General features: G+C 71.9%; 93 protein-coding genes, 1 pseudogene and 2 CRISPR repeat arrays (1 of these 96 running past the window's edge). Of the genes and pseudogenes, 33 read left to right on the plus strand and 61 right to left on the minus strand.

The annotated features are described in order from the left end of the window. The 15 genes from EV372_RS09450 to EV372_RS09520 all read right to left on the minus strand — a co-directional run. Positions 1-1,583 carry the beginning of a type IV secretory system conjugative DNA transfer family protein gene (locus EV372_RS09450; RefSeq protein ID WP_130395701.1) on the minus strand. Its footprint begins 2,419 nt before the window's first position, so the window shows 1,583 of its 4,002 coding nt (coding positions 1-1,583); the start codon lies at positions 1,581-1,583; the stop codon falls past the left edge of the window. A 165-nt stretch (positions 1,584-1,748) separates the two neighbouring features. Further along, the gene (locus EV372_RS09455; RefSeq protein ID WP_130395702.1) at positions 1,749-4,031 is read right to left on the minus strand and encodes a hypothetical protein; all 2,283 of its coding nucleotides are present in this window, start codon (positions 4,029-4,031) and stop codon (positions 1,749-1,751) included. Between the two features lie 104 nt (positions 4,032-4,135). Further along, positions 4,136-5,920 carry an AAA family ATPase gene (locus EV372_RS09460; protein ID WP_130395703.1) on the minus strand — a complete coding sequence of 595 codons (1,785 nt, stop codon included), beginning with the start codon at positions 5,918-5,920 and terminating at the stop codon, positions 4,136-4,138. Positions 5,921-6,158: 238 nt separating this feature from the next. Continuing rightward, positions 6,159-7,199 (minus strand): AAA family ATPase, encoded by a 1,041-nt coding sequence (locus EV372_RS09465; protein ID WP_130395704.1) that lies wholly within the window; start codon positions 7,197-7,199, stop codon positions 6,159-6,161. Between the two features lie 40 nt (positions 7,200-7,239). Then, positions 7,240-7,728 carry a hypothetical protein gene (locus tag EV372_RS09470; protein WP_130395705.1) on the minus strand — a complete coding sequence of 163 codons (489 nt, stop codon included), beginning with the start codon at positions 7,726-7,728 and terminating at the stop codon, positions 7,240-7,242. 41 nt (positions 7,729-7,769) lie between these two features. After that, positions 7,770-8,411, minus strand: coding sequence for a hypothetical protein (locus EV372_RS09475; protein WP_130395706.1), 642 nt, complete (start codon positions 8,409-8,411; stop codon positions 7,770-7,772). Then, positions 8,411-9,385, minus strand: a complete 975-nt coding sequence (locus tag EV372_RS09480) for a hypothetical protein (protein WP_130395707.1) — start codon at positions 9,383-9,385, stop codon at positions 8,411-8,413. Before EV372_RS09480 ends, EV372_RS09475 begins: the two co-directional genes overlap by 1 nt. Positions 9,386-9,522: 137 nt before the next feature. Continuing rightward, positions 9,523-10,173 (minus strand): hypothetical protein, encoded by a 651-nt coding sequence (locus tag EV372_RS09485; protein ID WP_130395708.1) that lies wholly within the window; start codon positions 10,171-10,173, stop codon positions 9,523-9,525. Continuing rightward, entirely contained in the window at positions 10,173-11,156 is a 984-nt protein-coding gene (locus EV372_RS09490) for a hypothetical protein (RefSeq protein WP_130395709.1), read from the minus strand. Before EV372_RS09490 ends, EV372_RS09485 begins: the two co-directional genes overlap by 1 nt. A 98-nt stretch (positions 11,157-11,254) precedes the next feature. Beyond that, positions 11,255-12,805 carry a phage tail tip lysozyme gene (locus EV372_RS09495; RefSeq protein WP_130395710.1) on the minus strand — a complete coding sequence of 517 codons (1,551 nt, stop codon included), beginning with the start codon at positions 12,803-12,805 and terminating at the stop codon, positions 11,255-11,257. A 348-nt stretch (positions 12,806-13,153) separates the two neighbouring features. Further along, positions 13,154-14,449, minus strand: a complete 1,296-nt coding sequence (locus tag EV372_RS09500; RefSeq protein ID WP_130395711.1) for a hypothetical protein — start codon at positions 14,447-14,449, stop codon at positions 13,154-13,156. A 165-nt stretch (positions 14,450-14,614) separates the two neighbouring features. Then, positions 14,615-14,938, minus strand: coding sequence for a hypothetical protein (locus EV372_RS09505; protein WP_130395712.1), 324 nt, complete (start codon positions 14,936-14,938; stop codon positions 14,615-14,617). A 309-nt stretch (positions 14,939-15,247) separates the two neighbouring features. Continuing rightward, positions 15,248-18,403, minus strand: coding sequence for a hypothetical protein (locus EV372_RS09510; RefSeq protein WP_130395713.1), 3,156 nt, complete (start codon positions 18,401-18,403; stop codon positions 15,248-15,250). Between the two features lie 26 nt (positions 18,404-18,429). Further along, positions 18,430-20,784: a hypothetical protein gene (locus EV372_RS09515; protein ID WP_130395714.1), complete on the minus strand. Its 2,355-nt coding sequence runs from the start codon at positions 20,782-20,784 to the stop codon at positions 18,430-18,432. 108 nt (positions 20,785-20,892) lie between these two features. Further along, positions 20,893-21,759: a hypothetical protein gene (locus tag EV372_RS09520; RefSeq protein ID WP_130395715.1), complete on the minus strand. Its 867-nt coding sequence runs from the start codon at positions 21,757-21,759 to the stop codon at positions 20,893-20,895. A 703-nt stretch (positions 21,760-22,462) separates the two neighbouring features. Here EV372_RS09520 and EV372_RS09525 point away from each other — a divergent pair. The 3 genes from EV372_RS09525 to EV372_RS29225 all read left to right on the plus strand — a co-directional run bounded on the left by EV372_RS09525 (position 22,463) and on the right by EV372_RS29225 (position 26,837). After that, positions 22,463-23,041 carry a hypothetical protein gene (locus EV372_RS09525; protein WP_130395716.1) on the plus strand — a complete coding sequence of 193 codons (579 nt, stop codon included), beginning with the start codon at positions 22,463-22,465 and terminating at the stop codon, positions 23,039-23,041. Positions 23,042-23,309: 268 nt separating this feature from the next. After that, entirely contained in the window at positions 23,310-23,879 is a 570-nt protein-coding gene (locus tag EV372_RS09530) for a hypothetical protein (protein ID WP_130395717.1), read from the plus strand. 1,443 nt (positions 23,880-25,322) lie between these two features. Further along, positions 25,323-26,837 carry a hypothetical protein gene (locus tag EV372_RS29225; protein WP_197044391.1) on the plus strand — a complete coding sequence of 505 codons (1,515 nt, stop codon included), beginning with the start codon at positions 25,323-25,325 and terminating at the stop codon, positions 26,835-26,837. A gap of 109 nt (positions 26,838-26,946) precedes the next feature. On the opposite strand, the gene EV372_RS09545 is transcribed toward EV372_RS29225, so the two are convergent. After that, positions 26,947-27,564, minus strand: coding sequence for a hypothetical protein (locus EV372_RS09545; RefSeq protein WP_130395718.1), 618 nt, complete (start codon positions 27,562-27,564; stop codon positions 26,947-26,949). Between the two features lie 314 nt (positions 27,565-27,878). Here EV372_RS09545 and EV372_RS09550 point away from each other — a divergent pair, with 314 nt between their 5' ends. Further along, positions 27,879-28,973: a DUF418 domain-containing protein gene (locus EV372_RS09550; protein WP_486484120.1), complete on the plus strand. Its 1,095-nt coding sequence runs from the start codon at positions 27,879-27,881 to the stop codon at positions 28,971-28,973. Positions 28,974-29,059: 86 nt separating this feature from the next. Here EV372_RS09550 and EV372_RS09555 read toward each other — a convergent pair whose 3' ends face one another. Beyond that, on the minus strand, positions 29,060-29,836 hold the full coding sequence (locus tag EV372_RS09555; RefSeq protein WP_165435975.1) for a type II CAAX endopeptidase family protein: 777 nt from the start codon (positions 29,834-29,836) through the stop codon (positions 29,060-29,062). 314 nt (positions 29,837-30,150) lie between these two features. On the opposite strand from EV372_RS09555, the gene EV372_RS09560 reads away from it, so the two are divergent. Beyond that, a complete protein-coding gene (locus tag EV372_RS09560; RefSeq protein ID WP_130395721.1) occupies positions 30,151-30,855 on the plus strand; it encodes a hypothetical protein in 705 nt (234 codons plus the stop codon). Between the two features lie 90 nt (positions 30,856-30,945). Here EV372_RS09560 and EV372_RS09565 read toward each other — a convergent pair whose 3' ends face one another. Further along, complete coding sequence (locus EV372_RS09565) at positions 30,946-31,647, minus strand: GntR family transcriptional regulator (protein ID WP_130398844.1); 702 nt, start codon at positions 31,645-31,647, stop codon at positions 30,946-30,948. A gap of 115 nt (positions 31,648-31,762) precedes the next feature. Here EV372_RS09565 and EV372_RS09570 point away from each other — a divergent pair, with 115 nt between their 5' ends. Both EV372_RS09570 and EV372_RS09575 read left to right on the plus strand, forming a co-directional pair. Continuing rightward, positions 31,763-32,929, plus strand: a complete 1,167-nt coding sequence (locus EV372_RS09570; protein ID WP_130395722.1) for an enolase C-terminal domain-like protein — start codon at positions 31,763-31,765, stop codon at positions 32,927-32,929. A gap of 274 nt (positions 32,930-33,203) precedes the next feature. Next, the gene (locus tag EV372_RS09575; protein ID WP_130395723.1) at positions 33,204-34,883 is read left to right on the plus strand and encodes an SLC13 family permease; all 1,680 of its coding nucleotides are present in this window, start codon (positions 33,204-33,206) and stop codon (positions 34,881-34,883) included. Between the two features lie 66 nt (positions 34,884-34,949). Here the strand turns inward: EV372_RS09575 and EV372_RS09580 are convergent, their stop codons facing one another. The 5 genes from EV372_RS09580 to EV372_RS09600 form a co-directional block, all read right to left on the minus strand. Then, the gene (locus tag EV372_RS09580) at positions 34,950-36,014 is read right to left on the minus strand and encodes a HEAT repeat domain-containing protein (protein ID WP_130395724.1); all 1,065 of its coding nucleotides are present in this window, start codon (positions 36,012-36,014) and stop codon (positions 34,950-34,952) included. Continuing rightward, the gene (locus EV372_RS09585; RefSeq protein ID WP_130395725.1) at positions 36,008-36,790 is read right to left on the minus strand and encodes a HEAT repeat domain-containing protein; all 783 of its coding nucleotides are present in this window, start codon (positions 36,788-36,790) and stop codon (positions 36,008-36,010) included. The genes EV372_RS09580 and EV372_RS09585 overlap by 7 nt, the downstream gene beginning before the upstream one ends. Positions 36,791-36,999: 209 nt before the next feature. Continuing rightward, entirely contained in the window at positions 37,000-37,659 is a 660-nt protein-coding gene (locus EV372_RS09590) for a response regulator (protein ID WP_130395726.1), read from the minus strand. Beyond that, the gene (locus EV372_RS09595; protein ID WP_130395727.1) at positions 37,656-38,819 is read right to left on the minus strand and encodes a sensor histidine kinase; all 1,164 of its coding nucleotides are present in this window, start codon (positions 38,817-38,819) and stop codon (positions 37,656-37,658) included. The genes EV372_RS09590 and EV372_RS09595 overlap by 4 nt, the downstream gene beginning before the upstream one ends. Then, positions 38,816-39,652 (minus strand): CPBP family intramembrane glutamic endopeptidase, encoded by an 837-nt coding sequence (locus tag EV372_RS09600; protein WP_130395728.1) that lies wholly within the window; start codon positions 39,650-39,652, stop codon positions 38,816-38,818. The genes EV372_RS09595 and EV372_RS09600 overlap by 4 nt, the downstream gene beginning before the upstream one ends. Before the next feature lie 515 nt (positions 39,653-40,167). Between EV372_RS09600 and EV372_RS09605 the strand changes: the two genes are divergently transcribed. Then, complete coding sequence (locus tag EV372_RS09605; RefSeq protein ID WP_130395729.1) at positions 40,168-41,085, plus strand: alpha/beta fold hydrolase; 918 nt, start codon at positions 40,168-40,170, stop codon at positions 41,083-41,085. 240 nt (positions 41,086-41,325) lie between these two features. Here the strand turns inward: EV372_RS09605 and EV372_RS09610 are convergent, their stop codons facing one another. The 5 genes from EV372_RS09610 to EV372_RS09630 form a co-directional block, all read right to left on the minus strand. After that, the gene (locus tag EV372_RS09610; RefSeq protein ID WP_130395730.1) at positions 41,326-42,150 is read right to left on the minus strand and encodes an SDR family NAD(P)-dependent oxidoreductase; all 825 of its coding nucleotides are present in this window, start codon (positions 42,148-42,150) and stop codon (positions 41,326-41,328) included. A gap of 13 nt (positions 42,151-42,163) precedes the next feature. After that, positions 42,164-43,486, minus strand: a complete 1,323-nt coding sequence (locus EV372_RS09615; RefSeq protein WP_130395731.1) for an MFS transporter — start codon at positions 43,484-43,486, stop codon at positions 42,164-42,166. A gap of 221 nt (positions 43,487-43,707) precedes the next feature. Then, positions 43,708-45,186 (minus strand): FAD-dependent oxidoreductase, encoded by a 1,479-nt coding sequence (locus EV372_RS09620; protein ID WP_130395732.1) that lies wholly within the window; start codon positions 45,184-45,186, stop codon positions 43,708-43,710. Further along, positions 45,179-46,012, minus strand: coding sequence for an SDR family NAD(P)-dependent oxidoreductase (locus EV372_RS09625; RefSeq protein ID WP_130395733.1), 834 nt, complete (start codon positions 46,010-46,012; stop codon positions 45,179-45,181). The genes EV372_RS09620 and EV372_RS09625 overlap by 8 nt, the downstream gene beginning before the upstream one ends. 132 nt (positions 46,013-46,144) lie before the next feature. Next, positions 46,145-46,558 carry a nuclear transport factor 2 family protein gene (locus tag EV372_RS09630; protein WP_013155653.1) on the minus strand — a complete coding sequence of 138 codons (414 nt, stop codon included), beginning with the start codon at positions 46,556-46,558 and terminating at the stop codon, positions 46,145-46,147. A gap of 120 nt (positions 46,559-46,678) precedes the next feature. Here EV372_RS09630 and EV372_RS09635 point away from each other — a divergent pair, with 120 nt between their 5' ends. From EV372_RS09635 to EV372_RS09645, 3 genes are all read left to right on the plus strand, one after another. Beyond that, positions 46,679-47,383 carry an IclR family transcriptional regulator gene (locus EV372_RS09635; RefSeq protein WP_130395734.1) on the plus strand — a complete coding sequence of 235 codons (705 nt, stop codon included), beginning with the start codon at positions 46,679-46,681 and terminating at the stop codon, positions 47,381-47,383. 201 nt (positions 47,384-47,584) lie between these two features. Then, the gene (locus tag EV372_RS09640; protein ID WP_197044498.1) at positions 47,585-49,963 is read left to right on the plus strand and encodes a nitrate reductase; all 2,379 of its coding nucleotides are present in this window, start codon (positions 47,585-47,587) and stop codon (positions 49,961-49,963) included. Further along, positions 49,960-50,433, plus strand: coding sequence for a hypothetical protein (locus tag EV372_RS09645; protein WP_130395736.1), 474 nt, complete (start codon positions 49,960-49,962; stop codon positions 50,431-50,433). The genes EV372_RS09640 and EV372_RS09645 overlap by 4 nt, the downstream gene beginning before the upstream one ends. A 77-nt stretch (positions 50,434-50,510) precedes the next feature. On the opposite strand, the gene EV372_RS09650 is transcribed toward EV372_RS09645, so the two are convergent. Next, positions 50,511-51,767, minus strand: a complete 1,257-nt coding sequence (locus EV372_RS09650; RefSeq protein WP_130395737.1) for an FAD-dependent oxidoreductase — start codon at positions 51,765-51,767, stop codon at positions 50,511-50,513. A 462-nt stretch (positions 51,768-52,229) separates the two neighbouring features. Between EV372_RS09650 and EV372_RS09655 the strand changes: the two genes are divergently transcribed. Continuing rightward, positions 52,230-53,819 (plus strand): FAD-binding oxidoreductase, encoded by a 1,590-nt coding sequence (locus EV372_RS09655; RefSeq protein ID WP_130395738.1) that lies wholly within the window; start codon positions 52,230-52,232, stop codon positions 53,817-53,819. Between the two features lie 216 nt (positions 53,820-54,035). On the opposite strand, the gene EV372_RS09660 is transcribed toward EV372_RS09655, so the two are convergent. The 4 genes from EV372_RS09660 to EV372_RS09675 form a co-directional block, all read right to left on the minus strand. Beyond that, positions 54,036-54,653, minus strand: coding sequence for an adhesin family cell surface protein (locus tag EV372_RS09660; protein WP_130395739.1), 618 nt, complete (start codon positions 54,651-54,653; stop codon positions 54,036-54,038). After that, a complete protein-coding gene (locus EV372_RS09665; protein WP_486484121.1) occupies positions 54,644-55,234 on the minus strand; it encodes a L,D-transpeptidase family protein in 591 nt (196 codons plus the stop codon). The genes EV372_RS09660 and EV372_RS09665 overlap by 10 nt, the downstream gene beginning before the upstream one ends. Positions 55,235-55,465: 231 nt before the next feature. Then, positions 55,466-55,858 carry a hypothetical protein gene (locus tag EV372_RS09670; RefSeq protein ID WP_130395740.1) on the minus strand — a complete coding sequence of 131 codons (393 nt, stop codon included), beginning with the start codon at positions 55,856-55,858 and terminating at the stop codon, positions 55,466-55,468. 68 nt (positions 55,859-55,926) lie between these two features. Next, complete coding sequence (locus EV372_RS09675) at positions 55,927-56,664, minus strand: L,D-transpeptidase (protein WP_130395741.1); 738 nt, start codon at positions 56,662-56,664, stop codon at positions 55,927-55,929. A 234-nt stretch (positions 56,665-56,898) separates the two neighbouring features. Between EV372_RS09675 and EV372_RS09680 the strand changes: the two genes are divergently transcribed. The 4 genes from EV372_RS09680 to EV372_RS09695 all read left to right on the plus strand — a co-directional run bounded on the left by EV372_RS09680 (position 56,899) and on the right by EV372_RS09695 (position 61,264). Next, positions 56,899-57,603, plus strand: a complete 705-nt coding sequence (locus tag EV372_RS09680; protein ID WP_130395742.1) for a response regulator transcription factor — start codon at positions 56,899-56,901, stop codon at positions 57,601-57,603. Beyond that, positions 57,587-59,782 (plus strand): ATP-binding protein, encoded by a 2,196-nt coding sequence (locus EV372_RS09685; protein ID WP_130395743.1) that lies wholly within the window; start codon positions 57,587-57,589, stop codon positions 59,780-59,782. Before EV372_RS09680 ends, EV372_RS09685 begins: the two co-directional genes overlap by 17 nt. A 199-nt stretch (positions 59,783-59,981) precedes the next feature. Continuing rightward, the gene (locus tag EV372_RS09690) at positions 59,982-60,656 is read left to right on the plus strand and encodes a hypothetical protein (RefSeq protein ID WP_130395744.1); all 675 of its coding nucleotides are present in this window, start codon (positions 59,982-59,984) and stop codon (positions 60,654-60,656) included. Beyond that, positions 60,653-61,264: a sensor domain-containing protein gene (locus tag EV372_RS09695; protein WP_130395745.1), complete on the plus strand. Its 612-nt coding sequence runs from the start codon at positions 60,653-60,655 to the stop codon at positions 61,262-61,264. Before EV372_RS09690 ends, EV372_RS09695 begins: the two co-directional genes overlap by 4 nt. 4 nt (positions 61,265-61,268) lie before the next feature. Here the strand turns inward: EV372_RS09695 and EV372_RS09700 are convergent, their stop codons facing one another. From EV372_RS09700 to EV372_RS29395, 6 genes are all read right to left on the minus strand, one after another. Then, the gene (locus EV372_RS09700; protein WP_130395746.1) at positions 61,269-62,099 is read right to left on the minus strand and encodes an ABC transporter permease; all 831 of its coding nucleotides are present in this window, start codon (positions 62,097-62,099) and stop codon (positions 61,269-61,271) included. Next, entirely contained in the window at positions 62,096-63,259 is a 1,164-nt protein-coding gene (locus EV372_RS09705) for an ATP-binding cassette domain-containing protein (protein WP_130395747.1), read from the minus strand. Before EV372_RS09705 ends, EV372_RS09700 begins: the two co-directional genes overlap by 4 nt. Positions 63,260-63,415: 156 nt before the next feature. Then, positions 63,416-63,649, minus strand: coding sequence for a BldC family transcriptional regulator (locus EV372_RS09710; protein WP_486484122.1), 234 nt, complete (start codon positions 63,647-63,649; stop codon positions 63,416-63,418). A gap of 100 nt (positions 63,650-63,749) precedes the next feature. Next, complete coding sequence (locus EV372_RS09715) at positions 63,750-64,025, minus strand: hypothetical protein (protein WP_130395748.1); 276 nt, start codon at positions 64,023-64,025, stop codon at positions 63,750-63,752. Then, positions 64,022-64,270 (minus strand): hypothetical protein, encoded by a 249-nt coding sequence (locus EV372_RS09720; RefSeq protein WP_253795572.1) that lies wholly within the window; start codon positions 64,268-64,270, stop codon positions 64,022-64,024. The genes EV372_RS09715 and EV372_RS09720 overlap by 4 nt, the downstream gene beginning before the upstream one ends. Before the next feature lie 175 nt (positions 64,271-64,445). Next, positions 64,446-64,868, minus strand: coding sequence for a hypothetical protein (locus EV372_RS29395; RefSeq protein ID WP_253795574.1), 423 nt, complete (start codon positions 64,866-64,868; stop codon positions 64,446-64,448). A gap of 225 nt (positions 64,869-65,093) precedes the next feature. Between EV372_RS29395 and EV372_RS09735 the strand changes: the two genes are divergently transcribed. The 3 genes and pseudogenes from EV372_RS09735 to EV372_RS09745 all read left to right on the plus strand — a co-directional run bounded on the left by EV372_RS09735 (position 65,094) and on the right by EV372_RS09745 (position 67,217). Further along, the gene (locus EV372_RS09735) at positions 65,094-65,945 is read left to right on the plus strand and encodes a DUF5753 domain-containing protein (RefSeq protein WP_130395751.1); all 852 of its coding nucleotides are present in this window, start codon (positions 65,094-65,096) and stop codon (positions 65,943-65,945) included. A gap of 26 nt (positions 65,946-65,971) precedes the next feature. After that, positions 65,972-66,178, plus strand: coding sequence for a DUF397 domain-containing protein (locus EV372_RS09740; RefSeq protein ID WP_130395752.1), 207 nt, complete (start codon positions 65,972-65,974; stop codon positions 66,176-66,178). A gap of 161 nt (positions 66,179-66,339) precedes the next feature. Continuing rightward, positions 66,340-67,217 (plus strand): annotated as a pseudogene (locus tag EV372_RS09745) (IS5 family transposase). A 173-nt stretch (positions 67,218-67,390) separates the two neighbouring features. Continuing rightward, positions 67,391-67,968: direct repeats of the CRISPR family, unit length 29 nt; unit sequence GGGACCATCCCCGCGTGCGCGGGGAGCAG. Between the two features lie 201 nt (positions 67,969-68,169). On the opposite strand, the gene EV372_RS09750 reads toward EV372_RS09745, so the two are convergent. The 3 genes from EV372_RS09750 to EV372_RS09760 all read right to left on the minus strand — a co-directional run bounded on the left by EV372_RS09750 (position 68,170) and on the right by EV372_RS09760 (position 73,712). Continuing rightward, positions 68,170-69,276: a methyltransferase domain-containing protein gene (locus EV372_RS09750; protein ID WP_130395754.1), complete on the minus strand. Its 1,107-nt coding sequence runs from the start codon at positions 69,274-69,276 to the stop codon at positions 68,170-68,172. Between the two features lie 253 nt (positions 69,277-69,529). Further along, positions 69,530-69,925: a CRISPR direct-repeat array (repeat unit 29 nt; unit sequence GGGACCATCCCCGCGTGCGCGGGGAGCAG). A 171-nt stretch (positions 69,926-70,096) separates the two neighbouring features. Further along, the gene (locus EV372_RS09755) at positions 70,097-71,638 is read right to left on the minus strand and encodes a type 1 periplasmic-binding domain-containing protein (protein WP_130395755.1); all 1,542 of its coding nucleotides are present in this window, start codon (positions 71,636-71,638) and stop codon (positions 70,097-70,099) included. 28 nt (positions 71,639-71,666) lie between these two features. After that, on the minus strand, positions 71,667-73,712 hold the full coding sequence (locus EV372_RS09760; protein ID WP_486484123.1) for a hypothetical protein: 2,046 nt from the start codon (positions 73,710-73,712) through the stop codon (positions 71,667-71,669). A 323-nt stretch (positions 73,713-74,035) separates the two neighbouring features. On the opposite strand from EV372_RS09760, the gene EV372_RS09765 reads away from it, so the two are divergent. Both EV372_RS09765 and EV372_RS09770 read left to right on the plus strand, forming a co-directional pair. Further along, on the plus strand, positions 74,036-75,796 hold the full coding sequence (locus tag EV372_RS09765) for an ABC transporter ATP-binding protein (RefSeq protein ID WP_197044393.1): 1,761 nt from the start codon (positions 74,036-74,038) through the stop codon (positions 75,794-75,796). After that, the gene (locus EV372_RS09770; protein WP_372497258.1) at positions 75,793-77,589 is read left to right on the plus strand and encodes an ABC transporter ATP-binding protein; all 1,797 of its coding nucleotides are present in this window, start codon (positions 75,793-75,795) and stop codon (positions 77,587-77,589) included. Before EV372_RS09765 ends, EV372_RS09770 begins: the two co-directional genes overlap by 4 nt. A 119-nt stretch (positions 77,590-77,708) precedes the next feature. Here the strand turns inward: EV372_RS09770 and EV372_RS09775 are convergent, their stop codons facing one another. From EV372_RS09775 to EV372_RS09785, 3 genes are read right to left on the minus strand one after another with little or no spacing between them, the layout of a single operon-like run. Further along, positions 77,709-78,500, minus strand: coding sequence for an ABC transporter permease (locus EV372_RS09775; protein WP_130395756.1), 792 nt, complete (start codon positions 78,498-78,500; stop codon positions 77,709-77,711). 9 nt (positions 78,501-78,509) lie between these two features. Next, a complete protein-coding gene (locus EV372_RS09780; protein ID WP_130395757.1) occupies positions 78,510-79,289 on the minus strand; it encodes an ABC transporter permease in 780 nt (259 codons plus the stop codon). Beyond that, complete coding sequence (locus tag EV372_RS09785; RefSeq protein WP_130395758.1) at positions 79,286-80,236, minus strand: ABC transporter ATP-binding protein; 951 nt, start codon at positions 80,234-80,236, stop codon at positions 79,286-79,288. The genes EV372_RS09780 and EV372_RS09785 overlap by 4 nt, the downstream gene beginning before the upstream one ends. A 236-nt stretch (positions 80,237-80,472) precedes the next feature. On the opposite strand from EV372_RS09785, the gene EV372_RS09790 reads away from it, so the two are divergent. Next, positions 80,473-81,036 carry a DNA-3-methyladenine glycosylase I gene (locus EV372_RS09790; protein ID WP_130395759.1) on the plus strand — a complete coding sequence of 188 codons (564 nt, stop codon included), beginning with the start codon at positions 80,473-80,475 and terminating at the stop codon, positions 81,034-81,036. A 119-nt stretch (positions 81,037-81,155) separates the two neighbouring features. Here the strand turns inward: EV372_RS09790 and EV372_RS09795 are convergent, their stop codons facing one another. Further along, the gene (locus tag EV372_RS09795; protein WP_130395760.1) at positions 81,156-82,766 is read right to left on the minus strand and encodes an ABC-F family ATP-binding cassette domain-containing protein; all 1,611 of its coding nucleotides are present in this window, start codon (positions 82,764-82,766) and stop codon (positions 81,156-81,158) included. A gap of 154 nt (positions 82,767-82,920) precedes the next feature. On the opposite strand from EV372_RS09795, the gene EV372_RS09800 reads away from it, so the two are divergent. The 3 genes from EV372_RS09800 to EV372_RS09810 all read left to right on the plus strand — a co-directional run bounded on the left by EV372_RS09800 (position 82,921) and on the right by EV372_RS09810 (position 85,667). Continuing rightward, entirely contained in the window at positions 82,921-83,538 is a 618-nt protein-coding gene (locus EV372_RS09800) for a TetR/AcrR family transcriptional regulator (RefSeq protein WP_130395761.1), read from the plus strand. A 297-nt stretch (positions 83,539-83,835) separates the two neighbouring features. Further along, positions 83,836-84,660, plus strand: coding sequence for an NAD(P)H-binding protein (locus EV372_RS09805; RefSeq protein WP_130395762.1), 825 nt, complete (start codon positions 83,836-83,838; stop codon positions 84,658-84,660). A 227-nt stretch (positions 84,661-84,887) separates the two neighbouring features. Continuing rightward, positions 84,888-85,667 (plus strand): TetR/AcrR family transcriptional regulator, encoded by a 780-nt coding sequence (locus EV372_RS09810; RefSeq protein ID WP_130395763.1) that lies wholly within the window; start codon positions 84,888-84,890, stop codon positions 85,665-85,667. Positions 85,668-85,764: 97 nt separating this feature from the next. Here the strand turns inward: EV372_RS09810 and EV372_RS09815 are convergent, their stop codons facing one another. The 3 genes from EV372_RS09815 to EV372_RS09825 form a co-directional block, all read right to left on the minus strand. Continuing rightward, positions 85,765-86,457: a LuxR C-terminal-related transcriptional regulator gene (locus EV372_RS09815; protein WP_486484146.1), complete on the minus strand. Its 693-nt coding sequence runs from the start codon at positions 86,455-86,457 to the stop codon at positions 85,765-85,767. A 371-nt stretch (positions 86,458-86,828) separates the two neighbouring features. Continuing rightward, entirely contained in the window at positions 86,829-88,037 is a 1,209-nt protein-coding gene (locus EV372_RS09820; RefSeq protein ID WP_130395764.1) for a cytochrome P450, read from the minus strand. 31 nt (positions 88,038-88,068) lie between these two features. After that, entirely contained in the window at positions 88,069-89,010 is a 942-nt protein-coding gene (locus EV372_RS09825; protein ID WP_130395765.1) for a DUF6895 family protein, read from the minus strand. A gap of 304 nt (positions 89,011-89,314) precedes the next feature. On the opposite strand from EV372_RS09825, the gene EV372_RS09830 reads away from it, so the two are divergent. After that, on the plus strand, positions 89,315-90,040 hold the full coding sequence (locus EV372_RS09830) for a class I SAM-dependent methyltransferase (protein WP_130395766.1): 726 nt from the start codon (positions 89,315-89,317) through the stop codon (positions 90,038-90,040). 110 nt (positions 90,041-90,150) lie between these two features. Here the strand turns inward: EV372_RS09830 and EV372_RS09835 are convergent, their stop codons facing one another. The 6 genes from EV372_RS09835 to rfbH all read right to left on the minus strand — a co-directional run bounded on the left by EV372_RS09835 (position 90,151) and on the right by rfbH (position 101,097). Further along, complete coding sequence (locus EV372_RS09835; protein WP_130395767.1) at positions 90,151-93,807, minus strand: ABC transporter ATP-binding protein; 3,657 nt, start codon at positions 93,805-93,807, stop codon at positions 90,151-90,153. Continuing rightward, positions 93,807-94,964 carry a lanthionine synthetase C family protein gene (locus tag EV372_RS09840; protein ID WP_130395768.1) on the minus strand — a complete coding sequence of 386 codons (1,158 nt, stop codon included), beginning with the start codon at positions 94,962-94,964 and terminating at the stop codon, positions 93,807-93,809. The genes EV372_RS09835 and EV372_RS09840 overlap by 1 nt, the downstream gene beginning before the upstream one ends. Further along, entirely contained in the window at positions 94,961-97,924 is a 2,964-nt protein-coding gene (locus EV372_RS09845) for a lantibiotic dehydratase (RefSeq protein WP_130395769.1), read from the minus strand. The genes EV372_RS09840 and EV372_RS09845 overlap by 4 nt, the downstream gene beginning before the upstream one ends. Further along, a complete protein-coding gene (locus EV372_RS09850; protein ID WP_130395770.1) occupies positions 97,921-98,928 on the minus strand; it encodes an LLM class flavin-dependent oxidoreductase in 1,008 nt (335 codons plus the stop codon). Before EV372_RS09850 ends, EV372_RS09845 begins: the two co-directional genes overlap by 4 nt. Before the next feature lie 215 nt (positions 98,929-99,143). Beyond that, entirely contained in the window at positions 99,144-99,323 is a 180-nt protein-coding gene (locus tag EV372_RS09855) for a hypothetical protein (RefSeq protein ID WP_013155689.1), read from the minus strand. Between the two features lie 451 nt (positions 99,324-99,774). Then, positions 99,775-101,097 carry a lipopolysaccharide biosynthesis protein RfbH gene (rfbH, locus tag EV372_RS09860; RefSeq protein ID WP_130395771.1) on the minus strand — a complete coding sequence of 441 codons (1,323 nt, stop codon included), beginning with the start codon at positions 101,095-101,097 and terminating at the stop codon, positions 99,775-99,777. 279 nt (positions 101,098-101,376) lie between these two features. On the opposite strand from rfbH, the gene EV372_RS09865 reads away from it, so the two are divergent. Continuing rightward, the gene (locus EV372_RS09865) at positions 101,377-102,372 is read left to right on the plus strand and encodes a Gfo/Idh/MocA family protein (RefSeq protein ID WP_130395772.1); all 996 of its coding nucleotides are present in this window, start codon (positions 101,377-101,379) and stop codon (positions 102,370-102,372) included. 18 nt (positions 102,373-102,390) lie between these two features. On the opposite strand, the gene EV372_RS09870 is transcribed toward EV372_RS09865, so the two are convergent. Beyond that, positions 102,391-103,644 (minus strand): activator-dependent family glycosyltransferase, encoded by a 1,254-nt coding sequence (locus EV372_RS09870; protein WP_130395773.1) that lies wholly within the window; start codon positions 103,642-103,644, stop codon positions 102,391-102,393. Between the two features lie 206 nt (positions 103,645-103,850). Here EV372_RS09870 and EV372_RS09875 point away from each other — a divergent pair, with 206 nt between their 5' ends. The 4 genes from EV372_RS09875 to EV372_RS09890 all read left to right on the plus strand — a co-directional run bounded on the left by EV372_RS09875 (position 103,851) and on the right by EV372_RS09890 (position 108,595). Continuing rightward, positions 103,851-105,125 (plus strand): activator-dependent family glycosyltransferase, encoded by a 1,275-nt coding sequence (locus tag EV372_RS09875; RefSeq protein ID WP_130395774.1) that lies wholly within the window; start codon positions 103,851-103,853, stop codon positions 105,123-105,125. 190 nt (positions 105,126-105,315) lie between these two features. Further along, the gene (locus EV372_RS09880) at positions 105,316-106,251 is read left to right on the plus strand and encodes an ABC transporter ATP-binding protein (protein WP_253795624.1); all 936 of its coding nucleotides are present in this window, start codon (positions 105,316-105,318) and stop codon (positions 106,249-106,251) included. Positions 106,252-106,253: 2 nt separating this feature from the next. Next, positions 106,254-107,447 carry an ABC transporter permease subunit gene (locus EV372_RS09885; protein ID WP_130395775.1) on the plus strand — a complete coding sequence of 398 codons (1,194 nt, stop codon included), beginning with the start codon at positions 106,254-106,256 and terminating at the stop codon, positions 107,445-107,447. Beyond that, positions 107,444-108,595, plus strand: coding sequence for an ABC transporter permease (locus EV372_RS09890; RefSeq protein ID WP_130395776.1), 1,152 nt, complete (start codon positions 107,444-107,446; stop codon positions 108,593-108,595). Before EV372_RS09885 ends, EV372_RS09890 begins: the two co-directional genes overlap by 4 nt. Before the next feature lie 108 nt (positions 108,596-108,703). Here the strand turns inward: EV372_RS09890 and EV372_RS09895 are convergent, their stop codons facing one another. Continuing rightward, on the minus strand, positions 108,704-108,808 hold the full coding sequence (locus EV372_RS09895) for a hypothetical protein (RefSeq protein ID WP_013155697.1): 105 nt from the start codon (positions 108,806-108,808) through the stop codon (positions 108,704-108,706). A 573-nt stretch (positions 108,809-109,381) separates the two neighbouring features. Between EV372_RS09895 and EV372_RS09900 the strand changes: the two genes are divergently transcribed. Both EV372_RS09900 and EV372_RS09905 read left to right on the plus strand, forming a co-directional pair. Further along, entirely contained in the window at positions 109,382-109,813 is a 432-nt protein-coding gene (locus EV372_RS09900; RefSeq protein WP_253795628.1) for a GNAT family N-acetyltransferase, read from the plus strand. Between the two features lie 40 nt (positions 109,814-109,853). Beyond that, positions 109,854-110,138 carry a hypothetical protein gene (locus tag EV372_RS09905; RefSeq protein WP_013155699.1) on the plus strand — a complete coding sequence of 95 codons (285 nt, stop codon included), beginning with the start codon at positions 109,854-109,856 and terminating at the stop codon, positions 110,136-110,138. Between the two features lie 52 nt (positions 110,139-110,190). On the opposite strand, the gene EV372_RS09910 is transcribed toward EV372_RS09905, so the two are convergent. The 4 genes from EV372_RS09910 to EV372_RS09925 all read right to left on the minus strand — a co-directional run bounded on the left by EV372_RS09910 (position 110,191) and on the right by EV372_RS09925 (position 114,857). After that, entirely contained in the window at positions 110,191-111,477 is a 1,287-nt protein-coding gene (locus EV372_RS09910; RefSeq protein WP_130395778.1) for an activator-dependent family glycosyltransferase, read from the minus strand. A gap of 46 nt (positions 111,478-111,523) precedes the next feature. Continuing rightward, on the minus strand, positions 111,524-112,900 hold the full coding sequence (locus EV372_RS09915) for an NDP-hexose 2,3-dehydratase family protein (RefSeq protein WP_130395779.1): 1,377 nt from the start codon (positions 112,898-112,900) through the stop codon (positions 111,524-111,526). After that, positions 112,897-114,009, minus strand: a complete 1,113-nt coding sequence (locus EV372_RS09920) for a DegT/DnrJ/EryC1/StrS family aminotransferase (RefSeq protein ID WP_130395780.1) — start codon at positions 114,007-114,009, stop codon at positions 112,897-112,899. Before EV372_RS09920 ends, EV372_RS09915 begins: the two co-directional genes overlap by 4 nt. Positions 114,010-114,203: 194 nt before the next feature. Then, the gene (locus EV372_RS09925; RefSeq protein ID WP_197044395.1) at positions 114,204-114,857 is read right to left on the minus strand and encodes an LmbU family transcriptional regulator; all 654 of its coding nucleotides are present in this window, start codon (positions 114,855-114,857) and stop codon (positions 114,204-114,206) included. Positions 114,858-115,343: the final 486 nt, after the last annotated feature.

The following is a 115,343-nucleotide window of genomic DNA, read 5'->3' on the forward strand; positions in this document are numbered from 1 at the left end:
CCCCACTTCTCGTCGAGCTTGGTCTCCAGGACCTTGGGGTCCATGTCCACCCGGGCGGCGTAGGCGCGCAGTTCGCGCTCCTCCTCCAGGTAGTAGTCGATGAGACCGTAGGCGGCGCGCTTGAAGGCGTTGTTGGCGGCGTTGGGCCACACGGGGTCCTCTCCGCCGTCGAGCGGGAAGAAGACGTCGGCGATGTTCTCGATGTACATCGCGCACTTGGTCGAGTCACCTTCCCGGGCGGCTTCGGCGGCCATCCCGAGCGGGTTGTAGATGTCGGTCTTCATCGCGTTGATGAGGTTGAACTGCACCACCTGGAAGCCGCGCGTCGCGGCCCGCACGTAGTGCTTGACCAGCAGCTCGCCCTTGGGGTCGTTGATGACCATGTTGTTGGGCTGCTTCTCGCGCAGCCACATGTCGATCATCGGTTCGATGTAGGTCTGCCCCTTGCCGGCGCGGGTGATGGCCAGCACCATGGTGTTGACCGGGGCCGTGTCGACGATGTACGCCCCGGCCGGACGCTGCACCTCGTATTCGGGGAACTCCCAGTCGGCGTTGATCATGTCCGCGACGGTCTTGTGCTCCCCGAGCTTGGCGCGGTCCTTGCCGTCGGGGTTGTAGGGGATTCTGGTGGTGTCGAACCGCTTGCGGATGTTCTTGTCCTTCGGCAGACCGGAGGCCTCGAACAGGTCGTCGCCGAACTTCTCGTCGATGAGGGGCAGTTTCCTGGTGACCGCCCGATCATCGTCATCGCGCAGGATCTCGCCCTTGTGGTAGTCGACGTCCCCGTCGGAGTCGAGCACGTCCTCCTCCGCGCGCTGGGCGACCTCGATCGACTTGAGGCCCTTGCGGCTCGCCATGACGTGGCTGATCATCGAGGAGGGCTGCACCGCGCTGTGCGCGCCCACGTCGGGGAACCAGTCGAACTTGCGGACGACCTCGTCCGGCAGGGCGATGTGCTGGTCACCGTGGTACTGGTTGATGTCGCTGGTGTCGTGCAGCAGGTTCTGCGCGTCCCGGTTGCGCATGAGCAGCAGGTAGGCGATGCCGAACGTGGCCAGGCCCCCGCCGAGCGAGACGGCGAGCTTGAGCCAGGTCAGGTGGAGGAACCATCCCAAGAGCGCGTCGGGCTCGTCCTCGCTCGCGGCCTCGATCTCCGCCCGCTGTGCGGCGACGTCGTCGAGCACCCACTGCGGCGGGTTCTCCAGGGCCTCGCCCTCGGTGCCGTGGCACGGCTGGTCGGGGACCGCCTGCCCGGCCTCGTCGAGGACGCGGTAGCAGTACCGGGTCGCCGACAGCCTCTCACGTTCGACGAAGTCGGGGGCCGTGGGCCCGCCGAACGAGGTGGCCATGGCGCTCACCGCGAACTGGCCCACCGACCACAGGGCCCACACCAGCACGGCGACGAGGAGTCCTGCCGCGACCGCGAGGACGGTGCGCGAGGTGCGGGTCCGTTTGCGTTCGATGCGGGAGCGGTCGAGCTGCTGGGATTCGTAGATGTCGCGATTGGCGAGTGTCTCCTCGGCCTTGCGCGACGAGAGCTTGTCCCAAGCACTCGCTCTGGGACTGGAGCCCCTCCTGGCCATGAGGTGTGCCTTTCTGTTGACTCGTGCGCTACGATGCGCTCATTCCATTGGTTTATCAGTGGATATGCAGCTTTTCAGGGTGCTGCGGGCCAATGTGAACAGGGCACCGCCTCCACCCTTGAAGTAGGTGCCCTGCTCCGAGACGCACGGTGGTGCGCGACTGCCCTAGACGGACCACACGGGGAGGACCATCGCGCTGGCGGTGCCGGTCGCCCCGTATCCGATCGTCCAGCCGAGGATCACGCCCACGGCGATGGAGATCAGCACCAGCACCGCGGCCAGGGCCAGGAGGAGCTTGTTGAACCGGCTGTGGATGTGGTTGGTCCGCTTCAGCTCTTCGGCGTAGGAGCGCTTGTCGCCCTCGAGTTCCTCGATCCTGCCGCGGTACTGCCGGTGCATGCCGTCGGCCATCTCCTGCATCTGCGCGTGCAGGTCCGTGTACAGCTGATGGGCCGAGCGGAGCTTCTCGTCCCTGATGTCGATCTCGTGCCTCCACTCCCCCTCACGTTGGCGCAACCGCGCATCGGCCCGCTCGCGGTCGCGCTCCAGCTCGGCCTCCAACCTGCGCGCCTGGTTCTCGTGATCGGCCTTGAGCTTCTCCACCCGGCTCGTGTGCTCGGCCCGCATCTCCTCGACCCGGTTGTCCAACCGCAACTGTTCGGCCAGCGCCTTGGCTCGGACGATGTCGTGCTTGCGGTTGTCGTCGATGAAGCGCGTCACCTTGGCGTTCCACTGCTGCAGCAGCTCCATCTCCGCTTCGCGCTGCGTGGCTTCGCGCTCGGAGAGAAGGCGCAGCGCGCGTGTGGCGCCCAGTTGCATACGCGTGTGCGCGTCCTTGCGGCGCATCTCCAGCACGAGCTGGCGTTGATGGGCGTAGCGTTCCTCGTTGCGGCGCTCGACCTCGGGGGCCACCTCGGCGATCCTGCGCTCCAGCTCCGGACGGAACCGGTCCCAGAACGCCTGTCTGGCCTGGGCCGCGGCGACCTCGGCCCGTTCCTCGGCGTCCTTCTCGTAGCGCCGGGTGATCTCCGCGCGCTGGGCGCTGACCTCCTCGTGCGCCTTGGCCGTGAGCCCGGCGAACTCCTCCTCGGCCGCCTTCGAGAGCATGTGGTAGACCGAGCCCTCGCGCCGTTCGTCGACCTCGCGCATGACCGACTCGGCGTGCAGGCTCATCGTCTCGACGAAGAACTGGCGCAGATCCCTGCGGTGGTCGCTGTGCAGCTTCTCCAGTTCGGTGTTGGCCTGCTCTGCCATGAGAGCGACCTGCTCACCGAGCCAGTCCGTGGAGTTGTCGGTGAACTCCAGCCGCACCGACGGTGCCCGGGTGTCGAACGTGGCCTCGAAATCGGTGAACGGGATCTCCAGGTCGAGGTCTTCGGGGAGGAATCGCCGCGCGACGGTGAGCCGCACCTGCTCCTCGGTGAACTCCCTGTCCCGGTTCTGCTCGGCATAGCGCTGCCAGGAAGGAGCCCGTCCCCCGTCGCCCCCCGGCACGGGCCCCCCGCCTTCGCGGTCCTCGTCCTCGTCGTCCACCACGTCCTCGTAGCCGTCGGGCCCGTCGTCGGCGGGAACCTCGAAGGCCGACGGCGTCATGTCGTCGTAGTCCGGTTCCCCGCCGCCCGAGCCCTCGTCGAACATGTCCGTCGGGAGTCCCCCGCCGAGCAGGGGCTCGTCTTCCAGCCCCCCGTGGTCGAGGGCCTCGTCCGGGGCGGGCGCGTCGACCGCCGGGCCGGTCGGGGGAGCGCCTTCCTCGACGGCGGCGCGGAAGGGCTGCGGTGCCGTGGCGACGGTGTCGGCGGACGGGGCGGCGACAGGGCTGTTCGCGGCGTCCGCGGGGGTCGCGGTCGTCTCGATGGCCTGGGTCCAGGCCCACGCCTGCGGCAACCGGTCGGCCAGGCTCCGGCTGCCGTTGGAGATGCTCACCGCCTCGGCGTAGGAGACCGCCTCGTCGATGACGGCGTTGACCAGCAGCTCCTGGCGGTCCTGGCTCGGGCCCAGGACCATCCAGTAGTACGTGGCACCGGTGAGCAGCGAGTACTCCCCCATGCGCTCCAGCGTCTGGGGGGTGGGGATGATGCCGAGGACTTCTTCGTCGAGGAGCTGACGGGTGGTGATGGTCTGGATGTGGTCGTGGTTGATGAGCTCGATGAGCGAGCCCTTGGCCTCGTCCCTCTGCTGTTTCTTGCTCAGCCCGCCGATGTTCTCCACCGGCAGGGCCAGGGCCACCCAGGAGTTGCCCCCGGGCAGGACGAAGAGGTGGTTGCGGCTCAGCAGGTCGATCGCGGCGTTGACGGTGCTCTCCCGCACCACGCTCGCCAGCATCTCCTCGGGCTTGCGCCGCTTGGCGCGCTTCTTGCCGTCGCCGCCCGGCGAGGCGGCCTGCTCCGGCCCGCCGGAGGACGTGCCATCGACCGTCCCCTTCTTCCACATGCCGTCGATGAGTCCCATCGGCACATCCTCTCGTTCTGACTATGACGCATCGATTCAGCTCATTTATCAGGCTACATTAGGCATCTGTCACCCCATGGCCCGCTGCTTTCCCACATGCCGCCTCATCGTGCGGCGGCCACCTCGATGTGGGATTCGCTCTTGAGAAGACCCTTGTCCTCGCTGCGCATCGTGCCGCGCACGTCCACCCGCAGGACCCTCTCGTGCGAGTAGGCGTTGACGAACGCGGCGATGGCGGTGGTGACCTCGTCGGTCATCTTCGCGATCGCCGCGCGCGCGCCGCCCGCGTTGGAGTCGGTGTCGGCGTGGTCGTCGATGAGGTACTGGAGGACCCGTTCGGCGATCTCGACCCTGACCCCGTGCTTGACCATGACCTCGCGCCGCATCTGGCGCAGCTTGTTCTTCACGATCTTGCGCTGGGTCTCACGCGAAAGCGGCTGGAAGGGGACGATCGCGTCGATACGACCCAACAGTTCGGGCGGAAACTTGTTGTCGCCCTGCGTGGTGGAGATGGAGCGGCGGATCTCCTTCATCTTCTCCACCAGCTGTTTGCCCGAGCCGCTGTCGTCCACGTTGTACTGGGCGATCGTCTCGTAGATCTCTGAACCCGCGTTGGTCGTGAGCACGATGTAGGTGTTGAGGAAGGACACCTGGCGGCCGTTGTCGTCGGAGAGCCTGCCGTCGTCGAGCACCTGGAGCAGCACACGCGTGATCGCCGACGCGGCCTTCTCGATCTCGTCGAACAGCAGCACCGCGTGCCCCATGTCCCACACTCGCTTGGTCAGCTCCGAGCGGAACAGGTCCAGGGATTCCTCGCGCGCGAACTCCGACATGTCGAAGCGGATCAGGTGACGCTGGTCGTCACCGAAAAGCAGCAGGGCGAGCTGCTTGGTGAGTTCGGTCTTGCCGACCCCGGAACTGCCCGTGAAAAGAAAGGAGGACATGGGCTTCGTTTTGTCGTTCAGGTCGGCAACGCACAGTTGCAGCCTTTTCGCCACCACACTGGTGGCGAAATCCTGGGAGAACACCGCGCTGTCGAGCTGCTTCTTGATCTGCACCGCGTCGACGCGGAAGGCCACATTGACGTTCGTCGACTCCATCAGGACGTCCGCCAGCAGGTCCCGGTCCATGGGGCGGCCGGTGTGACGGTGCCAGCCCACCATCGAGTCGAGTACCAGGATCGACTTGCGCGGCTGCGTCGAGGCCGGGATGTAGCGGTTGGTGTACTCGTAGATCAGCTCGAAGAGGTGATCGTCGTAGAACTGCTCGGCCACCCCGTAGCGCTCGGCCATCCCCTTGAGGATCTCCACCGTGGTCCTCTGGCCGGGAGGGTTGACGTTGATGCGCTGCAGGCGTTCCATGAGCGGCTGGTTCGGTGCCACGTACTTGTGGAACTCGTCGAAGGTCGTGGCCGCGATGACGCGGATGCCGCGCGCGCCGGAGGCCGCCAGGACCGGCTTGAGCGCTTCGACTGAGGCCGCGCTGAGCTGTACCACCTGGTGGAACTCGTCGATGAACAGCACCAGCTCGACGTGTTCGTCGGCACTGAACCTCTCGGCCTCGTCGAACAGGCCCTTGAGCAGCGCCGCCATCTCGTCAGGAGTGCTCAACCCGGCGATCATCCTGGCCAGGTCCACTTCCATGTACACCCGTTCGGTGTCCTTGAGCATCGCCGCCTGGACCAGGGCGGTCTTTCCCGCTCCGGCCGGAGCCAGCAGGAGGGCGTTGCACAGTTCGGGCCGGGCCATGGCGGCCATGAGCTGGGAGATCTCGTGCTCGCGGCCGACGATCTCGCGCTCGGGGGCTTTGAGGGGGTCGCTGTACCGGGCCAGCTTCGGGTAGCGCTCGTTGATCCTGTCGTCCAGGGAACCGTCCGGCTTGGTGAACAACTGCTACCGCCTCCGCGGACGGGAGAAACGCGAAATCATCTCGCCCTTGCTCATAAACAAGTGTTATCCCGATATTTTATGCGTAGATGGAACCAGGGGCAAAGCACTTTTTGCTATGCCCGAAAACGCGAACAAGAAGCCCTTCCCGCACAGGTGCGCGACGTCCCCCGGATGTGCGCGGGAGAGGAAAGAAGGGCGTCGGGCACGGCCGGGACCGCGGACGCCCGTCCGGTTCGGCTCAGGCACCGGGTTGGTAGTCGTCCGTCCCGTCCTGCCGCTCGACCGGGGCTCCCTGGAAGAGGCTCCTCGTGCGGGCCGGGGCGACACCGGCCTCAGCCGTGTCCTCGGCGTCCTCGTCCAAGTCGAGGAAGTCGGCCTCGAACACCGTGGTCCGCGTGTGCCCGGTGCCGTGCTCCGGGGCGTCCTCGGTCCTGCTCGACAGCGCCTGCTCCACACCGGGGGCGATCCGCTCGCGCAGCACCCCTTCGGGGGCGTCGGGATCGTAGTCCACGCCGGGCCTCTTCGCGCTCTCCTCGGCCCGGCGCCGGGCCTCGACCTCGTTCATGAGCCGGTCGAACACGCCTTCGGGGGCCTGCCCGAACCGGCTCGGGTCCGTGCCGCGGTGGGCGGGCCCTGTCGGCCGGCGGTGCTCGACGTCCTCGAACTCCTCGTCCGCGAACAGGTCCCGGATCGCGCCCGAGTGCGTGGGCACCGGGTGTTCACCCCCGGTCGAAGCCTGCTGCTCCGGAGCTTCGGAGGAGTAGTTCGGAAAGTACTCGGCGAGGTTGTAGCCGCTGGTCTCCTCGGTGAGCACGGCGCTGTTCTGGTCGCGCACATCGACGAACACCACCGGGGGCTGCGCGGTGCTCTCCGGTGCGACCACGAGGAAGTCCGCCTCGGCGGGCAGTTCCCACACGATGCCGATCATCGACTCGGGCACACGGAAGCGGGTGCCGAAGTAGCCCTTGCGGACCAGTTCGGTGAGCTGGGCGGAATCGAACTCGTAGAAGGCGTCGACGACGGGTTCGGCCCCCCGGCGGAAGGGCAGTTCGGTGATGCCGTAGGGCAGTTCGACGTCGGACTGGACCTGGACGAGCTGTCCCCGCAGGTGCAGGTAGGGGCGGTAGTTCTGGTCGGCGTCGTGGTGGAGGATCGAGACCGCCTCCATGCGCACGGCGATGTCGCAGGGCACGGCGCGCAGGGTCTGCACGTCGGCCTTGCCGTGTCGGGCCAGGCGGTGGAACCAGGGGTCGGTGATCCGCAGGGGCGCGATCTTCATGCGGGGCGTTTCGCTTTCGTGTGGGGGTTCTGCTGACCTGTCAGCGACCGGTGCCGTCGGTGGTCGGCGCGGTGTCCGCCTCGTCGCTCAGCAGTGCGCGCCGGGCCCTCTCGCCCAGACGGCGCTGGGCGAGCCACAGCGAGCGCACCACGACCAGCACCAGGACGAACACGAGACCGATGAGGAACAACGACGGCGCCAGCCAGTGCACCAGTTGCAGCTCCAGGGGAGAGGACGGGCCGACTCCGGTCCCCGTCGACACCACGACGAACAGGTTGGGCACCACGGTCACCGCCACGAACATCGCCAACACGTAGCTGACCAGGCCGGAGGCGACCGCGAGCCCCGCGCGCACGGCCGCCAGGACCGAGCGCGCTCCCGACTCCCCCACACGCGCGCGGATGCGGGTGCCCAGCGGCGCCGCGGCGCCGCCGGTGTCGGCCTGCTTGGCCTCGGCGGCCCGCTGCGCGGCGCTCTTCCTCGTCCGGGGTCTGCGCTTGTTCCCGGCCCCGGCGGCGGTGGTGTTCATCGGCTCTCCTGTCTGGGAGTGACGTTTCGGGTGTGCGTGCGCTAGGAGCGTTCGGGGACCCCTTCGGTCCAGTGGGCGTCGATCTCGGTGACCGCGCCCCCGGTGTCGGTCGACCACGCCACCGACAGCGACGCGACCGGCCCCGCCTCGTCGTCGGCTTCGTAGACCTCGACGAAGCCGAAGTAGGCGTAGGTGGTGCCCTCGACACCGACCAGCACCGGCTCGAACGGTCCCAGCCTCACCTCCGAGGCGCCGTCCAGACCGGGGACGCCGTCGCGGGCCAGGTCCTCGAACAGGGCCGGGGGCTCCCCGTCGCCCGTCGCGGTCAGCGCCGCCGAGGCGTCCTCGCCCTCCACGACCGCCCCGAGCAGCAGAGCGCGCATGGCCTCAGCGTCGTTCTCCAGCCGTTCGACCCGGACCGCCGAAGAACGCCCCAGGGCTTCGGACCAGACGGCGTGGAACTCCTCCTCGGCCTCCTCGGCCTCGGCCAGGCGTTCCTCCACCAGGGCCGCGACCTCGGCTCGGTCGGCGTCGTGGCCCGAGGACGCCGACCACAGGGACAGACCGCCCACGGCCAGCATCAGGGCGGCCACCCCCAGCGGGGCCCAGGACAGGGCGCGCCGGATCCTCTGGCGGCGGAGCCGGCGCTCACGCTCGTAGGCCTCGATCTCGGCCAGGCTCATCACTCACCGACCTCGGGCTCGTCGCCGCGCGTGTCCTCGCCGTCTTCCTCTTCCTCGGCGGGGCCGTCGGTGCCGTCCCCGCCGCCGTCGGCGACAGTGCCCAACACCAGGTCCTCGAACTTGTTGACCTCCGGGTCGTACTGACCCCGGAGCCAGGCGACGGTCCGCCCCGTCTCGTCCTCGACCAGCGTCCAGACCATGCGGATCGCCGTGTCCTCCTCGAAGACCTGAGCCTCGTGGGTGGTCCAGGTGTACCCGGCCAGCGAGGAGTCGTCGTCGAGGGTGGGTATCCACGAGTGCCACCGGCTCACGGCGTTGAAGCCTTCGGAGTCGCGGGCTCCGGCGGCGAAGTGCGGCGTCAGTTTCCTCTCCAGGCCTCCGACGGCGCTCTCGCGCAGCCCTTCGGCGCAGGCGGCGCGCTCCTCCTCGGTGTAGTCACGGCTGCTGGGCGGCGGGTCGTCGAGGTAGGGGGAGCACTCGTCGCGTTCGCCCAGTCCCGGCGTCCGCGCCGGCAGGTCGTCGACGTCGATGGGCCCGGAGTGTTCGAGGTAGGTGTTCTGCGCCGCGGCGACGTTCTCACCCGCGGTCGTGGCCTGGAGCAGCCAGCGCCGGGCCTCGTCGCCGCCGGGCATGCCCTCGACGCCCTGCTGGGCGGCGGCGACGCGGTCCTGTGCGGCGAAGCCGTCCTGGGCCTGCTCCTCGAGTTCGGCCTCGTGCTGGGCACTGACCGTGCCCGCCATGGCCATCAGCACCAGCGCGCCCAGTGCCGTCAGGACGGTGGCCGACCAGTACCCGACGCGGATCAGGACGGCTTTGGGGCCGGCGCTCGAACGGCGCGGCCGGGGAGCCTGCTCCGGCTGCTCCCCCAGCTCCTGTCGCGTGTGGGGGACCGCGACCAGGCGTCGGGCCAGGCGGCCGCCCTGGTCCGGGGCCGGCGCCGGGGGCCCGCCGGTCTCGTCCCTTCCGTCGGTCACGTCGACCTCCTCCCTTCACCGGTGATAGGGGCGTTCGATTTTTCCTCGTATATCAAGAAAATTCTAGCATCATGGGGTGACGTTCCACTCGCACCGGACTCCGGGGCGGGACACCGTACCGCCGAGTCCGCGCGGTGTCACTCGGGGCCCGAGGAGCGCACCCGGGACGTGGAGGCGTAACCCTCGACGTTCGAGACACCACCGTCGCCGTCGGTGGTCAGCAACACCGTCGACACACCGTGGGCGCTGGCCTGTCCGTCGTCGGAGCTGCTCCGCACCTCGACCAGGATCAGATAGCTGTACTCGGTGCCCCGTACCGACAACAGCTCGGTGCGGAAGGCGTTCACACGCGAGTCCAGCCCGAGGAGGTCGATGAGCGCGTACTCGGTGCCCTCGGCGTCGACGTTCACCGTCGGCTCGGGCAGGAACACGGTCATGAACGGCGAGTCCTCGTCGAGGCCGTAGACGGTCATCATGGCGCTGCGCGCGTCGACGTACTCGGCGTGGCTCTCCCACGTCAGCGCGGTGTCCAGCACCTGGTCGATGAGCTCCTCGTCGGCGTCCAGCCGTGCGTGGTCGGCGCCCAGGACCTCGCCGACGACCTCGCGTTCCCTCTGCTCCTGCGCCTCCTCGAGCCCGGCCCTGCGCGCCAGGAGTTCTTCCATCCGCAGCTCCTGGTCGGTGAGGGCCGCCTCCTGCGCGCCCCGTGTGGCGGCGAAGGAACCGCCGGCCACCAGTAACAGCGCGGCCGCGGTCAGCGGGAAGGCGTTGCGTCGCACGAACCCCATCAGTCCCGGCCCCCCTCGTCCGCGGACAGGTCGCCGATCGTGGTCTGGCCGACGTACAGGCTGTGGAAGGTCCCCGCCTCCGCGTCGTAGGTGCCCCGGGCCCAGGCCAACAGGTCGCCGCTGGACTCGTCGCGGTTGAGCCAGGCCACGCTGACGGCTCCCGGTGTTCCCACACGGGGCGTGGCCGAGACCAGCTCCCACGAGTTCAGCGACGCCTCGGCGTACTCGCCGCGGCCCTCGTCGGCGTAGCGGATGTACCAGGGGAAGAGCACGTCGATCTCGCCGGGACCGTAGGGGACGTCCGCGCCGGGGCGGTAGGCCTCCTCGTCCTCGATGATCCGGGCCGACTCGTCGAAGTAGTCGACGAGTCGTCCGCGGTGTTCGCCCACGGGCGCGAACGCCCCGCCCGCGTCGCCGTCCCCCGACAGCTCCACGTCGTTGAGGTCGGCGAGGATTCCCTGGTAGGCGTTCTGGAGCTCGGCGACCTCCTCGCCCTTCCGCCTGGCCTGGGCCACGGCCTCGTCCAGTCGCCCTTCGAGCGCGGCGGCGTCCCCCTCGTCCCATGAGGCGTCCTCCAGGGCTCGGACCTCGCCTTCGAGCAGAGCGATCTCCCGGTCGTTGGCCTCGCTCCGCACCTGTGTGACGTCGGTGCTGGAGGCGGCCAGCGCCCCGGTTCCGATGGCGCCGACCATCAGGGCCCCGCCCAGGCTCAGGCGGGCGACCCGGCCCGCGTCGCGCTGGAGCGCCCGTCCGCCACCGCGCCGTTCCGCGCGCTCACGCCTGCGCTCCTGCCGCCTGGCGCGGCGCTCGCGCAGCATCTCCTGGACGTCGTCGCCGGTCATCCGCCTGCGGTTGGCGCGCTGTTTGGCCTGGTAGGCGTCGAGGCGCTCCATCACCTCCTCGCGGTTCATCTCCCGCCAGGACTTCTTCGGCGCCTCCCGCGAAGCGCCGTCACCGCCGCCCGATGCGCCCTCGTCGGCCATCGCCGCGCTCCTTCCCTGCTGGTCCCCGGTTCCGACGTGGAGGAAGCCCCGGCCCCTTCCACCGTTCCTCTTGGTTGGTGGGCCCGTTCCGAGCCCGGCTACATGAAGTCGTCGGGCCCCACGCTGACGTGGATGTGATCGATGTGGTCCTGCGTGTTGTTCCCGCGCCCGCTGGCGTCCCGCGTGGTCTCGTCGCTCCACGGCCCGACCGGATCGTTTCCGGCAGCCCACTTGCGGCCGTCCCACAGAATGCCCTTGATGTTGAACTCCTCGGCCCGGGGGATGAGGTAGTCGACGATCGTCATCCCCGAGTCGTACATGTCGTCGCTGGGAACGGAACCGAGTGGCGCCATCATGTAGTCGATGGCCTGACCGTTGTTGTGGTTGCTGCCGGGCTCGTCGCGCTGACCGCCGGCCGACAGGAAGAAGCCGCCGAACTCCTCCTGGAGGTGCTCGTGCAGGCGGCAGGCGTCCGGGTGCATGCGCCCCAGGGAGTCGCAGGGGATCTGCTCACCGGCCGAGACCACGCCACCCCTGGACCCGTCGACGTTGGCGGTGCGGCACTCCTGCACCACGGTGTTGCGGCGGTTCTGGTTGGCGGCGTCGACCGTGGTCTGGGCCTGGTCCAGGATGGAGCCGGCCCGTTCCTCGTCGGCCTCCCAGGCGTCCAGCTTGGCGAACCACACGGCGGCGTGCTCCTGGCGTTCGACGAGCCGCGGCCGGTTCACGGAGGCGTCCAGCGTCAGGCCCTCCCACTGGACCATCCAGTCCCGGGTCGACTCGTCGATCGAACCGGAGGGGTCCTCGATGAGGTCCTTGACGAACCGCACGCGCGCGGGGTCGTCGTCGGAGATCATGAAACTGAGCTGGGTTTCGAGCTCCCACCAGTCTCCTCCGGTCCTGTCCGCGTAGTCGGTGAGCAACGTGTTGCGGCCGTTGGTCCACTGCCCCAGTCCGATACCCACCAGGTCGATGGCGGGCCAGGTCGCGGCGTAGTCGGCGTCGATCAGCTCGACCTGGAAACCGTCCTCCTCCGCCTCCCGCTTGAGCGGACCGATCTGGTACGGCTCGGTGTAGATCGTCTCGACGGCCGTGGGGTCGATCGACGACTCGTGCTGGAAGTTGCCCAGGACGCCCGCGATGTTCTCGTCCTGCATGCCCATGCCCGCCAGGATCGAGTACACCTCCTCGGCCATCGCCTCCATGTCCTCGGCGTCGGCCGCGGACCGGGTGCCGTCGTCGATCTCGCGCACGGTCGCCTCGGTCATGGGACGGCAGTCCGCCGGCAGGGCGTCGCGCTGGGCGACGGCCTGGCTCTCCTGGACGGCGCCCACCGTGCCGACGGCCACGCTGACCACGGCCATGAAGGCCGCGCCGAACGAGGCGATGGCGCCGGTCACCGCGCTGACGGCACCGCCCACCGCCGAGGCGATGGCGCCGCCCACGGCGAGGAAGAAGCCCGCTACGGCCTTGACGGCCGTGACCACCAGAGTCCAGAGCAGGTTCAGCAGGTTCATGATCAGGGCCGCGATCGCGGCGAACAGGCCCTTGAGCCAGTTCAGGAACATCATGAGGACCATGAGCTGGGCGCCGACGCCCACGGCCGGAACCGCGGCGGCCGCGCCCGCTCCCTTGGCCACACCCCTCATGTCGGCTTCGGGTCCGCCCTTGGCCGCCTCAGAGGTACCCCCGGCACCCAGCGCGGGGGAACCACGGCCCGCGGCTTCGGCCGGACCCTTCGTCGGGTCCGGCGCCTGTTCCGGTCCCGCCCCTCCAGCTCCGGGACCGCCCTGCGCCCCACCGGCCCGGGTTGCGTCACCGGGGTCGGGCACTCCCTTCCAGGCGGCCTGACCGACCTGGTCCGACGCGCCCGAACCGGGGCCCGGGGGCTGCACGCCCCCCGCCCCGCCACCACCGGCACCCGCCATGGCGTCCTCTCCTCTCGCCTCTGGACGCCTTCGTCCGCGTTCCCCGCACTGCGCCCGTACCGCTTCGCGTCAGTAGGTGAGCAGGGCCTCCTCGCCCGCGTTGATCGACCCGGACGAGTCGACCCCGCGCAGCGTCACCTCCAGTTCCAGCAACTCGCTGTAGGAGTCGACCTGGTAGGAGGTCTTCAGGCGGTGGTAGTCCTGGTAGGCCTGCGTGGTGTTGTTCATGATGTCGGTCAGGGGTTCCAGCGCCTGGCTCGTCCGCCCGTGCTCCTTCAGGTCGTTGCCGTCGGTCAGGAGCCACTCCATGTCGTTGGCCGAGAACCCGGCGTTCTCCTCGTCCTCGGCGCGGGCCTTCTCGCCGAGGAACGTGACGTAGGAGGTCTCGTCCGCGGGCATGACCGCGTCCAGGTAGCCCTCCTCGACCGAACCCGAGCGCCAGTCGAAGTCGTATCCGCGGGGGTCCACCCAGTCGGTCTCCAGCGCGAGCGTGGACTCGGTCTCGGCGTCGGCCGGCTCGCCGGTCACGGCGTCGCCGTCGACCTGCACCGGCACCTGGGGCGGTTCGATGAACACACCGTCGACGTTGACCCGGCTCATCTCACCGTCGTACTCGTCGATCCGGGCGAGGACGGTGCGCATCTCCATGAGCTGCTCGTCCATCGCCGCGCGGATCTCCTGCTCCTGTTCGGCGACCACCAGCTCGTAGTACAGGGCGGCGGGGTCGATGCTCCCGCCCTCCAGCGAGGCCGCCTCCTCGGTGCCCGAGGCTCCGGGGTTGACGAACAGCCGCCACTGGTCGAACTCGGTGAAGCTGCCGTCGTCCTGCAGGTCCTCGCGGAGCTCGCGCCCCGTGCCCTCCTTGTAGACCAGTTCGCTGTTGGCCCGCAGGGTCAGGCTCGCGATCTGCTGCTCGAACGGCGCGTCGGACTCGAGCACCACTCCCAGGTAGCCGGTGGAGCCGAACACCACGATCGAGCCGGTGATGGAGGTCGCCAGCGCCTGGGTGTCGAGCTGCTCGTTGGAGCCGGTGAGGAAGGCCTGGTAGTTGGCGGCGTCGGTCGAGAACGATCCGGCGGCGGAGTCGTCGAACCGCATGAGGACCAGGGCGCGGGTGCCCTCTCCGTTGGTGTAGACCCCGTCGACGGTGCCGGACAGTTCGGTCCTGGACGTGGTGAAGGAGGCCGTGTACAGCGCCGTCTCGTCGAGGCGGGCCCTGTTGTTGGCGGTGGCCGAGACGATGGTGCCCACCAGCAGCATCGCGAACGTGGCGGCGATGACGCTGGTGATGACGCCGAACCGCTCGATGGCGTGGTGGGGCCCCAGCTTCAGCTTCGCCGCGTATGTCTTCGCGGTCTCTTTCATGCCTGCCCTTCTGCTGCTCCGCTGTTCGGGTGCGCGTGGCCTGCCACCGCCTCGACAGCGCGGTCTCCGCGGCGGAGGCGTCATCTGGATACAGGAGAGGGCCGACAGCCTCGTCGGCCGCCGGCCCTCTCGCATCCGCCGATCGGGGCTCGGCCGGGCCGTGGGTCAGAGAAGGCCCTGGAGGAGGATCATGCCGCCGCCCAGGTCCTCGATCGTGGTGCGGCCGCCCGCGGCGATGTTGGAGATGAGGGAGAACCCGCCGACCATGAGGGCGCCGCCGACGAGGATCAGGCCGATGATCTTGATCCAGCTCGTCTGGTCCTGCTGCGAGGCCATGAGCTTCTTGATGAGCAGGACGCCGCCCCACACGACGCCGACGGTACCCATCAGCGCGAGGAGGCCTCCGCCCGCCACTCCCACGTATTCGCGGGCGTTCTCGAAGAAGGAGACGAGGTCCCACCCCGCAGCGGGGAGGTTGGTGATGTTCATGCTTGTCCTTGTCCTGTTCGGATCCGACGCACGGCACGGGACGGCGAAAGGCGCAGCGGGGCCCGGCGGAGTCTGATGAGGGTCTGCTGAGGATTACGGGGGTGAGGAATTACAGGGAGTGGGGATGCGAATAGAAGTGGGGGTGCGCTCGGGGGGCCGGGCCGATTCTAGTCATCGAGCATAGCCGCCAACAACTCTCCTCTGCACATTGTTAATTGAAAGGCGGGGATAAACGGCACCTGCGCAGAGCGGGTCGGGGCCCGTTGGGAGCGGGACCTGAAAAGCCCCGCCCCCGCTCCTCGTCAGCTCCTACGTCCTCCTGTTCCTGCCTCCGCGCGGCTTGCCCGGGTTCCCACCGCCCTCGCCGGTCGGAGGAGCGGAGCCGTTCGGCTTGGGGGCGCCACCACCGGGCTTGCCCCCGGTACCGCCGCTCGCCATACCCGCGGTGTCGGACACGGCGCGCCCGGCTTGCGAGATCTGTTGTCCTTGTTGGATGCGCTGTTGGTGCTTGGGGTTCGGAGCCTGGTTGTCGAGAGAGGACTTCCCGGCGTTTTCCTTGTGCTGAGAGGCCTGGGCGTTCTTCGCCATGGCCGAACCGCCCTTCTCCGCGGCCTTGCCCCCCGACTCGGCCGCGCCCTTGGCGTTGCCGCTACTGGCATGAAGGGCGGCGGCCCCGGCATGGACGCCCGCCTCGGCGCTGTCCTTCACCGCGCCGACTCTCGCCTGGTCGGACTGCTTGTATTCGTCGGCGGACTGTTGGGCGGAGGCGGCCGCGACGTCCATCGGGTCGCCGCCGTCGTCGACCCGGGGGTTGTCCGGATCGGAGGGCCCGGGGGCGTCGCTGCCCGGCGGGAGCGACAGGCCGTTGGATTCGACCTGTCGACCGATCTCGGCCTCCCGTGCGGCGTCTCCTCCCTGGCCGCCGGGGTCCAGCCCCGGACCCGGCTGGCGGTCGTCCCCGTCATCGCCGCCCTCAGGCCCCTGCAGCACGCCGTCGGTGTCCACGTCACCATCGACCTTGGTGTCGTTGCTGTTCGCCGCCGAAGTGCTGATGCCCTCGGGGCCACCGCCGTTGGTGCCGCCCGCGTTCGGGCCCTTGCCGCCCTGGGGGACACCGCCGCCCATCATCCGGTTGGCCATCGCTGACCCGGCGCCTCCAGCGGCTCCCCCGGCCATGGCGGGCAGCATGCCGCCACCGCCGCTGGGCGGCGCGACCTGGGAGTCGGTGAGCTTCTCGACCAGCTTGGTTGAGGCCTCCTCCACGGCCTTGACCAGTGTCTTGCGCAGACGCATCGCCATGACCGTGAAGAGGATCACCGCGATGATCGACACCAGGGTGACGATCATCGCGACGAAGCCCCCGGAGACCAGGAAGGCGATCATTCCAGCCTCGTCGCCTTCACCGCGGCTGTTGAGGACCTGTGAGAACGGGATCTCGATGATGCTCGGGATGCTCAGCAGGAACTCCTGCACGAACTTGTACAGGAAAAGCGTGATCACGACTTCCATGATCATCGCGATCGAATAGACGATCACTTTCGCGATGCCCGAGATCGCGCCCAGCGTCGCGAACGGAATCGCCGTCATCAGCTGGAAAGTCCTGCGGATGTTGCCGATCACCATCGCGATGGCGTAACCGAACCCGATGGTGATGAACGCGCCCAGCAGCACGACGGCGTTGGTCCAGTACACGAAGCTCATCGTTCCGGTGCCCACCATCGACACCGAGTTGTGGATGGACCGGGTCGCCTCGCTGGTGGACTTGCCCGAGGAGTAGGCCGTGTAGGACGTCGGCCCGAAGTCGGTGTTGAGGTAGTTGTACATCGCCAGCGGCGAGAGGTTGCAGGCTTCGGGGGAACCATCGGACGTGGCCAGGTTCAACCCGCAGTCGCTGACGTCTCCCCTGGTGTGGAAGATGCTGTAGCGGTAGAGGATGTAGTCGAAGAGGGAGCCGACCCCCTCGTCCTGCAACTGACGGGTGACGCCCAAGCCCGTGCCCTCGTCCACCCAGATCAAGGGGTTCTGGTCGATCGGCACGTTGTCCTCGAGGTTCGCGACCTCCTCCGGATCCCCTATGTAGTCGTCGAACCAGGCACGCGCGTCGCAGCTGTCCCCGTCGCAGTCCAGGGTCGCCTTGGACTGGGTCTCGAACGACGAGGCGGACACGTGGGCGTTGCCCATGTACCGGAAGAGGATGTCCGAGACCTCGGAGTAGTCGCTCTCGGCGAACACCGACTCGGCTGCCGGCTCCAGCGCGGTCTCGCCCCACGACGTACCGGCGTCGGTGCCCACCGGGTCGATCCGGCCTTCCAGACCCATGACCTGGGCGTTGATCAGCAGCGCCAGCTCGCGCACGCTGGCCTGGGAACGCCCGGAGGGGGCGTTCCGGCGGTTGTCCCATTCGATGTAGACGTCGTGCTGGCCGCTGTCGGGCACGCGCAGGCGCTGCTGCATCGCCCAGCCCTCGAAGTCGACGAACGTGGAGAGCACCACGCGTGTGGAGCCCGAGTTGCCCTCCTCCGTGGCCGCGTCCATGGCGTTCAGCATGCCGGTGTACATCGAGCCGAGTAACGGCAGCCCCAGCCCGAGGAAGAGCAGGCGGATGAACAGCTTCTTCAGTCCCGAGCCCTTGTCGAACTTCTTGAACATCACGATGCTGAACAGGAAGGTACCGATGAACAGCGGGACCATGACCGTCCACGACAGTTCGACCAGGACCAGGTACCAGGAGCCGATCCATCCGGCGAGGCTGCTGAAGACCCCCTCGGGCCTCTCGCCTCCGGTCATGCCGTTGGCGAACTCCGGGTTGAGCGCGTGGACCGCCCAGTAGAACAGCTTGAAGGGGTTGAGCCAGCTCAGCGCATCGATGAGGACCGACCACAGGACGTCGATGGCGGCCGTGGCGGCGAACAGGACGAAGATGATCCCGCCCGCGATCGCGTTGAAGAACCCGAGCGAGAGCCCCGTGCTGGTGGAGTCCAGGCCCAGTCCGTTGAGCGTGGCACCGAACAGCGCGTACTCGCGCGCACCGTTCACACCTTCGAGTCCCGCGTCCTCGTTGCCCCTCAGCGTGTCGTAGCCGACGCTGTCCGAGGACTGGGCCGTGCGCGAGTTGAGCCATCCCATGATCGGGTTGTAGTCGGAGTCGGCGTAGCCGAGCATCGACCCGGCGCTGGCCGGGTTCTCCAGGAGCCTGTCCCAGTCGGTGTCCTCGAGATCGACGTCGCTGTTGGGTTCCTGAGCCGTGGAGAACAGCGCCGTCATCGACGAGGAGAGCCGGTAGAACGACAGGCGGTCGAGGGTGTCCTCGTCGTTGTCGGCGTGCGCGGTGCCCGTCGCCCCCAGTAACAGCGTCAGCGGGAACACCAGCACCAGTGCCCACACGACCAGGCGCGCGAGGACACCGGAGCGCTTCCCGCTGGGAGGCACGCGTCGCCGTGCGCGCGAGGGGGCGCCTTGCTCCATCATCCGTTCCTTCCCTCTCGCGTCGGTCACCGGTCGTGTTGGGTGCGGGCGCCCGGCTTCGACTGGTCCCACCCCTGCTTGCCGGAGCGCCAGGCCGGCTTCCTGCCCGGTTTCATGCGCTCGGCGCGCAGCCGCGCCTCGGCCCCGGTCTCGGCCACACGCTGGGCCCGCTCCTCGGCCAGTTCGCCCTTGGCGGCCATGACCGCCGAGGACTGCTGCCGCTCGCTCGGCCCGCGCCGACCGGCCCTGAGCAGTTCGGCCTTCCGCTCGGCGCGGGCCGGGTTGACGCCCAGTGCCAGGTCCAGGTGGAACACGACGTTGGTGTGCCCCCGCCGCAGGTAGGCGAGGTTCTCGCCGCGCGTGGTCACCAGGCGCTCCAGGTCGGGCGGGATGTCCTGGTGCAGTTGGCGCTGGTACTCGGTGACCGTCGCGTCGCGCATAGGCCCCAGCACCGTCCAGTCGGCGGCGTCGAAGCGGTTGAACGCCGAGTCGGCGAGCATCCTGTCGACGTCGTTGTAGAGGTAGGCGACCCGGCCGCCGCGCAGGAACAGGTGCTCGAACTGTTCGGTGAGGTAGCCCTTGACGCGGTCGTCGATGTTCTCGGCGCCGTGGATGATCACCGTGTCGCCCAGGCCCAGGTTGTCGACGGCGAAGCCGATGACGTTGACCAGCTGGGCCATCGCCACCCCCTTGCCGCGTTTGAGCAGCCGGGAGAAGTCGTAGAGCACCCGGCGGGCGTCGGCCACCCCGTCGATCTCGTCGTTGGTGTGGGTGTTGAACAGGTCGCCGTTGTTGTCGAGCAGGTCCTTGAAGACCAGGCGCAGGATGTTGTAGGCGTGCAGGGCCTCGTCGTCGCGGGCCCTGGAGTTGGCCAGCGCGCGGTACTGCGTGTCGAAATAGGTGACGATGTCCTGGAGGCGCGGCACCTGCGTGTGCGGGACGCCCACCACCCGCAGCCGGTTCCGGTTGTGCTTGGCGTTGCGCGCCCACATGCCCTTGTCGATGTAAAACTGCGTCAGCGTCTCCTTGAGAGAACCGCGGATGATGGAGCGGTCCTGGTCGGTCGTCTCGTAGGCCTGCTCGGCCATGAGGACGACCTTCTCCAGGTGCGCCGGGAAGATGCTGAGCTCGTTCTCCTGGGCTCCGAACATCTCGAACATGTTGATGTCGCCGGAGTTCATGTCCAGCCGGGCGGTGAGGGAGTCCAGGCGCGGGCCCAGGTCGTCCAGGCGGGCCCCGTCCAGGACGACGTGCACGGTGCGGGCGTTGGACAGCAGGGCCGCCTGGGAGATCTTCGATCCCCACATGTCGGGCACGTGCGCCCGGTCCAGCACCGGGTTGACGGTGTTGTCGGCGACGACCACGTGGTGGTCGTAGGCGTTGACGTCGAAGAGCACCGCGGAGTTGTTGACGTCGCCGACCATGAAGCCGACGTACTCGCCCGCGGGGTCGTTGAGCCCGTTGGTGACCAGCGAGTGGGACCCGGCGAACTCCACGCTGGTGAAGTGGAAGCCCTTGCCCCGCTTGCGTTCGTTCTTGCCGAGGAGGTTGCTGAGCTCCTGGCGCTGCTCGCCGGGGTAGGCGGCGACCTTGAGGGTGCCGAACCGGTCGATGTACAGGCGGCCGATCCGCTCGACGGCGTCGTCGAGGACCTCCAGGCTGGGGGCCTTGACCAGGAGGCGGTCGTGCACGTGCAGGTAGCTGGCGCCGTCCTGGATCTCACCGGAGAGGATCTCGATGTCGTCGCTGACCTTGGCGGCCCTGCGCCGCGAGCTCATGGTGCCCGACTGGGCCTGTTCGCCCTCCTCCAGGCGGTCGAGCTTCTCCGCGGTCTTGATCCGGTCCTCGATCCACTTCTCGCCCATGCGGCGGACCTGTTCGAGCACCACGACCGTGACGTCCTCGGGCAGTCCGGCGGGGATGCGGTTGATGCCCCAGAACGCGCCGAAGTCGTCACGGGCGCCGTCGTCGTGGAAGAAGCCGAGGATGCACGCGTGGTGGTCGTCGATCTGGAAGTAGTCGCTGCGGAAGACGTAGCGCTCGCGCGGTTTGAGCGCGAGCAGGTGCGGGTGGTCGTCGAAGGTGCCGCCGAGCTGGCGCTCCCTCTTGCGCTCGGCGCGGCGCTCGGCGGCGCTCATCCCCTCGGTCGGGTCGTCGTCCCGCTCGTCCTCGGCGGCGTCCTGTTCGGCGGCCTGGTCCCCGTTCTCCTTCAGCCTGGAGAACAGGGTGCCGGAGAACGGGGTGATCTCGGCGCTGTCCTCGTCCGTACCGGGGGCGGTCCCGTCCGTGCCCGCCGACGCGCGGTTGCTCTTCGAGAGCGCGCCGGGCAGGTGCCCTTGCGAGGTTCCGGTCGCGCTACCCCGATACCGTGAGTCGGTCATCCGCGCCCTCCACTTTCCTCTCGTATATCAGCTTTTACTTCGCACTCCACGGGCACGGTTCCCCCGCGGTCGCAGGGGAACCGGTGCCTTCGGGCCACCGGGACCGCTCTACCTCGCGGCGGTGTAGACGGTCCGCAGCATGTCGTAGAGGTCGTTGGCGTCGAGCATCACGGCCTGCTTGATCATGAGGCTGGAGCCCTCGGCCTCGGCCCGCACCAGGGCGTGCGCCCGGCGCAGCGCCTCCAGGTTGTCGCCCTTGATCACCAGGTACTGGTGGATGGAGGTGAACTGCCCGCCCACGTAGTCCTTGAGGATCGAGTACCGCTCGTCGAGCAGGTCGAACAGCTCGGGGTCGCGGATCTCGAGGTTGCGGTTGAGCAGTTCCAGGTTGCCGAGCTGGCGGTAGACCCGCTGGGGCTCCTTGGTCGTGATCCAGATGAACTCGGCGTTGGTGTCGACCTTGCGCCAGAAGGCGTCGACCCGGTTGAGGATCGCCTTCTTGTCCTCGTCGAAGACCAGCACCGAGGCGGACCCGACGACCAGGTAGGCCTGGCCGACGCTGCCGTCCAGCCACTCGATGTAACCGGTCTCGTCGACGCTCTTGACTCCCAGCACGGAGTAGAAGCCGCTGGGGTTGGAGCCGCGCCGGGTGATGACGCGGCGCGCGGGCCGGGGCAGGTACTCCAAGAGCGCGGGCAGGGACGCGAAGCGCATCTCCTTGGTCTTGGAGTACTGACCGAAGAAGGCGGTGGTCGCCAGCCACCAGACGACCACCAGGAGGATGAGCCACCAGTCGGCGCTGGAGACGAACGTGGAGGTCGTGACCCAGAACAGGAGCATCAGGGAGCCGGCCCAGAACAGGATCACCTTCATCGGCAGCGGCCGCATCTGCCATCCGCCACCAGCCAGCGCGATCTCGTGGTCAAGGAACGACCGATCCAGGCTGGTGGGGATCTTGAAGACGCTCTTGGCCATCGTTCGGATACTCCGCTTCTGCTCGTCTACGAGCAACACCTTACAGTTGGGGTCGGACAGTGGCAGCTGCTCGACCACCTGTGCACCACCAGCACCATCCGGCCCACCAGGGGCCGGATCCGGGCCGATCACCGAGCTGATCGGCTGCTGTCGGATCCGCTCCGGCGGGTCCTGGGCGGATGGAGGGCACACGGCCCGGAGGTCGGGACGGGCTGCTTCTCCGGTTCACGTTCCCGGGGAGGCACAGGTGCCTCCTCCAGGGGCTAGGGGTCGGGGGTCGGGGGTTCCCAGAGGAAGATGCCGAAGGCCGTGCGATGGTTCGGCGCGGGGGAACCGGACGGGGCGATCGATCGGGGCGTGGGCGACTCGCAGGGGACGCGAGCGCTTCGGGGGACGCTCATGCTCTCGCACCCGTGGTGCCGTCCAGGAGGCGGGTCCGGAATCAGGGAAGCGCGGGCCGGTTCGGAGCGTCTCCGGTGGAAGGAGCCGGGATGATCGCCTGCCGTGAACGACGTGGGACGGCGGGGTCCGGGTCCGGGCCTTTGTCAGTACGCTGAGGCACCCTTTGCCTACCGCTCTTCACCGCCCTCCCCCACGGGGCAGCGAACAAGGTCGATTGGCAGCCACACCGCCCGAGTACGCGTCCAAACAGCATGACCCTTTGTCCTCCGGACACACCAGACCGAAGAAGGGACCCCTCACCATGCTCCTGCCCGCGCTCATGGCGTTCTCCAACGGAGAACTGACCCCCGAACAGGTGCGGTGGCTACACGAGGCACTCGGGCTCGAAGAGGACACACCCCGCACCACGGGTTACGCGGTGGATGCGAGTATCGCGCACCGCACCTTCACCGACGATGAGGGACACCGTCTCACCCTTGACCTCGGCCGGATCGGTGAGAAGACGTGGGCGTTCGGCCTGCACTTCGAGAAGGGCGAACGGCCCTCGACCGAAACCGTCGAGAACCACCGGGTACTCTTCCGCAACCTCATGAGCCAGCTTGGTCTCACACTCCACAGGATCGATCCGCCCGCGACCGCCGAGGAGGTGGGCAGGACGTTCGTTCCCCCTCAGCCCGGCAATGTGGAAGGGGGTATCGGCGTGTACTGGGACCTTCCCTACAAGGAATTGGACCAGGCCTGGTTCCACCTCGGTGTGGGTAAGGACGCTCCCCGGGAGGTGAAGGAGGTCAAGCTGCGCGAGTTGAGGAGCACCCGGGTCTGGTCCGTCGCCCCCGAGCCACTCCGCAGCCAGGCCGAGGAATTCCTCCGCGAAACCTGACCGACCCCCCGGACACTCCAACCCCCGATGCTATACCCGGTGCAGAGTCCAGCAGGGCCGGAATGAACGCTTTCCGAGGGCAACGCGGGCAGCGAAGGCCGCGTCAGACCCTGTATCGGTACGCTGAGGACACCTGTACCGCTCTCTACCGACCTCCCCCCAGGGCAGCGCTCAAGGTTGACCAGCAGCCACACTGCCCGAACACGCACCCGGTCGGCATGCCCCTCCGGCCTTCGAACGCACCGGACCGAAGAAGGGACCTCCCACCATGCTCCTGCCCGCACTCGTGGCTCGCTCCTACGGAGACCTGACCTCCGACCAGGTGCGGTGGCTACACCAGGCACTCCAACTTGACGAAGGAACGCCCCGTGCCGAGGGCTACGGGGCAAAGACGAGCATCGCGCACCGCACCTTCACCGATGACACGGCGGACCTGCTCGTCCTGGAGCTGGGACGCACTGGCGAGAACGGATGGCTCTTCTCCCTGTACTTCGAGGGGGAACGACCCTCGTCCGAGACCATCGAAAACCACCGAATGCAATTTCGCGCCCTCATCGATCAGCTTGGGCTCAGGCTCAGGGAGATCACTCCGGCTGCTACCGCCGATGAGGTCGCCGTCGTTTCCCCTCAACCCGACAACCTGGAAGGGGGCGTCGGTGTGTACTGGGACCTTCCCTACAAGGAGCTGGACCAGGCCTGGTTCCACCTCGGCCTGCGCAAGGACGCTCCCCGGGAGGTGAAGGAGGTCAAGCTGCGCGAGTTGATGAGCTTTCCGATCTGGTCCGTCGCCCCCGAGCCACTCCGCAGCCAGGCCGAGGAGTTCCTCCGCGAAACCTGACCACGGGGACAAAGGGTACCGCTCGGCCCTGCTTATCTAGCGGCACTTCCCAGTCCGCGCCGCCGCTGTTTACCTGCACCATCGAATGCCACCGGCGTGGTGTTCGTGGTGTGATCTTCCTGCCTAAGCCCAGCCGGACATGAAGGGCGTGCCTTATCTGGGGCACGGCACGCCTCCGCTTCAATACTCCCTGCCCCGCGGCCCCTCTCTAATCGGCGCTCTCGGTGCCCCAATCCCCAAAACCCCTGCGCTTTACCCAGTACCGGGTTCGCTGCTGAGCCCATGAGCCATTCCCCCGTCAAACCATCGCGCTACCTTCGGCTTCCCCACCGTTAGTGTCCCGCCCCCAGATATTAAAAGGAGAGGACGCCCGTGTCCCCGCGGTCGCCTGAACCAAACGAACAGCCCGCACCCAGTACGGAGCGATATGTCCCCCCACCCGTTCAGGACTCGCCGGAGCGGGAGCACCAGCAGCTGATCGGCGAGGCCCTGCTGAGCGACGACGGGCGCATCAGTCATACGCCCCAGGCCAAAACCATCGCCATCGAAGCTCTCGCTCAAAGGATGCGGACCCCAACAGCAGAGCTCGCCCTCGCGGCGTTTGGTCTGAACGTCGGGAGCGACATGCCACAGAGATTGGGCAATCACCAATACGTTCTCGTCCCCTACAACGAGCAGTACCCCTCCATGGGAGCCGATGTCCTCCACGTCGATGAACTCGACCCGGCCGACCCCAGACACGCTCCGGACAAAGTTATACGCATGGACCGGCCAGAGGCCGACACCCTGGTACGCCAGATCTCGGTCAGTGAAGTGATGGGTGCTTGGGCCTTCGGGTCCAACAACAACGCGCGCGTACTGGCGTTGCAGGAGGCCACGGAAGAAGAATTCGGCCTTCCCCGAGTCCTGGGATGGGACATGGACTCGAAGATGCGTGAAGACGTGGACAAAGAACTGGACTACAGCCGCAATGCGCTGCGGGACTTCGTGCGCACCCAGTATGAGATGACCCAGGAGCTCCTCGCCGAACGCGGAGTCTCAGAGCTGATCGGCTATCGGACCTTGACCTGGCCGGAGGGAGGACCCCGGCCCGACTGGGCCGACTTGAATGTCGGCTCCAGCTTCCAAGCACTTCGCCGACCGTTGGAGAGTTGGTCGGCGGACCGACAAATCGCCTCCGATTGGCTGGAGACCCGCGGAGGTCCTGGCGTAATCCTGATCGACCGCATGCCCGCACAGGACGTTCTATCTCTCCCCCTGACAGGGATGGGCTACCTCGGGCAAAAGGAATGGGTCGCGCTGCCCGGTGACCGCCCGAGCACGCTGGACGGTGTCTCCTTTGGAAGAGATCAGGAACTTGCCGCGGAGCGGACCGCGGCAAGCAGTGTCAACGTCGGGGGTCCTGCTCTAGGGGGTAACAAAACCGTCCTGGCGGAGGATCCGATGAGTCTCCCGGACGGGCAGGACCCGGGATTCGGCCCCCGATGGCAGCCGATCGAAATCACGGGCCAGCTCGACCCCGCCGATCCGTTCGACAGCCGGATGATCCGGGTCCTCGACGGTGAGGAGCCATACCCCGACTGGTGGCCGCGCGATGATTCCGGCTACGCCGTCACCAAACGCGACCTGGAGTTCCTCGGCATCAACCCGGTCCAGATCAAGTGGCTCGCCGAGCGGGAGGCCCCGATGGGGATGACTCCGGAGCTCTACGAGCAGTTCGGGACGGAGATGCTGGAGGCACTGCGCCAGGACGGAGTGGACCCGTCCGCGGTGGACATCCGCCTCAAGGGAACCGGCGCCGGGTTCTTCTCGGGGATGCACAAGACCCTGCCCCGTGAGGAGGATCTGCCGGACAACCCGGAGGCGGCGCAGCGCCTTCAGGAGTGGTTCGGCGACAGCCGGGACCGCCCGCTGCGCCGCCCGCACGACGCGATGTGGCGCCTCGGCCTCGAGTCGGTGCCCAGCGACTTCGACCTCGACATCAACAGCACCCCCATGATCCGGGTCGCCCGCCAGCACTGGCGGGAGCACCACTCCGACCGCTATCCGGGCGACTTCATGGGCGGGCACGGGTACCTGGACAAGCAGGCGGTCAAGGGCGCCTTCCCGTCACTGGCCGAGTGGTCGAACAAGTGGGAGAAGAAGCTGGGACGGGAGCTCTCCCTCGGTGCCTTCGAGTCCAGCGGCCCCATCAACGCGACCAAGCTCGGCCGTACCATCTCCGGCCACTTCCGCGACAGCGACTGGATCATCCACAACACCGACAACCCCTGGCACGCGCCCGCTGAACCGCGTCGGCAGGTGGAGGCGGACGCGGGTGGGAAGGGGCCGGATCGTGAGCTCGCGGATCGGGTCGTCGTGAATGGCCTGTCTGCGGAGCGCGGTCACCGTGAGGCCTCCCGGTTCGAGATGCTCGCCTCCGGTATGAGCCCTGGGGAGGTCGATGCCGCGGTCTTCGCGTGGGAGGGGTTGGGCAAGCCGGAGACCGCACGGGAGCGCGAGGCCAGTAGCGGGGCCGCGCAGACCACTCCGGAAACCGCCCAGGAGAGGGCGCAGGAGCCGACCGCGACTTCGGAGCCCGCCAGGGAGCAGTCCTCCGAGCCGACCGGAAACCTCGGCAACACCCCGGAGCCCTCCCGCGAGTCCCCTGCTCCGTCCACCAGCCGGGAAGAGGCCCCCGAACGCCACCAGGGCGCGGACGGCCAGAGCGCGGCGAGGACGTCCAGCGCGGTCTGGGAGACACCCAAGCCGCGGCTGGAGTCGATGGCGGCGCACCGGACCGAGTGGGCGCTCTACGACGACCTGCACGGTTACGGGCGGCGTCCCCGGACGCTGACGGTCAGAACGCCGTCCCAGGCGCCTGGCCACTACGAGGCGCTGCTGCACCCGAAGACCGGCGCGGCCTACGAACGCGATCAGCGCCAGGCCGAGTCGGGCGACCGGGGGTACGGCGAGTAACGGCGCGCCGCGCGGCGGCTCCCGACATACGAACACCCCCGCGACCTTTCGTCGCGGGGGTGTTCCCGTCACGCAGGAAGACTGACCGTGTTCCTCGCCGGGTACGTCCCTACCCGGCCTGGATCCAGTTGCCGTTGGAGTCGAGCTGCCAGTCGTCACTGATGTAGGGCTCGTGAATGAACAGTTCACCGCCCTGCATGACGGCGACATCGGCCAAGGCGAATTCCCTTGAACCCCTCTCAGCGGTCCGCTTGAACCACACGTCCACGGTGTTCTCGGCGTCGGTCGGCGAGACGGCGCAACTCACGGGCACCACCGCGGCACTGTAGTCCTCGCTGAGCTCGATCGAGTCCAGTTTCTCGCCGACCAGAGCGGAGGCCATGCGCTCTTCCTCGCTGTGGTCCTCGTCGCCCGTCTCCTCAACGTAGGCAAGGAGGCGGTCCAAGCCCCCCTCGACGTACTCGAACCGGTATTCCACGGCGCACTGCGAGGGGTCCTCGGACTCGGCCGAACTGACGGTGATGGACTCCTGCACGCGGGTCTCGGCGTAGTCCTCGCTCAGCTCGATCAGCTCCTGCGGGACGCGGAACTCGATGCTCTGGGCCGGCTCCGTCATGGACTCGGTGAAGTCGAAGACGGCCGTGCCGCCCGAGCACGCGGTCAGAGACAGCACGGCGGCCGCACTCGCGGCCGCGAGCACCTTGGTGGGGGCCTTGCTGGAGGTCACGGTGGGGGTCTCCTTGGTTCGACTGGAAATCCAGGGGTTTTCAACGCTGCCCAGTTTGTCGCACCGAGGCGTTCTCGGCATTCCGGACATGGTGCATTGAATGTGCCACATCGATCTTGAGGACTTCGCGCAGACCGGGGAACTCCCACGGGAGGACCGCCCTTCGTCCTTTGTCACGTCGCACGGCGGTCCAGAGTACGCGCATCTGATAATTTGATGCCATGTGCGCTGGTAAACGAGCAGAAACGCCTGCACCGGGCACGATGGAGAACTCCGACGGGCGCCTACTCGTTCCGGACCTGGCGCGAGGGGTGATGCTGCTCCTCATTGCCGCGGCCAACGCCCATTACTGGTTTCGGCTGGACCCGAATGCGTCCGAAACCCACGAAAACCTGGTCTCGAACCTGCTGCACCTGCTGGTCGACGGGCGGGCCTACCCGCTCTTCGCGCTGCTGCTCGGCTTCGGCCTGGCGAGGACCGCGCACGAATCCGTTCGGGCGGACCTGGCCGCGGGCCTCGACCGCGGGCGGGCCGAACAGCGCGCCGCGGCGCTGCTGCGCGGGCGGGGCCTGTGGCTGCTGGCCTTCGGCGCCGTGCACGCCCTCGTCTTCCCCCAGGACATCCTGGGCGTCTACGGGCTCGTCACGGTGGCGGTCGCCGGTATCGTCGCGTCCCGCCGCTGGCGGTCCGCACTGCTGTGGGCCGTCCTCGTCTGCACGGTGTCCACGTCCTTCCTGGCGGTGGCCGGACCGGAGGCGGTCCTGGCCCGCAGCCACGGTCTGGCGGCCCAGGCCCTGTTCGACGAGCGCCTCGTCGGGGTCGCGGCCAACCTGGTGGTCTGGACCGTCGCGACACCGGCGACGGTGCTGTCGTCCATGGCGCTGCCCGGCGCGCTGCTCGGAGCATGGCTGGCGGGCCGGGGACCGATCGAGCGGCCGCACCGGCACCGGCGGGGGCTCTGCGGTGCGGTCCTGGTAGGGCTCGTCGTACCCGCCGCGGCCCTCCCGGTGCTCTGGGCGGGCGTGGACGGCACCGGCGTCGTGGCGCGGGCCCTGACGGCCTGGCACCAGGGCCTGGCGGGTCTGCTGGCCGGAGCCGCCTACCTGGCGCTCGTCGCCCTGGTCGCCTCACACCGCGCCGCGGGGTCGGGAGTCCTCGGCCGAGCGCTGGCGGCCACCGGGAAGCGCTCCCTGTCGGCCTACCTGTCGCAGACCGTGCTTCTGGCGCTGGCGGCCGGGGCACTGCGCGTGTGCGGCGCCGGGGAACTGGCCCTGGCATGGCAGGTGTTCGTGGCGGCCGTCGTCTGGTCGGTGTCGGTACTCGCCTGTTCGCTCATGGAGCGGTACGGGGTCCGGGGACCCGCCGAGCGGGCGCTGCGCGGCCTGACGGCCGCGGGCGCGCGGCGGTGAGGCCTCCCCCGCCGCACCGGGCCGGTCCTGCTCCCGTGGTGGTTGGCCGGTACCGGCCAACCACCACGGGGACGGCCGAGACGCGATCACCCCGGCGAGGGGGCCCTCCTGCCGCGGTCGTCGTCGTTACGCGCCGGGTACAGCACCATCAGGACCGCGGCCGCGCCCACCAGCGCGGTGGAGAACACCAGGGGGGTCGCCATCGCCCCGACCAGGTAGACGGGCACCAGCACCGAGGCGAGGTTGAACAGCGCGTGCAGCACGACCACCGGCCAGAGCCTGCCCACGTGTTCGTGGACGAAGGCCAACAGCACCCCCAACGGCAGTGCCACGGCGATCTGCACGAGGTTGCCGTGCAGAGCGGCGAACACCGCCGAGCTGACCAGTGCCGAGGCCAGTACCGGCCAGCGGCGCCGCAGCAGCGGGTAGACCAGACCGCGCATGAGGGCCTCCTCTCCCGCCGGGGCGGCCACGACCAGGGAGAACGACAGCAGCGCCACCGGCACCGCGTTCTGGGCGCTCTGCGCTGCGTCGAAGACGGGTGACCCGTACTCGGCGTGGAGCCACACGGCCAGCGTCTGGCCTCCGAGGAAGCACGTCACCAGCCCGAGGAGGACGAACAGCCAGAACTGGGGCTCCCGTGCCTGCTGCGAGACACGGCTGGACGACCAAGCCCCGAAGGTCCAGCGCCGCCAGGCCGCGACCGCGCCGAACACCACGGGGCCGGAGACGGCCGTGCCGAGCACCGGCGAACCCGAGAGCAGCCCCACCGTGAACGACACGGTGACGTAGAGGATGAGCCCCCCGGCGCACTGGGCGAGGATCGCCGCCCAGGAGCGGGAACGGCCACCGCGGGCACTCACGTGTACTCCCGGCAGGCGGGTCTCGTCGCCGACGGGGTTCTTCGGTTCACCACAGCGGTTCGTCCACTCCTTACTCTTGACAGCCAGATGCCATGATGGCGTTGATCGTTCGCTCGAAAGGTGAGTATCCAGGTGTCTTCTTCTCGGCGGAGACAGGGATCACCACCGTGTCGGCACCGTCCACGGAACCGGTGAGGGCACCTCGGCTCCCGCCGCCGTGACGGCGCGGCGGACCGGAGGAGCGAGCACGCCACGGCAGCACCCCGCACGGCCGTCATGGCGCGGCACAGGTGGGAGAACGCGAGGGGAGGGCGATGGCGGACATGGACGGCGGTGCGGACCGGAGCCCGGACCGGGCTCCGGGGGAGAAGGACGCGGACGTCCCCGCTGAGGGCCGCGTGTCCGAGGACGGTACCGGCGGCCCCGGGGAGTTGGCCGAGGACCTGGTGCCCACACGGCTGCCCGCGCTCGCCGTGGTCCTGGCGTTCCTCGCCCCGCCGGCGGGAGCGGTGCTGGGCCACGTCGCGGTGCGGCGCACCTACTGGCGGCGCGGCCTGTCGCGGCTGGCGATCACGGCCGGATGGACCATGACGGCGTTGGGCGCCTGCGGAGTGCTGCTCTACCTCGGCTACCGGGAGGAGGAGGCCCGGATCGAGGCGCTGGCGGCGGCCGAGGAGCAGGCCCGGGAGCGGATGCGCCAGGCGATCGCCGGGAGCCCCAGCACGGGGCTCCTCGACGAGGAGTTCTGCCGGGTGCTGGGCGAGGTCGCCGAGACCGCGCCCGCCACCGGGTTCGTCACCAGTCCCGAGCAGATCGACAGCGCGATGGTCGAAGGCTACGGAACCCTGGGGCGGACCGACACCCCCAACGCCGAGGTCTACGACGACTACGCGGAGTACCTGGTCTCGTTCTCCGACCACGACGTGGACGAGCACGTCGCCCACGCGGAGGAACTCCAGCAGGCGGTCAACGACGACGTGCTGGCCTGCCTCCCCCTCGTGGACGAAACCCTGGATTAGCGCCCGCCGGGACGGGTGGCACCCGCTCCGCCCGGCGCGGGCCGAGAGGGCTTCCGGCAGCGGTGCGCGGGGTTGGTACTCCGGGCGGTCTCAGACCGAACGCCCGGCGATGGGGTGGTAGGCGCGCTCCCTGCCTTCGAGGGTGTCCGTGACCACGGCTCCGAGGCTGTTGCGGATGTGGGAGCGCACCAGTCCGGCCGCGGCGGCGCCGTCGCCGACGGCGACGAGCTCCAGGATCTCGTGGTGCTGGTTGAGGTCGAGGGTGCGCGGCTCGGCGCCCGCGGGCAGTTCCAGGCCGATCCGCCGGTACCGGTCGGCCTTGTCCCACAGGTCGTCCAGGAGCCTGGTCATCACGCTGTTGTGCGAGGCGGCGTAGATCGCCCGGTGGAAGGCCCGGTGCGCCGCGATGGCCTCCTCCCCCCAGGTACGGGTGACCGGCAGGAGTTCGTCGGCGGCCGCCCTCATCGCGGCGATGTCGCGTTCGGTGCGGCGCAGCGCGGCCAGCTCGGTGGCGGAGGGCTCCAGCGAGAAACGGGCCTCCAGCAGCTCGCGGGCCTCGGTGCCGCTCATGGGCGCCACCCGGACGTCCCGGTGGGTGTCCATCACGACCCAGTCCTCGCTGGCCAGGCGCCTGATCGCCTCGCGCAGGGGCGTGATGCTCATCCCCATCTCCTCCGCCAGTTCGTACTGCGACAGGCGTGAGCCCGGGGCCAGCTCACCGGAGGTGATGCGGCGGCGCAGCTCGGTGTAGGCCAGCCCGCCCTTGCTGGAGAAGACGTTCGCGCCGGTCATCGTGACCTCTCTCACCAGATTTCCGCTCACGGTCTTGTGACCCCCGTCTCGGCCAGTATAGGCTCCGCATAACTTATAAGGGTCTTATAAGACCAAGTTCGGCAGGAAGAGACCCATGCGAATCGTTTCCGCCCACGTCGGCACCATCCCGATCAGCTCGTCGATGCGCAACGCGTACATCGACTTCAGCAGGATGGACTGCACGATCCTGGCGCTGGTCAGTGACGTGGTGGTCGACGGCAAACCCCTGGTGGGTTACGGCTTCAACTCCAACGGCCGGTACAACGCCACGGCCATCCTGAACGAGCGGATGCTGCCGAGGCTGCGCGGCGCCGCCCCGGAGGATCTGCTGGACGGGAACGGCGAACTCTCACCCGCCCGGGCGTGGGACGTCATGATGCGCAACGAGAAGCCGGGCGGACACGGTGAACGCTCCGTCGCCGTCGGCGTGGTGGACATGGCGCTGCACGACCTCGCCGCCAAGGCCGCGGGGGTGCCGCTGTACCGGTGGATCTCCGACCACTACGGCGACGGCGACCCGGACGAGGACGTCTTCGTCTACGCCGCCGGCGGCTACTACGCGCCCGGCAAGACCCTGGAGGACCTCCAGGACGAGATGCGGGGCTTCCTCGACGCCGGGTACGAGATCGTCAAGATGAAGATCGGCGGCGCCGACCTGGCCGAGGACCTCCGGCGCATCGAGGCGGTCATCGACGTCCTGGACGGCGACGGGTCCCGGCTGATGGTGGACGTCAACGGCAAGTTCGACCTGCGGACCGCGCTGGAGTACGGCCGGGCCATCGACCGGTACGGCCTCTTCTGGTACGAGGAGGTCGGCGACCCGCTGGACTACGCCCTGAACGCGACGCTGTCGGAGGACTACCGCAACCCCATCGCGACCGGCGAGAACCTGTTCTCCCTCCAGGACGCCCGGAACCTGATCCGCTACGGCGGGATGCGCCCGGACCGCGACTTCGTCCAGGTCGACCCGGCGCTGAGCTACGGGCTGACGGAGTACCGCCGGGTCCTGGACATGCTCGCCCAGCACGGCTGGTCCTCCCGCCGGTGCGTCCCGCACGGCGGGCACCAGTTCTCGCTGCACATCGCCGCGGCCCTCAAGCTCGGCGGCAACGAGTCCTACCCCGGGGAGTTCCAGCCCACGGGCGGCTTCGCCGACGACGCGGTGGTCACCCGCGGTCGTGTGGCGCCGGGCGACCTCCCGGGCATCGGGCTCGAAGGCAAGGCGAAGTTCCACGAGGTCCTGCGGGGCCTGCACGGCTGACCTCCCGGGACGGGCGGCTCCCGCGACGGTCGCGGACACGGGAGCCGCCGCCCCCGGCCCCGCACACGGCCGCTCCGAGGCGGCGTGAACGGCCGTCCGGGCCACGGGCGCCGCCGACGGAGCCGGTGCCGCGACCGGCGACGGTTCCCCCTGTTTCCCTCGCGCGGTGCCCACGGCCGCGTTCCCTCGCGGCCGCTGTCGAACCGCGTACCCCCCGAACCGGCCCTTCGCCCCGCTCCGCGCCGGGCGGGAGACCGGAGATAGGTGCAGCACAATGGCAACCTCTTACCCGTACCCCCTGTGGGAGAGCCTGTGGGCGTCACACAGGGAGGTCAAAGGGCTCCTGACGTTCTCCAAGCGCGGGAGGTCGCGCCGGGCCGAGCCGACGGCCTCCGGCGGCGGCCCCTCCGCCGCCCATGACGGCCCCGAGGACGCGGGACCGGCCGCGGAGTCCGGCGGCCCCGGCCCCGGACCCGGCTACACGCCCGCGCGCGTCACCGGGCTGGTGCTCGGTCCGCTGCTGTTCGTGCTGACGCTCGTGTTCTTCGAACCCGAGGGGCTCTCGTCGGCGGGGCGGGCGGTCCTGGCCACCACCCTCTGGGTCGCGACCTGGTGGATCACCGAGGCGATACCCATCCCGGTCACGTCCCTGCTCCCGGTCGCGCTCCTGCCGCTGACCGGCGCGCTGGAGGGCGACGCCGTGGTCGCGGCGTACGGCAACGACATCATCTTCCTGTTCCTGGGAGGGTTCTCGCTCGCGATCGCGATGGAGAAGTGGAACCTCCACCAGCGCATCGCCCTCTCGATCGTCGCGGCGATCGGTACGAGTCCGCGCCGCATCGTCCTCGGCTTCATGGTCGCGACGGCCTTCCTGTCGATGTGGGTCTCCAACACGGCCGCCACGATGATGATGATCCCCGTCGGACTGGCGGTCGTGTACCAGGCCTCCCGTTCGCTGCGGGGCGGGGAGTTCGCCGACGACCTGCCCAGGTTCGAGAAGTCCGTCATCTTCGGCATCGGCTACGCGGCCACCATCGGCGGCCTCGGCACGCTCATCGGGACACCGCCGCTCGCCGTTCTCGCGGCGACCACCGGGGAGCTCTTCGGCGAGAGCGTCTCGTTCGGCGGGTGGATGGTGTTCGGGGTCCCGCTCGCCGCGCTCCTCCTCGCCCTCGCGTGGTTCTACCTGACGGGCGTCAAGCTCAGGGTCCGGTTCAGGCAGCTTCCCGGCGGCAGGGAGATCATCCGGGAGGAGAGGAGGTCCCTCGGCCGGATGTCCGCCCAGGAGAAGCTCGTGCTCGGCGTCTTCCTCGGCACGGCCTTCATGTGGGTGACCCGGTCGTTCCTCTGGGAGGGCCTCCTCCCGGGGATCAGCGACGGGGTGATCGCGATCGTCGCGACGGTGGTCCTGTTCACGCTGCCGACCCGCGGTGTCCGGGAGAGGAGGATCCTCCAGTGGGAGGACTCCAAGAGGATCCCCTGGGGGATCCTCCTGCTGTTCGGCGGCGGGCTGGCCATCGCCGCGGGGTTCGTCGACACCGGCCTCTCCGCGTGGATCGGCGAGCAGCTGCGCGTACTCGACGGGGTCGACGTGATCCTGACCATCGTCATCGCCACCGCGCTCGTGCTGTTCCTGACGGAGATCACCTCGAACGCCGCGACGGCGACGATGATCCTCCCGGTCATGGCGGCCCTCGCGGTCTCCCTGGACATCCACCCGTACGCGCTGATGGTCCCCTGCGCGATGGCCGCGAACTGCGCGTTCATGCTCCCCGTGGGCACCCCTCCGAACGCGATCATGTTCGGCACCGGCAGGGTGACGATCATGGAGATGGTCAGGAGCGGGTTCTGGCTGAACGTCATCGCCCTCGCCTTCGTGATCGCGGGGACGCTGTTCCTGCTGCCGCCGTTGTGGGGGATCGACCTGATGACCCTTCCCGCCGGATTCCGGTGAGGGGTGCGTCCGGTTCCGGCGGAGCGCCTCTGGAACCGGACGCGCCGGCGTCCCGGCGGCGCGCCCTCAGGAGTCCCCGTCGGCCCGGTCCTCCCCTTCTCCCAAGGACCGGTCCTCCTCGCGGGACCGCTCCCGGAGGGTTCCGGCGAGGGCCGAGGCGACGAGGGCGACGGAGCGGTCCTCGTCCCGGGTCAGTCGGTCCAGGATCCCGCGCACGGCGGCTCCCCCGATCTCGACCAGCGCCTGGACGAGACGGATCCGTGTCGCGGAGTCCGCGTCGGGTGCGGCGAGTTCGTCGGTCAGGGCGGTCGTGATCCGGTCCGCGCACCCGGGGTCCCGGGACAGCCCCGCCAGCGCCTCCGCCGCCTCCACGTCCCTGGAGCCGTCGACCACCATGCCGACCAGCGCGGGTACGGCCTCGGCCGCGCCGTACCCGCCCAGGGCCAGGGCGGCGTGCCCGCGCACCACGGGGTCCGGATCCCCGAGGGCGTCCGCGAGCACCGCGGTGACGCCCGGGGCCTCGGGCATCCCGGCGACCGCCAGCACCGCGCGCCGCCGGACGTCGGTGTCCTCCGACCGCGCACCGGCTGCCAGGGTCGCCACGCCGTCGCCGCCCGACCGGGCGAGCGCCCAGCGCAGGGCGCCCGCGACGTGGGGGTCGGATTCGGTCAGGAGCGCCCCGGCCAGCAGTTCGGCGGAGGCCGACGCGTCCCCCGGCCGGGACAGGAGGGCCTGCTGTCTGCGCGCGGCGCTGGTCGCGTCGAGTTCCCGCATGAGTTCGACGACGCCCAGGACGTCCTGCCAGTCGGCGGGCTCCGACGCGTCGATCGCGCGGAGCCGATCGAGCAGTTCCCGTTCCCGGGCCAGGCGCTCCCGCGTCCACCGGATGAGGTCGTCCACCAGGGCGGACGGTGTGAAGGCCGGGTCCTCCAGCGCCCGCCCGATCTGCCTGAGCGAGAGCCCGAGGGTCCGCAGGCTCTCCACCTGGAAGATCCTGCGGACGTCCTCGTCGGAGTACTCGCGGTAGCCCCCGGCGGTGCGGCCCGTCGGCCTCACCAGCCCCAGGGCGTCGTAGTGGCGGAGCATCCGGGTGCTCACCCCGGAGCGGCGGGCCACCTCACCGATCAGCAATCCGCGTCCTCCGTGTCCTCGGCGGCCCCTGCCTTCCCGGAGTCCTCCGGCGCCCCGGTGTCCGCCGCCGCGACCGCGGCGGCGGCAGCGGCGGCTCGTTCAGGGCCGAGTGTGACCACGCGTCCGGCCTCCTCGACGGCGGCGTCGAAACCGCCCTCCGGGTCCTGCCGGAGCAGTTCGGTGGCACGGGCGTGCGCCGCCACCGCCGGGTCGGGGTCCTCCGCGGCCCTCTCCAGGGCGGGCACGACCACGTCGCCGAGGTCGACGAGGGCCCGGCTCAGGCTCAGCCGCACATCGCGGTCGCCGCGACCGAGCTGGAGGACCAGTTCACCGGCCAGGCCCCTCCTCTGCTCATCGTCGTCGGGCGCGAGGGCGACCGCGACGCGCCACGCGGTCCGCGCGACCTGGTCGTTGCCGTCGCGCAGCATGTCGCGGGTGATCCAGGACCACGTGCTCCTGTCGCCGATCTTGGAGAGCAGGTGCAGGGCCTGGCTGCGGGCCTGGGAGCGCTCGGAGTCGAGCTCCCGGCGGATCCGCGGCAGGGCGGTCTCCGCCGGGAGGCGGGTCAGCGCCCAGGACAGCATGTCCCGTACGAAGAAGTCGGGCTCGACCGCGCACCGCTCGACGAGCGGCTCCAGGAGCGAGGGGTCGGGGTTCGACCCGGCCGCCAGGGCCGCCTGGAGCCGGACCGACGTGTTCCCGGCGGACAGGGCGTCGGCGACGCGGGTGTTCTTCGGGGTCGTGTTGGCAGCGTTGATCGGGACCACCTCCTGCACCCGAGTGAAGACCCTGTCACCGTGTCAAGGTCAAGCCCGTGACCGGCGCGCGGGGAGGTCCGGCGGCCGAGGCACCGGTCCGGTCTCCCCGCACGGGCCGGGACGTCCGCCGCGCGTGCGCCCCGGCCCCGCCGCGGAGCGCGGGTCCGGGGTGTGCGGCCGTTCGCGGAGCCCGGCGCTCTCCCGCCGGTCAGGGTGTGCGCCGGGGGTCAGGTCACCAGCCCCTGCCGGTAGGCGTAGACCACGGCCTGGACGCGGTCGCGCAGGTCGAGTTTGGTCAGGATGCGCGAGACGAAGGTCTTCACGGTCTCCTGGCTGATGAACAGGCTCGCGGCGATCTCGCCGTTGGACAGGCCGTTGGCGATCAGGCGCAGGACCTCCAGCTCGCGGGGGGTCAGCCGGGCGTCGGCCGCGGCGGCGTCGGGGGGCCGGATCCGGGCGGCGTACCTGCCCACCAGCTGTCGCGTGACCTCGGGGTCCAGCAGGGCCGCGCCGGTGGACACGGTGCGGATGCCGTGCAGCAACTGGGCCGGTGGCGCGTCCTTGAGCAGGAACCCGCTGGCGCCCGCGCGCAGCGCCTCGTAGACGTACTCGTCGAGGTTGAACGTCGTGACCACCAGGACCTTGACGGGACGGTCCACCCCGGCCCCGGCCAGGCGCCGGGTGGCCTCGATGCCGTCGAGCACGGGCATGCGCACGTCCATCACCACGACGTCGGGGCGCAGCCGCTCGGCGAGTTCGACGGCGGCCCCGCCGTCGCCGCACTCGCCGGCGACCTCCAGGTCGGGTTGGGCGTCGATGATGGTGACGAGGCCGGTGCGGATCAGCACCTGGTCGTCGCAGACCAGGACCCGGATCGGCGCGCTCATGCCCGGTCGCCCACCGGGGCGTGCGCGGGGATGCGGGCGTGGACGGCGAATCCCCCGCCCTCGCGCGGGCCGGCGGTGAAGTCGCCGCCCAGGACCTCGACGCGTTCGCGCAGGCCGACCAGGCCCCGCCCGCTTCCGCCGGGGGAGACGCCCGGGGGCCCGGCGCGGTCGGTGCTGACGTTCACGGTGATCTCCTCGGGGCGGTGGCGCACCCGCACGGTGGTGGGGCTTCCGTGCGCGTACTTGAGGGCGTTGGTCAGGGCCTCCTGCACGACGCGGTGCGCGACGAGGTCGGCGCTGCCGCGCGAGGAGGCCGGGGTGCCCTCCTCGCTGAACTCCACCGGCTGCCCGGCCCGGCGCGTCTGCTCCACCACGGCGAGCAGTCCTTCGTCGGAGGCGGGGGCGGGGGTGGAGTGGTCGGGGTTGAGCAGGTCGAGCAGGTGGCGCAGGTCGGTGATGGCCCGCCTGCCTGTGTCGGTGACCGCGGTCAGGGTCTGGTCGAGCCGGTCGGGCGCGGAGGTCAGGTAGCGCGCCGACTCGGCCTGCACGACCATGGCGGTCACGTGGTGGGTCACGACGTCGTGGAGTTCGCGGGCGATGCGGGTGCGTTCGGCGGTGCGGGTGGCCTCGGCGACGAGGCGGCGGCGTTCGGCCTCGGCCATGCGGGTGGAGCGCAGCCACGCCCCGACCCCCCAGGCCAGGGCCAGCGCCCCGTAGAACGTCGCGTACCCGGCCGGGGTCTCGCCCGTTCCGAGCCGGTCCACCCCGACCGAGAGCGCCACGTAGGCGGCCGAGGCCACGAGCACGGTGGTCCACCGGTACCGGTGGACGTGGGCGCCGGCGCTCACCAGCGCGATGGGCAGCGCGGTGCCCGCGAACAGGTGGTAACCGTTCAGCTGGTCGAGGGCGAAGCCGCTCGCCACCAGGGCCAGGGTCAGGACCGGCCACCGCCGCCGCCCGGCCAGGGGCAGGCACTGGAGGGCGATGGCGACCAGGCCCAGGGCGTCCAGGGGGCGGTCCGCCACCCCGCCGAACTCGGTCCCCTGCCCGTGCAGCGACGGGATGAGCGAGGCGATCAGGAGCAGCAGCCCCAGGGGCAGGTCCCGGAGGGTGACGTCGAGTCGCTGCCACAGTTCGGGAAGCCGCCGGAGACTGGTCACTGGGGAAGTGTAGTGGTGGCGGCGGGCCGCTCGGAGCGCCCGCGGAAGGGGACGATCCGGTCGCGGCGGCGGGCGATCCACATGAGGACCACGGTGACGATGACGCAGAACACCACGGAGTACATGCTGCCTTCGGGGCCGAAGTCGCCGCCGGTGATGATCGCGGGGCCCGACATGGTGACGTCCAACAGCCCCTGGGGGGTGTCGCTGCCCGAGACCGCGGTGCTGAAGATGGCGGATCCGGCGATGTTCCAGCCGAAGTGCAGGCCGATGGGCAGCCACAGGCTGCGGGTGGCGATGTAGGCGGCGGTGAGCATGCCGCCGGCCTCGATGGCGATGGCGAGGGCGCCCCACAGGGTGGCGTGCGGGTTGATCAGGTGCACCAGGCCGAAGGCCAGGCCGGTCAGTGTGAGGGCGATCCAGCTGCCGGTGCGCTCCTCGATGATGCGGAACAGCACGCCGCGCCACATCAGCTCCTCGGTCACCGCGACGGCGGCCATGAAGCCGACCAGTCCCAGGGCGCCCATCGGAGAGCCCAGGCCGTGGACCTCGTAGCCGCCGAGGAAGACGATGTTGACGATGACCAGGGCGAACAGTCCGACGCCGAGGAGGGTGCCCCAGCTGGTGGAGGAGGCGGCGCCCTTCCAGTCCAGTTCGGTCACGGTGCGGCGCTCGGTGCGGCGCACCACCCACCGGTAGACGAACACCGAGGCCACGGCGACCAGGAGGCCCAGGACCAGGGCGACCAGGGGGACGTCCTGGAACGCCATGACTCCCTGTGCGCCGATGAAGGCGACCGCGGCGACGGCCAGGAGCTGCCAGACAAGTCTCATCGAAATTCCTTCGTTGGGGGTTTCGCGTCTGGGGGAAACGCTACGGAGCGGGGTGGTGCGCGGTCGTCACCGTGGAGAGGACACCTGCGCGTAGCTCGCACGGGGGACACGGGGCGCGGGGCGGGCCTTCGCCGGTCCCCTCCGGTGCGCGACCCGCGCCCGTCCGCGGCGGTCGGCGGTCTCCCGGAGGCGGCGGCGGGGCGCTTTCCGGTGCCGGGGGACGGCCGCACGGCCGGTGACGGGGCGCGTCGTCGCAGGTGAACGGGGCCCGGCCCCGTATGGAGGCGGGGCGGTGAGCCCGGTGCGGGCGAACGGGTGCCGCCCGCGGGGGCCGTCCCCCGCGGGAGCCACACACGGGTGTCCCACCGTGCGGTGATGACCCGGGCGCCGCCGTGTCCGTAGGTTCTTCCCCAGTCGCGGAGCCCCGGTCCACGGGAGCGGGGCCGGTGCCCTCTCCCCCGGCCCCGCGGCACCACTCGACGTCCCCCGCCCCGATTCCCTCGCTGGAGGCCCCGATGACGCGCACCATCCGCACGACCGCCCTGACCGCCCTGTGCCTGGCCGTGGCCGGGACCGGCCTCGTCGGGTGCTCCGACGTGCGGTCCGGTCTGGAGGAGGTGGGGTCCGGCCTGGAGTCGGCCGCGGAGGACGTGATGACCGACGGGGAGCTGTTCACCGGGACCAAGACGCTCGACGTCGAGGGCGGTTCCCTGAACGTCTCCTGCTCCGGCGCCCCGGCCGACGAACGGCCGGTCATCGTCCTCATGGCCGGGATGGGCGACGGCCTGGACACCATGGCCGGCCTCCAGGGGGCCCTGGGCGAGGGGGACCGGGTCTGCTCCTACGACCGGTTCGGAGAGGGAGAGAGCGACCAGCCGCCCGGCCCCCAGAGCGTCGCCGACGCCGGGCGGACCCTGACCGCCGTCCTGGACGACGTCGCCGGTGACGGCCCGGTCGTCCTGGTCGGCCACTCGCTGGGCGGGCTGATCGCCGCCCGCTACGCCCCCGACCACCAGGACCGGGTCAGGGGCCTGGTGCTGCTGGACGCCACGTCACCGACGATGCTGGACGACATCAACGAGGTGATCCCCGAGTCGGCCACCGGCCCGGGCGCCGAGGTGCGCGCGCAGAACCTGGCGGTGTTCCGGGGCGAGAACCCCGAGAGCATCGTCATCGACGGCGACGCGGAGGTCCGCTCGGCCGGGGACATCCCGACGGAGGTCATCCAGCACGGGGTCCAGTACCTCGGTGAGATCCCCGAGTACGGCGCCGAGCTGGAGCGCGTGTGGACCGAGGGGCAGGAGCGGTGGCTCCAGGTGTCCGCCGAAAGCCGACTCAGCACCGCCGAGGAGAGCGGCCACCACATCCACGTCGACCAGCCCGAGCTGGCCGTCGAGGCCGTCCGGCGCGTCACCGACCGGGCCGCCGCCTGACGGCGCCGCGCGGTGTGGGCGGGAACACGACGCGGGGTGCCGCGGGCGTAGTGCCCGGCGGTCCCGGAAGCGCCGCGGACCGCGCCAGCGCGAGAACCCCGGCGGCCCTGGGAACAGCGCGGACCCCAGGAGAGGCGCTGGCCCCGCGAGCGCCTGGAGTCACGGAAGGTCCCGCGCGCTCCGGGAACCGGGGAGGCGCACCTGGACGGTGGGCGCCTCCCCGGAGCCGTGTCCGGACACTCAGACGGGCCCCTCCCGCAGGCCCGAGGTGATCCGGTGGTAGAGGCCGCCGGAGGTCAGGCCGCCGTCGACGACCAGTTCGGCCCCCGTCACGTACCGGGAGGCCTCCGACAGCAGGAACAGCACCACGTCGGCGACCTCCCCGGGTTCGGCCACCCGGCCCGCGGGCACCGAGCGCAGGCTCTCCTCGACGAAGTCGTCGGTCCCCGAGCGCAGCAGCGGGGTGTCCACGAGCCCGGGGTGCAGGGAGTTCACCCGCACGCCCCAGGGCGCGAACTCCAGAGCGCCCACCTTGCTCAGGCCGCGCACGCCCCACTTGCTCGCGCCGTAGGAGGCGGAGAAGTAGCCGGTCATCCCGGCGATGGAGGACACGTTGACCACCGACGCCGAGCCCGACGCGCGCAGCAGCGGGGCCATGGACCGCATTCCGTAGAACACGCTGGACAGGTTGACGTCCAGCACGCGGCGCCAGTCCTCGTCCGTGGTGTCGGCGATCCCGAAGCGGTGGCTGACCCCGGCGTTGTTGACCAGCCCGTCCAGGCGTCCGCCGTCCTCCTCCGCGATCCGGTCGCGCAGGCGCGCCCAGCCGTCCGGGTCGGCGGCGTCCAGGCGGGCGAACCGCGCCGTCGCGCCCAGCTCACCGACCTCCCGGGCCGTGTCCTCGCCCCGCTCCGCGTCCAGGTCCGCCACCCAGACCCGGGCGCCCTCGCGTCCCAGTGCCAGGGCCTCGGCCCTGCCCATGCCGCCCGCGGCGCCCGTCACCAGGACGACGCGCCCGGCCAGTCCGTGTCCGGCTCCGCCGCTCGTCGCGTCCGCTGTCCGCATGTGCCTTCTCCTCTCAGTCGATCGGCAGTTCGGTGCCGCGCGTCTCGGTGACGAACAGGACGGTCACCAGGGTCACCAGGGCGGTGAGGACGAAGTAGCCCGCGGGCGCCAGCGGTTGGCCGGTGGCGCTGATCAGCCAGGTCGCGACGAAGGGCGCGGTGCCGCCCAGGAGCGTGTTGGTGACGTTGTTGCCGAGCGCGATCCCGCTGTAGCGGGTGGACGCGCTCAGCATCTCGGCGTAGGTGACGAACGAGGCGCCGTTGACGACCGAGACGCACACGAACAGCACCGTCTGACCCACGATCGCGGCCCAGGCCGGACCGGCGGACATCATCATGAACATCGGGAAGCCCAGGAGCGTGGCCCCGACGCTGCCGATGAGGATGACCTTCTTGCGGCCGATGGTGTCGGCCAGGTAGCCCGAGAGCGGCAGCGTGGCGGCGCCGACGACCATGGCGACCGAGGTCGAGGCGAAGGCCAGCTGGGCGGAGTGCCCGGCGGTGGTCTGGAGGTAGGTGGCCGCGTACACCGAGACGATGTAGTAGCCGCCGGTGATCACCGCGCCCAGGCCGATGATCTTCAGCACGGACCGCCAGTTGGTGACCAGCAGGGTCCGGATCGGCATGCGCTCGGTCTCGCCCTTGTCCTCCAGCTGCTTGAACTGCGGGGTGTCGTCCAGGTGGCTGCGGATGTAGAGGCCGATGACGCCGATGGGCAGGCTGAGCAGGAACGGCAGGCGCCACGCCCAGTCCAGCATCTGCTGCTCGGTGAAGACCATGGTGAAGGTGAGCGCCACCAGGGAGGCGAACAGCGAGCCGAAGTAGGTGCCCGAGTTGACCAGGGAGGTCTGGGTGGCCCGCCAACGGGCCGGGGCGGACTCGGTCACGAAGGCGTTGGCGCCGCTGAGTTCGCCGCCCGCGGCGAAGCCCTGGACGCAGCGGCACAGGACCAGCAGGACGGTCGCCCAGACGCCGAGCGTGTAGTAGTTGGGCAGCACGCCGATGGCCGCGGTGGCCAGGACCATCAGCAGGATGGTCCAGGACAGGGCCCGCTTGCGCCCGTAGCGGTCCCCGATGTGGCCGAAGAGGATGCCGCCGGGCACGCGCATGAAGAACGCGACGGCGAACGCGGCGAACGTGCCCAGCAGGGCCGCCGTCGGGTCCTCCGAGACGAAGAAGAGCATCGCCACGAACGTGGCCATGTAGCCGTAGATGCCGAAGTCGTAGTACTCGACGACGGTGCCGATGACCGCCGCGCGGATGACCTTGATCCGCGACTGGAAGCCCGCCTCCGGGGCCGGTGCGGGTCCGGACGCCGACTGCTGGTGGAGTGACATGCTGCCTCCCTGGGGAGAGGGTCGGATCGGTGTGTGCGCCGCCCGATCCCGTGGTCGTGGGGGATGGCGGGGGGCCGGGGCGCGTGCTGTCGACTGCCGAGGGGGCGGTGAGAGCCGTGCGCCGAGGGGGCCGCGTGAAGCGTCCGGTGCGGTGGGGCGGAAGGTGCGGGGCGGGTCGCCTCAGGACACCCGCCCCGAGGCGTGTCCGGTGGCGCCGCCCGTCACGCGGCGGGTTGCGTCGGCCTGGCGGATCCTCTCCGCGCGCCCGCCGCTCCCCTCCCGGCGATGCGGCCCATGGTGAGGGCGTTGGCGACCGCGTTGCCGCCGCCGACGTAGCGGGGGCCGAGGACTCCGGCGCCCGCCTCGCCCGCGGCGAAGAGCCCGGGGACCGCGGTCCCGGTGCGGTCGCGCACGGCGGCGGCGGAGTCGATCTCCAGACCGGCGTGCGTGCAGACGATCTCGGCCGGGAGCACGCGGGCCGCGTAGTACGGGGCGGTGTCCAGGGGCTCGGGGTCGGCCTGCGCCCCCTTGCCGCGCAGGGTCAGGTGGCGCAGGAAGTCCGGGTCCCGCCCGTTCGGCAACCGGGAGTTCCAGGTCCGCACCGTGGTGAGCAGAGCGGCCTCGGGCACCCCCATGAGGGCGGCCAGTTCCTCCAGGGTGTCGGCGCGCAGGGTGCGGCCCGCGTCGGCCTCCTCGGTGACGCGTCCGGGCGTCCAGTCCGCGTACCCGGGGGGCAGCGAGGCCCGGGCGCGGTCGTCGAACACGCACCACGCGGAGCCGCCCTGGGCGTCGATGATGCCGGTGGAGACGGCGTAGGAGGCGTCCTCGTCCATGAATCGGCGCCCGGCCCCGTTGACGTACACGCGCGAGAGCGGCGGGAACCCCGACTGCCAGTGGTGCTGGCGCTGGAAGTAGACGGTGGGCATCCGCAGCCCCCAGCCCGCGCCGGTCACGGAGGCCCCCACCTGTTCGGCGAAGCGCAGGTGGTCGCCCCGGCTGCCGGGCGCGGCCACGACGAACGCGTGCTCGCCCGCCTCCAGGGCGTCCGGGTAGTACTCCTTGAGCAGTTCGGGGTCCCGCGCCAGGCCTCCGGTGGCGACCACCACGGCGTTCGCGCGGACGGTGACGCCGTCGGCGACGACGCCGCGCACCCGGCCGTCCTCGAACAGCAGGTGCCGTACCCGGGTGTTGAGCACGGTCTCGACCCCGAGGCGGCGGCAGGCCGCGGCGAGCACCTGGACCAGCCCGAGGCCCTGGTCGGCGGGGACGTGGGCGCGCCAGACGTCCTCGACCCCGGCCCGGGTCAGGCCGGGCATGTGCGCGTTGGTGGAGGTCCGGGCCGGGAACCCGGCGCCCAGTCCGATGAGCCACTCCAGGGTGGGTCCGGCGTTCTCGCAGAAGGCGCGGACCAGCCCGGGTTCGAGCATCCACTGGTTGAGGTCCATGTAGTGCTGGTAGAAGCGTTCGGCGCTGTCCTCCACGCCCGCGCCGCGCTGGACGCTGGTCGCGGCGGCGGTGAAGAGCCCCGCCGAGAGCTGGGTGGAGCCGCCCAGTTCGGACTCGGACTCGAACAGCAGGACGCGCGCGCCCTCCTCGGCGGCGGTGACGGCCGCGGCGAGCCCGGCTCCTCCCCCGCCGATGACGACGACGTCGGCGGTCTCCTCGTCCTCGTGGTCGTGCCGGCCGACGTGCTCAGACATGGCGGGAACCCCCGTCGACGGCGATGCTGTGCCCGGTCACGTAGCGGCTGCTGTCGGAGAGCAGGAAGAGCAGGACGCCGACGACCTCCTCGGGGGAGCCGACCCGGTGCAGCGGCACGTTGTCCAGGGCGGCGGCCAGGGCCTCGGGGTCGTCCTGGAGCCAGCGCGTCATCTCGGTGTCGATGAAGCCGGGGGCGATGGAGTTGACGCGCAGCCCCCTGTCGCCCAGCTCGACGGCGAGGGACTCGGTCAGGTGGGCGACGGCGGCCTTGGACGCGCAGTAGGCGGCGCGGCCCCGGCGCACGCGCACCGCCGACACCGAGGACATGTTGACGATGACGCCGCCGGGCCGCATGCGGCGGGCGGCGGCCTGGGCGCCGTGCAGGACCCCCTGGACGTTGACGTCGAGGACGGCGGACATCTGCTCGGCGGTGATCTCGCCGACGGTGGCGTACGGGAAGACCCCGGCGTTGTTGACCCAGTAGTCGAGGGAGCCGAACTCGTCGACGGCGGCGCGGGCGAGGTCGTCGTGCTGCTCGGGCACGACCACGTCGACGCGGCGGGGGGCGACCCGGCCGGGCCTCTCGTGCAGGGCGCCGTCGGCCAGGTCGCGGTTGATCTCGTCGGCGACCCGCTTCATGTCGACGTCGTTGATGTCGGCCGCGACGACGTTGACGCCGCGGGTGGCCAGGGCGGCGGCGAAGCTGCGGCCCATGCCGCGCGCCGCCCCGGTGACGACCGCGGTGCGGCCGGCCATCTCGGGGTGGACGGCCTCCATCACGCGGTGGACGACGCGGGCGGGGCCGGTGCCCTCGTGCTGGGTCATGGTGTGCGGCCTTTCCTTGGGTGGGACGGGACCGGGGTGGCGGGTCCCGGTCTGGCGGGGACGGGTCTGGTGGGTCCGGGTGCGGTGGAGCCGGTCGTGGCGCGACCGGGTCCGCTCGGGCTCGGCCGGGGTTCAGGCGGTGTCGTCGCGCCGGACGTCCCGGCGCGCGATGCGCCAGTCCTGCCCGTCGCGGACCAGCCGGTCGCTGACGGTGGTGAACCTCAGGATTGCGGTGTCGCCCGTCACACGGGTGCCTATGACCTGAAGATAGGCGCTGACCTGCGCTTGTGTGGTGTCCGCGGACTCCACGAAGAGGTTGGTGACCACGTGGCGGCGCACCTCGCCCGCCTCCCGGGCCGCGTGCGCGAAGTCCTCGGCGAAGGCCCGCAGGCGGTCGCGCCCCACGACCGGCGCGGGATAGGTCGGCGAGTGGAACTCGCCGTCGGGGGTGAAGGTCCGGGCCCAGGCGTCGGCGTGGCCGCCGTCGATCAGGTGGGACTGGCGCGCGTAGAGCTGGTGGATGCCGGTGACCAGCGAACCGTCCATGACCTTCCCCCCATGTGTGCGATAATCGCACTAGGTGTGCAATTAAGGCTTAACGTATGTGTCACACGTCACCTGCGTCAAGAGGCGGGAGGTGTATCTTCGCGGTGCGAGAGGAGCCAGATGCCCGAGACACCGGCCGACAGGCCCAACACCCGCACGTCCAAGACCCTGCACAACGGGATCCAGGTGTTGGAGCTGCTCAGCCGCAGTCCGCACGGACTGTCGCTCACCGAGATCGCCGAGGGGGTGGGCGTGCACCGCACGGTCGCCCACCGGCTGGTGCGCACGCTGGAGGAGCACCGGCTGTGCAAACGCGGTCCCTTCAAGCGCATCACCCTGGGGCCGGGGCTGGTCGCGCTGGCCGAGTCGGTGGAGGCGGACCTGCGCCAGGTCGCCGGTCCGGTCCTGGCCGAGCTGGCCGAGTCGCAGGGGGCCACCGCGCACCTGGTCGTCCCCGAGGGTGAGAGCGAGGCGCGCGCCCTGATGGTGGTGGAACCGCGCCGGGCCACGGCCCACATCGCCTTCCGGACCGGGCGGGTCGATCCCATCGACAAGGGGTCGGCCGGGCTGGCGCTGCTCGCGGCCATGCCGCCCCGGCCCGGGGAGCGCGAGGAGGTCGCCCTGGCCCGTGAGCGGGGCTACGCCGTCTCCCACGCCGAGGTGACCAACGCGGTGACCGGGGTGTCGGCGGCGGTGGTCGGGAGGAGTTCCGATCCGGTGGCCAGCGTCGGCGTCTCGCTCCTGGAGCTGGACGACCCCGCCCCCTTCGGCGCCGCCGTGCGGGAGGCGGCCGGCCGGATCGCCGGGATGGTGCACCTGCCCTGAGCCGGGGCCGGGTGCGATCGGCCCGACCCCGCCGGGGCGGCGCCGGATCCCGTGCCGTTTACGCGTTTGCCCCCCGGGTAGCGGCGTTCACGCGTTTCGGCCGCACGGGAAGGGGTGGTGTCGGTGCCGTCCAGGGACAGGATCGCCGAACCATGGGGGTCGCGCACCCCGTACGGGCCCGGCCAGCAATGGCCGACCAGAGTGGACAGCCACCTGGCCGAGGGGGTGGACCCCGACCAGGTGGACCGCTGGGTGCGGTCCGCGTCGATCCTGCACTCCAACGGCGACGCGCTCGACATCGCGGTCAAGGACGACCGGATCGTGGGGGTGCGGGGCCGCGGGGGCGACCGGGTCAACCACGGGCGCCTGGGCCCCAAGGACCTCTACGGGTGGCAGGCCAACCACTCACCCGACCGGCTCACCCGGCCCCTGGTGCGCCGGGACGGCGAGCTGGTCGAGACCGACTGGGACACCGCGATGGACCTGGTCGTGCGGCGCAGCAGGGAGCTGCTCGACGAGCAGGGCCCCAGCGCGATCGGCTTCTACACCAGCGGACAGCTCTTCCTGGAGGAGTACTACACGCTCGCCGCCATCGGGCACGGCGCCATCGGCACCAACCACATGGACGGCAACACCCGGCTGTGCACGGCCACCGCCGCCGCCGCGCTCAAGGAGTCGTTCGGCTGCGACGGGCAGCCCGGCTCCTACACCGACATCGACCACGCCGACGTCATCGCCCTGTACGGCCACAACATGGCCGAGACCCAGACGGTGCTGTGGACGCGCGTGCTCGACCGGCTGGCCGGACCCAACCCGCCCCGGATCCTGTGCGTCGACCCCCGCCCGACCCCGGTGGCGCGGGAGGCGACGCTGCACCTGGCCCCGCTGCCGGGGACCAACGTCGCGCTGATGAACGGCATCCTGCACGAGATCATCCGGCGGGACATGGTCGACCACGACTACGTCGGGGCCCACACGGTCGGCTACGACTCCCTGGTCGCGGAGGTGGAGGGGTACCCGCCCGAGCGCGCGGCCGAGATCTGCGGGGTCCCCGCGGAGCGGATCCGCGAGGCCGCCTCGCTCCTGGGCGGCGCCGAGCGGCTGTTGTCGACCGTGCTCCAGGGCTTCTACCAGTCGCACCAGGCGACCGCCGCGTCCGTGCAGGTCAACAACATCCACCTGATCCGCGGCATGCTCGGCAGGCCGGGCGCGGGCGTCCTCCAGATGAACGGGCAGCCCACGGCGGAGAACACGCGCGAGTGCGGCGCCGACGGCGACCTCACGGGCTTTCGCAACTGGAGCAACGACGAGCACATCAGCGACCTCGCCGCGGTGTGGAACCTCGATCCCATGCGGATCCCGCACTACGCGCCGCCCACGCACGCGATGCAGATCATGCGGTACGCCGAGAAGGGGTCGATCAGGTTCCTGTGGGTCAGCGCCACCAACCCGGCGGTGTCGCTGCCCGAGCTGGCGCGGATCCGCTCGCTGCTCGCCCGGGAGGGGCTGTTCCTGGTGGTGCAGGACATCTTCCTGACCGAGACGGCCGAACTCGCCGACGTGGTGCTGCCCGCCGCGACCTGGGGCGAGAAGACGGGCACGTTCACCAACACCGACCGCACCGTCCACCTGTCCGACAAGGCCGTCGATCCGCCCGGCGAGGCCCGGCCGGACCTGGACATCTTCCTGGACTACGCCCGGCGGATGGACTTCCGCGACAACGACGGCGCACCGTTCCCCCGGTGGCACGACCCCGAGTCGGCCTTCGAGGCGTGGAAGGAGGCCACCGCCGGACGGCCGTGCGACTACACCGGCCTCACCTACGGCAGGCTGCGCGGCGGCAGCGGCGTGCAGTGGCCCTGCAACGACCAGAACCCGGACGGCACCGAGCGCCTGTACGCCGACGGCCGGTTCTGGGCGGCGCCCGACCAGTGCGAGAGCTACGGCCGCGACCTGGTCACCGGGGCGCCGCTGGAGCCGGCCGAGTACAAGGCGATGAACCCCGAGGGCCGGGCGATCATCAAGGCCGCCGAGTACCTGCCGCCGCACGAGGAGCCGAGCGTGGAGTACCCCTTCGCGCTCATCACCGGCCGCACGCTCTACCACTTCCACACGCGCACCAAGACCGGGCGCTCACCGCAGCTGCGACGGGCGGCCCCCGAGGTCTGGGTGGAGGTCTCGCCCTCCGACGCCCGGGAGGCCGGGATCTGCGAGGGCGACCCCGTCGAGGTGACCTCGCCGCGCGGGGTGGTCCGGGCGCGGGCGCGGATCAGCGGCATCCGCCCCGGGGTGCTGTTCGTCCCGTTCCACTACGGCTACTGGGACAGGCACGCCGACGGCGACTCCCCCGACCGGGACCGTGCGGCCAACGAGACGACCGTCACCGACTGGGACCCGGTGTCCAAACAGCCCCTGTTCAAGACCTCGGCGGCCCGGCTGCGTCCCCTCGGCCCCGGGGACGGCACACCGGCGCCCGCGCCGACGACGACCGCCTCCCGACCGGTCGGCGACGGGGTGCCCGAGACCGTGGGCGGCCCCGACGCCGCCTCCGGGGAACACGTCACCGGAGGTGGGCGATGAGGATCACCGTGGCCCTGCGCGAACTGCACGACGCCGAGAGCGCCCTGGCCGGAGAGCTGCTCAGGATCGCCGACCGGCACGAGAAGGAGCAGGAGATCCACCACGTGGCCCGGGACCTGGTCCGCTGGTCGCGCGACCACGTGCGCGAGATCGCCGAGGCCGCCACCCGCTACGGCCTGGACCTCGGGGAGCCGGAACCGGAGAACCCGGATCCGCCCACCGAGGAGGCGGGCGAGCTGCCGGGGGACGACTCCGATCCGGACCTGATGCTCCTGGCGGACCTGCGCCGGCTGTACCGCATGGCGGCGGGCGTGTCCCTGGACTGGGACCTGCTCGGGCAGGGCGCGCAGGTGACCGCGGACGCCGAGCTGCTGGCGCTCACCAAGCGGTGCCACCCGCGGTCGCTGCGGCAGATGAGCTGGGCCGACGCGATGCTCAAGACGGTCTCACCGCAGATCCTGGCCACCTGAAGGGCGCGGATCCGTTCCGCGTGCCCGTCACGGCCGGGGCGTTCCCCAACGACCCGTGCGCCGCTCCGCCGCCGGGCTCACCGCCCGGCGAAATCGGCCAGGACCGCGGCGGCGGCCCGCCCCCCGCTGACCAGCGCGCCCTGGAGCGAGGGCGTGTCGCGGTGGTCGCCCGCGACGTAGAGCCCCTCCTCCAGGCGGACCGGACGGCGCAGGTCGCCCAGGGGCGGCGGCGCGGCGGGCAGGGCGTCGGGCACGTGCACCGTCTCCAGGTGTTCCCAGTCCCCGTCTCGTGTGCCCAGGATCCCGGCGGCCTCCGCCCGCACCTCCGCCTCCGGGGGCTGGTGGGGTCCCACCGTGGAGGAGGCGATCAGCGCCCGGCCGGGCGGGGCGTAGGACGGGGCGGTGGCCGTCAGCACCATGACGCTGCTCAGCCTGGTCCCGCTGCGCCGGGAGCGCCCGTCCACGTGCAGGAGCGGATCGTCGTCGGGTCCGGCGGGACGGGAGTGGTAGTAGGTGGTGGCGGGGTTGAGCACCGGCGCGGGCAGCGAGGGCAGGAGCTTGGGCACCGCTCCCGGACCGACCGCGACCACGACGGCGCGGGCGTGGACGGTGCCCTCCTCGGTGCGCACCAGCCCCGGCGCCACCTCGTGCGCGGGCGTACCCAGCAGGAACCGCGCGTTCGCGGCGCGCGCCGCGAGCTGGTCGGAGACGGCCTGCATCCCCGTCTCCGGGACGGCCAGCCGCCCCCGCGCGAAGCTGCGCCAGACCAGGTCGTTGACCCTGCTGGACGTGCTCAGGGACTCGTCGAGGAAGACGCCGGTCAGGAAGGGGCGCACGAGGGTGTTCACGGCCCGTTTGCCCAGGCCGAGGCGGCGCAGCGCGGTGAGGGTGTCGGTCTCGGGCCGGGCCTTGATCCGGTCGGCCGGTTCCAGGGCGTCCGCGGCCACGGCGCGCAGCAGGCGGAGGAGGTCGGAGGGGCGCACGAGCGAGCCGGACAGCAGGGACAGCGACGACAGCGCCCCGGAGGGCGACGGGTGCAGCCGCAGCAGCCCCCGGTCGGTGCGCACGGCCATCCCCTTGGGGAAGGACCGCAGGCGCAGGGCGTCCAGGTCCAGGCGGCGGCGCACGGCCGGGTAGGCGGTGTTGAGGATCTGGAAGCCCCGGTCGAGCACGTAGCCGTCCCGCACGTCGCTGCGGACGCGTCCGCCCACGGACTCCCCGGCCTCCACGACGGTCACGTCGAGCCCGGCGGCGGCGAGGTCGGCGGCGGCGACCAGTCCGGCCATGCCCGCACCCACGACCACGGCGTCGCAGCGCTGCGGCAGATCAGTCATGGCGTCAGAGTAGGCCAGCCGCCCGCGTCCGGCCCGGACGCGGACCGGCGAGCCGCGGGCGGACCCGGCGGGGCCCGTTCCCGGTCGCCCGTGGGGTTCCAGAGGAGCTGAAGCGGTGCCAGGAGGCCAGAGGAACTCCAAAGAACCGCAGGGACGCCAGGAGCCGGAGGGCTCCCAGAAGTCCGGAGGGCGACAGGAGGCCAGAGGGCGACAGGAGGACGGAGGAGTTCCAGGAGGGCTCAAGGGTTCCGGGGACTCGGATGCCGCAGGGGGGCTTCCTCCGGCTCCGCCCCTGTTCGGAGGGCGCGTGTGCACGAAAAGCCTTTTCGGCGACCGACCCCTACCCCTTACGGGCCGCCATCACCGTCCGTAACCACGCAGGGCGCATCGGTCGCTTTTCGCGTCCGATCACGCCGGGTAACCCCATGGCGTCTCGTTGTCCTCGCAGCTCAGGCGGCTCACATGTCCCACAGCCACGGTATTCCTCCGTTGACCACCGTCAAGCCCTCCGACAAGCGCTACCCAGCCCTCGACCGGGGGTTCAACCAGCGTTGGATCGCCCGTCCCGACTACGTGCGGCTGGTGGCCACGCCCGAGGGCGCCGCCCGTGCCCTGTCCGAGGCGGTCAACCAGACGACCGCGGACCTGGACCGCACACGGATCACCGTGCGCTCGGGCGGCCACTGCTACGAGGACTTCGTCTGCGGCGACGACGTCCGCGTGATCCTGGACGTCAGCCCCATGTGCGGGATCGGCTACGACCCCGAACTGGAGGCGTACTGCGTGGAGGCGGGCGCCACCAACTGGCACGCCTACAGCCACCTGTATCCGCTCAGCGGGAAGGCCCTGCCGGGCGGGTCCTGCTACTCGGTCGGCATGGGCGGGCACATCACCGGGGGCGGCTACGGTCTGCTCTCCCGCCAGTACGGGCTCACCGTGGACTACCTGTACGCGGTGGAGGTGGCGGTGGTGCGGCCCGACCGCTCGGTCGAGCTGGTCGTGGCCACGCGGGACGACCCCGATCCCGACCGCCGCGAGCTGCTGTGGGCGCACACCGGGGGCGGCGGCGGGAACTTCGGGATCGTCACCCGGTTCTGGTTCCGCGACCTGCCCGAACCCCCGTCGAACGTGCTGCTCAGCGGCCTCTCGTGGAAGTGGTCCGACTTCAGCAAGGACGACTTCGCCGCCCTGGTCACGGCGTACGGCGAGTACTTCCGCGACCACCAGGACCCGGACGAGGCGTCCGGCAGGCTCTTCGCGCTGCTCAAGCTCAACCACGTCAGCAACGGGGAGATCGGCCTCGTCGCCCAGGTCGACGCCGACGACCCCGAGGGCGGGCGGGCCATGGAGGAGTTCCTGGACGCCGTCGACGGCCGGATCGCACCGGAGTCCGGACAGATGACGACCCCCATGGGGGAGCACCCCGCGGTCCAGGGCATGCAGACCCCCCGGAAGCTGCCCTGGCTGACGGCCACCCAGGTACTCAACGGCTCCGGCGAGAACCAGTGCGGCAAGTACAAGTCGGCCTACCTGCGCAAACCCTTCAGCCCGGCGCAGATCGAGGCCATGTGGGCCTACCTGGGCAAGGAGCACTACACGGACTACGTCAACAAGGAGGCCCTGATCCAGGTCGACTCCTACGGCGGGGCCGTCAACCAGCCGCCGGTGGACACCGCCGTGCCCCAGCGCGACTCCGTGCTCAAGGTGCAGTACCAGGTCTACTGGAAGCGCACCGAGCCGGAGTCCGACGTGGCCCGGCACATCGCGTGGATCCGCGACACCTACCGCAAGACGTTCGCCTCCACCGGCGGGGTCCCCGTGGTCGGCGACGCCACCGACGGGTGCTACGTCAACTACCCGGACGTCGACCTCGGCGACCCGGCCTGGAACACCTCGCGGGACCGCTGGTCGAAGCTCTACTACAAGGACTCCTACCCCCGGCTCCAGCGGGTGAAGGAGCGGTGGGACCCGCTCAACGTGTTCCGGCACCGGCAGTCGGTCGAACTCCCCGCGTCGGCGGGCGGTGCCGGTCAGGGCTCCGGCTCCTCCTGAACCGGGCCGCCGGTCCTCCGGGGGGGTGGCGAACCAGCGGAACCGGCGGAAACGGCGGCCTCCGACAGCGGCCGGTCGGAGTCCCCGCACGGGGACGACCGCGGCCGGGCACACGACCGTGCGCACGGAGAGGGCCCGCCGCGTGTGCGGCGGGCCCCGCCCCCGCGGTGTCACCCCGTGCGCGCCACGGGGTGACACCGGTCGTGGATCAGCTGGTCAGCCGATGTAGGTCGGGTACGCGGGCGCGGACTCCTCCTCCGGCCGGGCCGGGTCGGGGGTCGCGGTGGGGTAGTCGGGAACCTCGGAGGAGTCCGCCGGGCACTCAGCAGAGTCGGGAATCGCGGTGGGGTAGTCGGGGACCTCGGTCGGGTACTCGGGGTCCTCGGAGGGGTAGCCGGGGACCCCGGTCGGGTAGCCGGGGACCTCAGTGGGGTAGTCGGGAACCTCGGTCGGGTAGCCGGGGACCTCAGTGGGGTAGTCGGGAACCTCGGTCGGGTAGCCGGGGACCTCAGTGGGGTAGTCGGGAACCTCGGTCGGGTAGTCGGGAACCTCGGTGGGGTACCCGGGGACCTCGGTCGGGTAGCCGGGGTCCTCAGTGGGGTAGTCGGGAACCTCGGTGGGGTACCCGGGGATCTCAGTGGGGTAGCCGGGAGTCTCGGAGGGGTCCACCGGGCACTCAGCCGAGTCGGGGGTCTCGAAGGGATACTCGGGAACCGCGGTGGGGTAGTCGGGGGTCGCGGTGGGGTAGACCGCGTCGTCGGCCCAGGCGGGAGAGCCGCCGAACAGGGCGGCGGCCGCGAAACCGGCGACGATCAGGTGGTGCTTCAGACGCATGGCAGTCCTCGTGTGTGATCCGTGTGCACGGGATACCGTCCCGCGCGGCGGTCCGGAGACGGTCGGCTCACGCGGAGATCTCGACCGGGGCGCCCATCGGCGGGTTCTCGGCCATCCAGGCGATGTCCTCGTCGGAGACCCGGACGCACCCGTGGCTGACCTCGCGGCCCAGCGCGTCCTCGTCGTTGGTGCCGCTGGCCGGGCCCGCCCGCGAGCGTCTCCAACGTCTCGGAGAACCCGCTCAGACCGAAGGCGTAGACCCCGTAGGGCCCCTCCGGATCCGGCGGCTGGAGCAGCTCGGGGAAATAGTAATGGCCCTCGGGGATGGGGGTTTCGCCCTTCCCTGTGCCGATCACTCCGGTACGCACCTCCTCGTCCCCGTCGAAGACGGTGAACGCGAAGTCGCCGGTGCCGACCTCCACGCGGTACGCCGTGGTGACCAGCGACACCTCGTCGCGCTCGACCAGGAACGTGCGTTCCACCCCGAAGTCGTTCGGACTCGCGAGGGTGTGCAACATCTCCCCGCCGCCGGGCTCGGCGTGGACGTCGATCCCGTCGCCGACGACCGTCGCGATCTCCACGCCCTCGACGCCGTTGCCCGCGGCGTCGACGGGTGCCTCCTCCGACGCCGGTTCGTCGGCCGGTCGGAGTCCCCGCGCGGGGACGACCGCGACCGGGCACGCAACCCGTGCACGCGCAGGAGGCACAGGGCCGGGGCACACGGAGGGGGCCCGCCGCGTGTGCGGCGGGCCCCGCCCCCGCGGTGTCACCCCGTGCGCGCCACGGGGTGACACCGCTCGTGGATCAGCTGGTCAGCCGGTGTAGTTCGGGTCCGCGGGCATGGGGACGGGGGCCGCGGCCTCCTCGATCTCCCGCTCGCGGTCCCGCTGCTCCTGCTCGGCCACCTCGTCCTCCTCGGCCGGGGCGGGCTCCTCAGCGGGCGGCGTGGACTCCTCCCCCGGCTGGGCCGGGTCATCGCACGGCTCGGCTCCCGCGCCGGACTCCCCGCCCGGAACCCCCTCGCCAGGCGCCCACGCACCGGACTCCTCGGCGGGCGGCGCGGACTCCGAGGAGGGGTCCACCACGCACTCGGCCGGAGCCGGGGCCGCGGAGGGGGCGATCGCGTCGTCGGCCCAGGCGGGAGAGCCGCCGAACAGGGCGGCGGTCGCGAAACCGGCGACGATCAGGTAGTTCTTCAGACGCATGGCAGTCCTCGTGTGTGGGTTCGTGTGCGCGGGATACCGTCCCGCGCGGCGGTCCGGGGCCGGTCAGTTCACGCGGAGATCTCGACCGGGGTGCCGATCGGCAGGTTCTCGGCCATCCAGGTGATGTCCTCGTTGGAGACCCGGACGCACCCGTGGCTGACCTGGCGGCCCAGCGCGTCCTCGTCGTTGGTGCCGTGCACGGCGAGCTGGCCGGGCCCGCCCGCGAACGTCTCCAACGTCTCGGAGAACCCGCTCAGGCCGAAGGCGTAGACCCCGTAGGGCCCCTCCGGGTCCGGCGGCTGGAGCAGCTCGGTGAAGTAGTAGCGGCCCTCGGGTGTGGGGGTCTCGCCCTCCCCCGTGCCGATCACTCCGGTGCGCACCTCCTCATCGCCGTCGAAGACCGTGAACGCGAAGTCGCCGGTGTCGACCTCCACGCGGTACTCCGTGGAGGTCAGCCACACGTCGTCGCTCCTCACCCAGCCCGTGCTGCCGTTCGGTCGAACCGGCAGCAGGACCTGGAGCCACTCGCCCTCGTTGCGCTCGACGAGGAACGCACGCTCCACCCCGAAGTCGTTCGGACTCGCGAGGGTGTGCAGCACCTCCTCGCCGCCGGGCTCGGCGTGGACGTCGATCCCGTCGCCGACGACCGTCGCGATCTCCACGCCCTCGACGCCGTTGCCGGAGGCGTCGACGGGCGCCTCCTCCGACGCCGGTTCGTCGGCCGTGGCGGACGAGCAGGCCGTGAGCGCTGCCAGGGCAACGGTGGCCGCGAGGGACGTCAGAGCCCGGGTGGGTCTTACGGGCATCGTTGGGCGCATGGGATTTCCGTCCGGCTTCGTTCGGGGAGGCGTCCGGCGTGCTCGCGCTCCGGACGACAACGAACACTGGCCGACGAATGTGAAGAACCCGTGTGCCCGTCGTGTGGGACCTGTGTGGTGACCTGCGGCGGCTCCACCGGCCCGCTCCGGCGCCCTCGCGCGCACGCGTACGATCGAGCCGCACCGAGGCCCGACCGGGCCGGAAGCCGATCGGAGGTCACCGTGTGCGCGCATGTGCTGGTCGCCGAGGACGACGTCAACCAGGCCGACCTGATCCGGCGCTACCTGGAGCACGAGGGGCACTTCGTCCGCGTCGTGCACGACGGGCGCGCGGCGGTCGCGGCGCACCACAGGGACCGCCCCGACCTGGTCGTCCTCGACGTGATGATGCCGGTCATGAGCGGGCTCGACGCGTGCCGGGCCCTGCGGGCGGAGTCCGACGTGGCGGTGCTGATGCTCACCGCCCGCTCCACCGAGGAGGACCTGCTCACCGGGCTCGACCTGGGCGCGGACGACTACGTCACCAAGCCCTACAGCCCGCGTGAGCTGATGGCGCGGGTGCGCACGCTGCTGCGCCGCTCGCGCAGGGACCCCGACGACGCGGACCGGGTGCTGCGCGCGGGACCGGTCGCGGTGGACCCGTCGCGCCACGCGGTGCGGGTGGACGGGACCCCGGTCACGTGCACGCCCGCCGAGTTCCAGCTGCTCGCCGCGCTCGCCGCCCAGCCGGGCCGGGTCCTGACGCGCGCCCAGCTGCTGGAGCACATCCACGGCATGAGCCGGTTCATCACCGAGCGCACCATCGACGTGCACGTGAAGAACCTGCGCCGGAAGCTGGAGCCGGATCCGCGCAGGCCGGTACGGCTGGTCACCGTGTACGGCGTGGGCTACAAGCTCGTGGGGAAGACCGATGGCCGGTCGGCGTAGGGGCGCACTGCGGCACAGCCTGCTGGCGCGCCTGCTGGCGAGTTCGGTGCTGGTGGCGGTCTGCTCGATCTTCGCGACGGCGTGGCTGGCGGTGCAGAGGACGTCGGAGTCGCTCACCGTGCAGCAGGGGGAGACCCTGGCCGTGGACACCCGCATCCACGACACGCTCGTCGCCTACGCCGCCGCCCACCCCGGCTGGGACGGCGTGGGCGAAACGGTGGGGCGCCTGTCCGAGGAGACGGGGCGGCGGATCGTCCTGACCACCGAGAACCGCGGGTTGGTCGCGGACTCGGCACAGGAGGCCCGGCCGCTTCCGCCGAGGACGACCTCGGTGGTCGATCCGCTGGCGGTGGACGTCACCCTCGCCTCCGACGTCACCGGGCGCATCGACCCCCGCGCCGTGGGGCCGTTCGCGCTGTCGGAGACGGAGCGGATCCGGGTGGCCGAGGTCGCGGAGAACACGGCCTCCTGCCTGCGCGACCTGCACGGGTTCGCGGTGGAGGTGGAGACCGGGCCCAGCGGACGCCCCGCCGTCACCGTGGCCCAGGCGAACCGGTACGCGTGGCTGGACTGCGGGCTGGAGGCGCTGGAGGAGCCGACCGACGGCGAGCGGGAGGCGCTGGACGAGCTGAACGGCCTGGTCAGGACCTGCCTGGGCGTGGAGGCCGCCGAGGACGCGGAGGCGGAGTACCGGATGGACGGGGCCCTCGGGGTTCCCGTGGCGTTCTCCGTCGGACCCGAGACGGAGCCCGGGGGTTTCGCGGCGGACCCCACGGCCCTCGCGGACGAGGCCCGCGCCCCGCGCGAGCCCTCGGCTCCCGGGGAGGAGACGGTCGCCCCCGGGGATGCGCCGGACGATCCCGGCGGCGGCGCGAACCCCGTGCCCGTGGAACCCTCCGAGGAGGTCCGGAACCCGGTCGGGGGCTCGGGCGCGCCTCCCGCCCGGGACGAACCGGCACCGGCGGAGCAGTCGCCGTGGTCCCCGCAGCCCGCGGAGGAGCAGCCCCCGGGAACGGTTCCCGAGGAGACGGGCGGCTGGGGGTCCGGGGTGCCTCCCGAGCCGCCGCGCTTCGACGCGCGCACCTCCGCGTGTCTGGACTCCGCCCGGCGCGAGCAGCTGGACCCCTACGTGGCCCCGGCGGCGCTGCTGTTCACCGACGACCCCGAGGCGGAGGCGTCGGGCGTCGTGCCGCTGACCGGCGAGGGCCTGGTTCGGGTGTTCGGCGTGGTGCTGCTGGTACTGGTGCTGACGGTGGTGGTGAGCGTGGCGGTGTCCACGCGGCTCGTCCGCCCGGTGCGCGCGCTCACCGACGCGGTGCGGCGGATGCGCGAGGGGCGGGGGGACTCTCGGGTGGAGGTGCGCGACTCCGGCGAGCTGGGCCAGCTGGCGGACGCGTTCAACGAGATGGCCGAGCACCTGGAGCGGTTGGAGAAGCAGCGCCGGGCGATGGTCAGCGACGTCTCGCACGAACTGCGGACGCCGCTGAGCAACCTGCGCGGCTGGCTGGAGGCGGCCCAGGACGGGGTCGCCGACCTGGACCGGGAGCGGATGGGGATGCTGGTCGGCGAGACGCTGCTGCTCCAGGACATCGTCGACGACCTCCAGGACCTGGCGCTGGCGGACGCGGGCAGGCTGCGGCTGTCCCCGGAGCCGGTGGACGCCGGGGCGCTCGTGGAGCAGGTGGTGGACAGCCAGCGGTTGAGGGCCGCCGGGGCCGGGCTGCGGCTGGTGGCGGAGGCCGGGGACGAGGCCGGGGGCGTGGTGGTCGTCGCCGACCGGACCCGGCTGGTGCAGGTGGTCGGGAACCTGCTGGGGAACGCCCTGCGGCACACCCCGGCGCCCGGAACGGTCACCGTCGGGGCGCGCCGTTCGGGCGGGGAGGCGGTCGTCGAGGTGGCCGACACCGGTGTGGGCATCCCGGCGCAGGACCTGCCGCACGTGTTCGACCGGTTCTGGCGGGCGGACAAGTCGCGCAACCGGCGTACGGGAGGGAGCGGGCTGGGGTTGGCCATCGTGCGCAACCTGGTGGAGCTGCACGGAGGGTCGGTGTCGGTGGAGAGCACCGTCGGTGAGGGGACGACGTTCACGGTGCGGCTGCCGCTGGAGGGACCGCGAGGGGTGGAGGGGACGAAGGAACCGGAGTGGCCGGAGGGTTCGGAGTGGCTCTCGGAGGACTGAGGGTGACCGGGCCTCCGGCCGCCGGGACCGGAAGGCGGAGCCCAGCGCGGCAGCCGGTGACGGTGGACCGTACATGGAAACGCGTGCCCGGCCGAAGGCGGCCACGCCGCGCCCGGAATGCCCTGTCTCGTCTAGGATTCGGACAGACGCGGCACCGGCCCGACCGCGCTTCCCCCTGCCCCGGGCCCGTGGAGGATGCGTGCACCAGCCCCCGAACGTCCGTGTCCCGAACGGCGGGGAGGGCTACGCCCGGTCGTACGACCGCCAGGTGACGGCCTTGGCGGTCCTCTTCGGCGTGTTCTTGGGGTCCCAGACCCTCAACGGCGGAGCGATGATCCTCTTCGACGTCTCAGAGGACGTCTCCGGAGTGTTCCGGGGGTGGGGGGAGTTCGCGGCGGTCCTGTCGACTGCGGCCGCGACCGTGGCCCTGTTCGTCCTTCCTCTCTCCCTGGTGCTCCCCCTCCTGTTCAGCCGCATACCGGTGCCGCCGAGGCGGCTTCCTCCGTGGACCACATCCGAACAGGCACGGACCGCGAGGGCGCTGGTGGACGGCGGTGTACTCAGCAACGATCCCTGGACCGACCAGACAGCCCGGGCATGGGCGGACACCCTCATCTTGAACGCGGGGCTCCTGTCCTCCCCGGCCTTGCGGCTGATCCCCGTCGCCTGCGGCGTCCTGATGCTCGCGATGAGTGCCGCCGCTTTCGCGTGGGGAGCCCGGGAAGGCGACCTGAACCAGATGGCGCTCCAGGCCAACAGCTTCGTCTTCTTCGGAGCGATCATGTTTTTGGCCCCCCTCCAGTTCCGACGGTTGGAGAGGGCACGCGGGTTCCGCGCACTCCACGAAACTGCGTACGGAAAGGTAAGCCGGTGAACGAGCAGCGCCCTCCCCTGTTCGTCCGCATCAGGGCCTACGCCCGACGCAACCCGGTCGGCTACGGGGTCGTCAACGGAATCCTCGCCGGAATCCCCTTCGGCACCATCATGGCGGTGACTCTGTGGTCCACCACCCAGATCTCTGACCCGCTCCGGTTCGTGGGGGCCGGGGTAGCCCTCGGTGTGTTCTTCGGCGCGGGCATGGGCGTGTTCACCGTGCTCATGGTGCGGGCGATGCCCGAAGAGCCCCTTCCGCCGGAAACTGACCGGGCCAGGCTGCGTGAAGCCGGGCGGCTGGTCCGCCAGGGAACCCCGGGTGCCGACCCCGTGGTCAACCAGATCGCCCGTCAGCAGGCCGAGACCGTGCTGGGGCAGCCCTACTGGCCCAAGACCATGGCCACCATCTTCGGCCTGGGCCTCGCGCTGAACCTGTGGTCGGTAACGATGAGCACCACCGGGCCCGGGTTCTGGGGCAGCGTCGTGGGCCTTGTGGTGTTCCCCCTCATGCTGTTCGTGGCGATGCCGCTCACCGCACGCCAACGCAGACGGGCCCGGGCCTTCCTCACCGCGTTGGAGGAGGACCCGGGCCCGCGCCCCGACGCCTGAGCCCTCAGCGGCCGAGCGCCCGGAACCGCCGCACGCACAGCGGGAAGAAGACCGCCGTGAGCACCAGCGGCCAGACCACCGCCATGAGCACCGCGTTCTGCGCGATCCAGCTCTCCCCGCCCCACCCCGGGTTGCCGAACAGCTCCCGGGTGGCGGCGACCGTGGACGACAGCGGGTTCCAGTCCGCGAACGCGCCCAGCCACACCGGCATGGACGCCGTCGCCACGAAGGCGTTGGACAGGAAGCCCAGCGGGAACTCCAGCATGTGCACGGCCCCGAGGGCGCCCTCGCCCCGCACGGCCAGGCCCACGTAGACGCCCACCCACACCAGCGAGAAGCGCAGCAGCAGGAGCAGCCCGATCCCGGCGGCGGCCTCACCGATGCCGCCGTTCCACTGCCACCCCACCAGCAGGCCGCACAGGACCAGCAGGACCAGGGTGATCGCCGACCGGAGCATGTCCGCCGCGCACCGGCCCACCACGACGGCCGAGGGCGCCATGGGCATGGAGCGGAACCGGTCGGTGACCCCGCGCGCGGCGTCCTGGGACACGGCGGTGACCGTCTCGCCCACCCCGAAGACCATCGCCATGGCGAACATGCCGGGCATCAGGAACTCCCGGTAGTCCCCGCCGCCGGGCACGGTCATCGCCCCGCCGAACAGGAACCCGAACATCAGCACCATGACCACGGGGAACAGCAGTCCCGCGACGAGCTGACCGGGCTGGCGCAGCCAGTGGACGACGTCGCGCCGGGCTATGGTCCACCCGTCCGCCAGCGCCCAGCGCAGCCGGTCGGCGGGGGCGGGCCCCGTGGCCCGGATCGTGGTGTCGTTCATCGGCTCTCCCCCACTCGGTCGTCGCTGTCCTCGTGCTCTCCGCGCTCGCCGTGGTCCTCGCTGTCACCGCGTTCCCCACGAACGTCGTGGCTGTCGCCGTCACCGTCGTCGCGGTCGCCTCTGTTACTGACGCCACCGCCGTTACCGACTTCACCGGCGCCCTCACGGCCACGGCGGTCCCCGTGGACATCGCGGTCGCCACGGTCTTCACGGTCCTCATGACCGCCGGTCAGGTGCAGGAACACCTCGTCCAGGGTCGGGCGGCGCAGCGCGACGTCCTCCACCTCGATCCCCTCCTCCTCCAGCGCCCTCACCACCTCGGTGAGGGCCGCGACCCGGCTGCGGACGCCGACACCGATCCGACGCGCGTCGGCCTCGACCTCGGGACGCTCTCCGGCCACCCGGCCGATGAGGGCGGCGGCCCGGTCCAGCGCGGCGGCGTCGTGGAGCACCACGTCGAGCCGGTCGCCGCCCAGGCGGGACTTGAGTTCCTCCGGCGTGCCCTCGGCGACGACGCGGCCGGAGTCGACCACCGAGATCCGGTCCGCCAGCTGGTCGGCCTCCTCCAGGTACTGGGTGGTGAGCAGCACCGTGGTGTCGCCCGCCACCAAGGCGCGGACGGCGTTCCACACCTCGTTGCGGCCCCGGGGGTCGAGTCCGACGGTGGGCTCGTCCAGGAACAGCACGGGCGGGGACAGGATCATGCTCGCGGCCAGGTCCAGGCGTCGGCGCATGCCGCCGGAGTAGGCGCTGACCGGCTTGCGTCCGGTGTCGGCCAGGCGGAAGCGTTCCAGCAGCTCGTCGGCCCGCGCGGCGGCGCGCCGGGCGCCCAGGTGGTAGAGGCGGCCGAACATCTCCAGGTTCTGCCGTCCGCTGAGCACCTCGTCCACGGCGGCGTTCTGGCCCACGAGTCCGATGCTCCGGCGGACCGCGTCCCCCTGGGAGGCCACGTCGTACCCGGCGACGCGCGCGGTGCCCTCGTCCGCGCGCAGCAGCGTGGCCAGGACGCGTACGGCGGTGGTCTTGCCAGCGCCGTTGGGGCCGAGCAGCCCGCACACGCTGCCCGCGGGCACGTCCAGGTCGAACCCGCGCAGCGCCCAGCTCTTCCCGTAGCGCTTGCCCAGACCGCGCGCGGTGATCGCGCCTCCGGTCGTGTTCACAGCGTTCCCCTCTCCACGCTTGTCGTACGCCGTACAGTACGGCCTACGATCCGGAGAACACAAGGGATTCGGAGATAATTCCGTACGGCGTACAGAATCTTTTTTTCCGGGGCGGGCACGCGGTGTCGGCTCCGTCGCGTGGCCGCTTGCGCGGGTTCAGGCGGTGGGCCGCTGATCGGCCCGGAGCAGTCGGCGGACCTCGGCCGGGACGAAGCGCAGGTGGCCGCCGGGGGTCCGCACCACGGGGATGCGCCCCTGTGCGACCCACCGGTTCACGGTCCTGGGGTTGACCCTGAACAGGTCGCCCACCTCGGCCACGGTGAGCAGGGAAACGGGCAGGTCCGCATGGGATGCGTGGGGCTTACGGGGTGTGTGGGGTGTCTTGGGCACGGTTGTCCTTCGTCGGGGGTGGAGGCGGGGCGAGAAGCAGGAGGTGAAGGGTGGAGGGCCGCGCGCCGGGGGGCTCGGGGCCGCCCGGCGCGCGACCGGTTCAGGGAGTGCGCTGCCGGGGGATGACCGGCGGCTTCTCCAGCGGTGACCTCCATACGACCGGGTGGAGGCGGTGGTGCTCCCAGGGGGTGCGGCACACGCGGACCTGTGTGCCCTGCTGGGCTCCGTAGACCTCCTCGTGCTGCCAGGTCGAGCCCAGGTAGCGGACCCTTACCCCGTGGGCGCGCGCCCAGGCGTGCAGAGCCTCCCTGCTCTCGACCTCGCGCACCTCGAACACGGTCCTGGCTTCGCGGCGCGGCTCGGGTACGGCGGTCATGGCTGACGTTCCTGGCGCTGGTCGGCCTCGCGCAGTTCGTGCGCGGCCTGGGCGGCCAGGCGGGCGAGCTTCTCCAGGGCGGCGATTCGCGCGGCGCGGCCGTGTGTACTCCAGCCCGGGGAGAGGTCGACGTGGCAGGCGGCCACGGCCAGGGAGGCGAGGGAACCGGAACCGTTGGCCTCGCGGCACAGGCGGACGTCGTCGCACGTCAGGTCCGTGACGGTGACGGCGGTGGTCGCGGACATCATCGCTGCGCCTCCCGGAGTACCTGGTGTGCGGCGGTGAGCACGATCGGAAGGGCGCCCGTGGCGACGCTGACCCATGCCGTGGGGAGCACGGTCAGGAAGGGGCGGGCGCGGCGGCTGCGATGACGATGATCGCGGCGGTAATCGCGATGAAGCGGCCGGAGGGTGAGGGGGTTCACACGCGCACCCCCTCGACGGTTCGGGCGGCCTGGATGGCCTGGGCGGTGTGGGCGGTGTGCCACTGGCGGACCACGGCGGCGAGGTCGGTGAGGTCACCGGGCGGGCGCGGTGGCGGTGCGGCCGGGGCGATGACGTGCAGGATGTCGCCCGCGAGGCGGTCGGGAGCGGGTCGCTTGTCGGCTCGTTCCTGTTCCCATGCCCGGTAGTAGGGCGGGATCAGGTCGCGTTCCACAGGGGGTTCGACGGGCTCCGGAGGAGGGGGCGACGGGTCCTGCCACTCCCAACGGCGGCGCACGGGCGGGCGGCGGCGCGGGGCTTGGGTTCGAGCGGGAGGCGGCGCGGACCGCGTGTGGCGGCCCCGGGCGGGCGGGGCTATCGCCCGCCACAGCATGACGAAGAACTGGATCAGGTAGCGCACAGGGCGCCTCCTCAGTCGGGCGCCGGATGGGTGGTCCGGCAAGGGCACTTAGGTGCCTCCATGGTGACCCATCGTCACTGAATCTGCAATATCCATCTGACATGAATAATAAGATCTAAGTGAACCCGTCGCTACATGTGGGTGGTGCGAAAAATGTCTGCTTCGCGTGCACGGAGCGTAGGATCGAAGGCCAAGAAGCCCGCCCGACCAAGGAGTCCTGCGCCGTTGCCCGCCTCCCCCACGTTGAGAAGAAAGCGCCTGTCGCGGCAGCTCGACGCGCTGCGCGAGGCGAACCATCTGACCGTGGACGCCGCCGCGAAGAAGGCGAAGGCGCTCCGTCCAGACCGGCCGTGGTCAGCCGCCAAGATCACCAGGATGGAAAACGCGGACTGGAAGAGACTCCACACCGATGACGTCCTCACGCTCCTCGACGTCTACGGGGTGACCTCCAAGGAGGAGCGCACCTCCTACGTGCGCACCGCGACGGAGGCATCCCAAACGGGCTGGTGGACCAACTACGGCGACATCTTGGGCGCAGGTCTCTACGTGGACCTGGAGACAGAGGCGATCCGTCTTCGCACCTACGAGTGCCTGTACATTCCTGGCCTGCTACAGACCGAGGAGTATGCGCGCGCCGTCATCAGCGCTGGCACCTCGGACGAACGAGAGATCGAACGCCGGGTCGAGGCGCGCATGATGCGGCAGACCTTGCTGGAGCACGGGCAGGGTCCGAGGCTGTGGGCGATCATCGACGAGGCGGCCTTTCACCGGATTCCGCCTGAGGTCGTGGACGGACAGATCCAGAAGCTCCTTGACGCACAGCTGCCGTCGCGACGGGTTCAGATCCAAGTGCTGCCCTACAGCGTCGGTCCGCATGCCGCGATGACGGGCCAGTTCGTCATCATGGACTTTCCCGCTGACCCGAGCACTCTCTACCTCGAACAGGCCATGAGCAGTTTGTTCCCCGAGGATTCAGTGGTCCTGGAACACTATGAGGGTCTGTATGACCGTGTACACGCGCAAGCGCTGTCCGTGGATGACTCGCGCCGCTTCATGCAGGAACTCATCACCAAGTAACCGCCCGGTACCGGTAGAGGACGCCGATGCTTACCCACACCCACAGCTCCACCCACCTGACCTTCCGCAAGTCGAGCTACTCCTCCGCGCAGGGCGAGAACTGTGTGGAGGTCGCGGACCTGCCCAGCGGTGCTGCGGTTCGCGACAGCCAGAACCCTGCTGAGGGACACCTGGCGTTCTCCTGCATTCAGTGGACGGCGCTCCTGGGGACTGTGCGCTCCAGCAGCCTGTAGACCGCCCACGAAGAAGGCCCCCGACGACGTGCGTCGAGGGCCTTCCCCGTGCTTATACCTAAGCACCCGCCACGGAGTGTACTCGTGTTCGCGTCCTTTCGACTAGGCACTGTTTTGTAGAAGTGGGTGTGTGGTGGGGCCTGCTCTGACAGGGTTGTGTCATGGCCGGTCGTCATGAACTCTCCGATGCCGAGTGGGCCCTGCTCGCCCCGCTCATGCCCGCCGACCCTCACAAGGGCAAGAAGTGGGCCGACCACCGCAAGGTCATCAACGGCATCCTGTTCCGCGCCCGCACCGGCATCCCCTGGCGGGACCTGCCCGAACGCTACGGCCCCTGGGAGACCGTCGCGGGCCGCCACCGCCGCTGGTCCATCGACGGCACCTGGCAGAGAATCGCCGACCGGCTGCGTATCGACGCCGACAGCGGCGAGGAACTCATCGTCGGCATCGACTCCACCACGGTGCGGGCCCACCAGCACGCCGCCGGAGCGGCGAAAAAGGGGAGATAGCGCGGGACGAACCGGACGGGGCCGAGGCCCTGGGCCGCTCCCGGGGCGGGCTGACCACCAAGGTCCACCTGCTCGCCGACTCCCGCCTGCGGCCCCTGGTGCTGGCCACCACGCCGGGCCAGCGCGGGGACAGCCCGATGTTCGAGCCGTTGATGGCCGCGTTGCGGTTGCCCCGCAGCGTGGGCAGGCCCAGGACCCGCCCGGACCGGGTCCTGGGCGACAAGGCCTACTCCAGCCGCGCCAACCGGGCCCACCTGCGTCGGCGTGGGATCAAAGCGACCATCGCCCAACCCCGCGACCAGCGCGAGCACCGCAAACGCAAAGGGTCGGCGGGCGGCAGGCCCCCGGCCTTCGACCGGGCGGCCTACCGCGACCGCAACACCGTCGAGCGGTGCATCAACCTGCTCAAGCAGAACCGGGCGGTCGCGACCCGCTATGACAAGCGGGCCGTGATCTTCGACGGGACCGTGCAGGTGGCCTCGATCCGGATCTGGCTTCGAGACCTGACCCGTTCAAAAAACAGTGCCTAGGTACCGACCCCGGGAGACGAGCCTGTACGAACGAGACACGGTCACGCCGGGTCCGTTGCCAGGCGGGTGGGCTCATCAGGCCACACCTGGTGGCTTGTGGCGGTCACGATGAGCCCGAAGTGCTCCCGTCCCGACAGCCTCATCCACCCCCAGGAGACGGAGCACCCTTGATCAGGACCATCCCCGCGTGCGCGGGGAGCAGATCCGCCGGATGGCGTTGCCCGCCCGGTCCAAGGGACCATCCCCGCGTGCGCGGGGAGCAGTCCAAGGTCCCGACGACGTTCTCGCCCTCAGCGGGACCATCCCCGCGTGCGCGGGGAGCAGTCCCAGGACGGCTTGACCCAGCCCTCCGGCCGGGGACCATCCCCGCGTGCGCGGGGAGCAGGCCTTGGCGAGGAGCGCCATGACCTGGCGGAGCGGACCATCCCCGCGTGCGCGGGGAGCAGACGAGCCGGTCGCGGGTCACGTGTGGGAGGTCGGGACCATCCCCGCGTGCGCGGGGAGCAGACAAGGGGGCCGACGCAGGCCCCGCAGGAGAGGGGACCATCCCCGCGTGCGCGGGGAGCAGGGGTACCGGATCAAGCTTCCGGCCGCCTCCGAGGGACCATCCCCGCGTGCGCGGGGAGCAGGCCCGCTCCCACCGGTCCATGTACAGACCCGGGGGACCATCCCCGCGTGCGCGGGGAGCAGCCCTCGTTGGAGGACAGCCAGTGGTGGGTTTCGGGACCATCCCCGCGTGCGCGGGGAGCAGACTCGCTGAACTGGGAACTTACCAGCGGCAAGCAGCCGAATTTCCAACTTCCCGAGAAACAGACATTCCACCCACAAAGCTAAGCCCGAGCCAACTGATGGTTCCACAGAAAGGGCTGACACGCTCATCCTGCTCAACAGGGCTGCAATCATCGGACCACCTCCTCGTCCACGCCCCTTGAAGACGAAGCAGAAAACCCCCTCAGAGCGCGACGGGGTGCTCCCAGCACTGGTCGATCGATGCGCACGTCACCCGGTAGGAAACCCGTTCGGGACCAGCCTCCAGAGTGAAAGCGCCTAGTGCGGGCAATCCCGCATCCTGTAGCCGCCGGTAGGCGTCCGCCAGCTCAACGCTCAGAGAGCGGTTGCCGCCTCCGGTCACAGTGCCGTCCGGCCACAGATATGCCCACGCCGAACCGGCGCCCAGCCACACGATCCGTCCCGGCTCGCCTTGAAAGGGACGCGACCCGGTCCCCAGGCGCACCCCAGGCAGCATGAGCATGAGTTGAGTCATCATCCCCGAACCGATGAGCTCCACTGACCCGACAGGAAAGGGGTCCAGGGGCGTGCGTGGTTGTCCGAGACCGGGGAAGGGCAGATCGCCCGAACGCTGTGTGCGGTCACGCATGAAGGCGGCCTCGCGCACGAATGCTCCCGCCGCACGCTTCCCGTCCACCATGAGAGCGGTGATCGGAGTGCTGTGCGCGGCCGGGTGAGGACTCCACGGAAGCACGAGCGAGGCACCCTGGTCTGTGGCGGCAAACCATCCTTCCGGTATCCGGGTCGCCGCGCATGTGGCGATGACCGCGTCGTAGACCTCCCCGGCGGGTGGGCCAGCAGCAGTGCGGACGATGACGCCGGTCCCGGTGAGCCGCTCTCGGGCCAGCGCGGCCACAGCAGGGTCGATCTCGATACTGGTGACCGACCCCTTCCCTCCAACCAACTGGGACAGGATCGCGGCGTTCCAACCAGTGCCGGTGCCGATTTCCAGCACCCGCATTCCCGCGCCGACTCCGGCCGCGACCATCATGTCCGCCATGACCTGAGGGGCCGACGACGATGAACTCGGTTCGTTGCGAGGACCGCTCCCGCCGTCGTTAGCTTGGGTGGTGACCGCGTCAGTGCCGTAGACGAGACGCGTCCACCGATCAGGGTCGGCGGTCCGGTACAGCGGCAGACCGGTCGCGTCGGGCCAGACCATGTCGGGGATGAAACGGTGACGAGGGTGCGCGGCGAACGCTTCACGAACCGGCTCTGGAGTGTCAAGGCGGTCCACCAGGGCTGAGTGAAGCGCGTCGAGATCCGTCACGTCTCTCCCGTTCCCTTGCAGCCGCTACACGTGACCATTTGGCGATGTGTCCATCCGCCGCCGCTACCGTCACCGTCGGACTCAATCACTACGGTGCCTTCACCTTTGCCCATTGAACACTGAGCCACGAAGCTCCCCTGCCGCGTTCAGAGGGTGGGAACCCTTCGTATGTACACGAACACGGCGGCTCGGTCAGGCGTATGGCTGAACCCGACCACAGCGTGGCCCTCCCCCCCCGAAAATTCCGAATTCTGGGGCCACCCCCGCGTGCGCGGGGAGCAGGTGGCGCGTGAGGTATTTGCAGCTCACCCCGAGGGACCATCCCCGCGTGCGCGGGGAGCAGCCCGGCGGCTACACCCAGCCCACCCTCCCCGGGGGACCATCCCCGCGTGCGCGGGGAGCAGATGCCCAGGCCCAGCTGGGAGCAGCCGGACCTGGGACCATCCCCGCGTGCGCGGGGAGCAGCAGCCGGGCGTCCCCCGAGTGGGTGAGCTGGCCGGGACCATCCCCGCGTGCGCGGGGAGCAGCTGGTGGTGCCCATGGTCATGAAGTACGTCCCGGGACCATCCCCGCGTGCGCGGGGAGCAGTCTGAGACCGTCCTGGAGATCGACCGTGCGCAGGGACCATCCCCGCGTGCGCGGGGAGCAGACTCGCTGAACTGGGAACTTACCAGCGGCAAGCAGCCGAATTTCCCACTTCCCGAGAAACAGACATTCCACCCGCAAAGCCGAGTCCTATCCAACCGATGATTCCACACAGGCCCACGCGTTCACCGTGCCGAACGGGCACACGATCAGCGAGCCGCCCAGAACCAGGAAGTCACACCCCTGCGGCACCACCGATGACGTGCGGGTGGACCCTGGGCTCCTCCCCCTCCAGGGGCAGCTCGACCACGGGCACGTACCGCCCGACCGCCTCCCCGCCGTACTCGTCGCTGTAACCGAGGGTCCCGCCGCCCGCCCGGACCTCGTGGGCGCTGTTGAGCAGCATCAGCTGGGACGCCACCTCCTCCGCGGTGGGCGGCCCGCCGTCCAGGTCCATCCCGTTGGTCATCCGCACCGCACTGGCCGCCACGGCGAACGCGTCGTGGTTGACCAGGGCGTATCCGTTGTTGAGGGCGTCGGGGTCCTCGTCCCCCACGTACTCGTGGAAGGCGCTCACGAACGACGCGTAGTGCGGCGGCGCGTTCTCGGGGACCCGCCCCGTGCTCCAGCGCGGATCGACCGACGAGGCGTAGACCAGGGTGATGTCCCCGTCGCGCAGGTAGCCCATCACCTCCTCGTCGTCCACGGCGGTCAGGCCGATCACGGAGAACAGCACCCGGAAGGGCTGGTCGGCGCAGGCCCGGCTGGCCAGGGAGGCCAGGAACTCCTTGAGGTCGGGAGCCCGCCCCGCGAAGAGCACCGTGTCGGTGTCCGAGGCGCACACGTTGAGGGTCACCGTGTGGAACAGGCCCGCGCGCGGCGGGTCCCCGACGGTCGTGCCGGTGTACTCCTGGGGGTGCCCGGTGATGTACACGCCGAGCTGGTTCTCGTAGGCCTCGCGCAGGGAGGAGACGAACAGGTCGGGTTCGTTGGCGTCGTAGACCAGGCTCGCCCGGGGCGCCTCCTCCAGGTCGTCGAGGTAGGCGCGCAGCGCCCGCACGTACTCGGTGTTGCTGGGCGCGGCGCGCATCAGGCCCGGCGTCTCGGGATGGGCCAGTCCGTCGGCGGTGACCGCGGCGGAGACCATGGGGATGCCGTGCACGTCGAGGCGTGCGGCCACGTCCCGGGTGGAGCTGACGCTCACCCCCATGCCGACGACCGCGACGAGGGGGTTCTCCTCGTCCCCGGCCATGGCCACGAGTTCGTCCACCACCGGCTCCCAGCTCTCCTGCTGTCCGCCCATGTTCGCCAGGTGGAGCTGGATCGCCGGGCTCTGGTCACCGAAGTGGGGAGTGTGGTTGGCCCGCATCTGGGCGGTGTGGGCCCCCTCCAGTGACCTGACCATGCGTATGGGGTCCATGGGGCTGACGTCGCCGAAGGTGAGCGTGCCCAGGAGGGCGATCCGCACGACGTGCCCGTCCGCCTCCTCCGCCACCCGGGCGTTCTCGCGGGCGATGTCGGCCTGCACCTCGGCGTACTCCTCGTGGTAGACGTACGACCCGTCGGTGACGCCCACACACTGCCCCTCGGACAGACGCACGCCGCTTCCGGGCCCGCCGCAGGTGAACACGTCCCAGTAGAGGGCGACCGGGACCAGCAGCAGGAGCGCCAGCGCCGGAACGGCCAGCTTCCACCACCGCCGCAGCCACCTGCGTACGAGGGAGCCCGGTCCGCCGGGCACGTGCGGGGACAGGGGCGCGTCGTGGGGGCCGGTCATGGTCGTCCCTTCTGTGGTGGTCGGTAGCTCACGCCTTGGCGCCGAACTTGGCGACCAGCCGCAGGTGCCACGCCGCCTCGTCGAAGATGTGCGCGGCTCCCTTCGGCGTCCGTCCGGCGAGGTCGTTCAGCGCCATGTGGCAGACCGAGTGCAGCGCTCCGGAGCGGAAGAGGTCGGGGTCGTTGAGGATCTGGCGGGCCGCGACGAGCTTGAGGACGGTCTCGGTCTCCTCCGCGCCCTCGGGGTCCGCGTGCCGCTGCCAGGTGTGCGTCCACGCGTCCAGGAGCGGGAACGACGGGCGGACCCGCAGGGGCGCCGCGGTGACGGCGCGCAGCAGGCGGACCCACTCCTCCCCGCCGATGTCGGGGGCCTTGAGCCAGCCCTGGAGGTGCCAGGCCACGCGGGTGAGCTGTCCCGCGCAGAGGCGGTGGTAGATCGCGCACTCGGCGGAGCGCCGGTTGTCGGACTCCCCGCTCTGGTAGTGGTCGGCGAGCCTGCGGTGGACGGCGTCCCAGTCGCCCGGGGCTCCGCTCGGGCGCCGGGCCAGGCTGCGGGACAGCAGGCGGCGCAGCACGGTGGTCGTCTCCGGGGCCGCGCGGTCCCACAGGGGGTATTCGAGGAGGCGGTCCTCCTCGACGCGTTCGGTGAGTCCGCCCGATCGGTTCAGCCACAGCCCCGCGTCGGCGTCCCTGGCGGCTGAGCAGGTGACCAGCGCCTCCCGCAGGCGCTGGTCGAGGCGGTCCGGATCGACGCCGAGGGCCGTGGCGAGCATGCCCTCCTCCACGGTCACGGCGGACTCCAGCTTGGTGACCGGGTCGACGGGGCGGTGGGCGAGCGCGGCGTGCAGGCTGGTGCCCCGGACCGCGACCCAGGCGTCGGCGAGCTGGGCGGTGGTTCCGGGGTGCCCTCCGGTGAAGTCCGCGAGGATGTCGACGATCTCGTTCGAGACGTGGCCGCTGCCCTTGGCCCGGGAGCGGGCGCGCGAGAACAGTTCGCCGACGGCGCGCCGGTCCAGCGGCTCCAGGGCCGAGAGGCGCATGTACTGCCGGGTGTCCTCGTAGAACCGCTGGAGGGGCACGCCGTCGACCGTCTCGGACGTGGTGGCGACCACGGTGAGCGGCTCCGGGAAGCCGACGCCGCCGAAGAACCCGCTCCGCGCGAAGGGCGCCGGGACCTCGGCCAGGGACCGCAGGAGCACGGGCCCCACGCCCCGGTCGGCGTTGTCCAGCAGCAGGACCGGGGTGGGCTGGTAGCCCACGCGCCTGGCCGCGTGCTGGAGGTCGGTGAACAGGGCCTCGCTCAGGAAGCGGGCCACCTTCTCCCGGTTGGAGATACGCGACACCGCGTCCACGGCGTCGGGCTCGCGCGCCTGGAGCCACAGGTGGTAGAAGGAGTCGGCCACCTGTTCCCGGGCCTGCCCGCCCTGGCCCTGGGCGCGCATCCACTCGAAGACGCGCTCCAGGACGCGGGCGCCCACGCCCGACACGGCGGCGGCCCACCGGGCGAGGTCGACGGGCAGCGGGTCGACGCCGACCAGCTCGGCGGGCGGGATGAGGTCGCCCGCCTCGCTCAGGAACCTGCTCAGCCGCCCCATGCCGCTGGGCCACACCTGGTCCACCAGGGCGGTGATCTCGGCGTGCGCCCGGTCGTTGCGGCTCCTGATGTCGCCCTCGTCGGCCGGTTCCCCGTCGGGGTCGATCTCCAGTCGGATGGTGATCAGGCTGATCCAGAGCCGGGGGAACTGGAGGCGTCCGTAGTAGCGCAGGGCGCGGGCCAGGCCCCTCTCCTGGTGGGAGGAGATCGCGGCGAAGGCGTCGGGGACGCTGGAGTGGTACCTGACGTCGGCGAGGTCGAGGTGGGCGTGGGGGACGCCGAGCCTCTCCAGTTCGCGGGCCTTGTGCAGGGCGAAGTGGGACTTGCCGTACCCCCGGGGACCGTGGACGAGCAGGATGGGGCGTCTGCGGCCCGGCGGCCCCGACCAGCCGGGGTCCACGAGTTCCTTGTAGCAGACGGCCTGCGCCTCCTGCCCGACCGGTGTCTCATGACCGTCCGGCACCTGCGCGCCATTCGCCACGACCCGTTGGCCTCCCTTTGTTCGCTCCCGTTCCGGTCCACCACCGACATATGATGCGCGCTCTCGCCGGATTTATGGCTTTAGCCGGTTTTCGTGACGCACGCGTTACAAGAATCATCCACACATGGGAATTCTGTTTCTTTTGTGAAAACTGATATTGATGTTTCTGTTGTTACTGATGAGGCTTCTAAGGGCGCGCGCAAGGGCCGGACTCCTGAGTCGTCCACAGAAGGCGGATGCGCCTTCCGGAGCGACGGCGGCCCTGTTTTCCTGAAGGAGGCAGAGCGAGAACCGCTGATCCGACGATCCGAACGGAGGGCTCCGTGACCGGGACGGCGACCGCCCCCAGCACACACGCCACCGCCCCGGGCCCGCGTTCGCGCGTGCCCGAACCCGGGACGCCGGACGCCCGCGGCCCCTGGCGCTACCTGTGGTGGCTCATCGCCTCCCAGCCGTGGAGGGTCCTGGCCGGAGCCTGCTGGGGAACCGTCTGGATGATCGGCCTCATGGCGACCCCCTACCTCCTCTCCCGCGCCGTGGACGACGGCCTGCGCGCCGGGGACCGGGGCGCCCTCCTGCTGTGGGCGGGCGCGCTGGCGGGCGCGGGGATCCTCAACGCGGCCGTGTCGATCATGCGGCACCGCACCATGACGCTCGTGCGGATGGACGCCTCCCTGCGGACCATGCGCGTGGTGGCCAGACACGCGGCCCGGCTGGGCGCGGCGCTGCCCCGGCGGCTCTCCTCCGGGGAGCTGTCCACCGTCCAGGCCCTGGACGTGGGCCGGATCGCGCAGATGCTCACCATGACCGGGCCGGGGGTCGGCTCGGTGATCGCCTACGCCTCGGTCGCCGTCCTGCTCCTGACCGTGTCCCCCCTGCTGGCGGCGGTCGTACTGGTCGGCGTGCCTCTGCTCGCCCTCACCCTGGGACCGCTGCTGCGCGGCCTGCGCGGCGGGCAGAGCGGCTACCGGGAACGGGAGGGACTGCTGACCGCCCTGGCGGGCGACATCGTGGCCGGGCTGCGCGTGCTGTCCGGCATCGGCGGCAGGGAACGGTTCGCCGCCCGGTACCGGGAGCGCTCGGCCTCGCTGCTGCGCCAGGGGTACCGGCTCGGCGCGGCCAACAGCTGGTTCGAGGCGGTCAGCTCCTGCCTGCCGGTGGTCTTCCTGGCGGCCGTCACCTGGATCGCCGCCCGGCTCGCGGTGGCCGGGGAGATCACCGTGGGGGAGGTGGTCGCCGTGTACGGCTACGTCGCCGTCCTCATCATGCCGGTGTTCTTCCTGGTGGAGGCGGCCAGCGACCTCACCCACGGCCACGTGTCGCTGGTGCGGGTGGTGCGGGTGCTGCGGTCCGGGCCCTCGCTGCTGGAGGGCGGCGGCGCGGCTCCCCCGGAGGGGCCCGCCGAACTGGTGGACCCCGGGAGCGGAACCCGGGTGCCGCCGGGGTCGATGACCGCCCTGGTGCCGCTCCGGCCCGGGGACGCGGCACCGGTGGTGGACCGTCTGGGCCGCTACACCGACTCCGACGCCACCTGGGGCGGAGTGCCGCTGCGCGACATGGACGTGGAGAGGGTGCGCGACCGCGTCCTGGTCGGCGACAACGAGGCCTACCTGTTCGCCGGTCCGCTGCGCGAGGTGGTCGCGGTGCACGGCGGCCGCACCGACGAGGAGGTCATGGAAGCACTGCGGACGGCCGGGGCGCTGGACGTGGTCTCGTCCCTGCCCGACGGGCTGGACTCGGCGGTGGAGGAGCAGGGCCGCAACCTGTCCGGCGGGCAGCGCCAGCGGGTGCGGCTGGCACGCGCGGTCCTGGCCGAGCCGGAGGTGCTGCTGCTGGTCGAGCCCACCTCGGCGGTGGACGCGCACACCGAGGCGCTGGTCGCGGCCCGGCTGCACGAGGCGCGCGAAGGGCTCACCACCGTGGTCGCGGGCACCTCGCCGCTGCTGCTGGCGCGGGCGGACCGGGTGGTGCTGCTGGATGAGGGGCGGGCGGTGGCGGTGGGCACGCACGGGGAGCTGGTCGCCACGCGGCCGGACTACCGGGCGCTGGTCCTGCGCGGAGCGGACGAGGGGAACCGGTCGTGAGTACGGAAACCGGCGGGAGCACCGGCGGCGGGCGGAGGACGCGCACCGGGGAGGAGGGACGACGGCTGCCGGTGGCGGAGCCCGCCCAGGCGCGCCGGGACGCCTGGCGGCTGGTGTCGGCCGACCGCGCGGGACTGGCCGCGACGCTCGCGCTGACCTGCCTGGCCAGTGCGGCCGGGCTGGCCGGACCCTACCTGCTGGGCCGGATCATCGACCTCCTGGAGGCCGGGCGGGCCACCATCGCGGTGGTCGACGGACTGGCCGCCGCCGTCCTGGCCTGCGCGCTGGCCCAGCTGGTGCTGACCCGGTACGCGCGGCTGGGCGCGTTCCGCTTCGCGGAGCGGGCGCTGGCGCGGCTGCGCGAGGAGTTCGTGGACCGGGCCCTGGCCCTGCCCGCCCGCGTGGTGGAGCGGTCGGGCACCGGGGACCTCACCAACCGGGCGTCCGGCGACATGGGGGTGATCGCGACGACCCTGCGCGGCGCCGTCCCCGACGTGTTCCCAGGCCTGTTGCAGATCCTCTTCCTGCTGGCGGCGGTGTTCTGGCTCAGCCCGTCCCTGGGCGTGCTGGTCCTGGTGGTCGTGCCCCCGCTCTGGTGGGCGCTGCGCTGGTACCTGCGCCGGTCGCGCGCCGCCTACCTGGCGGAGGGGGCGGCCGCCTCGACCGCCTTGGCGGGGGTGACCGCCACCGCCGAGGGCGGGCGCACCGTGGAGGCGCTGGGGCTGCGCCGGGAGCGGGTGGCCCGTACCGACCGCGACACCCTGGAGCTGTACGGGGCGCGACGCCGCACCCTGCGCCTGCGGTCGGTGCTGTTCCCCGTCGCCGACGCCGCGTTCTCCCTGCCCGCCGTGGTGGTGCTGCTCGGCGGCGGCCTGCTCCACCTGGAGGGCGGGGTGAGCCTGGGGGTGGTGGTGACCTGCTGCCTCTACATGCGGCAGATGGAGGAGCCCGCCACCGGGATCATGTACTGGGTGGAGCAGTTGCAGCGGGGCGGGGCGTCGTTCGCGCGGGTGCGCGGCGTGGGGCGGGTGGCGGCTCCGCTGGGCGCGGCCCCCGCACCCGCCGACGACCGGATCGAGGTCCGCGGCGCCCGCTACGCCTACACGGCGGGTACGGACGTCCTGCGCGGGATCGACCTGACGGTGCGGCCCGGCGAGAGGCTGGCGGTCGTGGGCCCCTCGGGGGCGGGCAAGACCACGCTGGGGCGGCTGCTGGCCGGGGTGGACGCGCCGGACTCGGGGAGCGTGCTGGTGGGCGGGGTGCCCGTGGCCGACCTGGGCCCGGAGGAGCTGCGCCGCCGCATCGTCCTGGTCAACCAGGAGCACCACGTGTTCGCGGGGACGCTGCGCGAGAACCTGGCCCTGGCCTCGGAGGAGGCCGACGACGCCGACCTGCTGTCCGCGCTGGAGGCGGTGGACGCGGACTGGCCGCGGGAGCTGCCGGAGGGGCTGGACACCCCGCTGGGCGCGGGCGGTACGGCGCTGGACGCCGCGGCGGCACAGCAGCTGGCCCTGGCCCGGGTGGTGCTGGCCGACCCGCACACGGTGGTGCTCGACGAGGCCACCTCGCTGCTGGACCCCACCACCGCCCGGGCCGCGGAGCGCTCCCTCGCGGCGGTACTGGAGGGCAGGACGGTGATCGCGATCGCGCACCGGCTGCACACCGCGCACGACGCCGACCGGGTGGCGGTGGTGGAGGACGGCCGGATCACCGAACTGGGCACCCACGACGCACTGGTGGACGCGGGAGGCGCCTACGCGGCCCTGTGGAGATCCTGGCACGGCACCGCCTGAGTCCCGGACGCGGAGGCCCTTCGCGGTCGGACGGGGCGGCTCACCCGCCCGGCAGGCGGGGCGGCGCGCCGGTGCCGGCAGGCGGTCGGGACACCGCGTCCGGGGTCGGAACGCCCGTGTCAGTCGAGGACGCTCCTTCCGGACCGGGCACGGGCGAACACCAGGCGGAAGGAGAAGAAGGCGGCCGTGAACCAGACCAGTGCCGCCAGCACCATCGCCCCCAGCGCCGCCAGGACCTGGAGGGCGGTGCCGCCGCCCTCCACCAGCCGGACCGCCTCCAGGCCGTGGGTGGCGGGCACCGCCTGGGCCACCCACCGGACCGGGGCGGGCCAGTACTCCAGCGGCACCATCGCCCCGCAGAACGCGGTGACGTAGAGGGTGGCGATGGTGCTGATGACGTTGCGCGCCTCGGAGAAGACCAGCGCGACCGACCCCAGGAGGAGGGTCATGCAGTAGCTGCTCAGCGCGGTCAGCGCCGCGACGCCCACCAGGACCGGCACCTGCCACGGTTCCCAGACCACCCCGAAGAAGGGCGGTACGGCCAGCAGGGCGATCGACGTGGTGACGGTCGCCGAGGCGGGCCACTGGAGGCTGCGGCCGAAGAAGAACAGGCCGGGCTCGACCGGGGAGGCCGCCAGCAGTCCCAGCGTTCCCTGGTGCTTGTCCCAGCAGGTCGAGGCGGTGGCCAGCATCGTCTCGGACACGCAGATGAGCACCGCGGCGCCGAGGACGACGTAGGCGGTGAACTCGGGGTCGCCGACCAGGACCCCGACCAGGCTGTAGAAGACCACCTGGGTCAGCAGTCGGACCAGCCATCCGAAGAGCCAGGTCCGCCAGGTGTAGACGAAGGACATGTCGGCGCGGGCCAGGACGGCGGCCCGGCGGACCGTGGTGGCGGCGTGCGTGATCACGGTTTCCCCTCAGATCCGGGACAGGGTTCCCTCGGCGCGGGCGCGCCGGAGGAATCGGGCGAGGGTGGCCGATCCGAAGGCCAGGGCCAGGGCGCCCAGGAGCACCACCGCGGCCAGCCGCGGCGCGACCGACTCCACCGGTCCGGGTTCGAGCGCGTCGCGCATCAGGTCCGCTCCCCAGGAGAGGTAGAGCACCCGGCTCAGGCCCTCCAGCCAGCCGGGGAAGAGCGCCACCGGGACCATCACGCCGCTGAGCAGGAACACCGGCATGGACAGGGTGTTCTGCACGATCCGGGCCCCGGGCGCGGCGATGAACAGCGCCGAGAGCGCCGTCGCCGTGGCCGCGGTGGACAGTGCGGTCGTCACGGCCGCGAGCACGAACACCACCGGGTGGTGGACCGTGACCCAGAAGCCGAAGAGCAGCCCGGCCACCCCGACGGACAGCGCGAAGGCGGGAACGGAGACCAGCATCGCGCCGCACAGGCGGCCGAAGACCAGCATCGGGACGGAGACCGGTGAGGCCACCAGGGGCTCCAGGCGGCCGTTGTCCCGGTCGTCGCTGATCATCTCCCCGGCGAACATCAGCGCCGCGGTCCACAGGGTCATCAGCGTGGGCGCGACCACCGTGTAGGAGGCCAGGTCCGCGCGGCCGGAGTACAGGACCATCGACAGGAAGACGGCGGTGAAGAAGGGCGCTCCGACCAGGGCGAAGTAGCTGTCCACGCTCCCGGCCATCCGCCGGGTCTGGAAGGAGAAGCCCAGGCCGAAGCCGAGCGCGAGGGACCTCACGTGTCCACCGCCATCCCCCGGTCCCCGACCAGGTGCAGGTAGACCTCCTCCAGGCTGGGGCGGCTGCGCGACACGTCGCCGATCCCGGCGTCCACCAGGGCGCGCAGCACGGCGAGCGTGGCGTCGGGGTGGTCGGTCTCCACGCGGATCCCGGCGCCGTCCGCCTCCCGGACCGACACCACGCCGGGCAGGGCCGCCAGCCGCTCCCGCAGGGGACCGGGCACGCCGCGGGCGTCCACCCGCTCGTAGGAGGAGACCAGGCGGCCGACGGTCTCGGGGCTCTCGGTGAGCACCAGGCCGCCCTGGTCGATGAGGGACACCCGGTCGCTGAGCGCCGCCGCCTCGGCCATGTCGTGGGTGGTCATGAGGATGGTGCGCCCGCCGCTGCGCAGTTCCGCGACCAGCGCCCGGAAGTCGCGGGCGGCCACCGGGTCCATGCCGACCGTGGGTTCGTCCAGGATGAGCACGCCGGGGTCGGAGACCAGGCCGCGCGCCAGGTGGAGGCGCTGCTTCATGCCCCGGGAGAAGGCGCCGACGCGCTCGTCCGCCCGGTCGGCCAGGCCCATCCGCTCCAGGAGTTCGTCCACCCGACCGCGCCGTCGGGCGCCCCGGAGGCCGTACACCCCGGCCCAGAAGGTGAGGTTCTGCCGGGCGGTGAGCCGGTCGTAGGCGCCCTTGTCGCCGCCGAACACGATGCCGAGGGAGTTCCTCACCCCCGCGGTGTCGGTGACCACGTCGTGGCCGAGCACCCGGACGGTGCCGGAGGTGGGCAGCAGCACGGTGGAGATGATCTTGCACAGCGTGGTCTTGCCCGCGCCGTTGGGGCCGAGCAGACCGTGCACCTCGCCCTCGGGGACCTCCAGGCTGACGCCGCGCAGCGCCTCCAGCTCCTCACCTCCCCCGCGCCGGTAGACACGTCTGAGGTTCGTGATCTCCAGAGCACCCACGTGCGCTGACCTCCGGGGGGTCGGGGGGAGGCGCGCGGAGCCGCGTACGGCGCCGACACCAGATATCTCTACGTCGAGATACCTTGTTCATCCTAGGTGACGGACCGGTCCTCGTGCGTGTCCGGTTCCGGCCACAGGGGACTTCGCGCCCCCGTGCCCCGACCGGAGGCCACGCCCGGACTGTCTCCGGCCTGCGGCACCATGGAGGCCACCGCCGCCGACCCCGAGGAGCCGCCATGTCCGACCAGCGCTGTGCCTGGGCACGGGGGTCCTCCGAGCTCATGCGGGCCTACCACGACCAGGAGTGGGGCAGGCCCTCCCGCGACGACGCGCACCTGTTCGAGATGCTCGTCCTGGAGGGCGCGCAGGCCGGGCTGTCCTGGTCCACCGTGCTCAACAAGCGGGAGAACTACCGGCGGGCCCTGGAGGGCTTCGACCGGGACCGGATCGCGGAGTACGGCCGGGAGGACACCGACCGGCTCCTCCAGGACGCCGGGATCATCCGCAACCGGCTCAAGGTGGCCTCGCTCCCCCGCAACGCCCGGGCCTTCGGGGACGTGCGCGAGGAGTACGGCACCTTCGCGGCCTACCTGTGGGGCTGGGTGGACGGAACGCCCGTGGTCAACCGCTTCACCGAACCCTCCGAGGTCCCGGTGAGCACCCCGCTGTCGGACCGGGTCAGCAAGGACCTGAGGAAGCGCGGCTTCACCTTCGTGGGCACCACCATCGTCTACTCCTACCTCCAGGCCGTGGGCGTGGTCGACGACCACCTGGTCGCCTGCCCGGCCAAGCCCGCCTGACCTCCGCCGCCGACCGCTCCGGCCGCGCCCCGGCGTCGGCTCGCTGACGGGACACCGGTGGCTCCGTGGGACACGGACGGCCCGGTGGCGGGGCGCCGGCGCCCCGCCACCGCCCCCCGTCAGTCGGCCCCGGACGCCTCCACCGGAGCGTGCCCGCGCTCGGTCCGCCACCAGCGGCCCACCCCGACCTCGCGCAGGAACGCGTGGTCGTGGCTGGCCACCAGCAGAGCGCCCCGGTAGTCCGCGAGGGCCTCGGCCAGCTGCCGCTGACTGTCCAGGTCGAGGCTGTTGGTGGGCTCGTCCAGCACCAGCAGCCGGGGCGGCTCGTCCGCGAGCAGCAGCCGGGCCAGCGCCACCCGGAACCGCTCGCCGCCGGAGAGGTCGCCCGCCCTCTGGTCCACCCGGTCCCCGCGGATGAGGAAGCGGGCCAGACCGGCCCGCACCCGGTGCGGCGTGGCGGAGGGCGCCGCCGCGCGCACGTTGTCGAGCACGCTCAGGCCGTCGTCCAGCACGTCCAGCCGCTGCGGCAGGTAGCCGATCCGGTCGGCGGCGTGCACCACCTCGGCCTGCGGGTGGCGGCCCCGGCCTACCACCGCCCGCAGCAGGGTGGTCTTTCCGGACCCGTTGGGCCCGACCAGCGCCACCCGTTCGGGCCCGCGCAGGTACAGCCGCCCGCCGCCCGGAGTGCCCAGCTCCAGGACGCCGTGCCCGGCCGGGACCTCGGTGCCGGGCAGGGTGACGCGGATGGCGTCGTCGTCGCGGACGGCGTCCTCCGCCCGGCCCAGCTCCTCCCTGGCCCCGACCAGTTTGGCCTCCTGCATGACGCGGTGCTTGCCCGCCGCCACCTGGGCGTCGCGCTTGCGCTGCTTCATGACCACGCGGGGCTCGCGCTTGGTGTCGTACATCTTCTTGCCGTAGCGCACTCGTCTGGCCAGCTTGACCTGGGCGTCGGCGAGCTGGCGCTTCTCGCGGCGCACGTCGGCCTCGGCCACGCGCACCATGCGTCGGGCCGCGTCCTGTTCGGCGGCGAGCTGCTCGGTGTAGGCGGAGTAGTTGCCGCCCCACACACGGATCCTCCCTTCCCGGAGTTCGGCGATCTGGTCGACGCGTTCCAGGAGTTCGCGGTCGTGGCTGACCACGACGAGCACCCCGTGCCAGGACGCGACCGCGTCGTGGAGCCGCTCCCGGGCGTGGCGGTCCAGGTTGTTGGTGGGCTCGTCCAGCAGGGTGACGGCGGGGCGGCGCAGCGCCAGCCCCGCGAGCGCGACCAGCACGGCCTCCCCTCCGGAGAGGGTGCCGACGGGGCGGTCCAGCGGGGCGTCCCCCGTCAGGGCGACGCCGAACCGTTCGAGCTGGGCCAGGGCGCGTTCCTCCACGTCCCAGTCCTCGCCGACGGCGGCGAAGTTCTCCTCGGTGGCCTCGCCCGCCTCGATGGCGTGCAGCGCGGCGCGGGCCCGGTCGACGCCCAGCAGTTCGGCGACGGTGCGGCCGGTGTCCAGGGTGAGCCCCTGGTCCAGGTAGCCGACGTCGCCGTCCACGGACACCGTGCCCGACGCCGGGGCCAGCCGCCCCGCGACGAGGCGGAGCAGGGTGGACTTGCCGCTGCCGTTGCGGCCGACCAGTCCGGTCCGCCCGGCGCCGAAGGCGGCGTCCAGGCCGGTCAGGACGGGCGTGCCGTCGGGCCAGGCGAAGGACAGTCCCGTGCAGACGACGGAGAAGGCGGAAGACATGCGGACCTCTCGATGGTGGTGGAGAACTGCCGGGGACCCTGGGTGCGGCGGAATCGGCCCATCGTGATCTCCTCCTTCGAGAGAACTTGATGCGACTGTTGTCGCAGTAAGGAGCATGACACGTGAAGGCGGCAAATGCAACTAGAGTTGCGTTATGACCTCTGACACGGAAACCCCGGGCGCCGCCAGACCCGGCGGCCGCACCGCGCGCAACACCGCCGCCGTACTCCAGGCCACCCTCGACGAGCTGGGCGAACACGGCTACGCCGGGCTCACCGCCGAACGCGTCGCCACCCGCTCGGGCGTGCACAAGGCCACCGTCTACCGCCGCTGGGGAGGGGTGGACGGCCTCCTGTCCGCGGCACTGGAGTGGTCCACCACCCGCGACTGGGAACCCGAGCGCACCGGCTCACTGCGCACCGACCTGCGGGCCCTCAACGCGACCGTGCTGCACGGCTTCACCGAGGCCCCCGAGGGCGCGATGTCCGCGGCCTCCGTCGCGGCCGCCTTCGCCTCCCCGCGCGTGGCCGGGGCACTGCGCGTGTTCATGGCCGACCGCCACGCGCGCGCCGCCGTCCTGGTGACCGAGGCCGTCGCCCGGGGCGAGGCCCCCGAGGGCACCGACGCCGAGGAGGTGGTGCGCTCGGCGGTCGCACCGGTCTACTACCGCCTCTTCGTCAGCCGCGAGCCCGTCACGTCCGCCGACCTGGACCTGGCCGCCCTGGTCACCGCCGAGGCCGCCGCCCGGGGCGCCTTCGTCCGCAGGTCCTGAACCCGGCGCCGCCCCAGCGCCCCGGACCGAACACGGGAGAACCCGCCGCCCGGGGCGCCTTCCTCCCGCCCCGGGTGCGGCGCCGCCCGGGGGCGCCTTCCGTACGCCCTGATCCCGACCCGGACCCGGAGCCGCCGAGGCGGGCTCGGCGTCCGGCCCGGACGGGGAAGAAAGCACAGCACCGCCCGCCAGCCCCGCACCCCCTCGGGCGCCGCGCCTCCTCTTGCACGCCTTTCCCGTACACCGTACTGTACGGTTTACGGAAACCAGGATCCCCCACTGGACGGATGGAGAGCCATGACCTTCCTCGTCGCCGGAGCCACCGGAAACGTCGGACGCCACGTCGTCGGGCAGCTGCTCGGCGCCGGACACCCCGTACGCGCGCTGACCCGCTCCCCCGGAAGGGCCCGCCTGCCCGAGGGCGCGCAGGTCGTCGGCGGCGACCTCACCGCCCCGGACACCCTCGCCCCGCACCTCGAAGGGGTCACGGGGCTGCACCTGATCACCTTCGGCGGGGACGACCACAGCCCCCTCACCTCGGCGCCGCGCCTGGTCGAACTCGCCGAGAAGGCGGGCGTGCGCCGGGTGTCGGTGCTGTGCGACTTCTACCCGGGGCCGGTGGAGGAAGCCCTGGCCGCGAGCGGTCTGGCCTGGACCCTGCTCCACCCGGTCGAGTTCATGGCCAACACCCTGGACTGGGCCGACTCCGTCCGCGCGGAGGGCGTGGTCCGCGAGGCGCGCACCGCGCCCAGCGCCCTGGTCCACGAGGCCGACATCGCCTCCGTCGCGGTCACCGCCCTCACCGAGGACGGCCACGGCGGCCGCACCTACCCCCTCACCGGCCCCGAGGCGCTGACCCCGGCGCAGCGGGTGGCCGCGCTCTCGCGCGGGATCGGCCGCGAGGTCGGGCTGGTCCGCCTCACCCTGGAGGAGGAGGCCGATCGGCTGCGCGCCCTGGGCCACGACGAGGAGTACGTGGCCTTCGGCCTCCAGCTGGTCACCGACCCGCCCGAGGTCGGCACCAGGGTCCAGGAGACCGTCGAGGAGGTGACGGGCAGGCCCGCGCGCACGTTCGCCGAGTGGGTCGGGGAGAACGCGGACGCCTTCCGCCCGGGGGCCTGACCGGGCGGGGTCCTTGACGGGTCCGGCGGCTGGGGCGGACGCCTTCCGCCCGCGGGCCCGGTCCCCGGCCCGCCACCGTCCGGCCGGGACGCTCCCGGCCGGACGCGCCCGACCTCCCGACGCTCACGCCTCCCGACGCCCCGGCCCCCGCGGCGCGCGCAGCGGGGCGTGCGCCCGTGGAACACGCCCTAGACTGGCCGGACACCGGACCGAGAGCAGGACGGCCGATGCCCACGCAGTACACCAAGAGCGGCGACCCCGCGCGCAGTCTCGCCCTGCTGTGGCGGACCCAGGAGCCTGTCAGCCGCCGCAACAAACCGGATCTGAGCGTGGACCGGATCGTGGCCGTGGCCTCGGAGATGGCCGACAGCGAAGGTCTCGCCGCGCTGTCCATGCGCAAGGTCGCCGAACGCCTGGGCGTGGGGACCATGTCCCTGTACACCTACGTCCCCGGCAAGGGCGAGCTGGTCGACCTCATGCTCGACGCCGCCTACGCCGACATGTACGCGGACGGCGAGCGCCCCGAGCACTGGCGCGAACGGCTGAGCGCGGTCGCGTACGCGAACTGGCGGCTGCTCCTGCGCCACCCCTGGATGCTCCAGACCCCGCGGGGCCGCCTCCTGGGTCCCCACCTCATCGCCAAGTACGAGTACGAGCTGTCCGCCGTGGACGGCCTGGGGCTGTCCGACGTCGAGATGGACTCCACGGTCAGCCTGGTCAACAGCTACGCGGAGGGCGCCGCCAGCCAGGCCGCGGCGGTCAGCGAGACCGAACGGGCCACGGGGATGACGGACGGCCAGTGGTGGAGCACCCACGGCCCGCTGCTCGCGGCGTTCACCCGGGACAGCGACTACCCGCTCGCCTCACGGGTGGGCAGCACGGTGGGCAGGGAGCACAGGACGGTCTACTCGTCCGACCACGAGTTCGCGTTCGGCCTCGAACGCGTCCTGGACGGCGTCCGGGTCCTGGTGGAGTCGCGCTCCGCCCGGGGCGCGGAGGGGTCCTGAGGACCGGAGCACCCGGGGTCAGGGGGTCGCGCGGCGGCCCTCCACCGGCACCGCGCGTCTGGAAGGCCGTTCTGCCCGCCTCCGGCGGCGGGCGCCGCTAGAGCACCGCGTCCCTGCCCCGGACCGGGACGAGCCCGCTCCGGAAGGCCCAGACCACCAGTTGGACGCGGTTGCGCAGTCCCCGCTTGGCCAGGACGCTGGACACGTGCGACTTGATGGTCGTCTCGGACAGGCCGAGGACCCCGGCGATCTCGGCGTTGCTGGCGCCGGTGGCGACCAGCGCGACCACGTCCTTCTCGCGGTCGGTGAACTGCTCCTTCCAGCACGAGTCCGGGTCGTCCGCCCCGACGCACACCGCCGCCTCGTAGCGGACGAACTCCTCCACGACCGTGCCGACCACGGCCGGGTCGAGCACGGTGTTCCCCTCCCGGAGTGAGCGCACGGCGTCGGTGATGACGGACATGTCGCTTCCGGTGAGGATGTAGCCGCAGGCGCCGGCCCGCAGGCAGCTGACGAGGTTGTCCCTGTCGTTGGGCACCGCCAGGGCGAGGACGCGAACGCGGGGGTCGTCCAGCTCCGAGAGCTCGTGGACCACCTCGTTCCCCCTCTCCCCCAGCGCCGCCATGTCGACGACGGCCACGTCGGGACGGAGCTGCCTCGCCCTGGCCACCGCCACTCGCAGGTCGCCGGTCGTTCCGACCACCTTGATGTCTTGCGTCGCTTCGAAGGCCGTACACAGTCCCAGCCTCACTACGTCCTGGTCACCGATAATCAGTACGCGGGTAATCAGTGGACCTGTCCCCTTTTCGTGCGAAACCTCCGGGGCGTGGGGGCGGGGGAACCCGGGGTTGTCCATTGGAAAGAAGCCAGCCGTCCTTAAATCCCCGATCCCCTACGGACAAACCCTTCGCCCGTGGCCGCATGTGGCCATCGGAGAATAAACCCGAAAAAACCGGTCACGGCCCGTGTTCGCCGATCACCGAGGTCCGAGCATTGCGCCGGGATCCTCATTTCCCCATCCCGCGGACAATCGCACCCGAGCAGGCCCGCCCTGCCCAGCGGCCTCAATCCGCAACCATTCCCTTTTCCATAAGATATCGCCGTGAGTATCGGACGGGGAATTCCCCTCTTTCTGGAATCCCGTCCCTAAAGCCCGGGCCCTCACCCGCCCCAGGCGACCGGAAGGGAGTGCACCCCGTAGACCGCGGAGCTGTCGCGCATACGAACGCTGTGCGGCGGGACGGCCAGGCGCAGGTCCGGTATCCGCCGGAACAGCGTGCCGTATCCCAGCCTCAGCTCCGTCCGGGCCAGCTGGTGGCCCAGGCAGTGGTGGGCGCCCAGGCCGAAGGCCAGGTGCATGGGGCGCTCCCGCCCCGGGTCGAGCACGTCGGGTCCGGGGAAGGCCCGCGGGTCGCGGTTGGCGGCGGACAGGGAGACCACGACCGCCTCTCCCGCCCGGACGCGCTCCCCGCGCACCTCCAGGTCCTCGCGGGCCACCCGCATCGCCCCGAACTGCATGATCGTCAGATAGCGCAGCAGCTCGTCCACCAGCCGCGTCATCGGCTTCGGGTCGGTGCCGGTGAGCGCCCCGCGCCACGGCCCGGGGTGGGTGAGCAGGGCGAACGCGCCCAGGGCGAGCATGCTCGCCGTCGTCTCGTGCCCGGCGACCAGCAGCAGGAAGGCCATCGCCGCGACCTCCTCGTCCGTCAGGTCCGGGGCGTCCAGCAACCCGCTGAGCAGATCCTCCCCCGGTTCGCGGCGCTTGCGGCGCACCAGGTCGGCCAGGAAGGCGTTGAGGTCGGCGAGCGCCGCCGAGACCCGCTCCCGGGGCTGGCCCACGTCGAAGGCGACCGCCGTGTCGCGCTGGAACCGCTCGCGCTCCCCGTAGGGCACGCCGAGCAGCTCGCAGATGACCAGTGACGGCACGGGCAGGGCGTAGTCGGTCACCAGGTCGGCGGGCGGGCCCGCCGAGAGCATGCGCTCCACGTGCTCCTCGGCGATCTCCCCGATGCGCGACTCCAGCAGGAGCATCCGCCGCCGGGTGAACTGCCCGGCCAGGCGCCTGCGGTAGCGGGTGTGCTCGGGCGCGTCCATCCGCACGAAGAAGCCGGGCGCCGCGGGAGGCGCCGGGGCCTGCCCCGGCGGCGGGACGCGGATGTCCTGCCGCGCGCTGAAGCGCTGGTCCACCAGGACGTCGCAGGCCAGTTCGTAGTCGGTCACGAGCCACCCCCGCGTCCCGTCGGGCAGGGCCAACCGGGTGATCGGCGACCTCTCGCGCAGTTCGGCGAAGCGGGGCGGCGGGTCCAGGGCGTGCTCGCGTGCGGTGGGCAGGCTCACGGGGCACGCCGACGGTGTCGGGGCGTCGGCCATGGACGTGCTCCTCTCGTCGCGGGGCCCGCGCTCACGGGCGCGCGGACGCTCCGGCGTGGGCGGCGGCCATCGCGGTGACCAGGGTCGTGTGGTAGCAGGTGCGGAAGACGTAGGCGGTGGCCCGCTCCCCCGTGCGCCCGGCCAGGACCCCGGCGTCGAAGGGCGGACCGGGCAGGGAGCCGTCGGGGCGCTGGGCCCGGGCCAGCCGGTCCCAGGCCCGCCGTTCCAGCGCGGGAGGCCCCCCTCGGACGATCCGCGCGCACAGGAGCAGTTCGGCGGCCAGGTCCAGGTGGTCCTCGTCCAGGTAGGCGCGCAGCAGGCCGTCGAGCACGCGCCCCATGCGCGCGGCGTCCCCCGGCAGCGGCCGGGCCCCGAAGTCGGTGGCGTACAGGACGGCGTGGGTGACCCCGTAGGCGTCGTACTCGCCGGTGCCGCCCGCGTGCTCGGCCACGCAGGCGTCGTAGAGCGGCGCGGTGCCGGGCAGGTCCGCGGGGGCGGCGAGCCCGGCCAGGTCGAGGATGTGGCGCAGTTCCAGTGCCAGGACCGGCGAGGCCCCCGAGCCGGGGGGCCGCGGGGGCCGCCGCTCGGCCAGGGCCCGCGCGTCGGCGAGGGGCCCGTCCATCGGACGGCCCAGGTCGGCGAGCAGCGCCGCCGTCCACAGCCGGTAGGGCGGGTTCTCACCCTCCCCGCCGGGGGCGGTCGCGGCGACCGCGTCCCGGGCCAGCTCCGCGGCGGCGCGCTCCAGCTCCGCGGCTCCGGGCGGGGCCGGGTCCGTCCGGCGCAGGAGGCGGCAGAGCATGAGCAGCTCCATGACGGTGGCCCCGGCGAAGTCGCGCGGCGGGAAGTGGTCGTCCCAGCGCGGCCCGAACCACTCCGCGTGGTCGGTGAGCCAGGCCAGGGCCGCGTCCAGGACGCCGGAGGCGGTGCTCGCGTCCGTCCGGGCCGTCGTGCCCGTCCCGCCGGTGGCGGCCATCGGTCCTCCCCGTCGCGTGCCGGGCGGGTCCCGGCGGTCCCCTCTTCCCTGCCGACGCTCCCGACCCTAGGTCGGCCCCGCTCACGGCGCTTCGGCCCGGAGGAGGAAATACGCGTCCCCCCTGCGGACCGGCCGGAGCCGTCCGGGCGACGGAACCTCCTACTTGGGGAGGAGAATGCGCGAGAATGTCCGGGAATCGCGCCGGGAAGGGCGTCGTGAAGCGGTGTGGGGCCCCGGGTCGCGGGTAGGTTGAAGCGCGCGTTCACGCAGAGCGACCATCGAGCGACACTGGAGTGGGGACGGTATGGGAGACATCGACCTGGCGCTGATCGGGGACCTGTACCGCAGGTACCGGGACCCCCTGGCGAAGGTCCGGGACGCGCAGCGCGAGTTCCTCCGCCGCACGCGCGGGCGGATGACGCCGCAGCTGGACGACCTGGAAGCGGAGATCACCTACCTTCTGCTGCGCGAGACGCGGCCGGACACGGTGATGGAGCTGGGGACCTTCCACGGCTGGTCCACCACGTGGATCCTGTCCGCGCTGCGCGACAACGGCGGGGGGACGCTGCACTCCTTCGACATCGTGGACAACGTGGTGGCGAACGTGCCCTCCGAGCTGTCCCTGGGGCGGTGGGAGTTCCACAAGGGCGACATCCGCGAGAACATGTCCCAGGTCCCCGAGGGGATCGGGTACCTGTTCGTGGACGCCGCGCACAACGGGCGGTTCGCCAGGTGGTACCTGGAGGCGCTGTTCCCGCGCGTGGCCCCGGGAACGCCGGTCAGCGTCCACGACGTCTTCCACGGCAAGCGGGCCCTGCCCTTCACCGAGGGCGCCGTGGTGCTGTCGTGGCTGCGCGAGAACGGCACGGACTTCTTCACCCCCTCCCGCAAGAAGGCCCCCGCGCCCCACACCGCCCTCCTGGAGCTGCGGGAGGACCTGGGGCTGGGCGAGCCCGTGCGCACCAGCACCGACAACCCGATGATCTACTTCCGGATGCCGGAGCACCGGGGCGCCCGAACCGGGAACTGAGGCTTCCGCGCCAGGACACGTGGCACCCGCGCCGGGCGGGGCCCCGGGCCGCGCCCGCCGGTGACACCACGGGGCGACGGGACACCCGCGCCGGGCGGGGCCGCCCGGCCTCAGACCGGCACGGGCCCCGCCCCGCTGCTCCGCCACAGGCGGGCGTAGGCGCCCCCCGACGCCGACAGCTCCCCGTGCGTGCCCGTCTCGACCACCCGGCCGCCGTCGAGCACCGCGATCCGGTCCGCGCGGGCGGCCGTCGCCAGGCTGTGGGTGACCACGAAGGTCGTCCTCCCCCGGGACAGGCGGTCCATCGCCGTCAGCACGGCGCGCTCGGTGCCCGGGTCCAGCCCCGCGGAGGGCTCGTCCAGCAGCAGCACGTCGGGGTCCACCAGCTGCGCCCGCGCCAGCGCGACGAGCTGTCGCTGCCCGGTGGACAGGCCGCGCCCGCGCTCGCCGACCGGATGGCGCATCCCCCAGGGCAGGGCCGCCACGGCGTCCAGGGCGCCGACCGCGCGCACGGCCTCCTCCACCTCACGGTCACTGGCCCCGGGGCGTCCGTAGCGCACGTTGTCGGCGACTGTCCCGGTGAACAGGTGGGGCTCCTGGGGGACCACCCCGAGTCTGCGCCGGTGCTCGGCCGGGTCGAGGTCGCGCACGTCCGTCCCGTCCACCAGGACCGCGCCCCGGTCGGGGTCGTGGAAGCGGGCGATGAGCCTGACCACGGTGGACTTCCCGGCGCCGGTCTCGCCGACCAGCGCCACGGTCTCGCCCGGGTCGGCGGACAGGGTGACGTCGGCCAGGGCGGGCCCGCCCGCGCCGGGGTAGGCGAAGCCGACCCCCTCCAGGCGCACGCGGCCGCCGCCCCGCCGGACCGGTGCGGGGACCGCGCGCCGGGAGGCCGCGGCGGTGGGCGGCGTGCGCAGCAGTCCGCCGATGCGGTCCACGCCCACGCGCGCCTGCTGGTAGCTGTCGAAGACCACCGACAGCTGCTGGAACGGGGCGTAGAACATCCCCAGGTAGAGCAGGAACGCGGTCAGGACGCCCACCGACAGGGTGCCCTCCGCCACCCGGTACGCGCCCGCCCCGAGGACGGCGGCGGTGGACACGTCCCCGAGCAGGGTGACGAACGGGAAGTACAGGGCGATGTGGCGCTGGGCGGTCAGCCGGGTCCTGCGGTAGCGGTCGGACAGGGCGGCGAAGCGCTCGCTCGCGCCGTCCTCGGCCCCGGCCGCCTGGGACTCGCGCGCCCCCGCCACCTGTTCCTGGAGGTCGGCGTTGACCTCCCCGATCCGTTCCCGGGACAGGTGGTAGGCCAGCGACACGCAGCGGCGGAAGTACAGGGTCGCGGCGAGCAGCACCGGCAGGACCGCCAGGGCGACCAGGGCCAGGCCCGGGTCCAGCACCAGCATCGCCACGACCATCCCCAGCACGGTGGCGCCGTTGACCACGACGATGGTCAGCCCGCTCTCCACGAACGTGGACAGCGCGGTGACGTCGGTGGTCATGCGGGTCATGGTCCCGCCGCCGCGCTCGCGCTCGTGGAAGTCCACGCCGAGCCGGTGCAGGTGCCGGAAGACGCGCAGGCGCAGGGCGTACAGGGCGCTCTCCCCGGTCCGGGTGACCACGCGGGGCTGGAGGGCCAGGATCCACCAGTTGACCGCCACCAGGGCCAGGGCCGCCGCGCCCACGGCCGCGACCACGCCCGCGTCGCCGGGGGCGACGCCCCGGTCCAGGCCCCAGCGCAGCACCACGGGCAGGGCGGTGGTGGCCAGGGCGTCGGCCAGGACCAGCAGGACGGCGAGGGTCAGCAGGGCCCGGACGGGGGCCAGCACCCGGCGGACGCCGAAGCGCGCTCCGGGCTCCTCCGGCGGCGTGCGGCCCAGGCGCTCGGCGGGGCGGTCGTCGGCGGCGGGCAGCGCGGCCTCGTCGGGGTCGGTCGCCTCCGGCACGGGTTCGGGCCACAGGGGGGAGCCGCCGCCCTCGGGGGCCGGGGCCGGTTCCTCGACGCCGCCCCCGTCCCCGGCGCACAGCCGCGCGAAGAGCGGACAGCGCCGGGTCAGTTCCGCCTCGGTGCCCACGTCCACCACCCGGCCCCCGTCGAGCACCGCGATCCGGTCGGCGAGGGCGAGGGTGGACCTGCGGTGGGCCACGAGCAGGACGGTGCGGTCGGCGGTGACGTCGGCGAGCGTGGCGACCATGGCGGCCTCGGTGGCGGCGTCCACGGCCGAGGTGGCGTCGTCCAGCACCAGGACGCGGGGGTCGCCCAGGAGCGTGCGGGCCAGGGCCACGCGCTGGCGCTGGCCGCCGGACAGGGTCAGGCCGCGCTCTCCCACGGGGGTGTCGTAGCCGTCGGGGAGCGCGCGGACGAACTCGTCGGCCCCGGCGGCGCGGGCCGCCGCGCGGACCTGCTCGCGGGTGGCGTGCGGGCGTCCGTACGCGATGTTGTCGGCGACCGAGCCGGAGAACAGGAACGGCTCCTCGAAGGCCACGCCGACCGCGGCGCGCAGCGAGCGCAGGCGCAGCGAGCGCACGTCCACCGCGCCGCCGGGCGGGCCGATCCGCACGGCGCCGCCGGTGGTGTCGTAGAAGCGCGGCAGCAGCAGCGAGACGGTGGACTTGCCCGACCCGGAGGGGCCGACCAGCGCCAGGGTCTCGCCCGGGCGCACGCTCAGGGACAGCCCGTCGAGCACGGTGGAGTCGCGGGTGTAGCCGAAGCGCACGCCGTCCAGCTCCACGCCGACCGGCCCCTCGGGCACGTCGGCGGCGTCGGGCGCGTCGGTGACGTCGGGGCGGGAGTCGGCGAGGTCGAACACGCGCAGGGCCGCGGGCCGCACGAGCTGGGCGCTCATGACCAGGTTGGACAGGGACGCCGACGGCGCGGTGAGGGTGACCATGTACCCGGAGAAGGCGACGAGGGCGCCCAGGGACACCTCGCCGCGCGCGACCAGCCACGCGCCCACCACCAGCACGGCGGCCTGGCCGAGGTAGGGCAGCACGCCGAGGGTGGCGCTGGGAGCCGCCTGCATGCGGGCCACGCGCATGCGCTCGCCGAACAGGCGGGCGGCGAGGTCGGCCAGGCGCCGGGTCTCGCGCTCCTCCTGTCCGAAGGCCTTGACGACGCGGACGCCGGTCACGGTCTCCTCGACGTGCTGGGCGATCTCGGCGGTGCGGCGCTGCACGGCCATGGTCGCGGGCGGCATGCGCCTGCTCACGCGCGCCGTCACCACGACGAAGGAGACCACGACGGCCGCGGCCACGACGGTGAGCGCGGGGGAGAGCCACAGCATCGCGGAGAAGGCGAACACGATGAGCACGAGGCCGCCCAGGGCCTGCGGCGCGGTGGCCAGCAGCCCCTGGACCAGTTGCAGGTCGGTGCCCGCGCGCGACATCACCTGACCGGTGCGCAGGGTGTCCTGTTTGCCGCCGTCGAGCCGCTGGACCGAGTCGAACACGGCCGTGCGCAGGTCGTGCTGGACTCCCAGGGCCAGCTTGCCGGACAGGAACTGGCGGGCGAACGCCCCGGCGAACTGGAGCGCGGCGGCTCCCAGCAGGGCGAGCCCGAGCACGCCGATCCGGTCCGTGCGCCCCTGGACCGCGTCGTCCACGGCGATCTGGGCGGCCAGCGGCGCCAGCGCGGTCAGCCCGGTCCCCAGGACGGCCGCCGCGGCCACCCCCGCGGCCAGCCCCGGGTGGCGGCGGCAGGCGGACAGCAGCCGCAGGACCCAGTGGCGGCCCCGGGCGGCGGGCGCTCCGGTCGGCGGGGAGGCGGGCATCAGACCTCCGGTGTGACGGGGCGCGCCAGGACGAGCTGCTCCCACGCGGGCCGCGTCCCGGTGGCCGCGTACAGCAGTGCCAGGGCCACGCCCGCGTCCCCTTCGAGGAAGGAGGCGTCGCGGATCATCCCGGCGGGGTTGAAGTAGGTCAGCGGCCCCTCGGCGCGCCGCTCGGCGAGCCAGCCGGTCCAGCGCCGGACGCACTCCAGCCCCTCGGGCAGGCCGTGGTCGTCGTGGGCGCGGCGGCCGAACCAGACCAGTCCGGCGGCACCGTGGCACACGCACCCGTCCGTGATCCCGCAGTCCCGCTCGGGCCGGGTGGCGACCGCCGAAGCGGTGGCGCGGGCCAGGGCGGCGTCGCGCGGGTCCCCGGTGACCCCGGCGGCCGCGGTCAGGGCCAGGGCGATACCGGGGTCTCCCGAGCACCAGGTGGCGCGGGCGGGCGTGTAGCGCGTCTCGACGCGGTGCGGGAAGACGGCGTGGGAGAAGTCGCCGCGCTGGGCGCGCAGCCAGCGCACGGAGTCGTCGAGCAGCGGGCGTGCGCGCGGGGCGGCGGCCGTCCCGGCGGCCGAGGCGAGGTAGGACACCAGTCCGGCGGTGCCGTGGGCGGCGCCGAGCACCCGGCAGCCCGCGGACTGGTCGGCGCGGCGCGCCGGGGAGTCGCCCAGGCGCAGGAACAGGCCGTCGCCGTCGCGTTCGGCGCGCTCCTCGACCACGTCCAGGACGCCGGAGGTGGCCTTGTCGCGGAACCCGGCGTCGGGGTGGGCCAGGGCGTAGGCGCCCAGGCCCAGCACGCCCATGGGCAGATCGACCTCGCCCTCGGCGGGGTAGTCGGCGATCCACCGCAGGACGGCGTCGTCCACGGCGCCCAGTCCGGACGGCTCGGTGCCGCGCTCCCGGGCGAGCCGGAGCGCGGTCCACCCGGCCTGGGCGGCGCCCCGGTAGAGCCAGGGGCCGGTGCCGCCGCCGGAGCGCAGCAGGCCCATCGCCTCGTGGAAGGCGTCCTCCGCGCGGTGGTCCTCGCCGAGGGCGCGGGTGAACTCCATCCGGGCCACGGCCTGGTCCAGCAGCAGCGGGAACGTGGGGTTCTCGCGCACCTGGGCGTCCATGTCGTCCAGGAACCGTCGCGCCAGGTCCAGTGTGTCCGCGTCGTTCATCGTTTCCTGCCCTCCAGTGCGTGCAGACGGCGCAGGTGGCGCCGGGCGAGTTCGTGCGCCAGGTACTCCATGCGCACCGCGTCGAAGGCGAAGGTCCGGTTCAGGTGCAGGTGCAGCGCCGACCCGAACACCGACCACCGGCCGCGGGTCCCGGTCCCGGGCGCCAGCGCGGCGGCCAGCGCGCCCAGGGCCTTGGCCACGTCCTCGTCGGGGCGGACCCCCTCCACGTGGGCGCGCAGGGCGGCCTCGTGCGCGCGGGCGAACTTGCCGAGGCGGTTGCCCTCGCGGGTGGGGGCCACGTCCAGGCCGCCCTGGCACGCGCGCAGGAACTCCTCGCGCTCGTCGAAGGCGGCGAACAGCTCGGTGCACCAGTGGGTGACGTCGGCGACCGCCCGGTAGAGGCGGTCGGACTCGTCGGCCAGCTCCGGCAGCGCGGCGGCGACGCGGTCGCTGGAGGCGGTGAACAGCCCCTCGGCCGCCCGCAGGCCCTCGGTGCCGCCGTAGCGCGCCACCTCGGGCACGTACTCGTCCAGGACGACCCTGCTGACCAGGCCCTCGGCGGCCAGCCGGGCTCCGAGGGCGTCCACGGCGGTCAGCACGCCGGGCCGTGCGGCGGGTTCGGCCGGGCGGACCCGCACCCGCACGTGGTAGCCGTCCCCGTCCTGGTAGCGGAGGAAGAACCACTGGTCGGCCTCCCCCGCGGCGCGCAGGTCCGAGGAGAGCCGGTGGGCGCGCGCCACCACCTGGTCGGCGGTGGCGTGCCCGCAGTACAGGCGGGCGTAGACCCAGGCCCGGCCGTGGCCGCGGTCCAGGAGGGCCGTCCCCGCGCCGGTGCCGGGCGGTTCGCGCAGGACGGGTCCGGTGGGCACGACCACCTCGGCGACGTGGCCCCCGCCGGGGCCGCGCACGGCGGGCGCCTCGGCCTGGGGCATCTCCACGAAGGCGGTGTCGCGGTCGCCGGTGCGCGCCAGGGCGGCGCGCACCGAGGCGTCCTCGCGCAGGTCCACGGGGAGCACGTGGTCGTACTCGCCGGTGCCCACCCAGGTGCGCCCGCCCAGGCCGGGCAGGCGGTCGCGCAGCGCGGCGGCCGGGGAGGGCGCGGACAGGACCGCGGCGACGTCCCCGGGGCGCAGCAGCCAGCGCTCGGGGGCGACCACGACCCGGCCGCAGGTGACGCGGGGCAGGTGGGGCAGACGGGCCAGCGGTCCCCACGACCAGCCCGCTCCCCCGGACGTGGCCAGGTGGCCCAGCACCGCGTAGACCGGGTCCAGGCCGTGGAAGTCGACGTTGTGGGCGGTGTTGAGCTCCACGAGGACGGGTCGGCCGGTGCGGGCGTCGCGCAGGCGGAAGCCGTCCGGGCACAGGCGCAGGAGCAGCCGGTCCAGGTGCAGGGTGCCCGCGTGGGCGCCGGTCAGGGCGATGGTCTCGTCCAGCACGCGGGGGCGCACCAGGACGTTGCCGATGCGTCCGCCCGGGTGGTAGACGAGTTCGGCGTGGAGGGGGTTCCGCTCGGGGTCCGCGGCGCCGTGCCGCCCGCGGGCGCGGTCGACCTGCTCCCGGACGCGGTCGGCGACGGCGGGGCGGTGGAGGCCGAACCGGGCCGCCAGGGCGTGGGGGGCGCGGCCGACCCCGCCGACGAGCATGCTGTGCGGTCCGTCGTGGGAGGAGGGGTCGGCGTCGCCGAGCAGGACGGCCAGCAGCGCGCGGGAGCCGTCGGTGTCGGCCTCGGGCAGGTGGGCGATGTCCACGGAGCCGCCGTCGAGGTGGCCGCCGTCGGCGGTCCAGCGTCCGAGCAGGTCGAGCAGCTCGGGGTTGACGGTGGGTTCGGCGGGGCGGGAGCCGGTGCGCAGGCCCGCCCTGGCGGCGAGTTCGGAGGCGCCGCGCTGGGCGGGCCGCAGCACGCCCGACTCCAGGTCCAGCGCGCTCAGCAGCGGCACCTCGGCGTCCTCGAAGCGCTGGGCGAAGGCGGCGCGGAAGGAGGCCATGTCGAAGCCGGGTCCGCCGCCGGGGGAGGAGAGGGCGGCGAGGCGGCGCACGGCGGAGCGCAGGTCGGCGACGGTGCGCCGGTCCAGGCTGGCGGCGCGCATGGCGAGTTCGGGGTGCAGGTCGAAGCGTTCGGCGTACCCGGTCCGGGCCAGGGCGGGCGCGTGGTGGGCGGCGCGGTCCCAGGCGGTGTCGAGACGGTCGCGCAGCCCCGGCTCGAAGGGGCGCTCCCCGGCGGCGTCGGCCAGCAGGACGCGCACGGCGGCGGCCCGGTCGCGGTCGCCGACGGCGTCCAGGAGGCGCACGGCCCGGTCGGCGGGCTCGTCGCCGGGGGCGATCAGGCCGTCGGAGGGCTGGAGCAGACCCCTGTCCCGCAGTCCGCGCACGAAGGCGCGCAGGCGGTCGGGCTCCACGCCGGGCAGCCGCTCGGCGAGCGCGTCGGCGAGGTCGGCTGTGCTCATCTCGGCTCCGCCGAGGACCTCCAGGGCGGTGTCGATGGCCTCGGTGCGCCGCACGCTCACCACGGCCGCGGTGGCGTCGCCCGGGGCGGCGAAGCGCACGGCGGAGGGGCCGACCCCGGCCAGGGGGTTGAGCCTCAGGGGGACGTGGTCGGGGTCGGCGTCGGCGAGGGCGTCGGCGACCGTCTCCTCCAGGGCGCGCACGTCCACGCGCACCCGCACGCGGTGCCGGTCGCGCCGGTCGGCCTCCAGGTCGCGGCGGTCCCCGACCGACAGCGGCGCGGTTCCGGCGAACAGCCCGTAGGGGGTGGCGCGACCGCCCATGCGCGCGAGATAGCGCAGCAGGGTGGCGCGGGCGCGCTCCTCGGAGGCGGACGCGGTGCGCAGGTGGGGGTCGGCGGCCAGGTCGACGGCCATGGCTGCGACGGGGTCGTGGACGTCGCCCGCGGCGACCATGCGGGCGGACTCCTCGACGCTGAGCAGGGGGACGCGGACCAGGCCGAAGTCCGGCCCGCTCACCGGGCACCGCTCCCCGTGGCGGCGGTCGCGGAGGGGTCGGCTCCGACGGCGTGCGCGGTGTCGCCGGCGGGTACGGCGCTCCCGGCGGGGGCGGCTCCGACGGGAGGGGCCGCGCGGCGGCGCACGGCGGCGAAGACCTCCTCCACGGCGCGCAGGTGGTCCTCCGGGTCGCTGGACAGCTCGGTGACGACCGCCTCGTCGGCGCCGGTGATGGCCAGGACGCGGTGGACCGCTTCGGCGCACTGGTCGGCCGTGCCCGCGCAGTTGACCCGCACGCCCTGGCGCAGGCTGTCGGCGCGCGCCGTGGCGGGGTCGTCGTTGGCGACCAGGGCCAGGGCCACGGCCGTGCGCCCGCCGGGGCGGGCCGCGCGGTAGGCCCTGAGCGTGCTGACGCAGGCGTCCACGTCGGTGTTGAAGAACAGGGCGTGGCAGTAGTGGGTGCCGGTCCTGGCCGCGATCTCCGCGGAGCGGTTCCCGGCGCCGTGCGACCAGAGCTGGAACCCGGTGTCCACCGGATCGACCCACTCCGCGCCCCCGCGCAGGAGGGAGACGGTCGCGTCGATGACGGCGCCGACGTCCTCGCCGCGCTCGCGCAGGTGGGCCAGGTCCTCGGCCGCTCCCCCGCTCACGTCGCCCCGGCCGAACCCGACGTCGAGGCGGTCGGGACAGAAGTGCGCGGCGGCGGCGACGTCCTCGGCGGTCAGGTGGGGGTCGCGGATCCTGGACAGCGTGACGGCGGTGCCCACGCGCACGCGCCGGGTGTGGCTGCCCAGGACGGCGGCCAGCAGCAGCGGGTTGGTGCTGGGCACGCCGGAGGCGTGGTGCTCGGGCAGCCAGACGCGGCTGTAGCCCAGCCGCTCGGCGAGCAGGGCCGAGGCGAAGGCGGTGTCGCGCTTGTCCCGGACGGGTCGGCCCTCGGTCAGGTCGAGGTACTCCAGCAGGCCCAGCGGCGGCGCGGCGTCCAGCGGCGTCTCCTCGCGGTCCTGCGCTGTGTCGTCGTGCATGGGGGACTGCCTCCTCGGCCGGAGTCCGCGCCCGCGGCGCCGCGCTCGCGGAAGGTACGGAAAACACCTGTGGATGCGCCGCGGGGCGGCGGTCGCCGGGCGACCGCCGCCCCGGGCGTGGTCGTGCCGGGCCGCGGTGGATCAGGGACGGGGTTCCACCGTTACGGACGGCCGAGTGCCGCCCACGGCCTCTGTGGGGACTGCGGGTCCACCCCCTAGCAGGAGATGGTGTTGGCGCTCGGGCAGGGGGTGCCCCAGCAGGTGGTGCCGAAGGTGATCGGGCCGGGGGCCTCGGCGCCGCTGTTCTCGACGGACTGGCCCGAGCCCGGGGTCTCGAAGGTCTCGGCGTCGACGTCGAGGTTGATCTCGGGGCGGCTGCTGGCGGAAGTGGCCATGGGGAATGCCTTTCACGACTCATGGCGACCGTTTTGTCGGTAACGCCTGGTGTGAAATACACATTAGGCTCCGTCCGCGCCGCGGTCTTCATTCACGCGGACCATTTTCCCTTCCTCCTTCGGGGCGAATTCACGGCCCCCCGAGGGACGACCCCCCGTCCCCGGGGGCGGGGGTCGCGCAAAGGAGGCGCCCACCCGAAGGAGGAGCGCGAATGCCCGCGTTCCGGGAAACGGACCCGCTTCCACCTGCGTTTCTCCCTGACCCACCCGACACGACGGCTGCGGCGCGGTCGCCCGTGGCCGGGACCGCGCCGCCCCGTGCCTCCACCCCGGGGAGGAGACGCGCCGACCCGAGACCAGGGCCCCGGATAACAGCAAAAAGCCATGCGAATACCCCGAAAAAGGGAAAACCCCGGCCGCCGAGACGGCGGCCGGGGCGCCCGGCACCGCGTCAGAGGACGCCCTTGTGCCGTTCCTTGACGAACTCGGTGATCGAGGAGACCACGTAGTCGATCATCTCGTCCGTGAGCCCGGGGTAGACCCCGGTCCAGAAGGTCCGCTCCGTGGCGATGTCGCTGTTCTCCAGGTCTCCGGACACGCGGTGCGGCCGGTCCAGGTAGGCGGGGTGCCGGGTCAGGTTGCCCGCGAAGAGCAGGCGGGTGCCGATCCGCCGGGACTCCAGGAAGTGGACCAGCTCGGCCCGGTCGAACGGCGCCCCGGGGTCCACGGTGACCACGAAGCCGAACCAGCTCGGATCGCTGTTGGGCGTGGCCTCCGGCAGGATCAGGCCCGGAAGCCCGTCCAGGCCCTCCCGCATCCGGCGCCAGTTGCGGCGCCGGGCCTCGCCGAAGGAGTCGAGCTTGTCGAGCTGGCTCAGCCCGAGCGCCGCCTGGAGGTCGGTCCCCTTCAGGTTGTAGCCCACGTGGGAGAACGTGTACTTGTGGTCGTAGCCGGGGGGCAGGGTCCCGAGCTGGTAGCTGAAGCGCTTGCGGCAGGTGTCGCTCTCACCGGGCTCGCACCAGCAGTCCCGCCCCCAGTCGCGCATGGACTCCACCACACGGGCCAGCATGAGGTTGGACGTGAGCACGCAGCCGCCCTCGCCCATGGTGAGGTGGTGCGCCGGGTAGAAGCTGACCGTCGACAGGTCGCCGAAGGAGCCCGTCACCTGCCCGTCGTAGAGGGAGCCCACGGCGTCGCAGTTGTCCTCGATCAGGAACAGGTCGCGCTCCTCGGCCAGGCGCGCCATCTCCCGCGCCTCGAACGGGTTGCCCAGCGCGTGGGCGACCATGATCGCCCGGGTGCGGGGGCCGATGGCCCGTTCCACCCTTTCGACCGTGGTGTTGTACGTGCGCAGCTCGATGTCCACGAACACGGGTACGAGCCCGTTCTGGAGGATCGGGTTGACGGTCGTCGGGAACCCGGCGGCGACCGTGACGACCTCGTCGCCGGGGCGCAGCCGCTGGTCCTCCAGCAGGTGCGAGGTCAGGGAGGACAGCGCGAGCAGGTTGGCCGAGGAGCCGGAGTTCGTGAGGTGGGCCTTGCGCCTTCCGAGCCTGCGGGCGAACGCGGACTCGAAGCGGCGTGCGCTGGGGCCCGCCGCGATGCGCATGTCGAGGGCGGCCGCGACCAGGGCCACCCTGTCCTCCTCGTCCAGGACCGCCCCGGAGGGCCAGATCTCCGTCACCCCCGGAACGAACTCGCGTTCGGTGCGGGTGGACCGGTGGTGCTCACGGACCGCATCGAGAACCGCCGCCGCCTCGTCACTCGTCGCCATACGTGGTACTTCCCTCCTGGGCTCGCGGCCCGGACGGGAGCGGACCCCTCCGGCCGCTTCCGCGGACACCGGACCCTCCCGGCCTCCGGGCCCGGGTACAGCGCCGAAAGAATAGGGGAAGCGCCGTGCGGCACCACCCCCGTCAGGAGGGGGTCCGCCCTCCGGCACGGACGGCGGCGCCCCCGCCCGCCGCGGCTCTGGCAGTATGGCCGCGCCGAGTCCGTGGCCGGCTGCCGCCGCCACCGGTGTCTCGGCAGCGGTCGACACGAGGGAGGTCGTGTGTCCTCGACGCTCGGGGGTACGGGAGCGCCGGTACGGCTCGGACTGGTCGGCTGCGCCGACATCGCCTGGAGGCGCGTTCTGCCCGCCGTGGCGGTGACGCCCTCGGTGGAGCTCGTCGCCGTGGCCAGCCGCGACCCCGCCAAGGCGCGCGGGTTCGCCGAGCGCTTCGGCTGCGAGGCCGTCACCGGCTACGCCGACCTGCTCGCGCGTCCGGACCTGGACGCCGTGTACATGCCGCTCCCGGTGGGGCTGCGGCACGAATGGGTGGGCCGGGCCCTGGAGGCCGGGCTCCACGTCCTGTCCGAGAAGCCCCTGACCGTCGGCGAGCGGACCTCGGCCGAGCTGGTCGCCGAGGCCGGTCGGCGCGGCCTGACCGTCATGGAGAACTTCGCCTTCCGGCACCACTCCCAGCACCACGAGCTGAGGCGGCTGCTGGAACGCGGCGCGGTGGGGCGCACGCGCGCGCTGATGTGCGAGTTCGGCGTGCCGGCGCGCGCTCCGGGGGACATCAGGCACGACCCGGCGCTGGGCGGCGGAGCGCTGCTCGACGTGGGCGTGTACCCGCTGGGCCTGGCCCAGTTCCTGTTGGGCGACGACCTCCGCGTGCGCGGCGGCTTCCTGGACCACGCGCCGGACACGGGGGTGGACGCGCGGGGTTCGGTGCTGCTCTCGGGTCCGGGCGGGGTCGCGGTGCAGCTCGGATTCGGCTTCGGGATGCACTACCGCAACACCTACACCGTCTGGGGGGAGAAGGGGACCCTGCGGCTGGACCGGGCCTTCACACCTCCCGAGACGCTGCGCCCCACCCTGGAGCTGCGCACGGACGAGGGGACCGAGAACCTGTCCCTGGAGGCCGACCACCAGTTCCGCAACCTGTTGACGGCGTTCGCGGACGGTGTGCGGGGGCGGGCCGCCGTGGACGCGGCGCCGGTCCTGGCCCTCGCCGGCCTGGTCGAACGCGTCCGCGAGGCCGCCGCCCACTCCCCGGTCTGAGCGCGTGCGCGCCGGGCGTCAGCCCCTCGCCCGGCGGACGAGCGCGTCGGCGAGGTCGGACGGCGAGGGCATCGCGCGCATCGCGTCGCGCACGCGCGCGGTGCCCCGGGCCAGGGCCGGGTCCTCCAGAAGCCGGGAGACCGCCGTGCTGACGTCCCCGGCGGTCATGGTCCGGTGGGGGACGGAGACAGCCGCGTCCTGCGCGGCGAGCATGTCGGCGAGCATCGGATCGTCGAACCAGCTGGGGACGATGACCTGCGGCACCCCCGCGTCCAGTCCCGTGAGCACGGTCCCCCACCCCCCGTGGTCGACCATGGCGGCGCAGGTGGGGGCCAGGGCGTGCAGGGGCACGTACTCGACCAGGCGGGCGTTGCCGGGGACGGTGCCGAGCTTGGCCTGTTCGCGGGCGGGCAGGGTGGCCACGACCTCCACGTCCAGCTCGGCCAGACCCTCCAGGAGGTCCCGGAACACGTCCCCGCCCCGGTCCTGACCCATGAGGGTGGTGCCCAGGGTGACGCAGACGCGGGGGCGGGCGGGGGGTGTGCGCAGCCAATCGGGGACGACGGCGCGTCCGTTGTAGGGCACGTAGCGCACCGGCAGGTACTCCAGGTGCGGGGGCGTGTCCACCCTGAGGGGGGAGGGCACCTGCTCGATGGTGGCCTGGCCGTGGACCAGGGTCTCGGAGAAGTCCACGCCGTACCGGGCGGCCCTGGCCCCCAGCCACGCGGCCAGGGGGTCCTCGCGCTCGGAGGCGGGCCGCTCGCCCATCCGCGCCAGGAAGCGCGCGCGGGTGCGGGCGAAGATGTCGGCCCCCCACAGGTAGCGCACGTGCGCGGCCCCGCACGCCTCCGCGGCGATCGCCCCGGCGAAACTCACCGAACCCCAGACCACCAGCTCGGGGCGCCACTCGCGGCAGAAGGCGACCAGGTCGTCGACCATGGGGTCGTTGACCATCCGCCACCACCACGGCACCACACGGCGGTAGCCCTCCAGGAGGTACTCCCAGGGGACCCGCTCGTAGGGGTCGGTGACGCGGCCGAACAGCGGGACGTCGTCGAGGGTGTCGTGGAGGTCGAAGGCCTTCATCGTGCGCCAGAAGGCGTGGTCCCTGCCGACGGCGGTGAAGGGCAGTCCCGCCCCCGCCGCGACGGGCTCCAGCGCGGGCTGGCTGGCCACCCGCACCTCGTGGCCCGCGGCGCGCAGCGCCCACGCCAGCGGAACCATGCCGAGGAAGTGCGGCTTCTCCGCGGCCGCGGCCAAGAGCACACGCATGTCCCGTCCCCTCCTCGAAACGCGTCGGAAGACTAGGGGAGTACGCGTCGGCCCGTCCAACCCCGGTCGGCGCCGGACCGCCCACGCGCCGCCTCCGCCCCCTCGTCCGGAACTGGTAGACATGGCGCTTCCGCCGGAGCGGCCCCCGCTCCGCGCCCTCCACACCTCGGTGCCCCCACCGACCAACGACCCCCAGGAGAGCGACCGTGCGCGTCGTCGTGGCGTCCCTCGCCGAGAAGACGAACTTCCTGAGCCTGGTGCCCCTGGCGTGGGCGCTGCGCGCCGCCGGGCACGAGGTGCGGGTGGCCAGCCAGCCCGCGCTGGAGCCCGTGGTGCGGGAGACGGGCGTGCCGTTCGTCGCGGTGGGGCGCGACCACGGGTTCTGGCGCCATCTCACCGCCCGGTCCTCCTTCGACGGGATGCGGGGAGGCGTCCCCCTCTTCTCCGTGTACGGCCGGGGCGGGCCGGAGGGCTCCTGGGAGGAGACCCTGGAGGAGTACCGGCAGGTCGTCACCTGGTGGTGGCGGATGGTCAACGACCCCATGGTCGACGACCTGGTCGCCTTCTGCCGCGAGTGGCGCCCCGACCTGGTCGTGTGGGAGCCCATCACCTTCTCGGCGGCGATCGCCGCCGAGGCCTGCGGGGCCGCGCACGTGCGCTACCCCTGGGGCGCGGACGTGTTCGGCGCCGTGCGCGCGCGCTTCCTGGCGCGGATGGGCGAGCGGCCCGCCTCCGAACGCGAGGACCCCCTGGCCGACTGGCTGGGGGCCAGGGCCGCCCGGCACGGCGTGGACTTCTCCGAGACCCTGGTCCACGGCCAGGCCACCGTCGAACAGATCCCCGCGTCCCTGCGCGTGGACACGCCCCCGCACCTGGACTACCTGCCGGTGCGCTACGTGCCCTACAACGGACGCGCCGTCGTCCCCCACTGGCTGCGCACACCCCCCGCCCGCCCCCGCGTGGCCCTGTGCCTGGGCACCAGCACGGCGGCGTGGCTGGGCAGGTTCGGGGTGGACGTGGCCTCGGTCCTGGAGGGTCTGGCCGAGCTGGACGTGGAGGTGGTGGCCACCCTGCCCGCCCGCGAACAGGAAAGACTCGGCACTGTCCCCGGCAACGCCCGCCTGGTCGAGTACGTGCCCCTGCACGCCCTGGCCCCCACCTGCGCCGCCATGATCACCCACGGCGGGACGGGCACCGTCCTGACCGGTCTGGCCCACGGGGTCCCGCAGCTCGTCTCGCCCCGGCCCACCTTCGACGAACCCCTGCTGGCCTCGTCGGTCGCGGCCGAGGGCGCGGCGCTGGTCGTGGACCCCGACCGCATGGACGCCGCCACCGTCACCGAGGGCGTGCGCGCCCTCCTGGAGGACCCCCGCCACACAGGCGCCGCCCGCGCCCTGCGGGCACGCATGGACGCCATGCCCACCCCCGCCGACCTCGCCCGCACCCTCACCGCGCGCCGGCCCGCATTCCGAAGCAAATGAAACCAGGCCGAAACGCCACATCGAAAACAACCGGAACATAAACGGACACTTTCTGTGGTTCACTGGCCCGGACCGCGGAACGCCACGGAGAAAAGGCGGCGCGGAAAGGGCGCGGCCGCGTCGGGGAGGAACGCGCGAAACAGCCGACCGCCCGGCGGACCGCGAAGGCACAGAGGAGCGAGGAGGGCCCGTGCCCATCCTGGAAGTCCAAGGAGTGAGCAAGAGATATGGGAAGAACCTGGCGGTCGACGACGTCAGCTTCTTCATCGACGAGGGGGAGACCTACGGCCTGCTGGGACCCAACGGAGCGGGAAAGTCCACCACGATCGGCATGATCACCGGCATCCTGCGCCGGGACGCCGGAACGATCCTCGTGGACGGCGTCGAGCACAGCGTCACGAACAGGAAAAGCAAGTCCCTCATCGGGTTCGTCCCCCAGGAACTCGCCCTCTACCACGACCTCAGCGCACGCGACAATCTGCGTTTCTTCGCGCGCATGTACGGACTCTCCTCCTCGGAGGCGCGCAGTCGGACGGAGGAGGTCCTGGAAACGGTCGGCCTCTCCGAGCGCGCCGGTGAGGCCGTATCCAAATTCTCCGGAGGAATGGCCCGAAGGCTCAATATCGGCCTCGGACTGCTCAACAACCCGAGGCTCCTCATCCTCGACGAACCGACGGTCGGCGTGGACCCCCAGAGCCGCAACTCCATCCTGGAGAGCGTGGACGCCCTGACGCGGGGCGGCGTCTCCGTGCTCTACACGACGCACTACATGGAGGAGGCCGAACGCCTCTGCGACCGCGTCGGCATCATCGAGGGCGGCCGCATCCGCGCCGAGGGCACGCAACGCGAACTGGTCGCCCAGGTGGGCGAGGACGACACGGTCCTGGTCACCCTGGACTCCCCCGGCGAGAGGCTGCTCGGCGCCCTGCGCGCGCTGGACCGCGTGGACGAGGCGACCTGCGAGGGGAACCGGATCAGGCTCCTGACGCCCGACGCCCGGGACGTCCTGCCCCGCATCCTCGACACCCTCACGCGGGAGGGCGCAGGCATCAGGTCGGTCGAGGTCCAGGAGCCGGACCTGGAAGCCGTCTTCCTGCGCCTGACCGGGAAGGGACTCCGGGAGTAGCCATGGCGAACGGAACCAACGCCCTCTCCATGACCGCGGCCATCGTCGCCAAGGACGTGCGCCAGCGGCTGCGGGACGGCAGCCTGCTGGTCTTCGGGCTGCTCCTGCCGCTCGGGGTGGCCTTCTTCTTCAACATGCTGCTCGGCGACGGGACGTCCCAGGGGACGAGCTCGGAGTACGTGGTCGTCGACGGCGACTCCGGATCGCTCGGCGGGGGCTTCGTCGACGAGGCGCTGCGCCCCCTGGAGGACGACGGGGTGCTGGAGCTGTCCGAGGCCGGTTCCGAGCGCGAAGCGCGCGAGGCGGTCGAGGCGGGGGACGCCGACGCGGCCTTCCTCATCCCCGAGGACTTCACCGAGTCGCTGGAGGCGGGCGAGGACGCGGTCCTCACCGTCGTCGGCGACGCCGACTCCCCCGTGGCCACCCACATCGCCCGGGAGATCGGCCGCGCCTACGCCACCGAGCACCACCGCATCCGCCTCGCGATCGCCACCGGCTTCGACTCCGAACCCGACCCGGCCGCCGCGGCCCGGCTCCTGGAGGAGGCGGAGACGGCGCGGCCGCCGCTGACGGTGGTCGAGGACGCGGACCTGGAGTGGCGGGAGCTGGGCACCGCCACCTACTACTCGGCCTCCATGGCGTTCTTCTTCGTCTTCTTCGCGGCGATGTTCAGCGTCACCAGCATCTTCGACGAGAAGGCGGGCGGGACCCTGGCGCGCCTCCTGGCCAGCCCGATCCCGCGGGGGGCGATCCTGGTCGCGAAGCTCTCCAGCGGACTGCTCATCGGCCTGGCGAACATGGCGGTCCTGGCCGTCGCGACGACCCTGTTCTTCGGCGCCGACTGGGGCGACCCGCTGGGCGCGGCTGCACTGATCACCACGGGCGTGCTGGCCGTCATCGGGCTCACCGCCGCCGTGGCGAGCTTCGCGCGCAGCTCGGAACAGGCCGCCAACTGGCTCTCGGTCCTGGCGATGCTGCTCGGAGCGTTCGGTGGAGCGCTGTTCCCGATCTCGCAGCTCAACGCGCTGGCGGTCGTCAGCTACCTGACCCCCCACCGGTGGTTCCTGCTCGGCCTGGGCGAGCTCTCGGCGGGAGGCGTCGGCTCGGTCCTCCTGCCGTGCGCGGTCCTGCTCGCGCTCGGCCTCGTCGGCTCGACCGTCGCGCTGTTCCGTATGGGACGGATGGTGAACTCATGAAATCGCTGACCATCGGCGTCCTCAACGTACGCCGCGTCTTCCGCGACCGGACGAACATCTTCTTCGTCCTGCTGCTCCCCTTCCTGATGGTCTTCATGATGGGGCTGATGTACGGGGAGGGGAAGCCGGTCCTGGGCGTCGTCGCGCCCTCCGGCGGAGGGCTCGCCGAACGCCTCGTGGGCGCCCTGGAGGAGGACGAGCGCATCGACGTCCTGCGTCTGGACGAGACGGAGATGCGCGACCTGGTGGAGGCCGGGGACGTCCAGGCGGGCCTGGTGGTCCCGGACGACTACGGGGACCTGGTGCGCGACGGCGGGCAGGTCGAGCTGGAGCTCGTCACGCGCGGCAACGACTGGGCCGCCGCGGACGTGGGGACCTGGGTCCGCTCCGTGGTGGCGCAGGAGTCGGCGCTGCTGAGCACCGCCCGGGTCACGGAGAGCGTCCGCGACGACGGGTTCGAGGAGCGCCTGGCGGACGCGGAGGAGACCGAGGTGTCCGGCGTCCGGGTGGAGGTGGTCACCGCGGGTGAGGCCACGTTCCCCGAGGGCGTCTCCTCGCACAGCCTGGCGGCCCCTCCGCTGCTGCTGCTCTACACCTTCATCACGGCGCTGACGACGTCGCTGGGCATCGTCCAGGCCAGGCGCTCGGGGGTCCTGCGGCGCCTGTACGCCTCCCCCACCTCGGCGGGGTCCATCGTCCTCGGCGAGGCGCTGGGCAGGTTCCTCATCGCCCTGACACAGGCCCTGCTGATCCTCTTCGGGTCGGCCCTGCTGTTCGGCGTCGCGTGGGGGAACCTGTTCGCCACCTCGCTGGTGGTGACCGCGTTCTGCCTGGTCAGCAGCGGTGCTTCGCTACTGCTCGGCAGTCTGGCGAGGACCGAGGGCGGCGCGTTGGCGGCGGCGGTGGGCATCAGCCTCGGGGCGGGCGCGCTCGGCGGCACCATGCTCCCGCTGGAGTCCTTCGGCGACACCATGACCACCGTCGCGTTCCTGACCCCGCACGCCTGGGGCTACGACGCGTTCAGCGCGCTGGTCCGCGACCAGGCCTCGCTCGTGGACGTGCTCCCGCACGTGGGCGTGCTCCTCGGGTACGCCGCCGTCCTCCTGGCGCTGGGCGTCTGGCGCTTCCGCGCCGCGGTCACCAGGTAGGCGGGCCCCGGCGGGGTGCCGCGCCCGGCGTGGCCGGACGCGGCACCCCTTCTCCGGGGGCGGCGGCGGATCAGGCGGACCGGTCCGTCACCGCCCGGTGGGAGGGCGTCAGCTGCAGCTCACGAGGCTGGCACCGCTGTTGAGGAAGGCGCCCTCCTCCACGAGGGTCTCCGCCTCCAGGGACTGCAGGTCGAGAACATCGCTCACGGCCATTTTTTCACCTTTCAGGAGAAAGGAATCCCGGGCTGCCCGAGGCATTCGTCCCGGGCCCGCACCGCGATCCGACCCGGCTTTGTGCCGGGGTCGTCTCACGATAACAGCGCCCGCCCCGCCGCTTCCTTCCCATATCCCCGAGGGCCCCTTTCCCCGAGTCCGGGAAAATTGACGGCGCCCCCGCGGCGGGGAATGGCGGGCGCACCTGGCGGGATGCGGCGGGAGCCGGGGCCGGGCGGGGCGGCGGCGGGGACGGGACCGCCCGTACCTGCCAGAACGGAGCCCTCAAGGCGGCTAAGGTAACCGGAGCCGCCCCGCCTGTCCCGCTGGCGGGACAGGCGGCGGGAACCCCCGATACGTCCCCATTCCCTCCGTCCCCGTTTTCGGGAATCCTCCCCCTTCCGGCACACGGCAGGAACGGAACGGCTGCGAACCGACAAAAAGTTGAGGCAGGAGAGCGTGCCAGAAAATACCGTGGAAACACGCAGAGTCAGGCTCCGACCGGTTGAGAACCTGGGCGCGGCCGCCGCCGTCAGCGCATTGGCGGAGAGGGGCGTCCCCGAATTCCCGGGAATGGACGACCTCGTCAGGCCGCTCCCCCGCGACGCCGCTGACGCGGCGGAGCAGTTCCTCGCCGTCGCCCCCGCCACCGGCGCCGTCCTGGGGTTCTGTTCGCTCTCGCGCCTGGACCCGGAGGAGCGGTGGGTCCAGGTGGACGTGGTCGTGGACGAGGGGGCCAACGCCGTCGGCATCGCGTTGGAGGCCACGGTGCTGACCGTGGACCGCGCCTTCCGCGCGTGGCCGGTGGACGAGGTCCGCTTCTGGTCCGTCGGCGAGCGGGCGAACGGCCTGCGCGACCACCCGACCATGGTGACCGAGTCGGAGCCCCCGCGGCGGCCCCCGGGCCTGGAGTCCGCCTCCCACTTCGTCATCCAGCGCGAGCGCTGGGAACGCTACGGAGCCAAGTTCGTCCAGCGTCTCTCCCAGGGGCCCGACGCGGGCTGAGGACGCCACCCCACCACACCAGAGAAGAGGTTCGACAACGATGGCCGCAGTAGACCAGAGCGAGATCCTGTCCCAGATCAAGGTCCAGGCGATGACCGTCCTGATGTTCACGTCGAACGAGCCCCAGTTCGACCTCCCCGAGCCCTCGCAGACGAGCGACCTGGACTCGTTCTCGATCGTGCAGCTCGTGCTGGCCCTGGAGGACGTCTACAACGTGTCCCTCCTGGAGGACATGTCGGAGTTCACCGGCAGCAGCTTCGAGGACCTGGCCGGGTTCGTGGCGGAGAGGATCCGTGAGCAGAAGGGGGCGCCCGACAGGGCGTGACCCCGGCGGGAACGCCGTGTCCGCTCCGGCGGCGGACACGGCGTCGCCGTTCTCAGGCGCTTCGGCCCTCGGCGGCCAGCTCCTCCAGCACCGGGACGAGTCCGGCCGGGCTGGTCATCCCGTGCGCCCTGTCGCGGAGCACGCGCGCGCCCTCGGCGAAGCGGGGCTCGTCGAGCAGGCGCCCGACCTGGAGGGCGACCTCCCCGCCGGTCATCCCGGCTCCCGCCAGCGTGAGGCCCGCCCCCAACCCGGTGATCCGCTCGGCGAGCAGCGGTTCGTCGAAGACGTACTGGGCCATGGAGAACTCGGGGAGGACGAGCTGCGGGACACCGTGGAACACCGCGGTGCAGAAGGTCCCGGCTCCCCCGTGGTGGACCACCGCGTCGCAGTGGGGCATGAGCGCGTGCAACGGCACGTGCTCCACCACCCGGACGTTGTCCGGCAGGGTTGCGGCCCGCGCTCTCTGCTCGGCGGACAGGGTGGCGACGACCTCCACGTCCAGCCCGGCGATCGACTCCAGCAGCTCCGCGAGGGGCAGCCGGTAGCGGTCGTCGAACTTCTCCGGCACGGCCGAGCCGAGGGTCAGGCAGACCCGCCTGCGCCCGCCCGGGGAGCGCAGCCAGTCGGGCACCACCGCGGTCCCGTTGTAGGGCACGTAGCGCAGGGGGATGTGGCGCACGCCCTCCTCGGGGTCCAGGCGCACACCCGGCGGATAGGGGTCCAGGGTGGCCTGGCCCCGGACCAGGTCCTCGGAGAAGTCGGCGCCCACGCGCCGGGCGCTGCGCTCCAGCCAGTCGGCGAGGGGGTCCTCGCGGTCGGCGGCGGGCAGCGCGGCGGCGCGCTCCAGGAACCGGCGGCGGGTGCGGGAGAACACGTCCAGCCCCCACAGGACCCGGACGTGCGCCGCGCCCGAGGCCCGGGCCGCCACCGGCGCGGCGAAGGTGGTCGGCTCCCACAGGACCAGGTCGGGGCGCCACGAGCGGCACAGGTCGGTGAGGTCGTCCAGCATGGGCGTGTTGACCGGATGCCACCACAGCCGGACGAACTCGCGGTAGCCGTCGAGCAGGTAGTCCCAGCCCAGCGCCTCCGGATCGCTCCTGGTCATGTCGAAGCCCCGGCTGTCGCCGAAGCCCAGGCCCTTCAACGTGGTCAGCAGCTGGTGGAAGAGGTGGTCCCGGCCCACCTGGACGGCGGGCAGCCCGGTGCGCGCCGCGACGGGGACCAGCGCGGGCTGGCTGGCCACCCGGACCTCGTGCCCGGCGGCGCGCAGCGCCCACGCCTGCGGGATCAGGCCCAGCAGGTGGGTCTTCTCCGCCTGGCTGACGACGAGCACGCGCATGTGCGGTACTTCCTCCCGGTCGGGCCGGGCGGGGCGCGCCCCGCCCTCAGCCCAGGGTGTGCAGGCAGACGAGGAGGGTCCTCGCCTCGATGTTGAGGTAGTGGCCGTGCCGGACCAGCTCCATGAGCTGGGCGACGGTGACCCAGAGGAAGTCCGGGGGGACCTCCGCGGGCAGGTCCGGGTCGGCTTCGACGATCCGGTACCTGGTCTGGGCGTGGTGGAAGCGCCCGCCCTCCTCCGAGAGCAGGGCGTCGTAGCGCACGCGGTGGGCCGGCGGCGACTCCGCCTGGGCGGCGAAGGGCTCCGGGCGGCCCAGGGCCTCCGCCGAGGCCGAGTACTGCACCGTCGGGGTGATCTCGACGCGGTCGAGGGTCCCCGGTTCGGCGCGTGCCCGGACCAGGACGTGGAGCACGCCTCCGATCTCGCGCACCAGGAAGGCGGCGAACCCGTGCCTCTCGGGGGCGAGCAGGGGCTGCGTCCAGGACGCGACCTCGCGGATGCGCGCCGAGACCGAGACCATGATGATCCGGAACCCGGGGCCGCCGGAGATCTCGTCCCCGGTCCTGCGCCACCCCTCGGCCCGAGGCAGCGGCAGCAGCTCGGAGCGCCAGTCCACGACCGTCTTGGCCTCGGTGAACCAGCTGACCACACCGGTCATCGGATGCAGCGCGCCGTCCCCGTAGGAGCGCGCGAGCGCCCGGTCGAAGGGGTCCGCGGGTTCCGGCCCCTCCCCGCGGGCCACCGGCAGGCAGGACAGCACCGTGCGGGCGTCCATGTTGACGAGGTTGTCCCGGCGCAGCATCCCGTGGATCTGCCGGAGCGTGAACCACCGGTAGTCCTCGTGCTCGGGGACCTCCTCGTCGGGGCCCACCTCGACGACGATGTTGCGGTTGTGCTTGCGCCAGAACCACTCGCCCTGCTCGGACTGGAGCACGTCCACCAGGACACGGCCGCGGCGCGGAGCGCGGAAGTACTCCACGTAGGGGGTGGCCCGGCCTCCGTGGACCCCCGTGTAGTTGCTGCGCGTGGCCTGCACGGTGGGCGAGATCTGGCGGAGGTTGACGTTGCCGGGCTCGAACTTGGCCTGCATCAGGAAGTGGGGCACCCCGTCGAACTCCTTGACCAGGATGCCCAGGATGCCGATCTCCGGCTGGTCGATGACCGGCTGGTGCACCACCGCCCCGCCGGAGGCCACGCGCAGCCCCCGGACGGAGAAGAAGCCGCCGCTCTCGTGGACGAGGTCCCCGGTCCCGGCGGAGAAGGACCAGCTGCGCGTGTGGTCGAAGCCGACCCGCTCGACGGAGAGCAGCTCGTGCCGGGGCCTGCTCTCCCACCACCGGGCGAACTCGGCGTCGGACACCAGCGGCACCGCCCGGTCCGACGCCGAGAGCGCGAACCGGGCTCCGTCCCCGGAACCGGTCACAGCCTGGCCAGGGTCTTGGTCAGGGCCTCGATGATCCGGTCCTGCTCCTGCCGGGGCAGCGAGGGGTACATCGGCAGCGAGAAGATCTCGTGGGCCAGCTTCTCGGTCACCGGCAGGCTCCCGGTCTCGTAGCCCAGGTGGGCGAAGCCGGACATCGTGTGGACGGGCCACGGGTAGCTGACGTTGAGGGCGACGTCGTGGGCCTTCATCTCCTCGATGATCCGGTCCCGCTCGGGGTGGCGGACCACGTAGAGGTAGTAGGAGTGCTCGTTCCCGGGCGCCGTCGCGGGCAGGACCAGGTCCGTGTCGGCGAGCGCCTCGTCGTAGGCGCGGGCCACCGCCCTGCGGCCCTCGATGTACTCGTCCAGACGGCCGAGCTTGCGGCGCAGGATCTCCGCGTGGACCTCGTCGAGCCTGCTGTTCTGCCCGTTCGGCGTGACGACGTAGTAGCGCTCCTGGTCCATGCCGTAGTAGCGCAGGCGCCGGAGGGCGGCGTCGACCTCCGGGTCGTTGGTGATCGTCGCGCCCGCGTGGCCGTAGGCGCCGAGGATCTTCGTCGGGTAGAAGGAGAAGGCGGCGGCGTGGCCCATGGAGCCCGCCACGCGCCCGTGGTGGGTGGCTCCGTGCGCCTGGGCGCAGTCCTCCAGGACGACCAGGCCGTGCTCGGCGGCCAGCGCCTCCAGCGGGGCCATGTCCACGCACTGCCCGTACAGGTGGACCGGCAGGATGCAGCGCGTGCGCTCGGTGATCGCCGCGGCGACCTGGTCCACGCGCATGAGGTAGGTGTCCGGGTCGATGTCGACGAAGACCGGGTGCGCCCCCACCAGGTCGATGGCCAGGACCGTGGGCGCGGCCGTGTTCGACACGGTGATGACCTCGTCGCCCTCACCGACGCCCAGGGCGCGCAGGGCGAGCACGATGGCGTTGGTGCCGTTGTCGACGCCAGCGCAGTGCGCCACGCCGTGGTATTGGGCGAACTCCTCCTCGAAGGCCACCAGGGAGGGGCCCCAGATCAGCTTCCCCGACTTGAACACCTTGTCCACGGCGTCGAGGATGTCCTCCCTTTCCTTCTCGTACTCCTCCAGGTAGCCCCAGACATAGGTCGTCATGTGTTCCTCCGTTTTCAGGTCGCCCGCGGCCGGGAGAACCGGGCGCCTGGATCGTGTCAGCAAGGGTGGCCCCCGCGCGGCGACCACCCGGCTCCGTACCGGTTTCCGGCACACCAGAAGAATCGCCGGCGGGAGCTTTCCCACGGGGGGAGTCAGAATAAACGGCGGGGCCGCAACGGACCCGGGATCTCGGCTCAGCCGACCTCAATCATTTTCTTGGCAGCCATGTCCAAGGCCTTGGAAGCCCACTCCGGGAAACTCATACCAGAACTCTCGGCGGCTTCCTGCCATTGCCTCTTCCGCTCTGGGTTAATGGGCACCTGAACGTATATGGTCTCCCGTGCGGGGTCCACTCCCCGGGCCTTGAGGCGGATGCGGCGGCGGAGCTCGTTGCGGGACCAGCGGCCCGCCTCGGCCTCGGCCAGCCAGCGCTCCTGCTCCTCCTCCGGGAGGCCGCACACCTCGGCGTGGTGCTGGAAGCTCAGCTTCTCGCGGCGCCGGGCGGGGACGAACTTCCTGGCGACCCAGGCGTAGTTGCGCAGGGTCTGGTAGTCGAGGGAGGTCTTCTCGATCGCGCGCTTGTACCGCTGGGGGTAGTTCTCCTGGCCGTAGATGAGCCAGTCCCCGAGCCACCAGGCGGACGCGTCGGAGATGACGAAGATGTGCTGTCCCCAGCGCTCCCAGTCGACCATGGCCATGCCGTCGGGCAGGTGGAGGCTCGTTCTGCGGGTGGGGTTTCCCGAGGCACCCCGTCGGCCGGCCGAGTCCGCGGCGGACCGGCTCCGTCTGGCTTCGGGGACCTTCGCCTGGGGGCTGGCGTGGCTGTCCGGATTCATCACTGCTTCCATGTGGGTCCCCTTATCGACCTTCCTGAGAGGGCAAGAGAACTCAGCGCTCGGGCCAGGATCAGTCGTCTTGTAAGACAAGGTGGTCTGATATCGGTAAGAGGGCTCACTGCGCATGTTCGCGGGTTGTGCGGACAAAGGTCCGGGCACACGTCGACGCCGGGTTCATGGGAGCACACGTGAAAAAGGGGAATGGTCGACAGAAGTCGATCCTCAACCCCTCAGCGCAGATATGCGGTGAGCACAGAACGGACACAGTCTTCAAACTGGTTTAAAGAGGTCAAGAAATCAACTGGAGCCTGAAGACCCTCCCTGGCCGATACCGCGGCGAAACCGGTCGTGGATAACTGGCGATAACTCGACCGTCAACATGGCCGGTATCGGTCAACGCCGTTGGTAAAGCAGCGTATGAGATAGCTGAGCGTACAGGCAACCCCCTGATTATTAAGCACTTTGCGCTAGGCGGCGCACACGGTAAGTCGCGCAGGT

This window comes from Nocardiopsis sp. CNZ308 (assembly GCF_004217075.1).

Coding starts and splice junctions, on each gene's coding strand:
- EV372_RS09455 (WP_130395702.1), bottom strand. CDS start 4,031: ATGGGACTCATCGACGGCATGTGGAAGAAGGGGACGGTCGATGGCACG.
- EV372_RS09465 (WP_130395704.1), bottom strand. CDS start 7,199: ATGAAGATCGCGCCCCTGCGGATCACCGACCCCTGGTTCCACCGCCTG.
- EV372_RS09470 (WP_130395705.1), bottom strand. CDS start 7,728: ATGAACACCACCGCCGCCGGGGCCGGGAACAAGCGCAGACCCCGGACG.
- EV372_RS09475 (WP_130395706.1), bottom strand. CDS start 8,411: ATGAGCCTGGCCGAGATCGAGGCCTACGAGCGTGAGCGCCGGCTCCGC.
- EV372_RS09485 (WP_130395708.1), bottom strand. CDS start 10,173: ATGGGGTTCGTGCGACGCAACGCCTTCCCGCTGACCGCGGCCGCGCTG.
- EV372_RS09490 (WP_130395709.1), bottom strand. CDS start 11,156: ATGGCCGACGAGGGCGCATCGGGCGGCGGTGACGGCGCTTCGCGGGAG.
- EV372_RS09495 (WP_130395710.1), bottom strand. CDS start 12,805: ATGAGGGGTGTGGCCAAGGGAGCGGGCGCGGCCGCCGCGGTTCCGGCC.
- EV372_RS09500 (WP_130395711.1), bottom strand. CDS start 14,449: ATGAAAGAGACCGCGAAGACATACGCGGCGAAGCTGAAGCTGGGGCCC.
- EV372_RS09505 (WP_130395712.1), bottom strand. CDS start 14,938: ATGAACATCACCAACCTCCCCGCTGCGGGGTGGGACCTCGTCTCCTTC.
- EV372_RS09510 (WP_130395713.1), bottom strand. CDS start 18,403: ATGGAGCAAGGCGCCCCCTCGCGCGCACGGCGACGCGTGCCTCCCAGC.
- EV372_RS09515 (WP_130395714.1), bottom strand. CDS start 20,784: ATGACCGACTCACGGTATCGGGGTAGCGCGACCGGAACCTCGCAAGGG.
- EV372_RS09520 (WP_130395715.1), bottom strand. CDS start 21,759: ATGGCCAAGAGCGTCTTCAAGATCCCCACCAGCCTGGATCGGTCGTTC.
- EV372_RS09525 (WP_130395716.1), top strand. CDS start 22,463: ATGCTCCTGCCCGCGCTCATGGCGTTCTCCAACGGAGAACTGACCCCC.
- EV372_RS09530 (WP_130395717.1), top strand. CDS start 23,310: ATGCTCCTGCCCGCACTCGTGGCTCGCTCCTACGGAGACCTGACCTCC.
- EV372_RS29225 (WP_197044391.1), top strand. CDS start 25,323: ATGAGTCTCCCGGACGGGCAGGACCCGGGATTCGGCCCCCGATGGCAG.
- EV372_RS09550 (WP_486484120.1), top strand. CDS start 27,879: ATGCTGCTCCTCATTGCCGCGGCCAACGCCCATTACTGGTTTCGGCTG.
- EV372_RS09560 (WP_130395721.1), top strand. CDS start 30,151: ATGGCGGACATGGACGGCGGTGCGGACCGGAGCCCGGACCGGGCTCCG.
- EV372_RS09565 (WP_130398844.1), bottom strand. CDS start 31,647: ATGACCGGCGCGAACGTCTTCTCCAGCAAGGGCGGGCTGGCCTACACC.
- EV372_RS09570 (WP_130395722.1), top strand. CDS start 31,763: ATGCGAATCGTTTCCGCCCACGTCGGCACCATCCCGATCAGCTCGTCG.
- EV372_RS09575 (WP_130395723.1), top strand. CDS start 33,204: ATGGCAACCTCTTACCCGTACCCCCTGTGGGAGAGCCTGTGGGCGTCA.
- EV372_RS09590 (WP_130395726.1), bottom strand. CDS start 37,659: ATGAGCGCGCCGATCCGGGTCCTGGTCTGCGACGACCAGGTGCTGATC.
- EV372_RS09600 (WP_130395728.1), bottom strand. CDS start 39,652: ATGAGACTTGTCTGGCAGCTCCTGGCCGTCGCCGCGGTCGCCTTCATC.
- EV372_RS09605 (WP_130395729.1), top strand. CDS start 40,168: ATGACGCGCACCATCCGCACGACCGCCCTGACCGCCCTGTGCCTGGCC.
- EV372_RS09610 (WP_130395730.1), bottom strand. CDS start 42,150: ATGCGGACAGCGGACGCGACGAGCGGCGGAGCCGGACACGGACTGGCC.
- EV372_RS09615 (WP_130395731.1), bottom strand. CDS start 43,486: ATGTCACTCCACCAGCAGTCGGCGTCCGGACCCGCACCGGCCCCGGAG.
- EV372_RS09620 (WP_130395732.1), bottom strand. CDS start 45,186: ATGTCTGAGCACGTCGGCCGGCACGACCACGAGGACGAGGAGACCGCC.
- EV372_RS09625 (WP_130395733.1), bottom strand. CDS start 46,012: ATGACCCAGCACGAGGGCACCGGCCCCGCCCGCGTCGTCCACCGCGTG.
- EV372_RS09630 (WP_013155653.1), bottom strand. CDS start 46,558: ATGGACGGTTCGCTGGTCACCGGCATCCACCAGCTCTACGCGCGCCAG.
- EV372_RS09635 (WP_130395734.1), top strand. CDS start 46,679: ATGCCCGAGACACCGGCCGACAGGCCCAACACCCGCACGTCCAAGACC.
- EV372_RS09645 (WP_130395736.1), top strand. CDS start 49,960: ATGAGGATCACCGTGGCCCTGCGCGAACTGCACGACGCCGAGAGCGCC.
- EV372_RS09650 (WP_130395737.1), bottom strand. CDS start 51,767: ATGACTGATCTGCCGCAGCGCTGCGACGCCGTGGTCGTGGGTGCGGGC.
- EV372_RS09655 (WP_130395738.1), top strand. CDS start 52,230: ATGTCCCACAGCCACGGTATTCCTCCGTTGACCACCGTCAAGCCCTCC.
- EV372_RS09660 (WP_130395739.1), bottom strand. CDS start 54,653: ATGCGTCTGAAGCACCACCTGATCGTCGCCGGTTTCGCGGCCGCCGCC.
- EV372_RS09670 (WP_130395740.1), bottom strand. CDS start 55,858: ATGCGTCTGAAGAACTACCTGATCGTCGCCGGTTTCGCGACCGCCGCC.
- EV372_RS09675 (WP_130395741.1), bottom strand. CDS start 56,664: ATGCCCGTAAGACCCACCCGGGCTCTGACGTCCCTCGCGGCCACCGTT.
- EV372_RS09685 (WP_130395743.1), top strand. CDS start 57,587: ATGGCCGGTCGGCGTAGGGGCGCACTGCGGCACAGCCTGCTGGCGCGC.
- EV372_RS09700 (WP_130395746.1), bottom strand. CDS start 62,099: ATGAACGACACCACGATCCGGGCCACGGGGCCCGCCCCCGCCGACCGG.
- EV372_RS09715 (WP_130395748.1), bottom strand. CDS start 64,025: ATGACCGCCGTACCCGAGCCGCGCCGCGAAGCCAGGACCGTGTTCGAG.
- EV372_RS09720 (WP_253795572.1), bottom strand. CDS start 64,270: ATGTCCGCGACCACCGCCGTCACCGTCACGGACCTGACGTGCGACGAC.
- EV372_RS09740 (WP_130395752.1), top strand. CDS start 65,972: ATGCTTACCCACACCCACAGCTCCACCCACCTGACCTTCCGCAAGTCG.
- EV372_RS09755 (WP_130395755.1), bottom strand. CDS start 71,638: ATGACCGGCCCCCACGACGCGCCCCTGTCCCCGCACGTGCCCGGCGGA.
- EV372_RS09790 (WP_130395759.1), top strand. CDS start 80,473: ATGTCCGACCAGCGCTGTGCCTGGGCACGGGGGTCCTCCGAGCTCATG.
- EV372_RS09795 (WP_130395760.1), bottom strand. CDS start 82,766: ATGTCTTCCGCCTTCTCCGTCGTCTGCACGGGACTGTCCTTCGCCTGG.
- EV372_RS09800 (WP_130395761.1), top strand. CDS start 82,921: ATGACCTCTGACACGGAAACCCCGGGCGCCGCCAGACCCGGCGGCCGC.
- EV372_RS09805 (WP_130395762.1), top strand. CDS start 83,836: ATGACCTTCCTCGTCGCCGGAGCCACCGGAAACGTCGGACGCCACGTC.
- EV372_RS09810 (WP_130395763.1), top strand. CDS start 84,888: ATGCCCACGCAGTACACCAAGAGCGGCGACCCCGCGCGCAGTCTCGCC.
- EV372_RS09820 (WP_130395764.1), bottom strand. CDS start 88,037: ATGGCCGACGCCCCGACACCGTCGGCGTGCCCCGTGAGCCTGCCCACC.
- EV372_RS09825 (WP_130395765.1), bottom strand. CDS start 89,010: ATGGCCGCCACCGGCGGGACGGGCACGACGGCCCGGACGGACGCGAGC.
- EV372_RS09830 (WP_130395766.1), top strand. CDS start 89,315: ATGGGAGACATCGACCTGGCGCTGATCGGGGACCTGTACCGCAGGTAC.
- EV372_RS09835 (WP_130395767.1), bottom strand. CDS start 93,807: ATGCCCGCCTCCCCGCCGACCGGAGCGCCCGCCGCCCGGGGCCGCCAC.
- EV372_RS09840 (WP_130395768.1), bottom strand. CDS start 94,964: ATGAACGACGCGGACACACTGGACCTGGCGCGACGGTTCCTGGACGAC.
- EV372_RS09850 (WP_130395770.1), bottom strand. CDS start 98,928: ATGCACGACGACACAGCGCAGGACCGCGAGGAGACGCCGCTGGACGCC.
- EV372_RS09855 (WP_013155689.1), bottom strand. CDS start 99,323: ATGGCCACTTCCGCCAGCAGCCGCCCCGAGATCAACCTCGACGTCGAC.
- rfbH (WP_130395771.1), bottom strand. CDS start 101,097: ATGGCGACGAGTGACGAGGCGGCGGCGGTTCTCGATGCGGTCCGTGAG.
- EV372_RS09870 (WP_130395773.1), bottom strand. CDS start 103,644: ATGCGTGTGCTCTTGGCCGCGGCCGCGGAGAAGCCGCACTTCCTCGGC.
- EV372_RS09885 (WP_130395775.1), top strand. CDS start 106,254: ATGGCGAACGGAACCAACGCCCTCTCCATGACCGCGGCCATCGTCGCC.
- EV372_RS09890 (WP_130395776.1), top strand. CDS start 107,444: ATGAAATCGCTGACCATCGGCGTCCTCAACGTACGCCGCGTCTTCCGC.
- EV372_RS09895 (WP_013155697.1), bottom strand. CDS start 108,808: ATGGCCGTGAGCGATGTTCTCGACCTGCAGTCCCTGGAGGCGGAGACC.
- EV372_RS09900 (WP_253795628.1), top strand. CDS start 109,382: ATGGACGACCTCGTCAGGCCGCTCCCCCGCGACGCCGCTGACGCGGCG.
- EV372_RS09905 (WP_013155699.1), top strand. CDS start 109,854: ATGGCCGCAGTAGACCAGAGCGAGATCCTGTCCCAGATCAAGGTCCAG.
- EV372_RS09910 (WP_130395778.1), bottom strand. CDS start 111,477: ATGCGCGTGCTCGTCGTCAGCCAGGCGGAGAAGACCCACCTGCTGGGC.
- EV372_RS09920 (WP_130395780.1), bottom strand. CDS start 114,009: ATGACGACCTATGTCTGGGGCTACCTGGAGGAGTACGAGAAGGAAAGG.
- EV372_RS09925 (WP_197044395.1), bottom strand. CDS start 114,857: ATGGAAGCAGTGATGAATCCGGACAGCCACGCCAGCCCCCAGGCGAAG.